We start from the raw sequence: 115,343 nt of genomic DNA, 5'->3' as shown, positions 1-115,343 counted from the left end.
ACGTCCGAAATTCACCAATATCAGCGAGGTCGTGGCTGACGATCCTTACACGGTCACGTTCAAGTTGGCGCAGCCGGATCCGCTCTTCCTGCTCGGTGCTCTCAGCGACTACGACGCCTCGGTCATGAGCAAGAAGGCAGTTGAGGAAAAGGGCGAAGAACCGATCGGCCGTGATCCGATCGGAACCGGTCCTTACGTGCTGGAGACAGTCTATCCGGATCCGTCGCAGGGCGTCATGCTGGTCGCCAATGCGGAGCACTGGGACGTCCAGCCGGCGACACCGAAGCTGCAATGCCTCTATATCGCCGATACGACGGCGCGTACGCTGGCGCTGCTGTCAGGCGACGTGCATCTGATCGAGGGCGTTCGCGCCCCCGGCTGGGCGGCCTCCATGTCGCAGCGCGATCCGAACCTGATCTTCGACGTCGCCAGCCCCGGCAGTTTCTTCACCATGCAGGTCAATCTGACGAAGAAGCCTTTCGACGATGTGCGTGTGCGCCAGGCGCTCTTCTACGCGATCGATCGTGACGAAATCACCACGGCAATCGCGCCGATCAGCAAACGCACCTATGGGCTCAATCCGCCCTCCTATCCCGGTGGCTTCTCCGCGGAGAACATTCCGGCGGACGTTGCCTACAAGTATGATCCCGAAAAGGCAAAGTCCCTGCTTGCAGAAGCCGGATTCCCTGATGGTTTTAGCTTCAAGAACGATACGTCGCAGCGCGAGGACTTTTCGGCGATCATGCTGATGATCCAGGCGCAGTTGCGCAAGGTCGGCATCAACATGGAACTCAACATCAAGGACCATACCGCCTTCCATGCCGATCAGAACATCGGCACCAACACACTGTCGCAGCAGTCATCTGCCCTGCCGCCGGTGCCGACACAGGTGATCGTCACCTACTTGTCGAAAGGCGCCGAAGTTCGCTCGGATGGCAATGGCGGGGCAAATATGAGCCATTACGGCGTTGCCATTCCAGGGATCGACGACCTCCTGGGCAAGGCGCTTGCCGAACCGGACCTCAACAAGCGTCTGGAAATCGTCAAGGAAATCGAGATCAAAGCCCTCACGGACGCGGTCATCCTGCCCGTTTCCAACAACGGCTTCATGGTCGTTCGTTCCGAAAAAGTCGATCTCGGCTACGACGTGGTTTCCGGCTATGTGAACTGGCCGCTGACCAAGGCCAAGATCAAGGCCTGAACCTTTGAGGGCGGCGGGTGGAAGAAGAGAAATGCCTCTGCCGCTCTAAGCTTTGTTGAAGCATCGGATTACCCTGAAAACCGCTTCATAAGTTTCAGCCCGGTGCTCCAGTCGCGAACACGCTCCGACATCGTCATTTCTCCCCGCTCTTGAACCGGGGTGTTGCGCTCTGCGCGCAGATATTGGTCCTTCTCCTGTGAGGTCAGACATGGCGCAAGCCAACACCATATCCATCAGCCTGCCATCCAAGCCGCTTTCGGACGGCGTCACATGGGCAATCGACGAACTGCGCAGCCGCCTGAAGCGGAGGGGCGCGAAATTCTCGGACAACGCATCGGGGCAGGACATCTCGATCATCGTGGGCGAGGTGGGATCGCCGCAGGCGCCGGCTGCGATGGCGCGTAGTGAGGAAGCTTTTGCTCTAACCCGGGACGGCAACGTGATTGCCGTCTGGGCGCATGACGACAGGGGCATGGTCTATGCTTTGACCGAACTCGCCGACCGGGTGCGCTATAGTGGTGACGAAGACCTGTTCGCAGGCAAGTTTCCGCTCACCGAACAGCCGTCAGCCCGCATCCGCAGCATCGCTCGGCTTTTCTGCAGCGAGGAGGAAGACAAGGTCTGGTTCTACGACAAGCAGCAATGGCGCGACTATCTGACCATGCTGGCATCGAACCGCTTCAACCGTTTCGCCCTGACGCTTGGCATGGGCTACAACTATCCCTACCACAATCCGTGGATTACCGACGTCTACTTCTATTTCCCTTATCCGTTTCTATTGAAGCTGCCGGGTTACGGCGTCGAGGTTACCGAGCTCTCCGATGAGGAGCGCGAAACCAATCTTGAGATGCTGAAATTCATTGGTCGTGAGGCGGCCAGGCGCGGATTGGAATTCCAGCTGGCGCTCTGGACGCAGCGCTATGATTTCGACGATGTCCCGCGGGCCAATTACACGGTCACGGGCGTGACGGATGATAATCTCGCTCCCTATTGCCGTGATGCGATCACCGAATTGCTGCGCCAGGTGCCCGAGATCACCGGCCTGACATTCCGTGTCCATGTCGAGGGCGGCATTGCCGAAGGCGAATACGGTTTCTGGAAGGAGGCGTTTGCAGGTGTTGCCGCTGCCGGTCGTCCAGTCGAGATCGACATGCATGGCAAGGGTCTCGATCACACCATGCTGCAGATCGCCCGGGAGTCCGGAATGCCCTTTGCCGCTTCGCCAAAATATCTCGCCGAGCATATGGGGCCGCCCTATCACCAGTCAGCTATCCGCAACAAGGAATACCCGCCGGAAGTGGCGCGCAGCGAGCGCGAGCAGCTCAGCGAAGGGTCCCGAAAATTCCTGCGCTACAGCTATGGTGACCTTCTGACGAAGGACAAGGACTACAAGGTCATCTATCGCATCTGGGCGGGAACGCAGCGCGTGCTTCTCTGGGGCGATCCGGAATTTGCCGCCGGTTATGGCCGCAGCTCCATGTTCGCAGGCTCCGATGGCGTTGAATGGTGCGAGCCGCAGAGCTTCAAGGGCCGTATGGGCACCGGCATTCCCGGTGGCCGCTTCAATTACCAGAAGCACGGTCTGCCGACGCGCTACGACTGGCAGAAATATGAGTATCAATACCGTATCTGGGGGCGACTGCTCTACTATCCTGAAGCGCCGCGCGAAAGCTGGATGCGTTATCTCGAACATGAATGCGGCGATGCCGCCGCCGATTGCGAGAAGGGGCTCTCCTGGGCAAGCCGCGTGCTGCCGCTGATCACCCTGGCGCATGGCCCTTCGGCCTCTAACAATCACTACTGGCCGGAGGTCTATACCAACCTCCCGCTTGTCGAGGGCTCGGGCCGTCGCGCCTACGCTTTCGACATGGAAGGGCCGGTCCGTTTCGGAAATGCGCCGACCTTCGATTCAGCGCTCTTTGCCAATGCGCGCGAATATGCGGAACTGCTTCTCGCGGGAAAGCCCTCGCATCGCTACACGCCGCTTGATGTGGCCGACTGGCTGGACGAGATGGCGGAAGGCTGTGAGACGGCGCTAACGGGTGTGAAGGCGACCAAAAGCTTCGGCTCCGCCACTGTCCAGCGCATCATGATCGATGTGCAGATCGCAGCCGGCATCGCCCGTTTCTTTGCCGAGCGGTTCCGCGCGGCTTGTTGGGCCGAGCTGTTCATTGCCACCAAGGTGACGACACTGATCGAGCCGGCAATCGATCACGCCAAGCGGTCGGTCATGGCCTGGCAGGCGGCCGCTGATATTTCGCGCGATGTCTACCACGACGACCTGACTTACGGAACACAATCCTGGCTGCGTGGTTCCTGGCAGTCGCGCCTGCCGGAGATGGCGGCCGAGGTTCTCGACCTGGAGTCACTGCGCGGCGGCGGCAAGTTTGAATCGGTGCAGGCGGGCGAACAGGTGCTCGCAGCCGTGAAAGCACTCAAGGCTCGCCGACCTGTGATCGCCAGCGCGGCAGGCATCATAGCGCCCGCGACGTTCAAGGCGGGCGAAGCGCTGACGGTGCGTGTCGATGAAACCATGGACGAGGAGCCGGTGCTGCACTATCGTCACGTCAATCAGGCCGAGCGTTGGAGTTCGGCGAAGATGACACGGAATGGCAATGGCTTCGACGCCACCATTCCCGGCGATTACACCGACTCCAAGTTTCACCTGCAGTTTTTCGTCAGCTCGAGGAGGGGCGGGCGAAGCGTGCTGTCACCGGGTCTTGAGGACAATCTTTCCAACGAGCCCTATTACACGGCGCTGCAGAACTGAAGCTTGCATACCATCATGGACGTCCGTTGACGGGAACGCCGGCGGCGCCAAAGGAGGAGACCGCTCCGGCGGTAACAGGGAGGAGACGGATCTGTGACCCGGTATCTCTTGTTCAGGCTGGCGGATGCCATTCCGACCATCCTGCTGGTTTTGACACTCGTCTTCATCGCCATGCGCATCCTGCCCGGCGATCCGGCGATTGCGGCGCTTGGCGACAATGCCACGGCCGAACAACTCCAGCTCTTTCGAGAGCGCATGGGGCTGAATGCTCCCCTGTGGCAGCAATATATCAACTTTGTCATCGGAACGCTCAGCCTGGATTTCGGCCGTTCGGTCATGACCGACCAGCCGGTGCTCGGCCTGATCGCCTATAATCTTCCCTATACGATCGAGCTGACGATCGTCGCGATGATCATGGGGGTTGTCGTTGGCGTACCCTTCGGCGTTTGGGCGGCCACGCACCGCAACGGATTGCCGGATTCGGCCATGCGCGGTTTTTCGCTGTTTGGCTACGCCATTCCCGATTTTTATCTCGGCGCGCTGCTTCTCATCACCTTCGCGCTCAATCTCGGCTGGTTCCCGATCAATGGGGGCGGCACAGGCTTCATCGACCGCATGCACCACGTGTTCCTGCCGGCGCTGACACTGGCCCTTGTGAAGGCTGCCTTTATTGGTCGCCTGACCCGTACCTCGCTGCTGGAGGTAATGGGCCGCGATTATGTGCGGACTGCCCGTGCCAAGGGCGCGCGCGAAACGCGCGTCATCTATCGCCATGGATTGCGCAACGCGCTTCTGCCGCTGACGACCGGGCTTGGCCTCAGCATGCTTGCAACCCTCTCCGGCTCGGTGGCGATAGAACTCGTCTTCAATCGTCCCGGCATCGGCAAGCTTTTGATCAGCGCCATCGCCGAGCGCGACTACGGTGTCATCCAGGGGGGCGTCGTCGTCTTCGCGATGTTCGTCGTGCTGATCAACCTGGCGATGGACCTCATCTACATCGTTGTCGATCCAAGAATCCGGGTGAAATGATGGCCACATCAGAACAGGCTCCCCAGATCATCACGGACGACCACCGGCTGGCAGATGCGTTCCGCCACATTCTCTATGGGCGCATATCGACCAGCTTTGCGTTGCTTGTGGTATTGATCTTCATCTTCGTCGCCGCCTTTGCGCCTTGGCTCGCGCCTTACGACCCGCTCGCCCAGAGCATCCTGGCGATCAACCAGAAGCCGTCAGCAGCCCATTGGCTCGGAACCGATCAGTTCGGGCGCGATGTGCTGTCGCGCATGATTTATGGCTCGCGCAATTCGCTGATCTTCGGCTTCATCTCGCCGGTTCTGGCAGCGATCTTCGGCACGCTGCTCGGCGTCACGGCCGGTTATTTCGGCGGTATCACCGATCGCATCATTTCGCGCCTGATCGATCTGCTGCTCGCTTTCCCGGAATTGCTGCTCGCCATCATCATCGCCGCTGTTCTCGGCGGTGGCTTCTGGAATATCATCGCAGTCATCACCGTCGCCTTCATTCCCGGCTTTGCCCGCGTCGCCCGTGCCTCGACACTGGCCGTCAAGCAAGAACCTTACGTGGAAGCGGCAATCGCGGTCGGCGTGCGCACGCCTGTCATCATTTTCCGGCACATCATCCCGAATATCGCAGCCCCGATCGTCGTGCTGATGACGCTCTGGGTCGCGTCAGCCATCCGATCGGTGACGCCGTGCGCGACGTGCTCGATCCGGAGACGGCGCAATGAAGCAACCCTTGCTGAGCGTCGAGCATCTGCGGGTAGAATTCGGAACGGCGACGAACCCTGTTGTCGTCGTCGACGATGTGAGCTTCGAGATCGAGGCCGGCGGAGCGGTCGGTATTGTCGGCGAGTCTGGTTCCGGCAAGTCGATCACGTCGCTATCGATCATGCGGCTTGTGCCGGAGCTCTGTCGGATTTCCGCTGGCAAGATTAGTTTCGAGGGCAACGATCTGCTGAAACTGCCGGCAAGCGCGATGCCGGAGATCCGCGGTCGCGATATCGCGATGATCTTTCAGGAGCCGATGAGTTCTCTGAACCCGGTCATGACGATCGGCGACCAGATCGGCGAAGCAATCAAGCTGCATGAGAGGATGAGCCGTCAACAGCGTCGCGCCCGCATCATCGAGCTTCTGAAACTCGTCGGCATCCCCAATCCGGAAGGCCGCCTCGATGCCTATCCGCATCAGTTCTCTGGCGGCATGCGCCAGCGCGTGATGATTGCCATGGCCGTTGCCTGCAATCCGAAACTCTTGATCGCAGACGAGCCGACGACGGCACTCGACGTCACCATCCAGGCCCAGGTGCTCGACCTGATGGCGAAGGTGCGCAAGACGCTGAACACCGCCGTGCTCTTGATCTCGCACGATCTCGGCGTCATCGCCGAGGTCTGCGATCGCGTCATCGTCATGTATGCCGGACGAGTGGTCGAGGACGCCGATGTCCGCTCGATCTTCAGGAACCCGAGCCATCCCTATACGCAGGGACTGCTCAAATCGATCCCGCGCCTCGACGACGAGCGCTCGCGCCTCTACCAGATCCCGGGCTCGGTGCCGACCGCGGGCTCGGTGAAGCAGGGCTGTCCCTTTTACGCCCGCTGTCCTTTGCATATCGACAAGTGCCGCAGTGAAATGCCGCCGATGTTTGCCTTCGGCCCGAAACACAAGGCCGCCTGCTGGGTCACCGCCGAAAACAAGGCATCCCTCCCATCGATCGAGGAGCATATGTGATGAATGCGATCCTGCGTGCCGAGGGGTTGAGCAAGGTCTTTTCCGACGGTGGCATGCTGTCCTTCAAGCAGGAGAGCAGTGGCGTGCGCGCTGTCGATGATTTGAGTTTCGAGATCTTGCGTGGGGAAACGCTGGCGCTGGTGGGCGAATCCGGCTGCGGCAAGTCCACGCTCGGACGGTTGCTGCTGAGGCTGATCGAGCCGACGGATGGTCGCGTCTTCTTCGAGGGTACGGAATTGACGGCGTTGTCGCACGAGAAGATGCGCAGCATGCGCCGTAATGTGCAGATGATCTTTCAGGACCCCTATGGTTCACTCAGCCCGCGCCGCTCCATCGCGGAAATCATCGGAGAACCGCTGGACGCCTTCGGTCTCGTCCGCTCGAAGCGCGAACGGCGCGAAAGGGTCGCCGATCTCCTTACCCAGGTCGGTCTGCCAACGAGCGCTATGGACCGCTATCCCAGGCAGTTTTCCGGCGGTCAGCGTCAACGCATCGGTATCGCCCGGGCGATCTCCCTCAATCCCGGTTTTATCGTCGCCGACGAGCCGGTCTCGGCGCTCGATGTTTCCGTGCAGGCGCAGATCATCAACCTGATGCAGGATTTGCAGGAGACGAAGGGTTTCTCCTTCCTCTTTATCGCCCACGACCTTGCCGTCGTGCGCCATATCGCCGACCGCGTAGCGGTGATGTATCTCGGCAGGATCGTAGAGATCGGCGACAAGCGGAAGGTCTATTCGGCCCCGCAGCACCCTTATACGCAGGCGCTGCTGTCTGCCGCGCCAGAGCCCGACCCGGATCGCAAAAGCCGCCGTATCGTGCTTGAAGGCGATGTGCCGAGCCCATCGCGCATTCCGTCCGGCTGCAGCTTCCATACGCGCTGCCCGATTGCCAAGGACATTTGCAAGGTCGAGCGGCCCGCCCTGAAAGAGGTTGCGAGCGGCCAGATGGCCGCCTGCCATTTCGCCGCGCCCAATCCAATCCCGCCGCGCGTGCGGGAAGTCGTCGCCGAGTTCTAGCGCTTCAACCGCCGCCAGGGCGCATGATCCGTCTTGATCGTGATCGACGCGGACGACGGCAGTAGCGGTTCGCGCTTGCGCCGTCCGAAGCGGCGCTTGAAGCCGAGGATGTTCTCGATGAAGCTGCGCGCATAGAGGCCGGGACCGCTGGAATAGATGCGCCAGCCACCATCGATATCGATCTCGCCTTTCTTGACCCGATCCCAGTCGGTCATCGCCTGATAACGGTCGAGGAACGCGGCATCGCTGCTGCTGAAATAGGTGTTGCGCTGGCGCAGCGACGCGTGCGGCAGGGCGTCGGTGACGGAGATCGGGTTGACGAGGCCGATCGTCTTCCAGAGCGCCTTCGCATCCTCGGCGATGGCGAGCGTCTCGCAGTAGCGCAGATGCGCATGCACATACATGAGGCCGATCTCGCGGCCGAAGAAGGAGGAGGATTCTGCGCGCCGGAACAGCGTTTCCGGGCCGCCGGCATAGGTCGCCGGCTTCTCCATCAGGCGCACGCCATCCGGGAAGAGCAGGTGTTTTTCGATCAGCTTCATATGCGCCCGCCGCTGCTCCGGCGTGAAGAGCTTGCCGAGCATGGCCTGCGTCATCGAGATCAGCGAATAGTGCAGACCCGTGCGCTTGTCATCGGGATGCAGCAGCAGCTCGACGCCGTTATGGGCGGGGTCGAAGATGCCGTAACCGGCGACAACGCCACCGCGGATCAGGTGCTTGTTGAAATCGCGCCGCATGGCGGTGGCGATCTTGCGCAGTTCGGTGGCGTCGGCGCCTTTGCCGATACGCCGCAGGATGGCGGAATAACGCACGATCTGCTCATAGAGCAGGGACACGGTCCAGCTGCTCACCATCCAGTCACGAAGATGCGGATCGGCCGGCTGCAGGGAATCGTTCCAGTCGCCTTCGCCATAGCGGATCAGATGTGTGCCGGGAATGAAGCGCTCACGCACCGTCGCGAGAAGCTTGTCGACATGGACGCTGATCGTATCGGCGGGTGCCCTGCCCATGGTCTTGTCATCGCGCCAGGCCACCTTTTCGTCGAGGATGGCAAGGTCGCCGGTCGCCTCGATATAGTCGCAGAGCGCCTTCAACGGCCAGACGACGATATCGCCGTGGCTGTCGCCGGAGCGGATGTTGGAATAGGGTTCCAGCATGAACCATTGCGGCCAGTCGCCCTTTTCGAGGTACTGTTCGCTGAAGACAGTCTTCACCACTTCCTTGGCTTCGCGATCATGCTCATAGGCGAGCAGGAATTCCACCGGTCCCTGACACGCATCGCGTGTGCCCCAGGCAGCACCGGTATATTGTTCCAATCCGTGCGGCACGCTCAGATGCACGATCGCATCATGCGCGAGCCAGGGCAGGATCGTCGCATAGGCTATGGCATCGCCTTTCGGCTTGTCGAACGTCAGGCCGCGAATGGCATGCTGCCAGAAGCGCGAGGCTGGTGCCAGCATCATCTCCTGAGTGACGCCGCTTGCGTAGCGATCCGCCAGTCGCTCGGCCTCCGCCATATCGGTCATCGAGCCGACGACGGCGAAGGAGAGCGCCTGTGTCTCGGTGGAGCGCAGGGCAATGAAAGCGCCGTTGCGAGCAACGCCGTCCTCATAGAGAAGCTCGTCGCCACCGACCGCCTCGATGGCGCCAGGCGTGGAGCTTACCAGCCAGTAGCTTGCATCGGGAAAACGCTCGCCCCAGAGCCAATGCGGGTCAGGGCGGAAGCGGATGCGCTTGGCTTCGCCGTCGAATTCGACATAACCGCTCGCATCATATTCCCGCTCGCCGAGAACGAGATGACCGAACACGAGGAACCGGCACGGCTTGCCCTCGACGGAGACAGCCCATTGCATGGCGGGGTCTTCACCCGATGCCGCAGCCGTCACGATGATGGTGCGGTCGGCAAGGCGGTAGATCCAGCGGCAGTCACTGAGGCCCATGTCGAAGGCTGAGGGCACGCCGAGGAGCTGCCAGCCATGACCGGCATCGACAAGAATGCGCAAACCGCTCGTCCGAGTGAGGTTGTAGGGCTCGCGCGAGACGGAAAATAGCTTGTGGAAGGATGTGTTGCCGATCGTCAGCTGTGCAGCAAAAATGCCTTGCATCCAGCAAGTCGAGGCCAGCGTCACATCGTCGAGCAGCATGTTCTGGCCGCTGCGCACGATCGCGCCATGACGGCGCGCCACGTGTGACTCCTTCTCTTGCAGGACCACGTGACGGTTGAGAGCGCCCTCGGGCACGAAGAAGGAGAGGAGCTTTCCCTCGACGCGCTCTTCAAGCACGCGCGCCGGATAGAGACGGGCGAGCGCTTTCTCGTCCAGTGCCTCGGCGGCCAACAGCCCGGCATCCTGCAGGATGCCGCGCGGCGGTGTCTGTTCGGCCGCGCCTGATACATTCTTTCCGATGGTGCTCAGATGGTCGAGGCGGGACAGGTCGGCATTATCGGACGCCGCCTGGTGATCGTTAAGGAAAAGGCCGAAGAAACTTGCGGTGACGCCCTCGGCTGAAACGGCGAGCGGCTTCGATTGAAGGGCTGGGCAGGCCATTTCATGCTGGCGGCGCTGGCTCGGCAGATCGGTGCCGAAGGGACCGACGAGACGATCATCGTTCGCGGCAGCCGATTTTACCAACTGGATTGCATCGGTGGCGTAAGCGGAGACACCTTCCAGGCAGCCCTGCGCGAGCCAGGGATTGCGCCCGCCGCCCTGCTTCAGGTTCTGGCGGTTCATCACCACAGGCCCGAAGACCGGATGCTTGGCAATATGATGGTCGATATATTGCGACGCATAGGCCTCGCTGTTCATCAGGAAGCCGCGGTCGCCGAGGCCGATATCCTGAACCAGGACGAGATCGGCCGGCAGTTTTTCCGTGCCGGAATGCGTCAGCGTCACATGCCAGAACCACGTCGTCTCTGAAGGGGCAAGCACGAGGCTAACCTGATAGCGGATATCGGCGACATTTCCGCTCCAGGAGAAACCCGCTTCGCTAAAGCCGAACTTGCCCTGCGCCCGTGGGCCGACAATCTCGGCGGTGGCAGGCTTCTTGCCACCAATCCGCAGATAGAGCCGTCCGACGCCGCCGGACAGCGGCGATCCCTGGATCTGGTTGATCTGCACCGATCCGAGGCTGTCGCCATAGTCGATGGAAAACAGCGTGCCGTTCGGCAGGGCGGAGATGGAAAGGCCAGTGCCGTTGGCGATCGTCAGAAGGCCGAGGTCGTCGCGGCGGGGCATCTGCAATTTGCGATTCAGTCTCGTGGGCATGTGAGATCTCGTGTCGCCTAAAGGGAATCGGACAATGACGCAGAATGTTTGTGCGAAATATTACCCAATGTCACTGGTTAGATCATGGCGCCCATGATGAACTCAAATCAGAGTGAAGCAAACGATGACTTAAGAGGGAGGACGGCTTAGCCAAGTCCGCCTTGGCCCCTCGACGACGCGAGTATTGAAGCGCATCGCCTTCCCACCGTTGCGGAACAAGATTTTCTCGGGGAGGGCAGATGTATTGAAGGCATTCGAGGCCGGTCTGGCGTAGCGCCGAACCGGCCCTGGTTGACTAGATATTCTGACCGCCAGACACTTCAATGCGCTGTGCCGTGACCCAGCCGTTGTCAGGGCCAATCAGGCTGGCGATCATCGGGCCAATATCGTTTGGCAGCCCGACGCGGCCAAGGGCGATCATTTTTGCGAATGCCTCGTTATAGGCGGGCGTATCGCGTACCGCGCCGCCCAGGAAATCTGTCGCTATCGCACCTGGAGCGACCGTATTCGCCGCAATTCCGCGACTTCCGAGCTCTTTTGCCAGGTAGAGCGTGAGTATTTCGACCGCTCCTTTGGCTGCCGAATAGGCGGAAAATCCCGGATAGGAAACGCGGGTGAGGCCGGACGAGAAATTGACGATACGGCCGCCGTCGACAATGAGCGGGAGCAGGGTCTGGGTCAGGAAGAAGACGCCCTTGACGTGGACATTGAAGAGACTGTCGAACTGCGCTTCGGTGGTCTCTGCGAAGCCCGCCATCTCGCCATGACCGGCATTGTTGATGAGGTGATCGAAATTGGTACGCGACCAGGTAACCGTCAGGACGGATCGAACGGCGTCCACGAAGGCCGGGAATGCCGATATGGTGCCGACGTCGAGCTGCAGCGCCACTGCCTTGCGGCCGAGAGCTTCTATTTCGGCCACGACAGCCTTGGCTTCTTCCGCGCCATTTCGGTAGGTCAAGATAACATCGCCACCATGCTTGGCGATGCTCATGGCGGTGTTCCGTCCAAGGCCACGGCTGCCGCCGGTTACGATTGAGATCGTCGTCATAGGTCAACTCCTTTTGTGCTGATTGCTGATCAGCACATTGCCCCCAGCTCGATTGGAACTGCTGCCTATTTCTCCAAACGAATTGCCTATTTATCCGAAAGCGAAGAGTGACCTTGCCCCACGCGCTTGCGCCATGCCTCAAAGGCCTGATAATCTGGCGTCATTAAAGGCAGGCGGACGATTTCGACTTGCCTTTTTCTCCATTGTCATGGGAGTTCTGATGGGTTTGCTGGAGATCGTCCGCCGTCATGCAGACATCAACGTCGATCGCTTCGGAGCGGCGGCAACTCCGATCGCCGGTCTGACGGCTATCCGCGCCCTGAACCCAAGCGAAATCCAGTTTGCGATCAACAGGCCTCTGGTCGCGCTGGTACTCCAGGGTCGCAAGAGAGTGAGCATCGGGCCGGAAACGTTCGACTTCGGCGCAGGCGATAGCCTCCTGATCACCGCTGATGTCCCAACGGTGAGCCAGATCACAACGGCAAGCCGCATTGCTCCCTATTATTCTCTCGTTCTCGAACTTGACCTCGCCATGATCCGTGAACTGGGTTCGGAGATTGGTCCGGTGACAGCTTCGACTTCGAAACCCGTTAAGGTAGACCCGACGGAAACTGAGGTCGCGGACATCGCCGCCAGGCTCATGAGCCTCATTGATCGGCCCTCAGTCATGCCGATCCTGGCGAGACAGCATCTAAGGGAGATGCATTTCTGGCTGATGACCGGCAAACACGGAGCCTCGATCCGGGCGCTCGGTCAGGCAGATGGCCATGCGGAGAGAATTGGTCGTGCCGTTGCCATGATCCGCGAAGGCTTCGCTCGTCCCTTGCGAGTGAATGAGCTTGCAGAGACGGCGGGCATGAGCCTTTCGTCATTTCACCAGCATTTCCGCGCAGTGACCACATTGTCACCACTTCAGTTCCAGAAGCAGTTGCGCCTGATCGAGGCGCGAAGGCAGATGATCTCGGATGGCGTTCCGGCCAGTTCGGCTGCATATTCCGTCGGCTATGAGAGCATCACGCAGTTCACGAGGGAATATGCCCGCCAGTTTGGAGCACCGCCCGTTCGTGATCTCAAGGCGTTGCTGGAAAATGGCGCAACCGCGGCGTGAGCTCGGCAAGGCAAGGTTTTTACTCCGCGTTCCGGCGCTTCCTTAGGCCTGGGCAACGAACGGCAGATCCGCTTCAGCCATCAGATCGCAAGCTGCGAAAACCTCCCCGACGCCGATCAGTACCGGCCGGTCGAGGCCGATTTCCGCCATGGCCGAAGAAAGACCGTCCAGGCTGCCGGCCCAGCGCCGCTCGTCGGCATTGGCAACAGAGCTGACGATGACGACAGGCGTTCTTGCATCGAGCCCGGCCTCGATCAGCCTGCTCTGGATTGCTCCGGCTGTTCGTCCACCCATGTAGAAGATCGTCGTTTTTCTTGTGTCTGCGATAGCCTGCCAGTCAATCGTCTCGGGCAGGCTGCCATGGCGCGAATGTCCGGTGACAAATTGCACGCTCTGCGCATGATCGCGATGGGTCAGGGAAATGCCAAGCCGTGATGCCATGGCGCTCGCCGCCGTGATGCCGGGGATGACCTCGACCGAAATATTGTGCTTTTTCAGATAGGCGATCTCCTCGCCGGCGCGGCCGAAGATCATCGGATCGCCGGATTTCAAGCGTGCAACATTCTTGCCTGCCTTGGCGAAGGTCAGCATCATCTCGTTGATGTCTTCCTGCCGGCAACTTTCGCGCCCGCCGCGTTTGCCGACCAGCAAGCGCTTTGCTTCGCGCCGCGCGAGTTCCAGAACCTCGTCCGACACGAGATCGTCGAACAGGATGACATCGGCGGCCTGCAATGCCCGCACCGCCTTCAGCGTCAGGTACTCCGCGTCGCCCGGACCGGCGCCGACAAGCGTCACCCGCCCGACGGGGCGCATTTGAGCCGGCCTTTGCATATCGGCCAGCAGATCGCGGACGCTTGTCTCTGTCGGCTCAGCGCCGAAAGCACGATCCACAAAACGTTCCCAGAAGGCGCGGCGGGCTGCGCCGGGCTTCAGGCGAATAGCAATTTCCTCGCGGAGAGATTGGGCAAGGCCCGCCCACGATTTCAGGGATGTCGGCAGCAGCGTCTCGATGCGGCGGCGAATGGCCTGCGCGAGAATAGGGGCCGCGCCATCCGTAGAGATCGACACCACCACGGGCGAGCGATTGACGATGGAGCCGAACTGGAACTGGCAGAAAGCCGGCTTGTCGATCACGTTGACAGGAACGCCGGCTCGCCGTGCAGCATCGAAGAAAGCGTGAGCCTCGGTCTCCTCATCGCAATCCGCTATGGCAAGCGCCGCACCAGCAAAAACGTCCTCGCGCCATGCCATAGGACAGTGGATGAGTGCGCCTTCCGGATGCGGTGAACCTCGCGCGACGAGAGTCGCGCATGCCTCGCCGAGATGTTCGCAATAGATCTCGACTCTGGCGCCGCAGGCAGCCAACAATTCTGCCTTCCAGGCACAGGCATCCGAGCCGCCGGCGACGATCACCCGTTGTCCGGCAAGCGACCAGAAGACGGGCAGCTTGGCAAGCGGCGCCATGCGGGCGGGTGCCCGGTCGGCAACATCATTCGGCAGCGTCTGCAACACAGGCATTGATGATCCCCCTGATTTCGGCACGGCAGGAGCCGCAATTGGTGCCGGCTTTGAGCTCGTTGCCGATCGCTTCGACGCTGCGGCAGCCGGAGCGAACGGCGGCGACGATCTGGTTGACGCCGACGCTGAAGCAGGAGCAGACCGTCGCCCCCGGATCAGGCCTGTCGGCGCCAGGCCGGCCGGCGATAATGGCAAAGCGGCGACGCAGATCGCTGTGATCAGCAGTCAGCTGCGCCACCGCCCAGTTGCGTGCGACGGCGACCGGCTCTCTTGCAAGGAAGAGCGCGGCAAGCAGCCTCTCTCCGTCGAAGAACGCGATCCGCCGGTTGCCGGACTGCTGGTCGGCATAACCCAAGGGCTCGATATGGTCGGCAATGGCGAAGCTTTTTCGGCACCAGGCCGTCCAGTCTTCAATACCGTCATGGAACGCAAGCTCCAGCCGCCATCCGCCGTCGGCCCTGGCGAGTGCCCGATAGTCCGCGTCCGCCACATCAGGCTTTGCCAGGCTGACGGCGAAGCCATAAGCGGCAGCGCGATAGCGGCTGACGGCAACCGCAACATTCTTCGAGGCGGGCTGGCCCGAAATGGGGTCCGTTGCGGGTTTGACGACGGCGCCGATTCTCGCTTCAGCCGAATTCTGGTCGCTCCAGTGCATCGGCACGAAGACGCTGCCGCGCGCCTGCCGGTCGGTCACCAGGGCGCGGATAATCGCCTTGCCATGGCTGCTTTCGATCTGCACGAGGGCGGCATCGGCCACGCCGAGTTCCATCGCATCGCGCGGATGGATTTCCGCGAAAGGCTCGGCGATATGGGATGACAGTCGCGCGCTCTTTCCCGTCCGCGTCATCGTGTGCCACTGGTCGCGGATGCGGCCGGTATTCAACGTGAAGGGATAGGCCGAATCTGTTCTATCGGTTGCCGGCGCTTCGACGGCAATAAAGCGCGCCTTGCGATCGGAATGGAAGAAACCGCCCTTGGCGAAGAACCGCGTTTCCCTTTTCTGTGCCCCGAAAGGCTGCGGCCACTGGAACGGCTTCAGCGCATTGTAGTCTGCCGGCTCCGTCTTGGCATAGGCGCCGATATCGAAGTCGCGGCTGCCGTCATTCTCGAAGGCGGAGAGTGCAGCGTGCTCGGCGAAAATATCGGCCGGGGACCTGTAGTCGAATGCGGCAAAGCCCATCCGGCGGCCGACTTCTGCCATCTGCCACCAGTCGGCGCGTGCCTCTCCCGGCAGAGCAAGGAAGGGGCGTTGCCTCGATATGCGGCGTTCCGAATTGGTGACCGTTCCGTCCTTCTCGCCCCAGCCGAGGGAGGGTAGCAGCACATGCGCGTGCCGCGTCGTATCGGTCTCGCGCAACATGTCGGATACGACCACGAAGGGGCAGGCGGCAATCGCCGCCTCGACGCGGCGGGCATCGGGCATGGATACGACCGGATTGGTCGCCATGATCCAGAGCGCCTTGACGCGACCCTCCTCGACGGCCCGAAACAGATCGACGGCCTTCAGGCCGGGCTCGGCGGCAATAGCAGGGGCATTCCAGAAGCGCTTCACACGGTCACGATCATCAGTGTTTTCGATAGCCATATGGGCAGCCAGCATATTGGCCAGGCCACCGACCTCACGGCCGCCCATCGCATTCGGCTGCCCCGTCAGTGAAAACGGCCCCATGCCGGGTCGGCCGATGCGCCCCGTCGCCAGATGGCAATTGATGATGGCGTTGACCTTGTCGGTGCCGGAAGCGGACTGATTGACGCCTTGGCTGTAGCAGGTGACAACTTTCTCGGTCGTCTCGAACAGGCAGAAGAATTCCCTCACCTGCATGGCCGGCAGGCCGGTGCGCTCAAGCAGGTCGTCTACCGTTAGCGCGGCGGCAGCGGCGAAGGCCGCTCCAAAACCTTCCGTATAGGCACCGATATAGTTCTGGTCGATAGCAGGGCTTGCCGCGAGATGGGCAAGCAGTCCCATGAAGAGTGCGACGTCACCGTCCGGACGGATGGCCAGATGCAGATCGGCGATATCGCAGGTCATCGTCCGGCGAGGATCGATGACGACGATTTTCAGGCCCGGTCGGGTCGCCTTGGCGGCTGCCAGCCGCTGGTAGACGACGGGATGGCACCAGGCAAGGTTGGACCCCGTGAGTATGACAAGATCGGCAAGTTCCAGATCCTCATAGAGGCCGGGCACCGTATCCGAGCCGAAAGCGCGACGATGACCGGCGACCGAGGAAGACATGCAGAGGCGAGAATTGGTGTCGATATTGGCAGAGCCGATGAAGCCCTTCATCAGCTTGTTGGCGACGTAATAGTCTTCTGTCAGAAGCTGACCCGAGACATAGAAGGCGACGGAATCGGGGCCATGTTCGGCAATGGTCTCGGAAAACCTGCTGGCGACGAGATCGAGCGCCTCATCCCAGCCTGCCTCTCTGCCCTTGATTTCAGGATGGAGCAGGCGACCATCGAGATCGATCGTTTCGGCAAGCGCCGAACCCTTGGAACAGAGCCGGCCGAAATTGGCCGGATGCTCAGGGTCGCCCTTCACTGTTACGGTGCCGGTATCATCCACTTTGGCGATCACGCCGCAGCCGACGCCGCAATAAGGACAGGTAGTCTTGACTTCTGCTCCCATCATTCCGCCGCCATGACGAGGCTTTCGAGCGCGATATAGAGCATGCCGCCCTCGTTCCTGAGCGGGATGGTACGCACCGCACCATCATCGGCACCGAGCGCCTTACCGGTCTCCAGCGAGATCACCCAGTTGTGCAGAGGGCAGGTGACGGCATTGCCGTGCACGATGCCTTCCGAGAGCGGGCCGCCTTTGTGAGGGCAGCGATTTTCGATCGCATAGACCTCGTGTTCGCCCGTGCGGAAGACGGCGATGGTCATCTGCGGGGTTTTCACGCAGCGCGATCCGCGCAACGGAATATCGGAAATGTCGCCGATCGGGTGCCAGTTCATGATGGTTCTCCTCACTCGGCTGCCTGACTGAAACCGATGGTCGCCATCGGCCGGAATTCATGCTTGTCCTTGCCGGAAACGCGTTCCGACCAGGGATCGACCTGCGCGAATTTCTGGGAAAATACGAAGCGCTCGTAATAGGCCTTGCGTTTGTCGTGATCCTCCATGATCTGCCGGCGGATCTCATCGAGGCCGATGCGCTTGGCCCATTTATAGATGCGCTCGAGATAGCGGCCCTGTTCGCGGTACATCTGCGTCAGCGCCACGATATGTTCGAGCGCCTCGTCCTCGGTCCTTACCAGGCCGAGCACCTCCGTGCCCTTGATGTCGAGGCCTGCAGCGCCGGCGAAATGGATCTCGAAGCCGGAATCCACGCAGATCACGCCGATATCCTTACAGGTGGCCTCGGCGCAGTTTCGCGGACACCCTGACACTGCCATCTTCAGCTTTGCCGGTGTCCAGGAGCCCCACATGAATTTCTCGATGCGGATGCCGAGACCCGTGGAATCCTGCGTTCCGAAGCGGCACCAGTCGGAGCCGACGCATGTCTTCACCGTGCGCAGGCCCTTGGCATAGGCCTGGCCCGAGATGAAGCCGGCCTTGCCAAGATCGGCCCAGACGGCCGGAAGGTCTTCCTTTTCGACGCCGAGCAGATCGATGCGCTGGCCGCCGGTGACCTTGACCATCGGGATTGCGAACTTGTCCACGACATCGGCGATGGCGCGCAGTTCGCCGGAGCTGGTCACTCCGCCCCACATGCGCGGCACGACGGAATAGGTACCATCCTTCTGGATGTTGGCGTGGACGCGTTCATTGATGAAACGCGACTGGTAGTCGTCGGCATATTCATCCGGCCAGTCGCAGACGAGGTAGTAATTGAGCGCCGGGCGACATTTGGCGCAGCCGCCCGATGTCTTCCATTCCAATTCCTGCATGACGGCGGGAATGGTCTTCAGCTTCTTTGCCTTGATGAGGCGGCGCACGTCATCATGGCCGAGCTCGGTGCAGGTGCACATAGGCTGCACCGCCTTCGCATTATAGGCATCGCCCAGCGTCAAGGACATGAGCTGTTCGACAAGGCCGGTGCAGGAGCCGCAGGAGGCCGAGGCCTTCGTATGGGCGCGCACATCATCGAGCGATGTCAACCCCTTGGCCGTGATCGTTGAAGTGATTTTGCCCTTGCAGACGCCGTTGCAGCCGCAGATTTCCGCATCATCCGGCAAGGCTGCAACGGCCGCCATAGGGTCCAGCGGGGACCCTCCCTGATAGGCCTGGCCGAAGATCAATGTGTCGCGCATCTCGGAGATGTCGACCGCCTTTTTCTTCAGGTCGTTAAACCAGGCGCCGTCGGACGTCTCACCATAAAGCACCGTACCGATGATGCGGTTGTCTTTCAGCACAAGGCGCTTGTAGATTCCCGCAGTCGCATCGCGCAGCACGATTTCCTGCCGGTCGTCGCCGTCGGCGAAATCGCCGATCGAGTAGAGCTCGATACCGGTAACCTTGAGCTTCGTCGGCGTGTCGGAGTGCGCAAAGGCCGGCTTCTTATCGTCGGACAAATGGGCAGCGGCGACACGGGCCATTTCGTAGAGCGGCGCGACGAGGCCATAGACCATGCCGCCGACCTCGGCGCATTCGCCGAGCGCGTAGATATCGCCGTCCGAGGTCTGCATGCCGGCATCGACGACGATGCCGCGATTGACGGCGAGCCCGGCGTCCTTGGCGAGATTGACGTTCGGTCTAATGCCGACGGCCATGACGACAAGCGTGGCAGGGATGATCGTGCCGTTGTCGAGCTCGACGCCTTCGACCTTGCCGTCGCCGATGATCGCCTTGGTATTGGCCTTGCAGATGACCTTGATGCCGCGGTCCTCGACGGCCTTCTGTAAGAGGTAGCCGGCGGCGGGATCGAGCTGGCGTTCCATCAGCGTCGGCATGACGTGCAGCACAGTGACATCCATGCCGCGCTGGGCGAGACCGGCGGCCGCTTCGAGCCCGAGCAGGCCGCCGCCGATGACGATTGCCTTTTCGCGCGATTGGGCTGCAAGCAGCATAGCCTGCACGTCGTCGAGGTCGCGGTAGGTGATGACGCCGCGAAGATCCTTTCCGGGCACCGGAATGATGAAGGGTACAGAGCCTGTCGCGATGACGAGCTTGTCGTAGCTCTCGGTGACCCCGTGGTCGGAGGTGACGGTCTTGGCGACGCGATCGATGTTGACGATCTTGTGACCCTTGTAGAGCGTTATGCCGTGCTTGATATACCAGCCATCACCGTGAATGATGATCTGCTCGTAGTCCTTTTCTCCCGAAAGCACTGGCGACAGCATGATGCGATCGTAATTGACGCGTGGCTCGGCGTTGAAGATCGTAACCTCGTAGCGTCCTGGCGCCTGTTCGAAGAGGTGCTCCAGCATGCGCCCAGGCGCCATGCCATTGCCGATGATAACGAGTTTTTCTGTCATATTTACAGGTCCTTGGATCAGGTTGCAGCCACGGGCGCGGAGTGGCCCTGGCGCGATAGTTGCTTGACGGACAGGTGCATCCAGATGAGCGAGATCGCGACGATCGCGAAGAGCAGCAGGAAACAGCTCGACCAGAGGCCGGTCAGGTCCTTGAGGAGGCCAAAGGCGATCGGAAGGATGAAGCCACCAAGGCCGCCCATCATCCCGACGATGCCGCCGACGGCGCCAACGCTCTCTGGGTAATAGGCCGGAATGTGCTTGTAGACGGCAGCCTTGCCGAGGCTCATGAAAAAGCCGAGCACGAAGATGACCACAATGAAGATGACGGGCGTGATGGTGGTAGCAGGCAGTGACAGGATGAGCGTGGCCACGGCTGACACGGCAAACATCGTGTACATCACGCTGCGCGCGCCCTTCTTGTCCGACAGCACGCCGCCGAAGGCACGGAAGATGCTGCCCGGGATCGAATAGGCAGCGGCGATCATGCCGGCAGCTTCCAGATTGAAGCCGTAGACACCGACAAGATAGCGCGGCAGCCACAGGGAGAGGGCAACGAAGCCGCCGAAGGCGAAGAAGTAATAGAGTGAGAAGCGCCAGACCTGAAGGTTCTGCAATGGCGCGAATTCCTGGGCGAGGCTTTTGGAAGCGACGCCGCGTTCGCGGCGAAGACGAAAGGCCGGATCATCTGTTGTGGTGAACCAGAAAATTATTGCCATCAGCGCCAAGCCGGCCGCCCATATTTCAGCGACTGCCTGCCAGCCCCAAGCGAGGAGCACGAAGGGGGCCGCGAATTTTGTCACGGCCGCGCCCACATTGCCTGCACCGAAGATGCCAAGTGCCGTACCTTGCTTCTCCGCTGGAAAGAAGGGCGAGACATAGGCGACGCCGACCGCAAACGAGCCGCCGGCGAGCCCGACACCCAGGCCGGCGATCAGCATCTGCGTATAGGTGTGGGCGTAGGAGAGCAGAAAGGTTGCTACTGCAGCGGCAAGCATGGTCAACGTATAAACGAGACGGCCGCCGTAACGTCCTGTCCAGATGCCAAGCACGATGCGCACGAGCGAGCCGGTCAGCACAGGGGTGCCGATGAGCAGTCCGAACTCGGCTTCGTTCAGCCCGAGTTCCTGCTTGATGCGAATGCCGATGATCGCAAAGATCGTCCAGACCGCAAAACAGAGCGTGAAGGCGACCGTGGAGATCCACAGTGCTTTGGCTGGTTCGCCGGCGGACATGGGCTGCGCTTTCTTGATGACAGTCATGGCTTCTCCGTGGCCCGACAAGGTCGTGCCGATCCATCGCTGGGGGTTAAAAACAAAAAGCCGCTGGTCAGGACGCGCATGCACGAGGCGCGCGAAATATCCTGATCAGCGGCTTTGCTGGTGACGCCCGTCGTTGGACGTCGAATTCATGGCCTTCTGGCCCATCTGCCTCAAGCAATCCGTATGACAGATTGCACAAGGGTACTCCTGTATCCTCAATGAGCGCCTATCGTGCGCTCATTCTGCTCTGATCGCCTTTGACCAGTGCATAACTATCGAAGCAAACCGCGTGCCAGTTTGCGGATGCTGTGCCAGTGAATTGAATCTAAAGGAGTTTTTAGAAATCCATCGGTTGCGCGTTTTTTGGGCCGCTGTCGTTTGTGCAAATCTTTTGTGCGCGATTGTGAGGTCGGTGCAAATCTCTGATGGCGTTTTGTGCAGGGCAGCATGAGATTAAATTCCTTCGCTGCTGGAAGCGAAGGGCAAGACGCTCTTTACCGCAAAGCCCGCAACATAATCCGGCAGTTTCGATGGGTCGAAAACGTGACCGTCCATGAAGCGGTCGGTTTCGTCGGCCCCTTCGATGCGCACGTCTGCATCGATAGGTGCGCTGCCCTCGCCAAGGGCTGCACGATAGAGGTCGGGGCGGTAGGCGGAAGCAGCTGCGCGTGCTGGATTGAGTCCGAGTTCGGCCTGACCCCAGCGGATCATCTGACTGTAGATCCAGAGCGCATGGCTCGTGCGAGGATAATTGGCGAAACCCGAATGGAACATGAAGTAATTGTCGATGATGCGCCGGTTCCCTTTTGCATCGAGGCTGAACTCGCCTGCCAGCACGTGGCGGATGATGTGAACCGGTGCTGCGATATAGCGGGCATCCGCCAGGGCCTCGGCAAGCGCATCGTGGTTGTCCGGCTGGTCGCACCAGCGTGCCGCCGCGTCGAGAGCGACGATCAGTCGGGAGACTGTTTCCGGATGGCTGTCTGCCCATTCCGGGCGCATGCCGATCACCTTTTCCGGTGCAGATGGCCAGATATCCTGTTTGGCGGCGACGATACGACCGACGCCACGCTCTGAGGCAACCATGTTCCAGGGTGCGCCGACACAGAAACCATCGATCGCGCCGGCGGCCAGCGCGTCGGAGGTCAGCGGAGGCGGCACGACGACGAGTTTGACGTCCTTGTCCGGATCGATGCCGCCGGCGGCAAGCCAGTAGCGGAATTCGTAATTGTGCGAGGAAAAGGGATAGGTGACGCCGAAAGTCGGCAGCGGCTCGCCGCTTGCCTTCATCTCTGCTAGCACCTTTGCCAGTGCCTTGGCGTTTTCCAGCGCGCTGGCGCTTTCCGATAGGTTCTCGGCGTCCCGCATCCTGTCGAACAGGCGGGTTGAGAGCGTGATTGCATTGCCGCCGCGCCCGAGAGAGAAGGGTGTAATCGTCGGCGATGGATTGGAGCCAAGGCCGAGCATGGAGGCAACGGGCATCGGCGAGAGCATGTGGGCGATATCGAACTGCCGGAAAGCGAGGCGGTCGCGAATGTTTGCCCAGGAGACGTCCTTGACGAGATCGAGCGTCAAGCCTTCCCGCTTGGCAAAGCCGAATTCCGCTGCCGCGATGAGCACGGAAGCGTCGACGAGCGGAATGAAGCCGGCCCTCAGCGTTTTGGAACCTTCGCCGTTGGCATGGGCGGGCGCTGGCAGACCGGCATCGAGATTGAGGCTTTTCGTCATCATGTTCACTCCGGCCTCCTCCGGACAGTCGCGACCAGAGAGGTCATCACATTAAAAGCCCTGCTGCGGTCACGACGCTCTGGGCGATATCGGACATCTTCTTTTTCTCGTTCATTGCCGTCTGACGAAGCAGCGCAAACGCTTCCTCCTCCGACAGGCCACGCATCTTCATCAATATGCCTTTGGCGCGTTCGACGATCTTGCGCTCCTCGAGGGCCGACTTGGCATCGGCAAGTTCGCGTTGCAGCCGGTCGAATGCATTGAAGCGGCTGACCGCCATATCGAGAATGGGTTTGACGCGTTCCTTCTTCAACCCGTCGACGATGTATGCCGACACGCCGGCATCCACTGCTGCCTCGATGGAGGCCGTGTCGGAGCGGTCGACGAACATGGCAATCGGCCTGCCGACCGTACGGGTCAACTGGAACAGATGCTCCATCATGTCGCGATTGGGGTTCTCGATATCGATGATGATGACGTCGGGCCTCAGCGTATCGATAATACGCGCCACGCCTTGGACTTCGTGGATGACCGTCACGCGCGCATGGCCGGCCTCTCGCAGCCCCTCCTCGATAATGGAGGCGCGAATGGTATTTTCATCGATCACAAGGATGGTCAGATCGAGCCGGCTCATGCGACATTTATGACGCAATGCAGCAAGGCCGACAAGCTAGAAAGGCAATTTATTAGGCATTTTGTAAGTTTGATTAAATAATGGGCTGTCTGCTTTATATATGAGCAACGTCTGGTCTCATTGAGGTTTTCGAAAAAGATTGCCGCATCCGTTCACTTGTCGACAACTGCGCTACCTATGCCTCAGTATAATGCACCGCCCGCGCGCTCGCTGTTATCGTGGGGCTATCTTGGAGACGGAGAGCGAAGATGAGCGACAAGCGGCCAGAAGGTGTTGAGGCGTATAGTCATCCGGCAGGCGGGTGGGATGCGCTGAAAGCGGTGGCGAAAACGCTGAAGCATCAGCAGATCGTTGCACAGGGCAGTACCACACTGCTCAAGGCAAACCAGCCTGAAGGTTTCGATTGTCCCGGCTGCGCCTGGCCCGATCCAAAGCACACCTCTTCCTTCGAGTTCTGCGAGAACGGCGCAAAGGCGATCACCTGGGAGTCCACCGCCCGCCGCGTCACACCGGAATTCTTTGCCGAACACACGGTCTCCGAGCTTTGGGATTGGATCGATCACAAGCTTGAGGACCAGGGCCGGCTGACGCATCCGCTGAAATACAATAGCGCCACGGATAAATACGAGACGATCGATTGGGATGATGCATTCAGCCTGATAGGCTTGGAACTCAACAAGCTCGCAAGCCCCGACGAAGCTGAATTCTACACGTCGGGACGCGCTTCCAACGAGGCGGCCTTCCTCTATCAGCTCTTCGTGCGGGCCTATGGCACCAACAATTTCCCCGATTGTTCGAACATGTGTCATGAGGCGACGAGCGTTGGCCTGCCGCTGTCGCTCGGTGTCGGCAAGGGTACGGTGACGCTTGAGGATTTCGATCATGCCGACGCCATTTTCAGCTTCGGCCACAACCCCGGAACCAACCACCCCCGCATGATGACGACTTTGCACGAGGCATCCCGTCGCGGTGTTCCGATTATCGTCTTCAACCCGTTGAAGGAGCGGGCGCTCGAGCGTTTCGCCGCGCCGCAAAATCCGGTGGAGATGGTGACCTTATCCTCGACGCCCATTGCATCTGCCTATCACCAGCTCCGCACCGGTGGCGACCTTGCCGCCCTCAAGGGTCTGATGAAGCTGATCTTCGAACGCGATGTGGCCGATCTCTCCGGCGGCGGCAAGGGCGTCCTCGACCGAGATTTCATCGCCGAGCACACCGCTGGCATTGATGCCCTGAGGGAGGATCTCGACAAGGCCAGCTGGGCAGACATCCTCAGCGTGTCCGGTCTGACCATGGAGGCGCTGAACAGTGCCGTTGATGTCTACCTCAATGCCCGCAATGTCATCCTTTGCTACGGCATGGGCATCACGCAGCACGCGAACGGAACGGCAAATGTCCAGCAGCTTGCCAATTTGCTGATGCTGCGCGGCAATATCGGCCGGCCCGGCGCTGGCCTCTGCCCGCTGCGCGGCCACTCCAATGTGCAGGGGGACCGGACCGTCGGCATCACCGAGATCCCGAACAAGGCGCTGATCGACGGCATGGAACGGGCCTTTGGTTTCCGTCCTTCTGCAGAGAAAGGCCACAATGCGATCGAATCTATCGAGGCGATTGCAGACGGCCGATCCAAGGCGCTGATCTGCCTCGGCGGCAATCTGGCCGTCGCCATGTCCGATCCTGATGTCACCTTCCAGGCCATGCGCAAGCTCGATCTTGCCGTCCATATTGCCACCAAGCTCAATCGCTCGCATCTCCTGACGGCAAAGACCTCCATCATTCTTCCCTGCCTCGGGCGGACCGATCTCGACACCCAGGCATCAGGGCCGCAAGCGGTGACGGTCGAGGATTCCATGTCCATGGTGCATGCTTCGCGCGGTTTCCTGAAGCCGCCGGGCGAGTTGTTGAAATCCGAGCCCGCCATCATCGCAGGCATTGCAATGGCCACGCTCGGTGCAAAATACGGCATCGACTGGAAGGGTCTGATTGCCAATTACGATCGCATCCGAGACAAGATCGAGGTGGTCTTCCCGGATTTTCATGAATTCAACAGCCGCGTCCGAGCCCCCGGTGGTTTTCGGCTGGATGTTCCGGCTTCCTATCGGGTCTGGAAGACTGCGAGCGGCAAGGCGAACTTCCTCATCGCTCCCGGTCTCGACGAAGATCCCCGCCTGAAGAACCCCGCGACCCTGGTGCTGACGACGCTGCGCAGCCACGACCAGTACAACACGACCGTCTATGGCCTCGACGATCGCTACCGCGGCATTTTCGGCCGCCGTGACGTGATATTCATGAGCGGTCAGGATCTCGCTGAACGGGGCCTGCGTGACGGAGACAGGATCGATATCCGCTCGGCAACCGGCCACGGTGGCGGGAAAACCGTCATCGGTTTCACGGCTGTCGAATATAATATCCCCGTCGGTTCGGTCGCAGGCTATTATCCGGAAATGAATGCGGTGATCGCGCTTGATCACTATGACCGCAAATCGGGCACGCCGAGCTACAAGGGTGTTCCCGTCGCGATCACCAAGAGCGAGGCTCAGGCTGCGGCTTAGCGTGAGACCGCAATTGTCCCTCCCGTGCTTTCGCGGGCGATGACCTCGAAGCCAAGGTCGATCTGGTTTGGTGGCTGGCGGCTCGTCGAATTGAGGGCCAACAGCACCTTTTCGGCGGCCAGCTTGCCCGTCTCGAACCGCCTCGTCATGATCGATGACAGGGATGGTGACGCACAGGCGGAAAATTCGAGATCGTGGAAACCGATGATGGCGATGTCGTCAGGCACGCGGATGCCACGCTTGCGGCACTCCTGCATGGCGCCGAGCGCCAGGTTGTCGTCGATGCAGAAGATCGCTTCCGGCCGGTCGCCACGTTCATGCATGAGAGCCAGGAGATCGGACCCGAGCGCAACCGAGCTGTGCCGCTGCCATTGCGTGATGATTTCGAGCTTCTGCAGTCCTGCCTCCTGCATCGCCAGACGGTAGCCATCAAAGCGGGATTGGGCGCGGTGGTCGAGATTGCCGGCGAGGAAGGCGACGCGATCAAAGCCTTGGTCGATGAGATGCTGCGTCGCTGCTTGCCCGGCACGATCCTGCAGCATGCCGATATTGAGGTCGATCGGATCGGGCGAGAGCTCGAATGTCTCAACGACGGGCAGATGCGCCCGTGTGAGAAGTTGGCGGGCTAGTGGCGTGTGATGGGTACCGGCGATGATGATCGCTTCGACCCTTTGGCCGAGCAACACCTTGATGGCATTTTCCTCTTCCTGCTCGGAATAGCGGCTGTTGACGACGATGACCTGGAAGCCCGCCGCGACAAGCACGTCGTGCAGAGCGAAGAGATATTCGGCAAAGATGACATTATAGAGGGTCGGCACGATGACGCCGATTGCGTGCGTTCGCGACGAGGCGAGCCGGCTGGCCGCAATATTCGGCACATAGCCAAGCTCCTGGACAGCGGCAGTGACGCGCTGCCGTAGGGCCTCCGACACTGCGTCGGGTTTGCGAAGCACGCGTGAGACTGTGATCGGGCTGACACCGGCCAGAGTTGCCACGTCATCCAAAGTTACTCTTCGCATTGTAATCTCGATTCATACAGAAAATTCATGCAGATCTGCAATTTATCTCGCAATTGCGAAATATTTAGCTCGGAAAATTCTAGTTGACAGCGCTAGCAAATACGATTTGACAGCGCTGTCAACTATGTTAGGCTCGAAATGTACCGGAAAAGGATGGGATGGAACCTTCCGGGATCAGCATGCAAATAAGATTTTGTGGAGGGCGGCCTGGGTCCGCCTGAGGAGGAGACATTCAATGCTTAAGGTGAAGAAAGCGAAGATGGCCCGTATCGCCGCGTTTTCCGCGTCGGCGTTTGCTCTGCTCTGCAGCACGGCCATGGCGGAACCAAAGGTCGTGTCCGGCCCCGCCGCCGATCCGAACTGCATGGTTCCGTGGTCGGCCGAAACCCAGTTCCTGCAATATCCGAAGAAGGATGGTCCTTACCGCATCGCCCTTGCGAATGGCTATATCGCCAATACTTGGCGCATCCAGATGGTGCAGACGGCAAAGGCATACGCTGCCCAACCGGATGTCGCCGCCAAGCTGAAAGAATTCAAGGTCGTATCGACCGGCGAGGACGTTCCGGCCCAGATTTCCGCGATCAACAACTTCATCGATGCCGGCTACGATGCCGTCGTCGTCAACGCCCAGAACCCGACAGCCTTCGGTCCGGTCATCAAGCGCGCCAAGGAGGCCGGCGTCGTTCTCGTCGCCTTCGACAACATCCTTGACACCAAGGACGCAATCAACGTCAACGTCGACCAGAAGGGCCTTGGCGTCATCTGGGCCAACTGGCTGGCAAAACATCTGCCGCAGGGCGGCAAGATCCTGGAAGTACGTGGCGTTGCCGGCACTTCCGTCGATACCGATCGCCATAATGGGATTCATGAAGCTCTGGATGCTTCCGGCAAGAAATTCACCGTCACCGAAGTCGTTGGCAAGTGGGATGATGGTGTAGCGCAGAAGGCAGCGGCCGATGCGATTGCCACCAATGGTCCGTTTGATGGCATCACCGCACAGGGCGGTGACACCGGCGTGGTGCAGGCGATGATCGACGCGAAGCATCCGTTCGTGCCCTTCGGCGGTGAGACGGAGAACGGCTTCCGCAAGTTCTGCGCCGCCCATGCGGGGGATGGTCTGAAGTGCTCATCAGCAGGTACCGGCCCGGCGCAGGTTGCGGTTGCCATCAAGACTGCCATCGCCGCTCTCGAAGGTCAGGTCGTTCCTCAGGCCGTCAAGCTGCCGACGGCACTCGTTTCCGATCCCGATTTCAAGGAAGGCGAGGACTTCTACCCCAAGGAATCCGACAACTTTTTCGTCGGCAATTCCTTCCCGACCTGCGGCATCAACTTCTCCGCACAGGAAATCATGGGGCAGACCAAGGAAAACCAGTAAGCGCCACCATCCGGACCTGACTGCGGGCGTTCGCGCCCGCAGTCTCGATCTCGACGCGACCGAATGGAGGCTGGATGCATGATCCTTTCCGAACCGCTTCTGCGCCTGGAAGGCATATCGAAACGCTATGGCGGCGCGATTGCGCTGAAGGAAGCCAATATCGCCGTGCGCCCCGGCGCGATCCACGCCGTGCTTGGCGAAAACGGTGCCGGCAAATCGACCCTCATCAAGATCATGGCCGGTGTGGTGGCGCCTGACGAAGGGCGCATGCTGCTCGACGGAAACGAAATCTCCTTTGCCTCGCCGGCTGCCGCCAATGCTGCCGGCATCGTATGTGTTTTCCAGGAACTGTCGCTCATTCCGGATCTCTCGGTGGCCGACAACATCGTGATCAGCAATCCGCCGCTGCGTTTCGGCATGATCGACCGCAACAAGCAGCGCCAGATTGCCGAAGAAGCACTTGCCCGCGCCGGTGCTGCCGATATTCATCCCGCCTCGCTTGTGAAGGATCTGCCGCTTTCGCGCCGCCAGATGGTTGAGATCGCCAAGGCGCTCGCCCGCAAGCCGCGGCTGATGATCCTCGACGAGGCGACTTCGGCCCTGACCCAATCCGATGTCGAGAAGGTCTTCGGCGTGCTGAAGCAGCTTCGGGCCGAGGGCATGGCGCTGATCTATATCTCACATCGCATGCATGAGATTGCAGAACTCGCCGATGACTGCACGGTCTTTAGAAACGGCCGCAGCATCGAATCCTATCCCGCCGGCACCAAGTCCGACCAGCAGGTGGTGGAGCTGATGATCGGCCGCGAATATACCAACGTCTTTCCGCCCAAGCCGCTGCACCCGAAGGCAGACGCGCCGGTTCTGTCCTGCCGCGACCTCTCCTGGGGGGATCGGCTCTCCGGGATCAACTTCGATGTGCGTCCCGGTGAGATCATTGGTTTCGGCGGACTGGACGGGCAGGGGCAGCGTGAATTGCTGCTGGCGCTGTTCGGCGTGCTGCGCGACCTCAGGGGCGAGGTGGCGGTCGATGGCAAACCGATAAGGTTGAAGAGCCCCGGCGCGGCGAAATCAGGTGATATCTCCATGGCGCTGATCCCGGAAGATCGCAAGACGGAAGGGCTCATGCTGCCGATGACCGTTCGTGAGAACCTGTCGATCGCAGCGCTTGACCGCGTTTCGCGCAACGGCGTGATCGACCGCGCTGCCGAGCTTCGCGAGATCGACGAACTCCTGAAGCTCCTGGCAATCAAGGCCGCAACGATCGACATGCCGGTCGCATCCCTGTCTGGTGGCAACCAGCAGAAGGTGGTGATCGCCAAATGGCTGATGAACAGGCCGCGCATCATTCTTCTCAACGATCCGACCCGTGGCATCGATGTTGGCACCAAGCAGGAAATCTATGCCCTGCTGCGCAAGCTTGCCGATGCGGGTGCGGCCATCATCTTCTATTCGACTGACTATGACGAACTGGTCGGCTGCTGCGACCGCGTGCTCGTCATGTATGATGGCAGCATCATCCGCGTCCTCGAAGGAGACGAGATCACCGAACGCGAACTGGTCAGTGCCGCGCTCAACATCGATGCCGGCGAGGCGCAGAAAAGGATGGCCCAATGAGCAGGCAGTCGACGGGCGAATGGCGCTATCGGTACGTTCAGCAGAAGGGCACGCTTTTCGCAGCGCTGCTCTTCATCCTGATGTTCATCATCTATGTTTCCAACCATCCCGCCGGCTTCACGCCGAACGTGGTGCAGACCGCCGCCAACAAGGCAACGCTGCTCGCTTTCGTGGCCATGGCGCAATGTTTCGTGGTCATCACGGCTGGCATTGATCTTTCTGTCGGCATGATCCTCATCCTGTGCAACTGCCTTGCCTCATGGCTCGTGGTCGGCACGCCGCTGCAGACCGGGCTGGGTGTCGCAGCTGTGCTCCTGACGGGTCTCGCCTGCGGCCTGCTCAATGGGCTGGTCATCATTTTCGGTCGGTTGCAGCCGATCGTCACCACCATTGCGACCAGTGCGGTCTTTTACGGGCTGGCATTGCTATTGCGGCCCACACCGGGCGGCTCGGTCAATGAAGATCTTGCCGATGTCTTCACCTCGAAGCTCTTTGGCGTCGTGCCGGCAAGCCTCGTCGTGCTTGCACTCATCGTACTGATAATCTGGGTGCCCTTCAGCCGTTCGGTGCTCGGCCGCACCGCCTATGCGGTCGGATCGGCGGAAAACGCCGCCTACATGTCGGCGATGCCGGTAAAGAGGGCAAAGCTCGCGGCTTACGCGCTGGCAGGCCTGCTTTCGGCAATTGGCGGGCTCTATCTGACCTTTTTCTCGTATACGGGCGAGGCGGCCTTTGCGAGCGGTAACGCCTATACGCTCTATTCGATCGCAGCAGTGGTGCTCGGTGGTGTCTCGCTTGCGGGGGGAAAGGGAAGCGCCGTCGGTGCCGTCTTCGGTGCGCTGGCCTTCCGCACTATCGGCGACCTGTTGTTCGTCTTCGATCTCGATCCGCTCTGGCAGCCGCTCTTTCAAGGCGTGGTGCTGATGTTGGCGGTCAGTATCGGCTGCATCGGCCTGTCGCGTGTTCGCAATCGTCTGGAGTGGTTCCAATGAGCGAGGATGCTTCCACAATGCGGCAAATTCCTGTGCCCGCCCGACTGCGCGGCGTCGATCCGGCTGTGGCAATCGCCTTCGGCTGCATCATCCTGCTGCTCCTTGGCGGCTCGCTCTACTCCTCTAATTTCCTGTCGCTGGACTACCTGCTGCAGCAGTTGAAAGTGGCCTCTTTCCTCGGCGTCATCGCAACCGGCATGATGGCGGTCATCCTGCTTGGCCAGATCGACCTGTCAGTGCCCTGGGTGGTGACGACAGGAGCGATGATGGCTTGCGCTGCCACTGCTTACGGAACGACCGGCGCGGTTCTCGCAATCCCCTTCGGTATTCTCTGCGGTGCTACGATCGGCCTCGTCAACGGCATCGCGGTCGCCTATCTGCGCATTCCCTCGATGATCATCACGCTTGCGACCAACGCTGTCGCGCAAGGGCTGATGGTCGTCTACACCGGCGGTTTCTCGCCGCAGGATTCGGCCTCGGCCGCCATGCGCTTCCTGGCAACCGGCTATGCCATTCCCGGGCTTCCGAACGGCGTTCTCGTCTGGCTCGCCGTCGGCTTGCTCGCCGTCTTCCTGCTGACACGCACGACCTTCGGCCGGTCGCTCTATGCGATCGGCAACCGCGAACGTGCCGCCTACATGTCCGGCATCAATACGCGCAGGATCACCCTTCTTGCCTTCATTATGTCGGGCGGTCTCAGCGCACTCGGCGGCGTGCTTCTCGCCGGTTATGCTTCGAAAGCATCCCAGTCCATGGGTGACGCCTATCTTCTGCCGTCGATTGCTGCCGTGGTGCTTGGCGGTACGCACGTGCTTGGCGGCAAGGGCTCCTATCTCGGAACTGTCGCCGGCGTCATCCTGATCACTCTGCTGCAGTCGATTCTCTCGGTCATGCAGATCGAGGAGGCTGGCCGGCAGCTCATCTATGGCGCTGTCATCATCGGCATGCTGCTGCTCTACGGGCGGCAGAAGGTCTTGTGACGAAATTCAGTATTTCATTCCATCCGGGCAGTCGCTTGCCTCGATGTTTCGGCGGATGGGTCATTCGAGCCGAAGCTGGAGACGATGCTGCTGTCGACAGTAGGGGCCAACTTCCGGTGCATCGATGGCGATGGCCTGCGCATTGTGCACGTGGCTACCCGCTCGGCCGGATAGGTCATGGAAGCTTGAATCACCTACATCTGCCACCGTTGTGACGGGCTCTCCAGCCGATGCAAGGCCATGGCATGCAGCAGCAGTTTGCTGGCTGCGTCCTAGCCGCGATTTTTTGCGGAAATTCCTTCAGATTTCCATAGACCCCCGTTCTCGCCGCGATGACGCTCTCAAGCCTGCAAACGCTGGCTTTTGCTGCGTGGTTCCCGGCTTTTCGACGACCTGACATTTATATGATCAAGCGTCACTTGACATTTGTCGATCATAACTTGAATATTGTCAGCATCGATATCTGGCGGAGGCTTCCAGATGTCCGATGGCGTGCTGGAGCGTAGTCGCCAGACGCATGCATGGAGGAGACAGACGTGGAATTTTTGCTGGAAGTGGAGGGGCTCAGGAAGTCCTTTGGCGGTGTCGCGGCCCTGCGCGATGGCCGCTTCCAACTTCGCGCCGGCTCGGTTCACGCGCTCTGCGGCGGTAATGGCGCCGGCAAATCGACTTTCTTGAAAATCCTGATGGGCATTTACAAGCGCGATGCCGGCTCGATCCGCCGCCGTGGCCAGGAAGTGGATTTCTCCAGTCCGGCGGATGCTCTCGCATCCGGTATTGCCATTATCGAGCAGGAGCTGAGCCCGGTTCCACACATGACGGTCGCCGAGAACATCTATCTCGGCCGTGAACCGTCTACCCGCTTCGGCGGCATTGATTTCCGCAGCATGAACCGGGCGGCGCAGAGGCTGCTCGACGAGCTGGAGTTCGACATCCGGGCCACCCAATACATGATGAACCTATCCGTCGCGCAGATGCAGCTGGTGGAGATCGCTAAGGCACTGAGCCATGACGCCGAAGTCATCTTCATGGATGAGCCGACCTCGGCCATCGGCGAGCGTGAAGCCCAGCAGCTCTTTGCGGCGATCCGCCACCTGCAGGCCCAGGGGCGTGGCATCGTCTACGTTTCGCACCGCCTGTCGGAAATCTTCCAGATTGCCGATTCCTATACGGTTTTCCGCGACGGTTCCTTCATCGGTGCCGGCGCCTTGTCGGAGATCGACCGGCCGAACCTGATCCGCATGATCGTCGGACGGGAACTCGCCGAGGAATATGTCAAGACCAATAAGCCGACGTCGGATGTCGGTCTGGAGGTTAGCGCGCTTTCCTGCCCGAACAAGATCGACGATATTTCATTTGCCGCACACAAGGGCGAGATCTTCGGCATTTACGGGCTCATGGGTTCCGGCCGTACTGAAATCTTTAACTGTCTCTTCGGTCTCGACAAGCCCTCCGCCGGGCGCATCTCGGTTGATGGCGCGCCGATCCTCGTCTCGAAGCCCTCGGATGCGATGGCTCACGGATTGGCGCTGGTCACCGAAGACCGCAAGCAGACTGGCCTCAATCTGTCGGACTCAGTTCGCGCCAATATCTGCATGGCGAGCCTGCCGGCACTGAGCCCGGCCTTTGCCATGGACCATGCGAAGGAACTGGACGCCAGCCGGCGGATGCGCGAGCAGTTTCAAATCAAGGCAGCACGCGACACCATGCCCGTATCAGGCCTTTCCGGCGGCAATCAGCAGAAGGTCGTCCTCGGCAAGTGGTTCCTGCGCAACCCCAAGGTCCTGCTGCTGGATGAGCCAACGCGCGGCGTCGATGTCGGGGCCAAGCGTGAAATCTATCGCATCATCTGCGATTTCGCCGAAGGCGGCGGCACTGTGGTGATGATCTCATCGGAAATCGACGAAGTTCTTGGCATGTCGGACCGCATCATGGTGATGCGCGGCGGCAAGAGCGCCGGAATATACAGCCGGGAGGAGACGAATGCCCAATCACTCGTCCACTTATCAACCTGACCAGAGTCAGGGCGTTCGTCCGGCACCAGAGGAGCAGGCAGTGTCAGTGAGTGAGAACAAGAGTACGGGTGGCTGGTTCAAGACGGAACAGCGGCGCCTGATCGTGCAGGAATACGGGATCTTCCTCGCGTTCCTGATCCTGGTCATTATCCTGTCGTTCTCGAACGAATTCTTCCTGACCGGCGGCAATATCTCCAACGTGCTGCTGCAGACGTCGATCAACGGCGTGCTGGCGATCGGCATGACCTTCGTCATCCTGACGCGCGGTATCGACCTGTCGGTCGGCTCGGTGGTCGCGCTCGCCGGCATCGTCAGTGCAAGTTTTGCAACGACGTCTGCTACGGCGGGTGTCATCGGCTCGCCTTATCCGGTCGGCGTCGGCCTGCTTGTCGGCGTGTTCGTCGGCATCATCTGCGGTTCGATCTCGGGTGTGATCGTCTCACGTTTCTCGGTGCCGGCCTTTGTCGCGACACTCGGCATGCTTTCGGCTGCCCGCGGCATGACGCTGATCTACGGCGGCGGTCGTCCGGTTCCCGCGCTGACACCTGCCTTCCGCTGGATCGGCACCGGTGACGTGTTCGGCGTTCCCGCGCCGGTCATTGTGCTTGCCGTCGTCTTCGCGATCTCCTGGTGGATCCTCAACCGCACGCGCTTCGGCCGCTACATCTATGCTGTCGGCGGCAATCCCCATGCAGCCAAGACTTCGGGCATCAATACCGATCGTATCCGCTTCACCGTCTATGTCATCTCAGGCGGCCTGGCAGGACTTGCGGGTATTCTGCTCAGCGCCCGCACCGGTTCGGGTCTGCCGCAGGCAGGTGTCGCCTATGAGCTGGACGCGATCGCGGCAGTCGTCATCGGCGGGACAAGCCTTTCCGGCGGCGTCGGTCGTGTGACGGGAACACTGATTGGCGCCCTCATCATCGGAGTCATGAACAATGGCCTCGATTTGATGGGTATCCAGTCCTACTACCAGCAGGTCCTGAAGGGTGCCCTGATCGTCGGCGCCGTCATGCTCGACCAGAAACGAAATTTCGGAGCTTGAGCTCACCAGCAGAAATTCGGGGGCAGGCAGCTCGCCGCCCCGTCCGACAGGCAAGCCATGCCGGCAGCCTAAACCCAAAGTGGAGGAGAATGGAAATGAGAAAGCTTCTGATTGCGCTTGCTTCGGCAACGGCGCTGCTGGCAACGTCTGCCGCAGCCCAGGAAAAGATCAAGATCGGCGCAGCACCTTACGGCCTCAATGCAGAATTCATGCAGATCTGGACGGCAGCGCTCCAGGACCACCCGGCCGTCAAGAGCGGCGAAGTCGAACTGACGGTTTTCGACGGCCGTTATGATGCGCTGGTCCAGCAGGACCAGTTCAAGACGATGATCACGCAGAAGTATAACGCGATCATCTTCGCCCCGATCGACGTCGATGCAGGTGCGGCCGCCGTCCAGTCGGCCGTCGATGCCGGCATTCCGGTCATCGGTTCCAACACCCGCGTCAACTCCGATCAGCTGACATCCTATGTCGGTTCCGACGATACTGTGTCCGGCTATCTCGAAGCCAAGAGCGTTCTGGACAAGATCGGCTGCAAGGGTAATGTCGTTATCATCGAAGGCCCGGTCGGTCAGTCCGCCCAGATCCAGCGTCTGGAAGGCAACAAGAAGGCGCTTGCCGAGTGCCCGGATGTGAAGGTTCTCGAAGACCAGACGGCAAACTGGTCGCGCGCGGAGGCCCAGACGCTGATGGAAAACTGGCTGACGGCTCATCCGAACCAGATCAACGGTATCATCGGCCAGAACGATGAAATGGCGCTTGGCGCCATCGAAGCGGTCAAGGCTGCCGGTCTCGACGTCAAGAGCTTCGCGATCGCCGGCATCGACGGCGTCACCGATGCGCTGCGTGCAGTCAAGGCGGGCGAAATGACGTCGATCCTGCAAGATGCGCGCGCTCAGGCTCAGGGTGCCCTGGATCTGGCGATCTTTAATGCCAAGAAGGGCGACTACAAGCCGGAGTCCGATATCTGGACCACCTACAAGGACATGCCTTGGAACGGCGGTAAGGATAAGACCTACAATGTTCCGTGGACCCCGGTGACGGCTGAAAACGTCGATCAGCTGCTGTCTACCCGCAAGTGATCCTCGCTGGGGGCGGGATCATATCCCGCCCCAAACCCTGAGTTCGAGAGAGAGCCATGACTGATTCCAAAGAGGTTGACCTGAACTTTTCCCTGAGCGGCAAGGTCGCTCTGGTTACGGGCGGCGCGTCCGGTATCGGCAGCGCCATTGCATCCGCCATGGCCGCCAAGGGCGCTGTCGTTGCCGTCATCGACATCAATGAATCGGTGGCACGGAGCAAGGCTGAAGAACTCGGCAACGGTTCCAGATCCTTTGTCTGCGACGTGTCAAATCCGCAGTCGGTCGAGAATGTGATTGCTGATATCGAAGCTGCCTTCGGCCGCATCGATATCGCCGTCAACAGCGCTGGCGTCGTCATGCTTGCGCCGGCCGAGGACCTGGGTCTCGACGCCTGGGACAAGACAATCGCCATCAATCTCAAGGGCACGTTCCTGGTCTCCCAGGCTGCCGGCCGCGCCATGATCAAGGCGGGCAAGGGTGGCAAGATCATCAACATGGCGTCGCAGGCAGGCACCGTCGCGATCGATCAGCACGTCGCCTACTGTGCTTCGAAATTCGGCGTCATCGGTCTTTCCAAGACACTTGCCGCCGAATGGGGCAAACACGGCATTACCGTCAACACCATCTCTCCGACAGTCGTCCTGACCGATCTCGGCAGGAAGGCATGGGATGGCCCGCGCGGCGAGGCGCTGAAACAGCGCATTCCCTCCGGTCGTTTTGCTTTTCCGGAGGAGATTGCGGCCGCGGCGGTGTTCCTGGCTTCCAATGGTGCCGATATGATCAACGGCGCGGACCTTCTGGTCGACGGCGGTTACACCATTATCTGACGCGCGGTAGATAGGAGTTATAATGCAGCGATTTATCAACAATCCGGATGAGGTCGTCGAAGATACCGTCAAAGGTTTCGTCAAGGCTCATGCCGACATCGTAAGGCAATCAGCACAAAATCCCCGTGTCATCGCCGCCCGTCACGCACCAGTCGCCGGCAAGGTGGGCGTCATCACCGGCGGCGGTTCGGGTCATGAACCGGCCTTCATCGGCTATACCGGTCGCAACATGCTGGATGCCGTGGCAGTCGGCGAACTTTTCTCTTCGCCAACCGCAAAGAGCTTCCTCGATGCGGCGCGCGAAGCCAATGGCGGCAAGGGCGTCGTCTGCCTCTATGGCAACTATGCCGGCGACAACATGAATGTGAAGATGGCGATCAAGCTGGCGGCGAAGGAAGGCATCGAGATCGCCACGGTCGTCGCCAATGACGACGTCTGTTCCGCAAGCCCCGAGGAGCGCGAGAAGCGTCGTGGCGTTGCCGGCGAGATCTTCATGTGGAAGTGCGGCGCCGCGAGAGCTGCCGAGGGCGCAAGCCTCGAGGAAGTCAGGGCGACCGCGCAGAAGGCGATCGACAATTGCCGTTCGATCGGTGTCGGCCTCGGCCCCTGTACCCTGCCGTCCGTCGGCCATCCGAATTTCACCATCGAGCCTGGCACGATGGAGGTCGGCATCGGCCACCATGGCGAACCCGGCGTGCGTGTCGAGCCCCTGAAGTCCGCCAGGGACGTCGCGGAGGAGATGGCGAAGATCGTTCTCGAGGATCACCAGCTTGCTGCTGGAGCCGAAGTCGCCGTTATCGTGTCCGGCCTCGGCGCCACGCCGCTTAACGAGCTCTATATTCTCCACGATACGATTGAATCCGAGATCACCGGACGCGGACTGAAGATTCACAAGGTCTATATCGGCAACTATTTCACATCGCTGGAAATGGTCGGCGCGACACTGACCGTGATGGCATTGGACGACGAACTGAAGCGACTGCTGGATGTCGATGTCCAGTGCCCTGCGATGCTCTGAGGGGAGGTGGGTCAATGCAGCAATTTCAGAATGCCAGATCGGGTGAAATCGTTCTCTCGTTGGCCGACCGGATCATCGAAAATCGCGCCTATCTGAGCGAAATTGATGGCAAGATCGGAGACGGCGATCACGGCGTCAACATGGCCAAGGGTTTCGGCATGGCCGCCGAGCGCATCAAGGGAACCGACATGTCGCTGGCTGAAGCGCTCGACACGCTCGGCACGGTTCTGATGACGGAGATCGGCGGCTCCATGGGGCCGCTTTACGGCGTGATGTTCACGCAGTTTGCTGAAACCATCGAAAAGTCCGATGCGATCGATGCCGCCGCCTTCAGCTCCATGCTCCAAAATGGTCTCGACGGCATTCAGGCGATCGGTTCGGCGAAGGTCGGCGACAAGACACTGCTCGACACACTCGTGCCGGCGATCACTGCATTCGATACGGCAATTGGCAGCGGAAAGTCCTTTGCCGAGGCGCTTCACGCGCTCGTCGCAGCTGCCGAGGCCGGACGCGACAGCACACGCGATCTCGTCGCAAAGATCGGTCGCGCTAGTCGGCTCGGCGAACGTTCGCTCGGTGTGCTTGATGCAGGCGCGACATCCTGTGCATTGATCCTGACGTCGCTGGCTGAAGGCGTAGAACCGAGGCTGCAGTCGGCCTGACAGATCGGGCTTTGGTGAGAGCCCGCGATCCTCCCTTGCATCACCTTCCCGGCCGCTTCGGCGGCCGGGAACAATCAGGCGAAGGCACGTTGAAAACTGCAGCTTTTACGCTCATCTTCGCCGTCGATTGCAGACGAGGAGAAACCAGGCAGGATGACGGCTAAGACATCATCGGCACGAAAGAACAACGCGGCAGACGTTTCGGCCGAACCCATCCCGCTGCGCTACGGCGACGATCCCTATGTATGGGCATGCTGGCTCTATTATGAAGACGGCATGACTCAGGGCGACATCGCCGAGACCATGGGCATTTCGCGCGCTACGGTGAACAGCTACCTCGCCGATGCGCGCGCTCGCGGCATCGTCAATATTTCCATCGAACCCTCACGCCTCAGTTCGCTCACCATCGCTCAGGAACTGAAGCGGCATTTCGGCCTGCATGACTGTCTTGTCGTGCCGAGCGACGACAATGCGCGGCCGCTGATCGAGCGGCTTGGTGCAGCAGGCGCGCAGGCACTGCAGAAGCTCCTGAAGTCGGGCGACACCCTGGCGGTTGTCTGGGGACGCACCATCATGGCGGTTGGCGAGCAGGCCGCCATCTCGGGCCTGCAGGATATGACCATCGTGCAGGCCACCGGTGGCACGAGCGCAACTTTCGCCTATACGCCGGAACTCTGTGCTGCGGCCTTTGCCGATGCGGTCGACGGCCGGCTCATCAACATTGCGGCGCCTGCAATTGTGTCCAGCGCCGAAGTGCGTGATTTGCTGATGCGTGAACCGCTGATTGATCGTCAGTTCGAAGCGCTTTCACGGGCGAACAGGGTAATTTTCGGCATCGCTTCAATGCGGCCGAATTCCACCATCCACACCAGTGGTTTTTTCGAGTCCGTATCGCTGCAGGACTATCTGGCGAAGGATGCGACCGGTGTCGTGGCAGGCCGCTTCATCGATGGCCATGGGCGGCCCGTCGCCGGGCCGCTGGACGACCGGACGGTCGGCATCTCGCTTGATATGCTGAAGAAGATCAACATGCGCATTGCTGTTGCCGGCGGCTTCGACAAGGTGCCGGCCATTCTCGCGGCGCTTCGCGGCGGCTATGTCAATGTCCTCATTACCGATGCAGCGACGGGCCGCGGCATCCTCAATGCCGACGGCGTTACTGAAATCGCTCAGAAGAGCCTCCAGCGTTCGCGTGTGGAAAGTGAGATTTCAGCGCCGTTGAACTTCGCGCGCACCCAGATCAAGAAGTTCTTGAACAACCCTGACGACGTCGTCGAGGAAATGCTCGAGGGCGTCGTCAAGGCGCATGCGGGCTACCTCCGCCCGGTCGACGGCTCCAACCGCGCGCTCGTTGCCCGTACAGGCCCCCGGGCGGGCAAGGTTGGACTGGTCGTCGGCGGCGGCACCGGCCACGAGCCGGCCTTCCTCGGGTATGTGGGCAAGGGGCTCGCCGATGCTGTCGCGGTCGGCAATATCTTTTCCTCCCCGCCTCCGGGGCCGATCCTGCAATGCGCCCGGGCGGCATCGGGCGGGGAGGGCGTGCTGTTCGTCTACGGCAACTATGCCGGCGACGTCATGAATTTTGAGATGGCTGCCGAAATGGCAGCGGAGGACAATATCGAGGTCCGTACCGTTGTTACCACCGACGATATTTCGTCCTCGCCAGTAGAGGATCGGGATGGCCGCCGCGGAGTCGCCGGCAATTTCTTTATCTTCAAGATCGCCGGTGCGGCCTGCGATCGTGGTCTGTCGCTGAATGCTTGCGAGGCAGCAACGCGAAAAGCCAATGACCGTACCTTCACGATGGGTGTTGCGTTGGAGCCCTGTTCGCTGCCGCAGACGCGTCGCCACAATTTCGAGATCGGTCCCGACGATATGGAAATCGGCATGGGCATCCACGGCGAACCGGGCGTGATGCGTGAAAAGATGATGAGCGCCGATGCCGTGGTCGATGTCGTCATGGATCGCATATTCTCGGAAATGAAACCGGTGGCGGGGGACCGCGTTGCCGTTCTCGTCAACTCGTTCGGCGGCACGCCGCTGATGGAACTCTATATTCTCTATCGACGGGTGGAACAGCGCCTGAGCGCAAAGGGGATCAAGATCGAAGCGAACTGGGTGGGGCATTATTGCACATCGCTCGACATGGTCGGCGCATCCATATCCATTCTGCATCTCGATCAGGAATTGACGGATCTGCTGCACCACCCCTGCGATACCGCGTTTCTGAGGGTCGTAAACTGAAAAGTAAAAGCATCCCAGGGAACTGGGCTGCATGAATTGGGAGGATACGCATGTCGGCAAACGCGGCCCGCCGCCTCAGCAGGATGTTTCACCGGATATCGGTGGCGATCTCGGCTGAGAAGGATCATCTCTCCGATCTGGATGGCGCGATCGGCGATGCCGACCACGGCATTACCATGTCGCTCGGCTTCCAGGCGGTGAATGGCGAACTGGCAAAGCAAGATCTCGATACAATATTGCCATCAGAGGTCTTTTCGCTTGCCGCATCCGCCTTTCTCGATGCCGTTGGCGCATCGACCGGCCCGCTCTATGCCACCGCCTTCCGCAAGGCCGCGCAGGCCCTGAAGCGGGACGAGACGCTTTCGATCGACTCTCAGGCCGCAATTGTCGAGGCCATGACATCAGGTATCCGGGATCGCGGCAAGGGCCAGCGCGGCGATAAGACCATGCTGGATGCCTGGATCCCGGCAACCGAAGCGGCAGCTGCCGCCCGCGACCGGCAGGCGACCGTCTCGGACATGTGGAACGACATTCTGGAAGCCGGTGATGCCGGCGCACGCTCGACCCGTTCGATGGTTGCGACCCGCGGGCGGGCGGCCCGCCTCGGCGAACGATCCCTTGGCCACATCGATCCCGGCGCGGCATCGGCCGTCGTCATTATCAGAGCGATGAAGGAGACATTCACTGAGAACGAGCCGGCGGAGTGATCCACCGGCTCCGGTTGCTACTTTTGATCCGATTACTTGCTGGCCGCCTCGGCTGCCTTTGCGATCACATCGGCAACCTTTTCCGGCTGAGATGCGAAGACAGCATGGCTTGCCTTGATCTCCGTCACCGTGCTGCCTGCCCGCTTTGCCATGTCGCGTTCGAGATCGGGATTGATCGAACGGTCTTCGGTGGCCACCACCGTCCAGCTTCTCTTGGTCTTCCAGGCAGGATCGCCAGCCTTGGCAGAGAAAGCCTCCTTGGAGGCGAAGACCTGTGACTTCGCGAGGAATGCCGCCTCGTCCTTCGGCAGGTCGGCGGCGAAGTCGTTCGCGAAGGCGGCCGGGTCTAGGTAGAGATATTTTCCGTCCTTCGTCTCACGAATATTCATGCCGCCAGCCGGCTTGGAACTCGCCAGGCTGATGAGGCTTTCCCCCTTGTCCGGCTGGAAGGCCGCGACATAGACCAGGCCCGCCACATTGGGGCTGTTGCCGGCTTCGGTGATGACCATGCCGCCATAGCTATGGCCGACGAGCAGGGTTGGGCCGTCCTGCAGGTCCAGTACTCGGTTGGTGGCGGCGACGTCATCGGCAAGCGAGGTGATTGGCTCCTGGACGATGGTGACGTTGAAGCCGCGTTTTTCGAGAATTTCAGTCGCCTGGCGCCAGCCGGAACCATCGGCAAGAGCGCCGTGGACGATGACGATGTTCTTCACCTCTGCTGCCTGGGCGGTGAAAGCGATGACGCTGGTGGCGAAGGCGAGGGCGAGAGTGGAAAAATACTTGTGTTTCATGGTGTTTATTCCTGTTGTTCAAGTTAAACGGGAGTAGGAAGTTCAGCCGAAGGTAAAGGCGTAGGCCTGGACGCCGGGATCGAGGAAATGGATCTCGAAATTGCGTGCTTCCACGGCACCGGACTGGCGCACGAGCTGGTAGAGTTTGGTTGAGGTCACCGTGCCGTTTCCATCGGCATCGATATCGCTGCCGTGGTCGGCACCTGGCGCCTTGCCGTCGACCGTCACCTGAAAGCGGATCGGTTTGCCGTCAGTCGCTGGGCCAAGAACGAGATGCAGGTCGCGGGCGCTGAAGCGGTAGGCGATGCCGCCGCCTGACTGATCGAGGGTCGCCTCTTCAGCGCCGACAGTCCATTTGCCCGAAAGACCCCACTGGTTGAGGCCAGGCTGCTTGACCGAATAGTCCCTGCTGGCATCGGCGCGCATGCTCTCATTGGAGGCAAAGCCGGTGGCCTGCTGATAGCCGATATAGGTCTCGCCGGAGCCGATGTCCTTCAGGTCCGGGCTCATCTCGGCACCTTTCGCATCCGGCACGACCGGTGCGCTTGTTGCCGTCTCGCTGCCGGCTTCGCGCAACAGATCCTGGATCGCCTGCTCGGTCTGCCGGTAGTTGCCTTCGCCGAAGTGATGTTCGCGGATCTGGCCCTTGGCATCGATCAGGTAATGAGCAGGCCAGTAGCTGTTATCGAAGGCGCGCCAGATCTTGTAGTCGTTGTCGATTGCGACCGGATAGCCGATATTGAAGTCGCCGATGGCCTTTTTGACATTATCGATCTTCTTTTCGAAGGCAAATTCCGGGGCATGCACGCCGATCACAACCAGGCCCTGGTCTTTGTATTTTTCAGCCCAGGCGCGGACATAGGGGATAGTGCGGATGCAGTTGATGCAGGAATAGGTCCAGAAATCGACGAGTACGACCTTGCCGCGGAGTTGTTCCATAGTCAGCGGCGGCGAGTTCAGCCATTCGACGGCACCGTCCAGCGATGGCGCCCGACCTTCGACTGGCAGATCGCTATGGAAAGGTTTCGCATCGGCAAGACCGATCGCCTTGTCGTTGCTCGCGACTTCGGACGATCCTCCATCGGTTGGCTTCACATTCACCCTGTCGAGAACGGCCTGCTCGAAGGATGCGGTGCTGGCATAGGAAAGCTGCGAAAGCAGGCCAGTGTCGAGACCGAGTGCAATGACAGCGACGCCTGCGAGCACGGCAGCGCCGAGGCCCTGACGAATGCGCTCGCTGACGCCAAGCGACTTCTTCATGCCGGCAAAGATCTTGCCGCCGACTGAGAGTGCAATAGCCAGCGAAGTGGCGGCGCCAGCGGCATAGGCAAGCAGCAGGAACGTCGTCTGCAGGTTCGCGCCCTGGAGTGCGGCGCCGGTCAGTACGAGACCGAGGATTGGCCCGGCGCAGGGCGCCCACAGCAGACCGGTCGCGACGCCGAGAACGAGCGCGCTCGCCACAGTCGGCGCAGCACCGGTCTTGCCGGAAGCGTTCAGCAGGCGGTTGCCGAAATCGACGACAGGCTGGGTGATGACGCTTGCGATACGGGGCGAAAGAAGACTGATGCCAAAGATGGCAAGCAGGGTCAGCGCGGCAAGGCGGCCATATTCATTGGCGTTGATCGCCCAGCTGCCGCCAACTGCCGCAAGTGTCGCTACCAGCGCGAATGTTGCGGCCATGCCGATCAGCATGGGCAGCGTGCTGCGCACGAATGGCTGTCCGGCACGGGCAAAGATGAAGGGCAGAATGGGGAGAATGCAGGGGCTGAATATGGTCAGCGCCCCTCCAAGATAAGCAATGATAAGAAGTGTCATCGTCGTTTCCTTTGAAACCGGGTGATCGGACTCTGGACGGCGATGCGGCCCGATCAGCAACGTGGCTATCTGGTCGAGGCGATGTATCTCGGATGTGTCTGGTTTTATGGCAATGTGTACCGAAGTGTAGGAAGCGCAAAGATGAGGGCTACGCTATCTTCCCGCATCATGTCTCGCCGATCGAACCTTCTTTTGGGAGAGCGTGGCCGAGCAGGTAGGATCACATGACGATCAGTCCGGAGAATATAAAGCTGAAGCGGGTTTATGCGGCCAAAGCTGCCGCGGATGGCGCCCGCCTGCTTGTCGATCGCATCTGGCCGCGCGGCCTCAGCAAAGACCGCGCTGCTCTCGATGCCTGGCTGAAGGATATCGCACCCAGCACCGAGTTGCGCCACTGGTTCAATCATGAGCCCGATCGCTGGGAGGAGTTCTGCAAGCGCTACATCGTCGAGCTTCAGCAAAAGGAGGAAGAGGTAGATCAGGTGCTCGGTTTCGCAGAAAAAGGCACGGTCACCCTGCTTTATGCCGCCCGCGATGATGAGCACAACAATGCCGTCGTGCTTCGTGATTTCCTCATCAAACGGATTTTCGATTAGGAAGGCAGCCATTGTATCAGAACGTATCCGGAAGCCCGGATGCTACATCCGCATGCAATTGAAGCGGATACCGAAACATCGGGGATACATGCGAGCTGTTTTCTCCTTGCCATCAACTTGAAACGGAGAAAGCCAATGTCCAGCGAAATCAATATTCAGCGTCGTCGTTTTTTCGGTGTTGCGGCCATGACCATGGCTGCCGTCGAGTTTGGCCTGACAAGCGCCGCCGGCGCCCAGTCACAGGTGACCGCGCCCGCCGTCACGCCAGGTTCGAATACGTCCTTTGCACCGCTGAAGCAGATCAAGGCTGGCGTATTGAATGTCGGCTACGCTGAAGCCGGTCCCGCAAATGGTCCGGTTGTCCTGCTGCTCCATGGCTGGCCCTACGACATCTACAGCTACGTCGATGTAGCGCCTGCGCTCGCCGATGCCGGCTACCGGGTACTGATCCCCTATCTGCGCGGCTATGGCACAACCGAATTCCTCTCCGCGAAGACACCGCGCAACGGTCAGCAGGCTGCCATCGCCATCGATATCATCGCCTTCATGGATGCTTTGAAGATCGAGCGTGCCGTGATCGGCGGCTATGACTGGGGCGGCCGCACTGCGGACATCCTGGCCGCCGTCTGGCCGGAACGCTGCAAGGGTTTGGTCTCTGTCAGCGGCTATCTGATCGGCAGCCAGGAAGCCAACAAGAAGCCGCTTCCGCCGCAGGCCGAGTTGTCCTGGTGGTACCAGTTCTATTTCGCTACGGAACGCGGCCGCGAGGGCTACGAGGCCAACCGGCATGATTTCGCGAAGCTGATTTGGAAGCTCGCTTCGCCGCAGTGGAAATTTGATGACGCAACTTTCGACCGCACCGCCAAGGCATTCGAAAACCCGGATCATGTCGCGATCACCATCCACAACTACCGCTGGCGGCTTGGCCTTGCCAATGGCGAAAAGAAGTATGACGCGTTGGAAAAGAAACTTGCCGCCTTCCCGGTCATCACAGTGCCGACCATCACCATGGAGGGCGACGCCAATGGCGCGCCGCATCCGGACCCTTCTGTCTATGCCAAGAAGTTCACCGGCAGATATGAGCATCGCACCATCACCGGCGGCATCGGCCACAACCTGCCGCAAGAAGCACCGCAGGCCTTTGCCCAGGCTATCCTGGATGTCGATCGCTTCTAAAGTCAGCCTTTGCTGCCGCGGACGGAATTCCCTGTTTCGCGGCAGCCAATTCAGAGTCAAAACAGGAAGCAGCGAGTCTGCGCTAAGATAAAAATTCTGCTGGCGCCAACAGATAGAGGATCCGAAAGTCCTGACATGGAGCATATCGACCATATCCTGATCGTCGATGACGATCGTGAAATCCGTGAGCTGGTTTCGAGCTATCTGAAGAAGAACGGCCTTCGGGCGTCAGTCGCGGCCGATGGCCGACAGATGCGCAGTTTTCTCGAAGGCAATACGGTCGATCTCATCGTGCTCGACGTCATGATGCCGGGTGACGACGGGCTCGTGCTCTGCCGCGAGTTGCGTGCGGGTAAGCATAAGGCGACGCCGATCCTGATGCTGACGGCCAGGAGCGACGAGATGGATCGCATCATCGGGCTGGAGATGGGTGCCGACGATTATCTGCCGAAACCCTTCGCAGCGCGCGAATTGCTGGCGCGCATAAAGGCTGTGCTGCGACGCACGCGCGCTCTGCCTCCGAACCTGCAGATCTCGGAGGCGGGGCAATGGCTTCGTTTCGGCGACTGGCGTCTCGATACTGTCGGCCGGCATCTTCTCGACGGGCAGGGAACGGAGATTGCGCTCAGCGGCGCCGAATATCGTCTGCTGCGCGTCTTCATCGATCATCCCCAGCGGGTGCTCAACCGCGATCAGCTCTTGAACCTGACACAGGGCCGCGATGCGGAGCTCTTCGACCGCTCGATCGACCTTCTGGTCAGCCGCGTGCGTCAGCGATTGGGCGATGACGCACGCGAGCCGACCTATATCAAGACGGTGCGTAGCGAGGGTTATGTCTTTTCCGTTCCGGTGGAGATTGAAGAGGCGAGGTCATGAGTGCGAGCGGGGGGCTTCGCTTCGGGTTTTGGCCGAGCACGCTGAGGGCCCGGCTTTTCCTTATCCTGCTCTTCGGCCTGGCGATTGCCTACGGCCTCTCATTCACGGTGCTCTTCGTCGAGCGTTCCATGTCGGCCAAGGCCGTCATGCTTGGTACGCTGGAGAGTGACGTTGCGACCTCGATTGCGGTACTCGATCGCTTGCCGGCGGATCAGCGGGGCGACCTGCTCGACCGCCTGAGTCGCGGCAATTATCGTTTCGAACTTGGGCCGGGTCTGCCGGGCGTGCCCGATAACTCCAGCAAGGGCAAGGAAATCGGCGGCAGGATCGAAGAGGCGATCGGGGGTACTTATCCGATCCGCATGGAATCGATTCCAGGCGACATTAGCCGCCTGCAGGCGCATCTGACGCTGAGTGATGGAAGTCCCCTGACAATCGACATCACGCCGCGCCCGGCCATGCCCATTGCGGCATGGCTGCCCTACGTGCTTGCCATTCAAATGGCGCTGCTTGTGCTCTGCACGTGGTTTGCCGTGCGTCAGGCGATCCGCCCGCTTGGCGCTCTTGCCGCGGCAGCAGATGAACTTGACCCGAACAAGAAGGGGCCGCCGCTCAGTGAGCGCGGACCGAGCGAGGTTGCCCATGCGGCTCGCGCCTTCAACGCCATGCGGGAGCGAATTGCGCACTATCTCGAGGAGCGTGTGCAGATACTGGCCGCAATCTCCCACGACCTGCAAACGCCGATCACCCGCATGCGGCTGCGCGCCGACATGGCAGATGAGTCCCCCGAGAAGGACAAGCTGGTCCGCGATCTCGGCGAGATCGAACGCCTGGTGCAGGACGGGATCGCTTATGCCCGCAGCGCCCACGGCAGTGGTGAAAAGTTTTCGCGCATTGATCTCTCGTCCTTCATCGATAGCATCGCCTACGACTATCAGGACATGGACAAAGACGTCAGTGTCGTCGGTTTGGTGCAGGGTGTCGCATCGACCAAGCCACATGCGTTGCGTCGTATTCTGACGAATTTTATCGACAACGCCCTGAAATTTGCCGGGGCCGCCGAAATCGGCGTTGAACGAAACGGTGAAGAGGCGATCGTTATCACTGTGATGGACAGCGGCCCCGGCATTCCGGAGGCTATGCTCGAGGCTGCAATGCAGCCCTTCTTCCGGCTGGAGCAATCGCGCAATCGCGAGACAGGCGGCACGGGACTCGGTCTTGCCATCGCCCAACAGCTGGCCGCCGCGATCGGCGGTTCAGTGCGGTTGTATAACCGCGAGGGCGGCGGATTGGCCGCCGAGGTCACCATCCGCGCCAACTGAATTTTTCGCTGTTTTGTATGTGAAAATGTCCAGATTGACATGCGCTACGCTTTGATACAGTTCCGCCGATTTCAGAAACATAGTGGATACGTCAAACCGTCAAAACCACTCCGTCACCAGATGTCGCAGCTCGCGACACGAAATCGAGGAGTGCTCTCATGACGACGATTGAAAAGGTTCTTTATACCGGCAAGACCCACACGACAGGCGGCCGTGACGGCTCCGCCCGCAGCAGCGACGCGCAGCTCGACGTGAAGCTTTCGCCTCCGGGCAGCGCCCATGCAGGCACCAATCCCGAACAACTCTTTGCTGCCGGCTGGTCCGCCTGCTTCATCGGCGCGATGGGCCTTGCTGCCGGCAAGCGGAAGCTGAGGCTTCCCGCCGATACCGCCGTCGATGCGGAAGTCGATCTCGGCATGACGGGCGACGCCTATTTCCTGCAGGCTCGTCTCAACATCAGCCTGCCGGGTCTGGAGCCCGAGGTCGCCAGAGCGCTGGTCGAAGAGGCTCATCAGACCTGCCCTTATTCGAAGGCGACGCGCGGCAACATCAATGTCGAGCTGAACCTCGTCTAGGGTTACTGATAACAGAAGGCGCAGTCCGGCTGCGCCGATGGAGGCTTCGATGAAAAGGATCATCATCGTCATTCTGGGAGCAGCGGTTTTCGCAGCACCCTGTATTTATGACGTGTTCTCTGATGAGCCGTCGGCACTATACGGTCTACTTGCTGCGACCTCGGGAATGTCTGGTTCCCTGTAGGCCGGTCTAAGTTCGATATCGCGGAAGGCAATGATCAAGGCACCGGCCGGTAGGCGGGTGCCTTTGTTTTTATGCATTTTTTCGGTTCGACGCCCGTTGCGTCGCGCCGGCAATTTTACTGTTGATTTTAATACGGTCGTACGTATTATTGCAGTCATGGCAAAGCACTCACATCGAAGCACAATTCTTGAAGCGGGCCGCAAGGTCATGTTCCGCAAGGGTTACATTGGCGCAGGCGTTCGCGACATCGTTGCCGAGGCGGGCGTGCCGCAGGGCTCGTTTACCAACCACTTCCGTTCCAAAGAGGAATTCACGAAGGAGGTGCTCGATCTCTATTTTCAGGATCTTCAGTGTGCCATCGAGACGGCGCTTGGGGATGTGAGGCTGAGGCCACGCCAGCGCATCGAGAAATACCTCGATATCATCACCGGCCGTCTGGCTGCCGATGGTTTCAGCCGCGGCTGCCTCATCGGCGATCTCAGCCTGGAGGCGGCGCCGCAGAGCGAGATGCTGCGCACGCGGCTCGCGGAAATTTTTGGCGAATGGAGCGCGCCATTTACGGCTTGCATTGCCGAAGGACAGGCCTCCGGAGAGATCGATGATGCGATCGGTCCGGAAGATCTGGCCGAATTCCTCCTTGCTTCATGGGAAGGTGCGATCCTGCGCATGAAAGTATCGCGGGATGCCCAGCCCTTGGAGCGGTTCAAGAAGATCGTTTTTGCCACCGTGTTCAAGGATCACACCCATGAGACATGATATCAGTCTGCCGCGCGTGCCGGTGCTCGATTCCGAAATGGCATATCGCGAGGCCGGCAGGACGGACGGCCCCGTCGCCCTGTTTCTGCATGGCAATCCCACGTCGTCCTATATCTGGCGCAATATCATTCCGCTTGTCGCTCGGGCCGCCCATTGCATCGCCCCTGACCTGATCGGCTTCGGACAATCGGGCAAGCCGGACATTGCCTATCGCTTCGAGGATCATGCGCGTTACCTCGATGCGTTCATCGCGACGATGGGCATTAAGTCGGCCTATCTCGTCGCCCAGGATTGGGGAAGCGGACTGGCGCTCCATCTCGCCGCCCGCCGTCCCGACTTCGTTCGTGGTCTGGCCTTCATGGAGTTCATCCGGCCGATACCGACCTGGGAGGAATTCCTGCAGAACAGTGCCGAGCGTGAGATATTTCGCAGGTTTCGGACGCCGGGAGAGGGCGAAGAACTCATCCTGAGGGAAAATATCTTCGTTGAAGGCGTGCTTCCCGGCGCAACCTCCCGCCAACTCAGCGAGGAGGAGATGGCCGTCTATCGAGCGCCGTTCCCCACACCGGCCTCGCGTCGGCCAACCTGGCGATTTCCGAATGAACTGCCGATTGCCGGTGAGCCGGCGGATGTCTATGCAAGCATGGAAAAAGCACATGAGGCTTTGGCGGCATCGACCTATCCGAAGCTCCTCTTTGCTGGAGATCCGGGTGCGCTCATTCCGTTGGCGGTTGCCGAGGATTTTGCGAGACGTCTGCACAATTGCCGGCTGGTGAAGTTGGGGTCTGGCCTGCACTATCTGCAGGAGGACCACCCCGAAATCATCGGCGAGACCGTTGCCCAGTTTGTCGCCGAAATCGAGGCCGAAAGCCTCGTCGCCTGAGGACTGCCATAGCCTGCAGCGATTGGAGAACGAAGCACGATCTCCGGCTTCGTTCTCTTCTTTAGCTATATCGGCTAAACAGTTGCCTAATGTGCTCTTTTAGCCGGCCGAACGGTGCGTTGTTCGATCCGCCCCGCAATGGAGAAAATCAACACTTCGACATCGGCGTCGATCGTCGACCCATCCAGCAGCCGGACGACATCATCTATCCCCGATACCGGATGGCCGGCGATTGCAAGCAGATAGTCGCCTTCACGAAGGCCAGCTCTCGCGGCAGGGCCACCATCTTCGACGCGGCGCAGGCGGACCGTTGTCCGTTGCGGAAGGCCGGCTTCAAGCGCAATGCGCCGATGCAGATCAACCGTATCGGCGGCGATACCGATATATCCGCGGCGGACCTCGCCGAAACGCAGGATTTCGGACACGACATGTTTGGCGGTGTTCGAGGCGACTGCAAAAGCGATGCTCTGTGCGCCCTGTATCACTGCGGTATTGACGCCGATGACCTCACCAGACGAAGAGACCAGCGGACCGCCGGAATTGCCGGGGTTAAGCGCCGCATCCGTCTGGATGATATCTTCCATCAGGCGACCGCTCGCGGCGCGCATCGAGCGTCCGAGGGCAGAAACGACGCCGGCAGTGACGGTCCATTCGAAGCCAAGCGGATTGCCGATGGCGACAGCAATATGCCCGCGCTTCAGTTTCTTCGAGTCGGCAAGCTGCGCCCAGGCGCCGGACCAGTCGTTGGCCCGGATCAATGCAAGGTCGGTATCTTCATCCCGGCCAAGCACCCGGCCCTCGACGACCGTACCGTCAGGTGTCTTGATGGTGACGGCTTTCGCATCGCCGACGACGTGATTGTTGGTAACGATGAGACCGTCGGGCGAGATGGCAAAGCCGGAACCATGCCCTGCTCGTCCGCCAATGCGCTCGATACGGCTGACCGCCGGACCGACCATGTCGACGGTATTCGACACCGTTTCGGAATAGGCATCCAGCAGCCCGGCGTCTGACGACGGCTGAATGTCACGATCAATGAATCCCATGAAATCTCCTCCGACGCGTGAGGCGTCGATGTTGAGGACCGGCAGCGACTGCTGATGGCAAAGGGCTGTCGTTCGACAGGTGAACAATGGAGATATCAGGTGAGATTGATGTGCCCGTCTTTCAAGAGCCGCGATTTCAGGACGCGGCAAGGTAAGAGGCCGCGACCCCGCAGGCGGCCAGCGCTGCCGCGCCGGCATCAAGGCCTCTGACCATGGCATCGATGTAGCCACCGGCAAAATAATCGCCCGCTCCTGTCGTGTCGCGTGCAGGAGGCGCTGGCGGCACCTCGATGATGATCGAACTTCGTTGACTGACGATCTCGATTGGTTGCATGCCACTCGTCAGCACGAGAGTTTCAAGTCGCGGCGCGGCGATTTCCGAAGCTGCCTGCCAGGCCGTTTGCGCTGTTCCCTTCACGTCCGAGCGCGAGGCGATCAAAACATTCGCGGGCCGGCGTTCGGCCGAGAGCGGATATTGCGAAACCACCACGTCGTAATCTTCCAATTGCCTGAGGGCAGCCGGGCTCATTACCCGTGCATTGAGATAGACAAGCGACGCATCGATCGGCGGTAAGTTATCTATGCCCGGTCGCCGCCGGCCCGCCGGCGCGATGATGGTGCGCTCGCCGTTGGGATCGACGAGGATATCGACGGGTGCTGTCTCCCCGGGTACAACATCGATGAAATCGGTGTTGAAACCGCGCTTTCCGAGATCCTTCAGATAGCTGCGTCCTCTATCGTCATCGCTAAGGCTGGTGACCAGAACCACCTCATGGCCGAGATCGAGCAGGGCCAGGCCGGTATGGAAGCCGCCGCCGCCGTAACGCTCCTCGATCGACTGGCAAGAGAGCCTCCCACCCGGCACGAGCGGCCGGTCGAGCCGCCAGATCCGGTCGACATTGGCATTGCCGACCACCATTATCCTTGCCATTCCAACTCCCTCGTCGCGATATTCCGGCCTTACCGGGCGCTGTCGTTCTTGCCGATGATCTTGCCGCGCAGCCATGCGGAGGAGAGATCGATAGCATATACGACGGCGACGATCAGGAAGATGATCGTCCAGGCCTCCGGCCAGCGATAGGCGGCAATGCGGTCCGCCAGCAGGAAGCCGATTCCCCCGGCGCCGACAATGCCGAGAATGGTGCCGGAGCGGGTGTTGGATTCGAAATTATAGAGCATGATCGACAGGATGACCGGCATCGCCTGAGGCATGATGGCAAGGCGGATGGTTTGCAGCGGCCCGCCGCCCGATGCCAGAACACCGTCGACAGGTTTGCGCGAGGTATTTTCGATCGCTTCTGAAAAGAGCTTGGCGAAAGTGCCGATTTCCGAAACGGCGATCGCGAAGACACCGGGAAGCGGGCCGAGGCCGAAGGCGCGGATGAAGATCAGCGCGAGCACGATCTGTTCGACGGCGCGCAATGCATCGAAGCCGCGGCGGGTCGATAGCCGCACCCAGCCGAGCGGCATGATGTTCTTCGCGCCGAGAAAGGCGAGCGGAAAAGCGGCGAGCGCGCCGAGCAGCGTTCCGAGGAACGCCATCGAAATCGTCTGGCCGAGGCCAACCAGAACGTCGCTCCATTCCTGCCAGGTCGTCCAGACGTAGGGCGGGAACATGAACGAGAAGATCGTGCCGAGCCGCGTCAGGCCGTTCAGGATGCGGGCTGGCGAAAAGTCGAAGAGATAGAGGCCTGCAAGCAAGGGCAGGACCAAGGCGGCAGCGCCTGCATAACGCATAAGCCGCACGCGCGGCGGCACCGTGAATGCATCTGGCACCCGCTGTCGCACTCCGGAAGAAGAAATGTCGATCATGTCAGATGCTCCGGCTTTCGATACCGATGATGCGGTGACGCAGCTTCTCGCTCAGGAAATCGATGACGACGACGGTGAGAAGGATGATGACGAATAGCGCCGAGAGATCGGTATATTCCTGAAGCGACATGGCGGTGCGGATTTCCTGGCCGAGACCGCCGGCACCGACATAGCCGATGATCGAGGAGGAGCGCACATTGATCTCGAAACGCAGCAGCGTGTAACTGATGATGTTCGGGATCACCTGCGGCACAACGCCATAACGCATCTGCTGGAACCAGGTACCGCCGGAAGCCTTGACGCTTTCCAGCGGCCGCATGTCGATATTCTCGTTCACTTCGGAATAGAGCTTGCCGAGCGAACCCGTTGCATGCGTGGCGATTGCCAGTACGCCTGCGAGCGGCCCGACGCCGAAGCAGAAGACGTAGATCAGTGCCCAGACGATATCGGGAACGGTGCGGATGACCTCCAGATAACGACGTGAAGCGATCAGCAGAACGCGATTGGGGCTGAGGTTGCGGGCCGCCGGGAAACTCAGGATAAAGGCTCCGACGACTCCGAAAAACGTCGCCACATAGGCGATCAGGATCGTTTCCCCAAGCAGTTCCAGCCAGACCGGCCAGCGCCAGAACCATTCGGCAAGATCGGCGCCGAACGTCTCGATGCGCAGGTGCGGCAGCGTCTTGTAGAGATATTCGCCGAGACGGGGCAGGGAGGCCCACAGTTTCCAGGTGGTGATGCGCTCGCCCGAGGGGAGGTTGACCTCGGTCATGTCGAAAAAGCCGCCCGTCCAGGCCGTCAGCAAGACGGCGGCGGCAAAAAGCGTCGCCGAAACAAGCTGGACGGTTTTGGCACGACTGCGGATGCGACGGTAGTCGGCCTCGAACCGGCGGATGGTGATGGAAGCGGATGCGATCGTCATGTCTGATCCCGGTCGTGGAAGCGCCGGAGGGCGCGGCGCTCCCGTTGCTTGGCGTGGATGGCGGATATCAGCCGTTGCGACGTTGCTTCTTCAGCCAGTCGCGCATGTCGACGATCCACTGGTAGCGCTGGTGGTCGACATCGACGTAACCCTTCGAGGTGGAGTTATCGCCGCCGCTCATTTCCTTGAAAGCCTCAGGCGCCTTTTCCGGCGTGGCCTTCACCACAGCCTTGACGTCAGCGATCATGTCGGCCGGCAGGTTGGTGCGGGTGGTGAAGGGACCGTTGGTAATCTCCGGCGACTGCCAGATGCGGCAGATCTCGCCCTTCGGGATCATACCCTTCGATTCCATACGCTGCGGGATGCCGCTGATGTCGTTGTTGACATAGGTCGCGGCCGCATCGAACTGCTTATTGGCGACGGCCATGACACCGGTTTCGTGGGCGCCGGAGAAGGGGATTGCCGAGAAGAAGGTCTTCGGATCATAGCCCTGCTTGACGAGGTTATAATAGGGAACGGCATAGCCTGAGGTCGAATCCGGATCGGCGAAGGCGAGAACCTTGCCCTTGAGGTCCTCGACGGATTTATATCCGGAATCGCAGCGAACGGTGATGACCGAATAGTAGCCCGTCGAGCCGTCCTGTTCCTGACCGGCGAGCAGCGGTTCAACGCCGCCGTTCGTTTCGGTATAGGCGGCGGCATAGGCCGAGGAGCCGAGGAAGGCAAATTCGATCTGGTCGGAAGCGAGCGCCTGGATGACACCGTCATAATTGCCGGCGGTGAAGATTTCGACCTTCACGCCGAGTTCCTTTTCCAGATACTGCTGGAAGCCCACGCGGCGTGCGATGCGGTCCTTTTCGTTCTCGCCCGAGAGAACGCCAAGGCGGATCGTCTTGTACTTGTCTTTCCAACCTTCAGCATGGGCCTGGCTGGAAAGGGCGAGCGCAGCCGTTACGGCCGCAAGCATGAGGACGTTTTTCATTCCAACTCTCCTGTTGCAAAAAGCCGCGGCCTTGGGGCCACGGGCGAAACTCACACCGCCTGGTAGACCTTTTCCTTCGCGGTTCGACCTGCGTTGAATGAGGTGGACGTCACTGCCTCGTCGATCTCCGCATCGAAATCGTCGGTGCCGTAGATTTCGCGGACCCGTTCCTGGGTCAGGTCCGCTGGTGCGCCGTCGAAGCGCACCCGTCCGGCCCGCATGGCGATGATGCGTTCGCAATAGTTCCGGGCCGTATCGAGCGTATGAAGATTGACGAGAACGGTAATGCCGTCCTCTCGGTTGATCTTGCGCAGCGCCTCCATCACCCGTGTCGCATTGGCAGGATCGAGCGACGCGATCGGCTCGTCGGCAAGCATGATCTTCGGCTTCTGGACCAACGCCTTGGCGATGGCGACACGCTGCTGTTGTCCGCCGGACAAGGTGCCGGCTCGCTGCAGCGCCTGCGGCACAAGATCGAGCCGGTCGAGCGCACTGATCGCCATTTCCTTTTCTTCATCCGTGAAGCGGCGCAGCATCGATGAGAGGAAGCCGTGTTGGGCAACGCGGCCAATCAGCACGTTGGTCAGCACATCCATGCGCTCGACCAGATTGAACTGCTGGAACACCATCGCGCAGGATGCGCGCCACAGACGCAACTCGCGGCCGCGCAGCTTGGTGATATCCTTGCCCTCGAACATGATCGTACCGGATGTCGGGTCGAGCAGACGATTGATCAGCCGGAGCAATGTCGATTTCCCGGCGCCGCTGCGCCCGATAATGCCGACCATCTGTCCGGCATCGATCGACAGATTTACATCGTCGACCGCCTGTGTTTGACCGAATTTCTTCTTGAGGGAATGAAGTTCAAGCACCGGAAGGTCTCCGCTTGCCAGAAACGTCAAAGACGAAACTGAATTATATTTAATTTCAACCTATGAAACTAAATATAGCATTTCAGTGTGACGGTTTTATTAAGTAATTATCCAATAATAACGAGTATTTATGCGGCTTTTGTCAAGCAATACATCCGGAATTTCCGGATGTATTTTGTGAGAAATGAAGCTATCCGCTGTCGGAGGCGGCGGCCTTATCAGGCAGCCTGTTGGAATCGCAAAACAATTCCGTCGGAATAGACCTGCCTGCCTTTGGAGAAGGTGGCGCGCACACGCGGCAGGCGGCCGCGTTCGGCGATCACCAGATCGGCACGCAGCCCGGTCTCGATCGCACCGCGATCCTCAAGGCCGAGTGCACGGGCCGGATTGGCGCTGACGAGGGCAACGGAAGCGGGCAGTCCGCCGGCTCCGGCTTCTGCCAGTGCGATTACCGCCGGCAGCATAGCCGAGGGGTGATAATCGCTGGCAAGAATATCAAGAATGCCGCGTTCATAGGCTTCGCGGGCCGAGAGATTGCCGGAGTAGGAAAGGCCGCGAAGAGCATTCGGCGCGCCCATTGCGGTTGCCAGCCCGAACTTGCGCGCTTCCTGCGCGGCTGCCATCGTCACCGGAAACTCGCTGATGCGTGCGCCCAGTCCCTCGACGATCGCCACCTTTTCAATGCTGTCGTCATCGTGGGAGGCGATGATGACGCCATGGTCGCGCGCCGTGGCGGCGATCCCCTGCAGATTGTCGACCGCATCGCCGTTCTGGGCGCGGTTTTCCATGCGTTGCTGGACACGCTGGGCAGCCTGTTCGAGGGTGATCTTGTTGTTGCGCGCAATCGTTTCGATATGACGTTCGACATCGCGGTATTGGCCTTGGCCCGGCGTGTGATCCATCAGCGAGACGAGATCGAGGGCACCGGCGCGCAGCAGATCTTCAATGACGGCACGGGCATGGGTGAAGGTGATTTCGAAGCGCGCATGAACCCGATGATCGATCAGGAGATCGTTCTTCCTAAGTTCGACCAAGGTCTGGATGATCGAGCGCGAATGTTCTTCCGAGCGGATGTGGCCGTAGCTGCTGTTGGCGTGGAAGGAAAGCGCAGCATAGGCCGTGGTGATACCATTGCCGGCGAGCTTCTTGTCGAGTTCGAAAATGCCGAGTTCCAGCGGAAAGCGCACATTCGGGCGCGGCTCGATTTCGCGCTCGATCATGTCGCCATGCATATCGATGAAGCCGGGAAGCAGAAGCCTGCCATCGCCGGAAATATCGGCTGCGGCCACTGGTTCTTCGCTGATCTCTGCGATGATACCGTCTTCGATCCTGACTGCGCCGCGCGGTATGACCCTATCGCGCAACACGATTTCGAAATCACTCAGCCACATCTTCTGCTCCATCCTGGATCTGTCGTGTTTGAAGGCTGATTTCGCGGTCGATGAGATCCGCGACATCGTCGGGGTGGTGAAAGACGCCGATCATTGCGACGCCAGCGGCTTTCAGCTCGGCGAGGCGGGCAACGAGTGCGCGACGCGCATTCTTGTCGAGCGAGGCGGTTGGCTCGTCGAGAAAGAGAAGCCGTTGCGGGAGGATGAGCGCGCGAGCCAGGTTGACCTTCTGCTGCTCGCCGCCGGAAAGGTTGACGGATAGGCAGCCCAGAGCCCTCGCTTCACGCCGAACGCGGAGAGCCACCGGCGGGCCTCTTCGATCGCCTCGTCGTAAGGTCGGCCGGCGAGGCGCAGCGGCTCGGCGACCAGTTCTTCGGCCGCCACGCGCGGGCGGGCCTGCAGGAATTGCGTCACGAAGCCGATCTCGCGCTTGCGCAACAGGGCTATATCTACGTCGGCTGCGACGGTCAGGTCGATGACGCCTTCGCGCGTGTGATAATAGGCATGGCCCCCGCGCGGTACGTAGGAGCGGTAAAGCGTGCGCAGCAAAGTCGATTTGCCGGCGCCGTTTTCGCCCGTCAGCAGGATGAATTCACCCTCGCGCAGTTCGAAATCGACCTTGTCGAAGGCGTGAAGCGTGCGCCTTAGGTGATGCATTTCGAAATGCTTGGCGAGGCCCTGGACGGAGAGGATCATCTGCCCGGAAGCGGATGGATGTGTGTGCATGTTCATCTGATGCCTCTCCCGTCAAAGCTTCGCATGCACGAGCTGCTGAGTATATTCATGCTGCGGGTCCTGGAAGATCTGGTCGGCGAGACCCTCTTCGACGGCTTCGCCGTTGCGCATCACCATGACCCGGTCTGCCATGGTGCGGATAACACCGAGATCATGCGAAACGATGACGATAGTGATGCGGCGTTCGCGCTGCAGCCGCTTCAGCGTGTCGAGCACCAGAGCCTGGACGCTGACATCGAGCCCGGTCGTCGGCTCATCAAGCAGGAGCAGGGCAGGCTCGAGTGCGATTGCCTTGGCCAACTGTACGCGCTGCTGCATGCCGCCGGAAAGCTCGGCCGGCCGGGCATCCATGCGCGCGACCGGAAACTCCGAGGCGTCGAGGGCACCTTTGGCGCGGGCGCGAAGCGTCGCGAAATTCCGCTCACCGGCAATGAGCAGCCGCTCGGCGACATTGCCGCTGCTGGTATGGTTCATCCGAAGGCCGAGATGCGGGTTCTGATAGACGATGCCGATATGGCGCGCCCGCAGCATGCGCCGCTCGAACCGGTCGAGCGTGAAGAGATTGAGATCCTCTCGGCCGGGCAGCGCCAGCCGGTATTCGCCGGCGTCCGGCCGGTCTTCGAGGTTCATCATCCTGAGCAGCGTCGATTTGCCGGAACCGGATTCGCCGACGATGCCGAGTACTTCGCCGGGATAGACGGTAACATCGACGCCGCGCAGCGCCTGCACATCACCGAAGCTCTTGCGGATGCCGTTCATCGTCAGGATGGGAGAGGACAGCATCAGCCGCGGCGGCTGGCGCCCTGAGGCGGACGGATTGGGGGCGGAGAGGTTTACGGCGCTCATTGCTCGATCCTGCCCTGCTTGTAATAAGTTTCGCCGACGGCGACGGCTTCACCATCCCGCTTGCGAATATGCTTGACGCCGTACTGGCTGTCGGAGACCTCGAAGGTGGAGGAACCATCGTCCTGCGGCAGTTCGTTCATGAAGTAGCCTGTTACGCCGCTGTGGTGACAAATCTTGTCAGCATGGTCCTCGACCCGGTAAGGCACGTCGTCGAAGACAAGCGGTTCGACGCGGGTATAGGGCGGCACGGCATGGATGCGCTTTTCGCGGCCGGCCGAAAGGATGGTGAGGTTTGCCGCCTGGTTCATCTTCGGCACATCCCAGCGCGGTATCGGAGACGGCGTCATCACATGCCGGCCATTGACCATGCTCGGATAGCTCGATCCCTGCATGATGCGGCCGGACCGGACAAGCTGCTCGTAAAGCGTAAGCCAAAGCTGGCCATAGTCGGCGTCGCCATGCATGATGCGGGCCTCCGACATGTCCGGCTGGACAGGCCGCAACGGCTCGGGATTGGGAACCTGCAGCACGAGGATCTGATCCTCGCGCAGCTTCTCCTCCGGAATCCGGTGGCGCGACTGGATGATATCGGCTTCCAGCGTATCCAGGGTCTCCCGGGCTGAGCTGACACGGCGCAGGAATTTGCGGATGCTGCTGGCATTGACGGAATCGTCGGCTCCCTGGTCGATGACCTTGACGACGGAGGTTGGCTTCAGAAGCGTCAGCGTAACCTGCAGGCCGCCGGTTCCCCAGCCACGGGCAATCGGGACTTCGCGGCTGGCATAGGGAACCTGATAGCCGGGAATGGCGATGGCCTTGAGGATGCGGCGGCGCATCTCGCGCTTGGCGGATTCATCCAGGAAGCCGTAGCTGAAGGCCTCCCAGGGTTTGGTCAGTTGATCGAGTTTCACAGCGTTGCCTCTTCGAGTTCGGCTTGCTTTGCCGCGCCCTCGGGCGCGCCTGTTGCATTGGCTGCCTTATCCGCCTTCACGCGCCGGATGGCGTCGAGGCTCGACTGGAAGGTCACGTAATGCGGCAGCTTGAAGTGAATGCAGAAGCCCGAGCTTTCGACCGGTTCCGTATGGTAGAGGATGAATTCCTCGTTCGAGGCCGGATGCGGATTGGGCTGGTTGGAAGCAAGATCGAGCGAGGCGGCGGCGATCACTTTGACCTCATTCCAGCCGAAGGTGGCGGAAAAGCCGAGTTCCAGTCCCTTGCTCTTGGAGATGACCTCGCTCTGGCTGACGCGCACGCGTCCGGCGCTGAAGAGCGTGCCGCGCGGATGGCGGATACGGACCTCGGCCTCGCCGAGCCTGAGCTCGTTGACGGTCGGATGCACGCTGCCGTAACCGCGCATGGTTGAATAGCCGAGCGCCAATGTGCCGCCGGTATCGGCACGCGCCAGACTCTGCAGCTTATGAGCCCGGCTTGCCGGAAAGAGCAGCGGCTCGCGTGTCACATCGGGGATCTCGTCAAGCGGCACGTCCTCGGTCGGCGTTTCGGCGATCAAGCCCTGTGCCTTCTGCCAGTCAGTCAGCGAAGGCTGCGTGGCGGGTGCCGGCTTGCCCGCAGATTCCACAGGTTCGGGAATGAAAGTCGCGCCATTCAAGACGTCGACATTCAGCAGCCGGTGCGAGTAGTCGAGCGTCGGTCCGAGGATCTGGCCGCCGGGAATATCCTTGAAAGCTGCCGAAATACGCCTGACGGTGAAGAGATCCTGCTGACGAACCGGCTCGGCGATCGTCAGGCGTGGTTGCGTCGTGCGATAGGCACGCAGCAAGAGCACCGCCTCGTAGAGGTCGCCGCCGGACTGGGCGAGCGCAAGTGCTGCAAGTTCAGGCGCGTAGAGCGATGCCTCGCCCATGACACGGTCGACCAGATAGGGCAGGCTTTCGCCGATCGCGTCGACGCGGGCCTTGTCGATCCGTCCAAGCTCCTCGCGGTAAAGCCGTTCTGATTGTTCAATGGCGTGTTCGCCGCCACGTGTTGCAACATAGGCCATCAGAGCACCTCGATCTTCGTGGAGCGGGGAATGCCGATCAGGCTTGCGCCGTCTGCGAGGTAAATGTCCCAGCCAAGTGGATAACGGATGGCCTCGGCGCGCAGCGCCCAGAAATCCGGATGCACGCCGCCGATGGCGATATCGATCGCACCATTGACGCCCGGGCCGGCGAGGCGAAGCTTCGTTCCCGAGCCGATCTCAGCCTCCGCAAAAATCGTTGCCGAGGCATCGGGATAGAGCAGATTGCCGCTCAGCATCGCCGATAGGGCGGAAACGTCTGCACGTGCGCCGATTGATGCGAAGACATATTCTGCCTGCGGCAGGGCAACGGCATTCGCGCCTGTCCTGGCAATGTCGGCCTTCAGCCTTTCATCGGAGCAGAAGAAGCCGCATTCCCGGTCGAGCAGGCTTTCCGCCAGCGCGAGCAGGCCTGGAAAGGGCAGAGGCTGGACACGGCCGGGGCGAGCGAGCGCCCACATCAACGCATCGAATGTTGCATTGGTGCGCATGTCTTCAACGGTCGGAAGGAGCAAAGTCTGGTTCATCAGAAGGTCTCCATCCGCACGCGCGTCGCCTCGACCTTGCGCAGTCTGATATCGTCGTCCTGTGTCTGACGCCTCTGTTCGCTCGTCAGGAAATTCACGATGCCGGCCTTGCCGATGTCACTTGCGAAGCTCGCATCGATGACGGCCATTGCCATGGCATGTTCGAGATCGCGTCCGATGATCGCGCCATAGCCTTCCACATCCCGGTCCGGCAGGCGGATATGGGCTTCGGCCATGAGCACCTCACCGAGATGGAAGGCCGTGTTTTGCACTGTGTCTGTATAGGGCAGCATCGCAAGGCCGGTGCGGTTCACGAGAACCTCCACTGGCCCGAGTTCATCGAGCAAATCCTCTGCTACGGCTTTGATTCCCTCGGCATCGGCCCTCGCAAGTATGTCGAGCATGCTTGCATGGCTGAAGCTGGCAGGGGGCGCGCCGGCTTCCATGGTGTCATTCATCGTCCTGTCCTTTCGCCGTGGTCGTGAGGCGATCCTCCGGCTCGTTGTCAATGCTGAATTGAACGCGTTCTCCGGCCCAGACCGTCTCGGAATAGGCGATCGGCCGGCCTTCCATGTCGACGTCGGTCTTCTGGACGACGAGCACCGGCTGCTGCGGCGATTGGGCGAGAAGCTGCGCTTCATCAACGATCGCCCGGCGGGTGAGGATCACGGTACTCTGCCGGACATAGTCAGGAATTCCAAAGGCAGCGTAGATGGTCGTGACCGATTCACCCGCGCGGCGGCGCAGATGCATATTCGGGAAACGCTCCACCGGATGGTAGGAATGGCTGAGACTGATCGGCACGTCGTCGGCAAAGCCGCGACGGGCGATCATGTAGACCTTTGCGCCCTCGGGAAGCTTCAACGCCGCGGCGACGCCAGGTGGCGCTGCGATCTCAGCTTCGGAGACCGGTTGACCTGAAGGGATGCGCCCCTGTTCCAGCAGGTTTTTGCGGAAGCGTGTTCGTCGGGCGATATTGTAGGTGATGACGGAGTGCTCTTCGACGAAAGTGCCGCGTCCTTGCTCGACCCGCACCTTGCCGGCAGATGCCAGTTCGGCAATCGCCCGCCTCACGCTGTGGCGACCGACCTTGAACTGATCCATGATCTCGGTTTCCGTGGGCAGGCGGCTACCAGGCGCGAGTGCGCCCGAAGCGATATCCCGACTGATCTGTTTCTCGAGGATCTGCCACTGGCCGGACCGGGATCTCGTTTCGATCGAATGTTCTTCGTTTGTCATTCGGATGAATCCAAAATTCATTCGGATGACTTAAGATAGCCGTTGTTGGTGACGCTTTTGTGTAAGTACTGACGATTTCTGCGCTGATTGATCGCTGCCGAAGTGAAACGGTCGCGCGGCCCCGATCCGGAAGCCTGGATGGCAAACAGGCTGACGAATTGAATTCTCGGCCGCCGCAGTGCTGGATGACTTCGCTCGGACGCGAAACGAAAACTAGGCCGCGTAGGGATTTGCCGCCGGCGTCGTGAACCAGCGCGGGCCGTCTTCGGTCATATAGATATGGTCTTCGAGACGAACGCCGAATGTGCCGGGGAAGACGACCATCGGTTCATTGGAGAAGCACATGCCCGGCGCCAGCGGAGTTTTGTTGCCGCGGACGATATAGGGTGCCTCGTGGATTTCGAGGCCGAGGCCATGGCCGGCGCGATGTGGCAGGCCGGGCAGGCGATAGTCGGGGCCGAGCCCGTGCCGCGCAAACACGTCGCGGGCGGCGGCGTCGAGGTTTTCGCAGGGCGTGCCGAGTTTTGCCGCATCGAAAACGGCTTGCTGGCCCTCCCGCTCGATTGCCCATGCGCGTTCGAATTCGCGATTGCCTTCGTCGAGCATATAGGTACGTGTCAGATCGGAATGATAGCCATCGATCCGGCAACCCGTATCGACGAGAATGACGTCACCCGCCTGCAGGATCTGTTCGCCATCCGCCCCATGCGGCAGTGCGGTTGCCTCACCAAAGGAGACGATGCAGAAGGTCGAACCGCCATCGGCGCCGGCAGCCCGATGCTGCTGGTCGATGAAGCGCGCAACATCCGAGGCGGCTATGCCGGGCGCGATCGTATCACGGACCTTGCGATGAATATCGAGCGTGATGCCCATCGCATATCGGATAAGAGCGATTTCAGCCGGCGACTTGATGGTTCGCAGCGCGCGGATGACAGGCCCGGCATCGACAAGTCGGCCCGCCCCCATCTCGCCGGCAAAAGCGTGATAGAAGGCGAGCGGCAGCGCATCGTCGAGCGCGAGCTTTCCAGACGGGTTAATGAGCCGTGATACCAATGCAGCGGGGCTCTCTTCTTCTTGCCAGACGGCAATCTCACCCGGCAGACGCGGCAGCGTCTCGACGCGGCTGCGCTCGAAACCGGGTACGATATAAGTGAGCTTGTCTTCCGTCACGACCGCGCCGAGCAGCCGCTCGCTCAGGTGCCAGACGAGGCCGGTGAAGTAGCGTAGGCTCTCGGTTGGGCCGAGCAATGTGGCGGCGATGCCATGTGCCTGCATCCGCTCGCGCAAGCGCGATAGGCGGCTTTGCCGCTCTTCGTCAGTGATGGCTGCGACGGGATGGGACCAGACCGGGAGAGACACGCTATATATCCGTTATCTTTGTCAAAGCTGAATGGTTGATTCCAGCATAGGGCAATTGTAGGCAGTGTGTCGACAAACATTCCACAGGATTTGATCATGCTCGTTAGCGAATATACGATCCCCGGCGTCCTTGTCCGCGACCACTTCGTCGATGTGCCGCTCGATTGGAAAAAGCCGGATGGCGCCTCGATCAAGGTTTTTGCGCGAGAGGTTTGCGATCCCGCGCGCAAGCAGGAAAAGCTGCCTGTCCTGCTGTTCCTGCAGGGCGGTCCGGGCGGCAAGTCGCCGCGCCCGGTGGGTGGCGGGCCGTCCTGGCTCGGCGAGGCGCTCAAGAACTATCGTGTCGTGCTACTCGATCAGCGCGGCACCGGCAAAAGCACGCGCATCGAGAGCGCCACCATGGCTGGCTTTGCGAACGGGAAGGCCGGAGCCGATTATCTCAGCCATTTCCGAGCCGACAGCATCATTGCCGATTGCGAGCATCTGCGGAAGACCGTGTTCGGCGGCGTGCGCTGGGAGACGCTTGGCCAGAGCTATGGCGGCTTCCTGACGCTCACCTATCTGTCGCAGGCGCCGGAGGGGCTGGCTGCCTGCTATGTCACGGGCGGGCTGGCCGGCTTGTCCGCGACGGCTGATGACGTCTACCGCCGCACCTATCCGCGTGTCGCCGGCAAGAACCGGGAATATTACCAGCGCTATCCAGCCGATCGCGATCGCATCGCCCGGATCGCAGCCTGCATCGCCGCCGATGATGTGCGTCTGCCTGACGGGGATCGTCTCACGGTGCGCCGGCTGCAAACCATCGGCATCGATTTCGGCATGGCGCCTGGCTATGAAAACGTGCACTGGCTGGTGGATGAAGCCTTCTCCGATCCGGAGGAAACGCGGTTCTCCGACGCTTTTCTCGCCTCCGTCATGTCGTTGACCTCCTATGACGGAAACCCAATGTTTGCAGCGCTGCAGGAAAGCATCTACGGGCAGGACAATGGTGCGACCAGCTGGGCGGCGGAGCGAATCCGGTCGGAATTCGCCGAATTCGGCGAAGAAGGCCGGCCGCTCTATCTGACCGGTGAGATGATGTATCCATGGATGTTCGAGGAAATCCGCTCGCTGCGGCCGTTCCGCGACGCGGTGGAAGCGCTGGCGCGCTACGATGGCTTTGAACCGCTCTACGATCCGGCCCGGCTGGTTTCGAACGAAATTCCGGTGGCCGCAGCAGTCTATTTTGACGATATGTATGTCGATGCCGAGCTGTCGCTTGCGACCGCGGGTGATGTCGGCAATGTCCGGGCCTGGGTGACCAATGAATTCGAACACGACGGCGTGCGCCAGTCGCCGGCCGTGTTCACACGCCTGCGGCAGATGGTGCGCGAGCGTGGGGGTCCCCTCGGCTAGGCCGAGGGTATCCGCCATTACTCCCGACGGTCAGGCAGAAAGCGACCTGCCGCCGACCGGGTCGAAGAGATGCATGCGGTTCATGTTGAAGGAGAGCGGCATTTTCGTGCGCGGGCGCGGGTCGCTCTCCGGATCGACATTGGCGCACATGCTGACCGAACCGATATCAAAGTAGATCATCGTTTCCGGCCCCAGTGGCTCCACCAGATCGACATTCGCCTCGATGGTTTCAAAGCCGGGCTTCTGTGTGAGGCTTGATATCGATTCCGGCCGGATTCCGAAGATGACCGGCTTGCCGGCATGCGTCCGATATTCTTGAATCCGTGTCGCGGGAACAGCAAGCCGGCTGCCGTCGTCCAGGATGACGACCAGCCCATCTCCCTCGGTTTGAAGCATCGCCGTGAGGAAGTTCATCGACGGTGATCCGATGAAGCCGGCCACGAACTGGCTAACCGGGTGATGATAGAGTTCCTGCGGCGGTCCAGCCTGCTCGATGATGCCGCCATTCATGACGACAACGCGATCGGCCATGGTCATGGCCTCTACCTGATCGTGCGTGACATAGACCGTAGTGGTCGGCAGCAATTGGTGCAAGCGCTTGATTTCGGTGCGCATTTGCACGCGCAGCTTGGCGTCGAGATTGGAGAGAGGCTCGTCGAACAAGAAGACTTTTGGATTGCGCACGATGGCGCGGCCCATGGCGACACGCTGGCGCTGACCACCCGAAAGCTGGCCGGGACGACGTGACAGAAGCTCGGTAATATGCAGCGTTTCGGCAGCACGGCTGATGCGCTCGTCGATCTCTGCCTTTGGGAGCTTTTGTTGCTCAAGGCAGAAAGAGATGTTTTCCCTGACACTCATATGCGGATAGAGCGCGTAATTCTGGAACACCATGGCAATGTCGCGCTTTCCCGGGCCAAGCCGGTTGACGACCTGATCGCCGATGACGATATCGCCGCCGGTGATGTGCTCCAGGCCGGCGATCATGCGCAGGGTCGTCGACTTGCCGCAGCCGGATGGGCCGACGAAGACGACGAATTCATTGTCCTCGATATCGAGATTGATGCCGCGCACGGCTTCGTAAATGCCGTAGGATTTGACCACGTTGCGCAGTTCAAGGCGAGCCATGGTGATCTCCTACTTTTCGTGCAGCCAGACGGCCATGGCGCCCGGCTCTCGGTTGGCCCAGAGATGGTAGGGGATTGCCCTGAAACGCCTCGGCTTCAGCGCCGGCGGCTGGATGCGATAGAGCGTCTCCTGCCAGTCGGATGCATCGGCTTCCAGCGCATCGCCCTCGAGAACCGTGGCGCCACCGAGAAGTGTTTCGTCGAAGCTTGCGGCGATCTCGCCCTGTGACGGCAACCTCAGGCGCTGTGGCTCCGTACCCAGATCGGCTTCCTCGACACAGAAAATGACAGGTCCGCGTCGCAGCGCAAAGCGGCCGTTGTCTTCGGTTGCCGCCGGATGCGCATAGAGGCGGTCTACCGGCATGTCGAAGGCGAGCCGAACTTCATCGCCATCCTTCCATTCCCGGTCGATTGCGGCATATCCCTTGACAACGTCGAGCTTGGTGCCTTCGCCATTGACGAAGGCCTTTGCATCGCGGCACCAGCCGGGAATGCGCAGACGCAGCGTGAAGCGCTTCGGCTGATCGAGGCCGAGCGAGACTTTGACATCGCCGTTCCATGGATACTGTGTCTTCTGTGTCAGCCGCAGGAAAACATTGCCGACCGACAGTTCGGCGGCATTTTCGCCATACAGATGGATTGCCACCTCGTCGGCCTTGGTCGAGTAGAAATACTGGCCGAGCGAGGTGATGAATCGGGCGATATTGGTCGGGCAGCACGGGCAGTAGTGCCACTTCCAGCGACGGTTCTGGCCGTGGCTTTCGAGCACATTTTCGTAGAAATAATGCTCACCGTCGCGGGATATGCCTGACAGGGCGCCATTGTAGAGCACGGTTTCGAGCTTGTCGGTGAACTTGCTGTCGAGCTCGATCTGCGCCATGCGGTGGCTGAAGAAGCCGAGTGCCACGGCGGCACAGGTCTCGGCATAGGCCGTTTCATTCGGCAGGTCGTATTCCCTGGTGAAGCCCTCGTTCGAAGCGGAGGGGCCGAGGCCGCCGGTGACATAGAGCTGGCGGCCGACCAGATTGTCGAACAATCGGGCGCAGGCGCTTTTCAGGCTCTCGTCGTCATTCTCGAACGCGAGATCGGCCATCGCCGAGAACAGATACATGGCGCGCACGGCATGCCCGACCACCTGCGTCTGTTCGCGCACCGGCATATGCGCCTGGCTGTAGGCATAGGTCTGGAAGACATAGCTGGCCGGGTCTTCGCCACGCTTGCGCGCCTCCTCGTCATAATAGGAGGGCATCTGGCCGCGTTCGTCGACGAAATAAGTCGCGAGATCAAGATGGCGAGGATCCCCGGTGACGCGGTAAAGCTTGACCAGCGCCAGCTCGATTTCCTCATGCGCATCATAGCCGCGCAGCTTGTCCGGTTCGCGGCCGAACGTGTCGATGATGTGATCGACGGCGCGGATCATCACATCCAGGAATCGGCGCTTGCCGGTCGCCTCATAATAGGCGACGGCGCCTTCCAGCAGATGGCCCATCGAATACATTTCATGCAGGTCGCGCAGATTGGTCCAGCGCTTTTCCGGCTCGCGTCGGATGAACCAGCTGTTGAGGTAGCCGTCGGCCATCTGGCCATGTTCGAGCTTTTCGACGATTGCGTCGATCTTTGCCTCGATCTCAGGGTTCGGGTTGTTCTTCAGCGTGTAGCTTGCGGCCTCGATCCACTTGCCGAAATCGGAATCGAAGAAATGCTGCATCGACAACCCGCTCGGCTGGATCGGCCGCGCCAGCGGACCGGCCGGCTTGTCGAAATCTAGCACTTCGAGGAAGCCTTCCTCGTCGAGCCGCATATGCTGGGTCGGGATGGTCACGCTACGGACGGTTTCCGTCCAGCTCTTCCAGAAGCCGCCATTGAAAGCGACGCGGGTATGATCGGCGGGCACGTAACGGTCGATCGGCGATCGGGAAGGGGATTTCTGGGCGATAGGCATGGGAACTCCTTGAGCGGACGGGCCGCTTTTCATTTCACGGCGCCGGCCGTCAGGCCGCGCACATAATAGCGTTGCAGAAGAAGGAAGAGGATGATGCAGGGGATCATGGTGACGGCGATGCCCGCCTGCAGGGCGCCCCAGTCGATGATGCCGTAAAGGCCGGAGGAGACATTCACGAGCATGATCGGCAGCGTGAACTTGTTCTGGTCCGACAGGAAGATGAGGGCAGCCAGGAACTCGTTCCACGAGTTGAGGAAGGCAAACATCGCCACTGTCGCGACGCCCGGCAACGCAATCGGCAGCATGATACGGCGCAGGATCGTCGCCTGCGAGGCCCCATCGATACGCGCCGCCTCGATCAGCGCCTTCGGCACGGCGTCAAAGGCATTGCGCATCATGAAGACGGAGAAGGGCAACTGGAAGGTCACGTAGATCAGCACCAGGCCGACCAGGCTGTTCTGCAATCCAAGCAGTTTCAGGATCAGGAACAGCGGCGTCAGGATCGACTGGAACGGGATCATCATCGTTGCCATGATCAGCACGAAGAGGATCGATTGGCCCGGAAACTTGAACTTGGAGAAGCCGTAACCGGCCGGCACGGAGACGATGACGGTCAGAAGAACCGTACCGATCGCGATCATCACGGAATTGGCGGCATAGACATACCAGCCGGCCCCGACATTCTCGAGCCGCCGGTAATTCTCCAGCGAGAAGGTCTTCGAAAAGAGCGCGGCCGGATTGGCAAGCGCTTCGGCGGCCGGCTTGAAGGAATTGGCAATCGACCAGACTATCGGCATGATGAAGAAGATCGCAAACAGGATCGATACGAGCAGGAAGAGGAGATATCCTGTCTGGCCGCCGCGCGAATTGGTGTTTGTCTTCGCTTGAGTCATTAGCCTTCCTCCGGCCGCTCGCGCAGCAGCACGAATTGAATGGCGCTGATGGCGACCAGCACGATCAGCAGCGCAAAGGAGAGCGCCGAACCGTAGCCGAGCCGATAAGACGAGAAGGACGCCAGATAGATCGAAAATACCGCCGAGATCGTGCTGTTTTCAGGCCCGCCCTGGGTGATGATGAAGAACTGGTCGAAGGCGAGCATGGACGAAGTGACGTTGAGAACCAGCGCCAGCACCAGCGAATTGCGCATCAGAGGCAGGGTGATACGGCGGAAGCGGCTGAAGACGCTGGCGCCGTCGATCTTCGCGGCTTCGATGACGTCATTGGAAATGCCCTGCAGGCCAGTCAGCAGGATGACCATGGTGAAGCCCGCAGTCTTCCAGACGACCATCAGGATGATGACGGCCATCGCCGGCCAGAAGCTCTCGAGCGGACGAGGCGCCGAGCTGATGAGACCGATGCCGCGCAGCACCTGTGCGAAAACGCCGCTGTCTGGATTGAGCAGCCACATCCATAGCGTCGACGCCGCGCCGAAACCGATCACGACAGGCATGAAGAAGATCGTGCGGAAGAAGCCGGCGGAGCGCAGCGGGCGGTCGACGAGCAGCGCCAGCGGAAAGGCAACGGCGAAAATCGCGGCCGTCACCAACACCGTATAGAGCATGGTAAAGCCGAGCGAATGCCAGAGCTGCATGTCGCCGAGAAGTTCGCTGTAATTGGCAAGACCGATGAATTTCTTCCGGCCGAGTAGCGGCCAGTTGTAGAAGCTCATCCATATGGTCATGGCGAGCGGAACGAGAAACAGCACCAGGATGAAGAGGAAGCCGGGCAGGATGAAGGCCAGTCCCAGCCACCCCTTCGGCTCCGGCTCCCCGGAGGCCGGCTGTCTTATGTGTGTTGTCGGCGTGTCGACCACTGTCATTCCTCGAAGATTTCAAAACCGCGCGTCGGCAATCCGGAATGTGCGGGGCGGACGACCGCCCCGCATCAGATGTTGTTACGGGTTTGTGCGGTCGAGGATCTTGGTGAAGTCGTCCTGCGCCTTCTTGATCGAACCATCGACGTCGTCGCCGAAGATCGTGCCTTGGATCAGGTTGAGAAACGGGCCGGTGCGGCTGACGAACAACTCATCCGAGGAGAAGGTATAGGGCGTGCGCGCTTTGGCGAGGATGTCATAGGCGATCAGGTTGCGTGGGTCGAATTTGGCGTAGGCTTCCTTGGCAAGGTCCGTGCGCGACGGCATGCCGGATTCCTGCGTGATATAAACCTGCTGTTCGGGCTCCATGTAGAATTTCACGAAGTCGAGCGCGACCTTCTTCTTCCCCTCGCTGATGCCCTTGATGAGGGCCACTGTATCACCGCCGGCAAAGCTCGATGCGCCGCCCTTCGGGCCGGGGATTGGTGCGACCGCGAACTTCACGTCCGGATATTTGCTGGTGAGCAGGTTGACGATGTAGGAACCGGTCATGAGGATGCCGACCTTTCCGGAAGCAAACGCTTCGACGGCGTTGTTGCCGTTGCCGGAACGTGAAGTCGGATGGATCGCGCCTTCCTTCCACATGTCGCGATAGGCGGCAATCGTGTCGCGCATGGCCGGCGTATCGACGGTGGCGGTGCGGCCGTCGTCGGAGAGCACATCGGCATTGGCGGCCCAGAGGTGCGGCAGGAAATCGTAGATCAACCAGCTGCCGGAATTGGCGACGAAATAGAAGCCATAGGTTTCCTTGTCGAGCGCATGGATCTTCTTCGCGTCGGCAGCAATCTCCTCAAGAGAGGCCGGCGCCTTGTCCGGGTCGAGGCCGGCTTTCTTGAAGAGGTCGGTATTGTAGGCGATGATCGAGGCATCGGGCAGGGCCGGCACGCCGTAGACCTTGCCGTCATAGGTGGCAAGGCGGATATGCGATGGGCTAAGCGCCGCCGAATAGGGCAATCCCTTGACGAAATCGCTGATGTCCTCAAGGCTGTCATTGGCGGCGAAGGTCGGCAGATAGATCAGGTCGAGGACCGCGCCGTCAGGCGCTGCTCCGCCGGCAATCGCGGCGCCCAGCTTCGGCACCATCTGCTCGGCGGTGATCTGGGTCACATTAACCTTGTCGGCATGCGAGGCATTGTATTTTTCGGCGAGACCCTGAAGCACGGCACCTGAAGATGTCCGCACCCATAGCGTGATTTCTTCGGCGCTGGCGAGAGAAGAGCTCGCCAGCAGTGCAACAGCGGCAATGGTGGTTTTCAAATGTATCATGCGGGTTCCCCTTCTCTTATGCGAGGCTCCTCTGCCTCGAGACAAAGACGACGTTAAATGAGAAAATTTTTCATGTCGACAGGCTGTATGCATCAAAAGGCCATGTTTTTGTTAAAACCTTTTAGCAGCTAAATTTTTTCTGCTAAAAGGTTTTAACAAAGCAGTTGGATGGGTGCGAATTTGAAAGAATCGGGTGGCGGCCGGCATACGATCCGTGACGTAGCGAAGGCTGCGGGGGTAAGTATTTCAACGGCTTCGAACGCGCTGAACGGCACCGGGCGAACCAATGCCGAAACCCGCGAAAAGGTGAGACGGATCGCCGAGGAAATCGGATTTCGCCCGAATGCGCTCGCGCGTGGGTTGCTGACCAAGCGCAGCCACGCGATTGGAATGCTGACCAACGACACCTATGGGCGTCTAACATTGCCGATGGCGAGCGGCGTCTCGGAAGTGCTGGTCGATCACGGCGTCTCGCTTTTCCTCTGTGCCACCAATAATGATCCGCGACTGGCGAGACTGCATCTCGAAGCGCTGCGCGACAGACAGGTCGACGGCATCATCTTCACCGCGACACGCATCGACATGGAGCCACCTCCGGAACTGACACAACTGGGCATTCCGGTGGTCTATGTCTTCGCGCAGGGGCCATCGGACAGCGTCAGCTTTCATCCCGACGATGCTCAAGGCGCGCGCCTCGCAGTCGAACATCTTCAGGCTCTCGGCCGATCCCGCATACTGCACATCACCGGCGAGCAGAACTACCGCGCTGCCTGCATCCGCGCAGAGGCCTATCGGGAGCTCGTCGGGTCGGCGGCCGAGGTCATGTTCGGCGATTGGTCGGAGGAGTGGGGACATGCGGCGATCGAAACCGTCTTCTCGCGATCCGGGGCGAAACCGGATGCGATCTTCTGCGGCAGCGACGAGATCGCCCGTGGAGTCATCGATGCGCTGCGCGACAAAAACATTTCCATCCCGGGCGACGTCGCGGTGGTCGGTTTCGACAATTGGGAGGTCGTCTCACGGCAGACACGTCCGCCGCTGGCGACCATCGACATGGAACTCAAGGAGCTTGGTCACCGGGCGGGACTAGCGATCCTTGCCCTGTCTAAAGGCGAGGCGATCGAGCCAGGCGTCGAGAGACTGCCATGTACGCTCGTCTTTCGCCGTTCCGCCGGGCAAGCCGATCAACCTTGAAGTGACTGCACGATTGTGGGCGGCCAAGGCGCGGTGATTAGATCGAGCCTCAGCCGCGTGCGGCCTGATCGGCCGTGGCTTCGATCCTTGTCCCGCTTTCAACTTCGCGGGACTTCAGCGCTTTCGTCAAACACAGGGCGACAATGATGACCGGCAGGCAGACGAGGTAGGCGATCCTGATGCCCGCATGCTCGGCGACGAAGCCGAGCAAGGGTGGCGCCAGAAAGAACACGACGAAGGACATCTGCCCGAGGGCTGCAACGTTCAGATGGGCGGGGCGATCAGTCCGTTGTGCTGCCGCGGAAACGGCAAGAGGATAGACCGCACTGCAGCCACCGCCCATCAATGCAAAACCGAGCAGCGCGACATAGGGGTGCGGCGCCAGCCAGACGGCACAAAGTCCTATGGTCGAGAAAATGAGCAAGAACGTTGCAACCGCACGCGCACCAAACCGGTCGACGAGCGGATCAACAAACAGTCGGGCGATCGCCATGAAGAAGGTAAATAGCGTCAGCCCAAGACCGCCGAGAAAGGGTTCAACTGCGAAAACGTCGCGCATATAGATCGCTGACCAGTCGATGCCGGCGCCTTCCACCAGAAATGCGGCAATGCCGATCACGCAAAGTGGCATGAGCCCCCATGTCGGCAGCGCTATGCTTGGGCCATCCACATGCTCGGCCCCGGCACGGGCCGGCGCATTTTCAATGCCCGAGATCACGACAATGCCGACGATCAGAACGAAAGTGAATGTCAGCGCAAGATGCAGATGCATCGGCACGCCCGCTTGACGAACGGCGGAGCCGGCAAGTGCCGTCAGGAAGAATCCAAGGCTCCAGAAGCCATGCGCCCTGTTCATAACACCGCGGCCGAGTTGGGCCTCGATGCGGTCGATCTCGACATTGAGATTGATTTCCAGCGCGCCGGCCAGCAAGCCCTCACAGAAAAGGATAAAGAAAACCAGCCAGGCGGCGTTGGCCCAGGGGATGGTTGCCAGCAGTGCGGACGTGCCGAGTACCGTCAGAAACGCCGTCTTGCGCGCACCAAAGCGGGCAATCAGCGGCGAAGCGAAGGTCAAGGAGATCAGCGCTCCGATTGCGGCGCCGATCAGCGTCAGGCCGAGCTCCGACTTATTGACGGCCAGTGCGTCCTGAAGGTCGGGCAGGCGCGAGAGTAGCGCACCCATCGAGATGGCGAAGAGAAAGAAGCAGACATAGATCCGGTGTTGCGGCTGGATATGCATTCGATCGCTCCGGGATGTGATCGGTTCAGAAGTTTGACCTCAATCGCAACGGTGGCGAAAAAAGACAATTTCGAGTGGCATTTCGGAGATATATCTTGTCGGCGGCAATCGCAACAGCAACCTTAACTAGTTCCGGGCATAGACTTGGCTTCTTTTCAGGCCGCCGGTTAAACCATCGTATATCTGACCTTTCGCCGCCCGCGGACTTAGCTTGCCCGGGTCTTAGCGAGCCCCAGAGGAGAAAGATACGATGTTCAAATCCATGACCATTGCCGCGCTGGCGCTGACCTTTGCTGCAGTCCCGGCTCTTGCGGCCCAGAAAGCCCATAACGCCAAGATCACCGTCGTGTTCGATCACGAATTGCCAAACGTCCCGGGCAAAAGCATGCGCGGCGTTCTCGTTGAATATGGGCCGGGCGGCTATAACCCCGCGCATACCCATGCAAAGAGCGCGTTCATCTACGCCACGGTCGTCGAGGGTGAAATCAAGAGCAAGGTGAACGACGGCGCGGAAAAGGTCTTCAAGACTGGCGAGAACTGGATCGAAGTCCCTGGCGATCATCACCTTGTCAGCGCGAATGCCAGCAAGACGAAGCCTGCAAAAATCCTGGCAGTATTCGTCGTCGACACGAAGGAAACAGAGTTGACGACGCCTGACCCCTGATCGCGAAGCTGATTTCTGAGTGGGGAGGGGATGTCCCGGCATCACCTTTCCATAGTTTCGGACGTCTAGGGCCGATCGGGGCGCGTAGGGACGGAAGCCATCAACCGCGCAAATGCCGCCTGAGATCGAACGCCCGTCTTGGACAGAAGCCTTGCTGTATGCGTTTTGACGGTGTTGGGAGACAGGGCAAGTATCCTGGCGGTCTCCGGAACCGAATAGCCACAACCGACGAGTACGGCCACCTTCGCCTCCGCGGCGGTCAGGCTGAAAATGCTCCGAAGCTGTTCTGCCTGCCCGGTGGCCCGGCTTTCCATATCGACGATCTGAAGAAGCACGCGGGCGCCGGAGTCCGTCGAATCCCAGGCCACGAAGGAACTTGGCGGTAAGGGAGTGACCTGCGCGAAGTAGGGCGGCAAACCCGATGGCCGGAGGATCTGGACCGCGCCCTGCAATTGCGCAGCCGTTCCGCCTGCGACTTCGAGGGCCTGCCGTATCGCGCGGGTCAGAGCCTTGGAACTGCTAGAAATGCTTGGCAGCGTCGTGCGCTCATGTTTGTTGATCGAAAGTCCGTCGCCGTGTCTCAGAATGTCTTCAGCGGCGGAATTCAGCGCGACGATTTCGCCTTGGCTATCGAGCAGCACGGCTGCGTCTGGCAGGGCTTCGAGCAGCGGCTGCAGGAGATTGGCCTCTCGCCTGATGCTTCCGACGTTAAGGAAAAGTTCTATCGAGCGGGAGAGATGAGGCGTCAACTGCAGAAGCTTCCGGGCTGCCAGGCCACTTTCGGTGTCCTGGGCCTTGGAGAGAAAAAGCGCGACCCCGCCGATGCCGCCGCGTTCATGCAGGCTGGCATGTGGGACGAAGAGCTGATTGTAGATATCCTGCGGGGCGCAGATGTCGGCATAATAAGCAGTGCGCCGGACGGCGGCATCGTCGATAAGCTCATTACCGATCGCCACCTGATCCGGATGGACTTTCTCGAAGGCCTTTGCATAGGGATTGCCGGCGTAATACTGCAGATAGAGATCGTTCAGATCTTCGCGCATCCGGCCTGGGATCAGAAAACTGCTTTTTCCGTCAGGAGCCTGATAGACAATATTGCCGGCTGTTGCTCCGACGCAATCGACAGCCGCGCATAACGTGCTCGACCACAACTCTACGTCTACGGAGGCCCGATAGATCTTATCGACAATATCCGTATGCTCCATTTGACTGTCTTTCCATTCGTAAAGTCATATGAGCGGCCAACGCCGAATATTAGTCCAGGCTGATCTTTTAGAGAAGTGATAGATACTTGAACATCACCCTATTGGGTGACGATGAAAAACTCTTTGATTCATAAATAGATAGGCAGGATGGTATGTATTTGTTATCAGCTTCTTGCCGTGACATGCCGCGAATCTTCTCGACGCCGGCGCAGGATGCCGCCATCGTATCGGCGATCGTTTTGAGGCCGATTACACCGGATGGCGGTCGGCAACTTTGGCGCGAATTTTGTCCATCTTGCGCCACGCCGCAGCGATGCGGCCCCTAGGTTTCGCTGCATAATGTTGACCATTCAAAATTAAGTAAAAAACAAGTTTTCCCCACAAGAATTAGGCTCATCGATATTTGAGGGGACGTTATGGACGGGGAAAAGATCAAGCGGCCGATATGGATCCGCATCACGGCCTATGGGTTTGCGGCCGTTTTGTTTGCAAGCGCGGCTATCGGTGGTCTTGCCTGGTATCGTCAGAATACGATGAGCGATCAATCGCTTCAGAAGGAGCTTTCGTCCGATCTTCATGTGATTCAGGCGGACATGGACGCCCAGAAGCGAGCCGCCGCCGGGCTTGCCATCGCCCTCGCCGGTGAGCCTGAAACCGCTGATCTGATTGCCAGGAATGATCGGGCATCCATTCTTGCAAAATATACCGCCAGCCTGCCGGCGATCAAAGCGCAGGGCCTTCAGCTCATCACGTTCAGCAATTCCGATGGCTTGGCGGTCGCACGTATCCATACGCCGGATACTTTCGGCGACGACCTTAAAGGACGTCGCAAGATGATCGTCGCGGCGTTGACGCAGGGCAAGCTGAACGCCGGCATCGAACCCGGCCGGACCGCCGTCAGCATGTTTGCATCAGCACCTGTTATCAAGGACGGCAAGACCGTGGGCGTCGTCGATGTCGGCACCTCGCTGACGAACGACTATTTTGCGCCGCTGGCGCGGTCGGTTGATGCAGCCGTCGCAGTGCACATTCTTCAGGATGATAAGTTCGTACCGCAGGCATCCACCTTTGGTGACAAGACAATTCTCACCCAGGAGCAGCTGCAGGCAGCCTTCAACGGTGACCGCATCCGTGTTCACGCCGTTCTCGGCGGCAAGGATTATGAAGTCACCGCTATTCCCTTTGAAGACTTCTCCGGTCGCAAGATTGGCGTCTTCGAAATCGGCTCCGATGTGACGGAGATCGTAGAAGCGTCGCAGCAGGCGCTCTGGACGGCGGCGATCGGCACGGTGATCGTCTCGCTGATTTCACTTGTCGGCTTCCTCGTTTTTGCACGATCGATCGCTGCGGTCATCAAGAAGACAACCAACACCATGGCGCGTCTGGCTGGCGGCGATCTGAATGTCGAGGTTCAGGGTCAGGGCAGACCGGATGAAATCGGCGCCATGGCGCGCGCCGTTCAGGTCTTCAAGCAGAATGCGATCGAGCGGGTTCGCCTCGAACAGGAGGCAGAAGCCAATCGTGGCATGAGCGAGAGAGAGCAGATCGAACGCGAGAAGGAAAAGGCGAAAGACGCTGCCGATGTGCAGTTTGCCGTCGACAACCTCGCCGCGGGTCTTTCGAAACTCGCTGACGGCGATGTGTCCTACCGTATCGACCAGCCCTTCGTAACGAGGCTCGATGGCGTCCGCAGCGACTTCAACAATTCCGCTGACAAGCTGCAATCGGCGTTGAACCGGGTATCGCAGAATGCCCGCGGCATCGACTCGGGAGCAAACGAGATCAAATCGGCCGCTGACGATCTTGCCAAGCGCACGGAACAGCAGGCAGCGGCGCTGGAGGAAACGGCTGCAGCTCTCGAAGAAATCACCACGACCGTGAAGGATTCGAGCAAGCGAGCGAAGGAAGTCGGAGAGCTCGTCTCGCGTGCCAAGACCGGCGCGGAAAAATCCGGCGAAGTCGTCCGCAAGGCTGTTTCGGCCATGCAGCAGATTGAAAAATCCTCGGGCGAGATCTCCAACATCATCGGCGTCATTGACGACATCGCCTTCCAGACCAACCTTCTGGCTCTGAACGCCGGCGTCGAAGCGGCCCGCGCCGGCGAAGCCGGCAAGGGCTTTGCCGTCGTCGCCCAGGAAGTTCGCGAATTGGCCCAGCGTTCGGCAAACGCCGCCAAGGAAATCAAGGCGTTGATCAACACGTCAAGCGAACAGGTCAATTCCGGAGTCGGCCTCGTCGGCGAAACCGGCAAGGCGCTGGAAGCGATCGTCGCCGAGGTGCAGGAAATCAATCGTCATATCGCGGCGATCGTCGAAGCATCGCAGGAACAGTCCTCCGGTCTCGACCAGATCAACTTGGCGGTCAACCAGATGGACCAGGATACGCAGAAGAACGCGGCCATGGTCGAAGAGTCGACTGCCGCAAGCCATAATCTTGCGAAGGAAGTTGCGTCGCTCAACGAGCTTCTTGCCCAGTTCAAGCTGAGCGAAGCGGGTTATGCACTGCGTTCCGCTGCTCCCCGCGCCGCCGCACGAAACGATGCTCCGGCCCCGTCACCGGTTCGTGCCCTCGGCCGCAAGATCGCTTCTGCATTCTCGGGAAATGCCGCCCTCGATACAAAGGGCGACAACTGGGAAGAGTTCTGAAGCTCGAACCACCAGAGCAAGATACGGTGCGGCGACCCTCGCCGCACCACTTTCAGCGCCAGGCCTTCGTGGGCTCGATAGCCCAACCAGCCGCTAGCCGATCGACAGGCGCTTTTCAGTTTTGGCATCGAAGAGATGAAGTTTGTTGAGATCCGGCATCATCCTGACGGTCTCGCCCGCCTTCAGCGAAAGACGGTCACGTACGGTTGCGACCAGCGGATCCGATCCGAGCTTGGCGTTGATCTGGGTTTCGGCCCCCGTCGGTTCGATGACAGCCACCTCGGCGCTCACGCCATCCTGGCTGACGATCAGATGCTCTGGACGGATGCCATAGACAACCTCCGCACCTCGCGCGACCGCCGCAGCCTCTGGCAGCGGCAGGTGCGCTCCTCCGTCGGCGATGAATTCAAGCGGCCCGGACGAGCTGATCTTGCCCTTGATAACATTCATGCCCGGAGAACCGATGAAGCCGGCGACGAAGAGATTGGCCGGGCGGTCGTAGAGGTCGAGCGGTGAACCGATCTGCTCGACATAGCCATCGCGCATCACGACGATCCGGTCTGCCATGGTCATGGCTTCGATCTGATCGTGCGTTACATAGATGGTTGTCGTCTTCAGCCGCTGGTGCAGCTGCTTGATCTCCGAGCGCATCTGCACGCGGAGCTTGGCATCGAGATTGGAGAGAGGCTCGTCGAAAAGAAAGACCTGCGGCTGGCGCACGATCGCTCGGCCCATCGCGACACGCTGACGCTGGCCGCCGGAGAGATTTCTGGGGTAGCGGTCGAGGAGATGTTCGAGGCCGAGGATCTGCGCTGCATCACGGACGCGCGCCTTGATCTGCTCTTTCGGTGCTTTCCCCAGTCGCAGCGAAAATCCCATATTCGCTTCGACCGTCATATGCGGATAAAGCGCGTAGGACTGAAAGACCATGGCAATGTCGCGCTCCTTCGGAGCGACATTGTTGACGACCTTGCTGCCGATCGAAACATTACCGCCAGAAATCTCCTCAAGCCCTGCGATCATGCGCAGCAAGGTCGATTTGCCGCAGCCGGAGGGCCCGACGAGGATGACGAATTCTCCATCGCGGATGTCGATGTCGACCCCGTGCAACACCTCGAAGTGACCATAGTTCTTGCGGACATTCGCCACGTTTACGGACGCCATAATTGTCTCCGGCTGAAATCTGATTTCGGATCTGCAATCGCCCGCTGAGGGCGACCTGTGACATGCCTGCTACCGAGGCGTTGTCGCGGTGGCGTAGGGTGCGAGGGCCGCATCGATAGCGGCAAGGCAAAGATCGCGAGCGCTTGGCGCCAAACGCTTCTCGACCACATCGGGATAGAGACGGGCAAGATGCTGGCTGATCAGCGTTTCCGGGATCTCGTCGGGCAGCTGCGCGAGCAGTTTGTCGACCGCCACGCTAGCGCGCGCGTCCGGCCAATAATAACGGATGCGGTCGCTATAGCTGAAATGTCGCTGCAGGTGCTGCTCATCAGCCGTGCCGCCATAGTGACCGGCCCAATGTCCAGGCTCGGCGAGCATGATCTCTTCCATTGTCGTTACCAGCCCGCGGGCTTCCTTGCTGCCCGAGAGCGTGTTGGCGATCGCATCGAGGCCGTAGAGCGCCTCGCGCAATGCAAAGGTCAGGCCCGGGCCGACTTTAAGGATCGAAAACCCGCCGTCGACCAGAGAAGCCAGCAAGTCTGCCGGCTGGTAATCGGTGGAGTGGGCTTCGAAGAGCAGACCGTTCATTTCGTCGAGCGCGGAGATCAGCTCTTGTGCCCGCTCGGGCTTGTAGAGCGCGATATTGGCATTGCCGAATTCCACACCCGGCTGAACGACGATGGCGATCACCCGCTCCAGTGCGGAACCGACCCCAGCCTGGGTAAAAGCCTCGCGATGAACGCCAAGCGTCTTCACGGCGGCTTGCCGTCGCGTGACCTCGATCTCGTCCAGGGCATGTGTAGCGCCACCCGGCGGCGGCACTTCCGTGCCAATGATATAGACGGGCGGGCGACGGCCGCTGCGGCGGGCGGCGTCTTCGGCGGCCCGCGCCAACCGCGCGGCTCTTGCTGCGGTCAATTCATCGGCAAGCGCCACAGGTTCGCCGGCGCAGCCCATTGATGTGTCGAGATGCAGCTTTTCGAAGCCGGCTTCCACATATGCTGTTACCATGGCTTCGGCGCGTGCCATGGCATCGTCAGCGCTGAGTTTCCGCCACGGGTTCGGGCCCAGATGGTCGCCGCCGAGAATGATCCGCGCGGCGGGAAAGCCGACGCTTGCCGCAATTCTTTCGATGAAGGCGCGGAAATCCGCCGGCGTCATACCGGTATAGCCGCCCTCCTGATTGACCTGATTACAGGTCGCCTCGATCAGGACGACGTCGCTCTGCCGGGCGGCACGTCGCAATGTTGCCTCGAGGACCAGCGGATGGGCGGAGCAAACGGATGTGATGCCGCGGGGCAGGGGCAGCCCTCTGTCCCCGAAGAGTTTTGCCAGGGCAATCTGGCGATTTCGATCGACCGCGGCGCTCATGCGAGTGTGACAACTTTGGTGAGATGACGCGGTGAGACCGTATCGATGTGGCGTGCCTGAGCGGCACGTTCGCCGAGTATCTGCAGTGCCGGCAGAACGGCGAGGCCGGCGAGCGACAGGTCGACATCAACTGGAAGCTCCAGGTCGCCGGGGCCGCCGAAGCCGATAACGACGGCGCCTTTTTCGCGCAGCTCGCCAACCAGCTTGGCCTCGGCGTCTCTCTGGTCCGAACTGTAGAGCACGATAACTGCCGTCTTCTCATCGACGAGGCTGATTGGCCCATGGCGGTATTCGAGCGGATGGAAGGCCTGCGTCATGAGCTGGCTCATCTCCATCAACTTCAATGCACCTTCAAGCGCGATGCCGAAAAGCGGTCCGCCGCCGAGAAACACGAAGTGTGAACGGTCCTCAATGATATCGGGCAGGGAGGTGTCGAGCGTATTTGCAAGCTGCCGTGCCGATGCGACGATCGAAGCCGGCACTGTCTGACCGATCATCTGCAGGCTGAGCAAGACCATAAGGCTCGCCGACACTGTCATGACGATGCCTTCGTCCGGATGGGTTGGCGAGCAGATCAGCTGGTCGCAATTCCTGGCAAGCGCGCTTTCGGGTTCGACCGTGACGGCCGTAACGAACGCGCCGGCAGCACGGCTAACCTTGGCCGCAGCGACCGTTTCCGTCGTTTCGCCGGAGCGCGAGAGCGCAACCACATGCGTCTTCTGCCATTCCGGCCAGAAATAGGAGGGGCGGTTCAGCCACTCTGCACCAGGAACCGCGATTGCCCTGCGCTTGAGGCTGTTGGCATAGGCGGCCAGAGACAAAGCGAGATTGAAGGAGGTGCCGCAGCCGACGAAGACGAGGAGATCGTCCGCCCTGCCGCTCGGCGCATTCGAGCCGATGGCTTTTTCCCAATAGGGGAACTGCTCGAAGATTACCTTTTCGGTCGTGTTCATGATGTCTCCGATTATTTGACCGAACCAGCCAGCAGGCCGCTGACGAGGTACCGGTTGAGGAAGATGACGACCAGGGCAGGGATGACGATGGCGATCGATCCGCTTGCCGTGATCAGCCCGTAGTCGATGAAATTCTTGGTGACGAATTCGGGAATGAGAACCGTCAGGGGTTTCGTCGATTGCGGCGAGAAGATGAGAGGGACGAGGTATTGGCCCCAGGCCCCCAGGAAGGTGAGGATGGCGGCCGCCGTCAGGCCGGGTCCGGCGAGCGGCAGCACGATGTTGAAGAAGATGAAGAGGCGGCCTGCGCCATCGAGCTGTGCAGCCTCTTCGAGTGCGATCGGAAGCTGCTCGAAGACGCTGCGCAGCAGCCAAAGGGAGAGCGGCAGATAGGCCGAGACGTAGATCAGCGACACGCCGGTATAGGTGTCGACCAGATGCATCTTGATCATGATCTGATAGAGTGGGATCAGCACTGCATAGGCAGGGATGGCGAGCGTCGCAACGACAGCGCCGAATAGAATGTGACGCCCCGGAAAGCGCATCCTGGTGAAGGCATAGGCACCGAGTGCAGAGATTGCGACGCAGAGAGCCGTGGCGGCAGCAGATGTGATTACGCTGTTGAGCAGCGCTGCACGGAATTGTTTCCACACCTCCACCCCGCCGATCCGGGAAATGTTGATGCCGAGCAGGCGCGAATAGTGGTCGAGCGTGAAATGCTGCGGGAAGAAATGGATCGGCCGCGTGGAGAAATCCTCCGTCGGCGTCACGGAACTTGCGAGCGTCCAATAGATCGGGCCGAGCGACCAGATCAGCAGCAAAGCAAGACCCGTCCATATCATCAGGCGATAGAGAATGGTTGGTTTCATCAGTCGAACCGTGTGTTGCGATAGACGCGGAGGACGTAGACCAGCGAAACCAGCAGCGACACCAGCGTGATGACGACAGACAGCGCCATGCCGTAGGAGAAGCGAAGGTTCTGGAAGGTCTCGAGATAGATCTGCACGAGGATCGGCCGTGTTTCGAGGCTCGATCCGGCAAGCACCCAGGCCTCGTCGAAGAGGTTGAAAGCGTTGACGGTCGCATTCGTCATGGCAACGGCGAGGGCGCTGCGCACGAGCGGAAGCGTGACCAGGCTGAACATCTGCACGCGGGTCGCGCCGTCGATACGGGCAGCCTCGTAAAGATGCGCCGGAATGCTCTGCATGGCGGCCAGCACAATGACGATCGTCAGCGGCATCATGCGCCAGACATGCACGACGGTCACTGCGATGATCGCGCTCGTCCGGTCATTGAACCAGACATGGTTTTCGAAGGGCAGGCCGAGTGCGACGAGAATGCCGTTCAACAGGCCGGCACCCGGCTGATAGATCCACAACCAGATAACGGAATTGACGACGCCGGGGAGCGCCCAGGGCAGGATGACGGCCGCCAGTACCCACTGACGCCCGACCTTCACCTGGTTGATGAGTGCTGCGGCAAGCACGCCGAAGACGGTTTCCGCAACGACGGCGAGGACGACGTAGATGAGCGTATTCGTCCACGTCGTTCCAAGCTGCCCGTCCGACAGCATGCGCGTGTAGTTTTCCAGCCCGACGAAAGGGGTTCCCGCCTGCATCGGATTGACCCGATGCAGCGAGTCCCAGACCGTCCGGCCCATCGGATAGAAGACCAGAGCTGCCATCGTCACAAGGATCGGCAGTACCAGCAGCAGGCCGAGCATCGTGTCGGCGTTGAAGCCGACACTCCGCTTGGCTGCGATACCTTCGACAGTAGCTGTCGTCATTGCGCCATGGCCTGCTTGGCGGCGTCGGCGATGGCCTGCATGGCCTGGTCAACCGTCATCTGATCCTTCGCCGCGCTGTTGATCGCCGTGTTGACCGCGCTTGAGAACTGCGGATACCAAGGCGGCGTTCCCTGCTGGAACAGCGGCTCGACGGTCTTCGATTGCGCAACGAGCGCGTCGCCGCTCGTCAGCTTGCCTTCCGTGTTGAGCTCGGAGAGGGCGGAAGTGCGCGTAGGCAGGAAACCGTTTGCCGCATTCTTCTTCTGGAACTCCCTGCTGGTGAACCATTTGACGAAGGCGACTGCCGCTTCCTTGTTCTGCGAGACGTTCGGAATGGCAAGCGCTTCCGGAAGGCCGAAACTACGGGTCTGGCCGCTTTCGGTCGGCACCAGGATGGCTTCCACCTGTCCGGCGACCTTGGACTGCTTCGGGTCGTTCATCTGACCCAGGCGACCGGGTTCGCCCGAGATCATGATGCTTGTCAGCCCCTGGGCGAACATGCTCTCGTTGATCTGGCTATCTTTGAGGCCTGTCGAGGCCGGATCGACCAGACCGTCCTTCAGCAGGCTCAGTTCGAAGGCGAGCGCCTTATGGCCGGCTGAATCGGGGGTGAGGAAAAGCGGCTTGAAGTCCTTGTCGAAGAGTTCGCCGCCAAAGGCCTTGGTCAGCAGGTACCAGCTGGTGGAGGCACCCTCCGTCGCCGAGAGCGGCAGGCCGATCGGATAGGTGGAGATGCCCTTTTCCTTGATCTTCTTGGCCGCAGCGACCAAAGCGTCGAGTGTTTTCGGCATTTCGGTAACGCCGGCGTCGGTGAAATGCTTCTTGTTGACGAGCATGACGCGGAAGTCGTTCGTGTAAGGCACGCCGAGCAACTGGCCGTCGACGGTGAAGATCTTGGCGACGCCGATGTCAGCGACCGTATCCTTGTCGATCACGTCGTTGAGCGGCATGTACCAGCCGGCGGCACTGAACTGTCCCGTCCACGACCAGTCGAATTCGGTAACGTCGGCCGGCGCTGTACCCGCGACCAGCGCCGTTACCAGTTTCGGACGGATGTCATCCCAGGAGAGTGTCTGGAGATCGACGTGAATGCCGGTCTCGGCTTCGAAATCGGCCGCAACCGTGGCGCCCTGCGGCGATGGCATGAGCACCGTGATCGATTGGCCGGCAAGCGGCTTGGCGTCGTCCGCCAAAGCAGGCAGGGCAATCGCAAGTGCGGCTGAGGCAAGCAAAGGCAATATGAATTTACGCATGTTCCCATCCTTCTTTATCTTTGACAGTCATTGTCTTGATCGCGCGATCACGGCTTCTGCCGCAATCGCGATTTGCCCGAACCAGCGCTCGTCAAGCTGCCAGTCGAGAAGTTGGGCAGCGGCCAGAAGCGCGCCGCCAATGGGGGGAAGCACGGGCGAGACCGCCCGCCGGCCGATCCGTCGTTCGACGGCCTCGAGCAGCAGGCGGCTGGAAAAGGTCCCGCCCGCATAAGTCCAGTCGGTGCTGGTTTCACAATGGCCCGATATTGCCCAATGGTGCTTGGCAAGCTCTTCGGCCGCTCTTTCGATCAGACCGATTGCTGCTTCGTCGCCGTTGCTCGCTACCTGGTCGACAAGGACGGAGAGCGCCGCAATACCCGCGCGCGGCCTTGCGAGCCCGCTGATCCAGCCGCCGAGGGCGTTGATCGGATCTGATATGTCGAGCTCGAGATGCTCATAAACGACCGTTGCCAGCGCGGTCGGCCTGGTGCGCCCATCAAGACTCTGGCTGATAAGGTGCAATGCTTCGCGGCCGATCCAGTAGCTGCTGCCTTCGTCGCCGATCACATCGCCCCAACCGCCGACGCGTGCGGAAGCACCTGTGCCGTTGCGTGCCCAGGACATGGAACCGGTTCCCGACAGGACAAGTATGCCCGGGCGCCCGGCAAAGGCGCCGAGATGGGCGGCGTCGACATCGTTGAGGACCGTTCTGCGAATATCCGGGAAGGCTTCGTCGATACATCGCTTCTGGAAAGAGGAAAGGTGCGCAACTTCACCGTACGCAGGCAAGGCAGCGCCGACAGCGGCCAATCCCGGGTCACTGCGGAAGGGCTCGATATGCCGCTCCAGTTCCTGTCGCCAGTCCGGATTATCCATGGGATTGACGCCGCCACCAAGCGCGGTGCGCAGAATCCTGCCGTCTTTGTCGGCCAGAGTAACGAGCACCTTGCTGCCGCCGCCGTCGATGCCAAGGATCAGCTCGTGGCTCATTCTTTTGCTCCGAGCTCGGCATAGGTTGCATCGACACCGAAATTGGCGAGTTCGGCGCGCCATTGGGGCGCCAGGCCCTTGTCGGTGATGAGTTTTGCCGCATTCAGCGGCGCGACCTTGTAAGTCGCCATCGTCCCGAATTTCGAGGAATCGGCGAGAACATAACCATTGGCAGAGCGGGCGAGCATGCGCCGGTTCAGACTGGCTTCCGCGCTGTCGACACTATAGATCGCCCCATCCGGGCTAATGGCGCTTGCACCCAGAAAGAGCTGATCGAACCAGATCGTTTCCAGCATTGCCTCGGCCTGCGGGCCGACGAGAGAGGCATTTTCACTGCGCAGATGGCCGCCGAGAAGCACGACTTCGAGATGCGGAATGTTCAGGAATTCCTGAGCGACGATCAGGCCGTTGGTAAAGATGCGCAGCGGCATCGGATTGATACGGATCAGCCGGGCAAGCTGAAGAACCGTCGTTCCGGCATCGAGGAAGATCGCCGTGCGCGGCAGAAGCTTTTCATAGGCCGCGTTCGCGATCGCGCGCTTGGCCGAAAGATGGCGCTTTTCACGCTCCTGGAAGGCCAGTTCGACCGAGGACCCTTCGGCGATGCGGGCTCCGCCGTGCACCCTGTCGATCGCGCCGTCCTGCTCAAGAACCTGCAGGTCGCGCCGGACTGTTGCGAGCGAAGCGCCGACCGCATCGGCCAGATCCTGAATGGTCGAAAAGCCGTTCGCATAGAGATGGCTGCGGATGGCATCGAGCCGGTCAGTTTTCACGCCGCCAGTCTGATTCACGGATCGCCCCCTGCTGTTTATCGTTTATTTGCGTCAACGTTCCCACTCAATACGATCAATGTCAATCAAGATTCTGATCGTTTGTGATCTTTTTGCGGACCGCGACGGGGATTTAAAAGACAAACAAAAGCACGCCCTCCCGAGGGATGGCGTGCTTCTTGACGACTAGCATTCTGGTGGTCGCGGCTCTGACGGCCTCAGTGGTATTTCGGCAGCAGATCGCCGTGTGCTTCGATCAGGTCGTCAACCAGGCCCCAGATCTCATCCGGCGACAGTTCTGCCGATGTATGCGGATCAAGCAGCGCGGCCTGATAGATGCGATCGCGCTTCCCTGTCAGCGCCGCTTCCACGGTCAGTTCCTGAACCGAGACACTGAGCTTCATGACCGCGGCAAGCTGCGAGGGAATTCTGCCGATGCGGGTCGGCTGGATACCGTTCCGGTCCACATGGCAGGGCACTTCCACGATACATTCGGGCGGCAGGTTCTCGATCAGGCCATTGTTGGGAACGTTGCCGTAGATCAGTGCGGGGTTACCTGTGACGGCAGCGTTGATGATGCCTGCGGCATATTCATTGCTGCGGCAGACCTCGATCGGCTTGTCGCCTTCGAGATCGCGGCGCAGCGCATGCCATTCGGAAATCTGCCGCTCACAGCGGCTTATATATTCGTCGAGCGGGATGTTGAGCTTGTCGATGAGTTCGGGACGGCGATCCTTGATGTACCACGACGTATATTCGGAGAAATGTTCGCTGGATTCCGTCACGAAATGGCCGAGCCGCTTCAGCACATCGAAGCGTACCCGGTCGTCGTCCGGCACGCGTCCATCGCCGGCGAGAGCGTTCAGGCGGGGATAGAGATCTTCGCGCCGGCCATCGGCATGCAGCTTCTCGTATTTCAGGAAGAAGGCGACGTGGTTGATGCCAGCCGAGATATAGTTGATGTCTGCAATGTCTTCGCGAAGGCAGGCGGCGAGATGAGCGGCGGTATATTGCACGCTATGGCAAAGGCCGACCGTACGGATACTGGGTGCCAGCTCCTTGATCGCCCAGCAATTGATCGCCATCGGGTTCACATATTGCATCAGCAGCGCGTCGGGGCAGACCTCTTCCATGTCGCGGCAGATCGCCTCCAGCACAGGAATGGTGCGAAGTCCGCGGAAGATCCCGCCGATGCCGAGCGTATCGGCAATGGTCTGCCGAAGCCCGTATCGCTTCGGTACGTCGAAATCTGTGACAGTCGCCGGCTTGTAGCCGCCGACCTGCATCATCAGGATGACGAAATCCGATCCGCGCAGTGCCTCTCGACGATCGAGGGTTGCCTCGACTTTGACTTTCGTCAGGTCGAGCGCCTCGCAGATGCGTCGCGCCACGATCTCCGACGTCTTCAGCCGCTCCGGGTCGATATCAAAGAGGCTGATCACATAATCACTGCCCGAGGGTGTGGAGAGCACATCCCCCAGAATGTTCTGCGCAAAAACGGTGCTGCCCGCACCCACGAGGCAAATCTTCGGCATTTCGGTCTCCCGCAAATTAAAACCGTCATACTGGTGCCTCTTCCAAATCAGAATTTCTTCCTGTTATTGGAGGGAGTATTCCCGGATCGAAGCGCAGGAAGGACATGACGGACGATCATTTCAGCAGGAGCGGCGAGTGGGCGGGATCGCCGCGGAGTTTCCTGATCGAGCGCCACACGGCCGATGCCATGAGTGCAGCGCATTGGCACGACCATGTCGAGATCAACCTGCTTCTCGATGGCGCCATGACTTATCTCTTCAATGGCCGGCAGGAGAGGGTGGAGGCCGGGCGTCTTGTCCTCTTCTGGGCGGCCATTCCCCATCAGACAATCCTGGTGACGCCGGAAGCGCCGCTCATCTGCGTTTACCTTCCGCTCGTCGATTTTCTCGCGCTCTCCATCGACAAGAAGGCGAGACAGGCAATCATGCAGGGGGCCTTCGTCGTCGAGCCCTGCCGCCGCGAGACAACGCCCGCCACCGTCTCTGCCTGGGTCGAGGAATGGGGCAGGGGCGATCCCGTCCGGCGTCAACTGATCGCCGACGAGGCCAAGCTTAGGGTGCGCAGGCTCATCCTTGATCACGCCGATGATCGAGGCTCGTCCGTTGCAGCCGCTGCGACCCCGGTAAGCCCCGCCATCCGCCATTCAGAGGTGCTGACCGACCTGATCAACCGGCATTTTTCCGAACCGCTCAACCTGGCGGATCTTGGAAGGCGCGCCAATGTGCACCCAACCACTGCCAACCGGGCATTTCGCGATGTGCTTGGCATTTCCGTAATGGAATATCTGACACGCTATCGCCTCGCGCGAGCGATGCAGCGACTGGCCGAGACGGAGGATTCGATCCTGGAGATCGCCCTCGACTGCGGCTTCGGCTCCAGCAGCCGCTTTTACGACATCTTCAAGCAGCGCACCGGCACGACACCGCGACAGTTCCGCCTGTCGCTCGGCAAGCCGTAACGTTTGGCGAGGGGCGACCGATGTTTGGACCAAGTGCAGTCTCAGGCGCGATCCGGCTCTCGAATCTTCTCGCCGGCGCGCTAGAGTCTGCAGACGATCCACGTCGAACGGATTGACGTCTATGACGAGTAACAGCAAAAACCTCGCTGGTTCCCCGGCACCTCTGGTCGTGATCGACGATTTCTGCCGAAAGGTCTTCCTCGCCGCCGGCACGGACCAGGAGACGGCGAATGCAGCTACGCGGGGAATGCTGCATGGTACGCGCTATGGCATCGACAGCCATGGTGTGCGCCTGCTTCCTCATTACGTGAGGGGATTGACCGAAGGACGTCTCAATCCACGCCCGCATCTCGCGTTGGCAAACGCCTTTGGCGCCGTCGCGTCGCTCGATGCAGATAATGGCCATGGCGCGCTTGCCACCTATACGGCTATGGAACATGCCACGCGTCTTGCTGGGGAATTCGGAATCGGCGCCGTCGCCATCCGCAATTCTTCGCATTTTGGTCCGGCGGGTGCTTATGCGGTCGATGCTGCCGATCGCGGTTTTATCGGTTTTGCTTTCTGCAATTCCGACAGCTTCGTGCGCCTGCATGATGGCGCCATGCGCTTCCACGGCACCAATCCGATCGCCTGCGCCGTGCCGGTCAGGAACAGTAACCCGTGGCTCTTCGACATGGCGACCAGTGCCGTGCCCTATAACCGCGTACAGCTCTATCGCAGCCTCAGCCGCCAACTGCCCGAAGGGGTTGCCTCCGATAAACGGGGTTATGACACGACCGATCCCGATGTCGCCGACATGCTGGCGCCGCTCGGCGGCGAATTCGGCTTCAAAGGCGCAGGGCTCGCCGGCATTCCCGAGATCCTGAGCGCCGTGCTCACTGGCATGAAACTGAGCTTCGATATCGCGCCGATGCCCGGACCGGATTTTTCGAAGCCGCGCGGTCTCGGTGCTTTCGTCATCGCACTGAACCCTGCCGCTTTCCTTGATATCGATATCTTCGATGCTGCCATGAAACGCTATCTCGACACCTTGAGGGCATCGCCTGCGCGTGAAGGCCGCACGGTACTGGCGCCCGGCGATCGGGAATGGGCAGTCGCTGCCGAGCGGGAAAAACATGGCGTTACGCTGGATCCGGCTACGGTCGAGGCCTTCAGAACACTTGCCTCCACCTATCAATTGGTCAGCCCGGTGTGAGTGCATGCGTCGGATTGACGCACAACTTCCTCGGTGATAGCTTGAGGTCAATTGGTCAGGCCAGTTGACCAGTTGTGCGCTTGAGGAGAAGCGCGCCGGGGAGGCCACAATGTTTTCGGCAGTTGAATCACGCCGCCTCTACAGGCAGGTGGCAGACCAGATTCGTCTGATGATCATCCGGGGCGAACTCGCAGTCGGCCAAAGGCTGCCGGCTGAGCGCGACCTTGCTGAGCAACTTTCCGTTTCGCGCCCCACGCTTCGCGAGGCGCTCATCGTGCTGGAAGTCGAGGGTTACATCAATATCCGCATGGGCTCCGGCATCTATGTCACCCGGAAGCATGTGGCCGAAGCGTCTGGCCGAGACCGTGAATCGGTCGAGGGTCCCTTTGAATTACTGCAGGCTCGCGCGATCATCGAGTGCGCGATCTCAGAGGAAGCGGCAAGGAACGCTGGTCCACAAGACATTGCCGTTCTCGACGAGGCGCTGAGAGCGATGAGCGGCGCGGTGGAGGATGCGCGCGCCGTGCTTGTCGCCGACCGCGCCTTTCATACCGGCATTGCGGCAATCGTCGGCAACGCAACCTTGCTCCGCGTCACCGGCGAATTGTTCGACATGCGCATGACGCCGTATTTCGAGAAGCTTGCCAGCCATTTCGAAGGGCCGGTGTCATGGCGCACCGCGCTGGAAGAGCACCGGGCTATCCGCGACGCGATCGCCGCCGGCGACAGCGCAGGAGCGAAGGCCGCCATGCGCACGCATCTCACGAATTCGCAGAAGAGGTTTTCCGAGAGCTTCGGGGAGGAGTTTTCGAGCGAGGAGGGGCGCGGCCATGCGGCCGGGCCGAACAAGGGAAACGCAGGCATTTAACAAGATCTCAGGAGGAGAGACCGATGAAGCTGAAACTGACGACGATACTCTGCACCGCCGCCGCAATCATGGCGACGACGGCAATCGCACATGCGCAGACCGTGCTGAAATGGGCGCATGTCTATGAGACCTCGGAACCGTTCCATACGGATTCCGTCTGGGCCGCGGAAGAGATCAACAAGCGCACCAATGGCCGTTACAAGATCGAGGTCTATCCGGCTTCGCAGCTCGGCAAGGAAGCCGATATCAACCAGGGGCTCAAGCTCGGCACGGTCGATATCATCATTTCCGGGTCAAGCTTTGCCGCCCGTGACTACAAGCCGATCGGCGTGACCTATTTCCCTTATATTTTCCGCAACCCGGAACACCTGATTGCCTATACAAAGAGTGACGTCTTCAAGCGGCTCGCCAAGGGGTACGAGGACAAGACCGGCAACCATATCACCGCCGTCAGTTACTACGGCACGCGCCACACGACATCCAACAAACCGATTGCCAAATGCGCCGATATGCAGGGCCTGAAGATCCGTGTGCCTGACGTTCCCGCCTATCTCGCGATGCCGCGGGCCTGCGGCGCGAACACCACGCCAATCGCCTTTGCGGAAGTCTATCTGGCACTCCAGAACGGCACGGTCGAAGCCCAGGAAAATCCGCTGACGACGATCGAGGCCAAGAAATTCTACGAAGTCCAGAAGAACATCGTCCTGACCGGTCACATCGTCGATCACCTGAATACGGTGATCTCGAAGACGCTGTGGTCGAGCCTTTCCGATGAAGACAAGAAGATCTTCGGCGACGTCATGCAGGAAGCTGCCGAGCGCACGACCAAGACCATCGAAGGCAAGGAAGACGGCCTGATCACTACCTTCAAGGAAAAGGGTCTGAGCGTCACCGAGGTCGACAAGGCCGACTTCGAGAAGACAGTTGCGGAAAAGGTCAAGTTTGAGGACTTCGGCTACGATAAATCCGATTGGGAGGCGATCCGCGCGATCCAGTAAGAGCCCGAGGGCGCGCGGCAGCGCTGCGCGTCCTTCTTCTCCAAACCGGAATAAGGCCGATCATGTCTCAAGAAGTCCACACGCAAATTACCGCCGAGGAGATCGGCCAAGAGTTCGAAGGGCATGCGCCCACTGCCAACATCTCGGATTACGCCATCGAAGACTGGATCACGTTGATCGTCTTCTGGCTGATGGCCGGCTGCGTTTTCTTGCAGTTCTTCACCCGCTACGTGCTGAACAACAGCTATGCCTGGACCGAGGAAATCGCCGTCAATTGCCTGATCGGCGTCGTCTTCTTGGGCGCCGTCATGTGCGTGCGCACCTCGCGCCACATCCAGGTGGATGTCTTCTACCACTACATGCCGGCAGGCCTCGCGCGGGTGCTCGCAACGTTCGTCGATATCGTCCGCATCGGTTTCTTCGCCTATGGCTGCTATCTGATGTGGCGCTACGTCCAGATCGTCGCTGACGAGCAGATGGTGACTGTCGATTTGCCGCGCAACATCGTCTTCTACAGCGTGCTTGCAGCCTTCGTCCTGATGCTGATCCGGGCGGTGATCGTCTTCATCGCCAATTTGCGCCGCGGCTATTCCGTTCTGGAACGCCCCGAAGAATTCCACGCCGTCGAAGGATGACCCGATGCTGCTCCTGCTTGGCTCGTTTCTGCTGCTGATGTTGATCGGGGTGCCCGTCGCTATCTCGATGGCCGTCGCGTCCGTTCTCTATATTGTCCTTTACGGTGTCGCGCCTGACATCATCGTCGCCCAGCGAATGATCGCGGGTGTAGAGAGTTTTCCGCTTCTCGCCGTTCCCTTCTTCATCCTTGCCGGCAACCTGATGAATTCGGCTGGTGTCACCGGCCGCATCTATTCCTTCGCCGTTGCGCTTGTCGGCTGGATGAAGGGCGGTCTCGCGCAGGTCAACATCATCGGATCGGTCATCTTTTCCGGCATGTCGGGCACCGCGCTTGCCGATGCGGCCGGTATTGGCACGATCGAGATCAAGGCCATGAAGGATCATGGCTATCCGGTCGAGGCCGCAGTCGGGGTAACGGCGGCATCGGCCACGCTTGGCCCGATCTTTCCGCCGTCCTTGCCTTTCGTGATCTATGGAATGATGGCGAACGTCTCGATCGGCGCTCTTTTCATGGCCGGCATTCTGCCTGGCATCGTCATGACGCTGCTGATGATGATTACCGTTGCGGCCTTCGCGTATACGAAGCGCTGGGGTTCCGACGCGCCCTTCGACGTAAAACAGCTTGTTTCCGCAGGTTTGGAGATCGTCGTCGTCCTGCTGGTACCGCTCGCGATCTACGTGATGATGCGGTCAGGGGTATCGATGAATGCTGCAGCGGGCATTGCGCTTGTCGTGCTTCTGGCGCTCGACTGGTATTTCCGCTTTTCCGCGGTCATGGCGCTCATGACGCCTGTTATCCTGATCGGCGGCATGACCATGGGGTGGTTCACGCCGACGGAAGCAGCTGTTGCGGCTGTTCTCTGGTCGCTGTTCCTCGGCCTCGTGCGCTATCGCACGATGACGTTCTCGACACTTGCCAAGGCGAGCTTCGACACGATCGAGACGACGGCCTCCGTTCTCTTCATCGTCACTGCCGCTTCGGTCTTCGCATGGCTGCTGACGGTGAGCCAGGCTGCCCAGCTTCTGTCCGATGCAATCCTGTCGATCACCGACAATAAGTGGGTGTTCCTGATCCTCGTGAACCTGCTGATGCTCTTCGTCGGATGTTTCCTGGATACGATCGCCGCGATCACCATTCTCGTGCCGATCCTTCTGCCGATCGTTGCGAAGTTCGGGATCGATCCGGTGCAGTTCGGTCTCATCATGACCTTGAATCTGATGATCGGCCTGCTCCATCCGCCGCTCGGCATGGTACTGTTCGTGCTGTCTCGGGTGGCGAAACTATCCGTGGAGCGTACGACGATGGCGATCCTGCCCTGGCTTGCGCCGCTTTTCATCGCCTTGATCCTGATCACCTTCGTTCCCTCCATATCGCTCTGGCTGCCGCAGCAGCTTGGCCTTCTGAAGTAGGAGAGTGTGATGCAGACACGTCTGGCACGGCTTTATGCAAAGGGCGATCTGCGGATCGAGACCGCTCCGGTTGCCGTCCCCGGTCCGGGCGAGGTGCTTTTGAAAATGGCAGCCGCAGGCATCTGCGGCTCCGACCTGCACTATTATCAGGATGGCGGTTTCGGTCCGGTCCGGGTCCGCGAGCCGATGATACCAGGGCACGAAGCATCAGGAACGGTGGAGCTGGCAGGTGAAGGCGTCAGGCTGAAAACAGGCACGCTGGTTGCGATCAATCCGAGCCAGCCCTGCGGAGCTTGCGAATATTGCAGCATCGGCATGCCGATACACTGCCTCGAGATGCGCTTCATGGGCAGTGCGATGCGCCTGCCGCATGAGCAGGGCATGTTCCGGGAATGGCTGGTGGTGCCGGAAAGGCAATGCGTTGAAGTCGGAGTTGCGACTACGCCTGCAGAAGCGGCTTGCAGTGAACCTCTGTCCGTCTGTCTGCACGCGGCATCGCGTGCGCCTGGCATTGCCGGCAAGAAGGTTCTGGTGACCGGCGCCGGACCGATCGGCTCGCTGATGGTCGCAGTCGCCAGCCATTTCGAGGCAAGCGAAATCGTTGTCACCGACCTCGCCGATGCGGCGCTTGCGCGAGCGAAGGCAATGGGTGCCGGCCGCACGATCAATGTGGCCAGGGATGCAGCGTTACTTACCGAATTCCAGGCTGGAAAGGGTTATTTCGACCTCGTCTTCGAATGCTCCGCGGCTGCTCCCGCAATCCATAGCGCGATTGCCTCCATCCGGCCGCGTGGCACCATCATCCAGGTCGGCGTCTCCGGCGATGTGCCGATACCTCTCAACGCCATTGTCGGTAAGGAGTTGCACATCCATGGGACGCAGCGCTTCCACGAGGAATTCGCTGTTGCCGTCGACCTGATCTCGCGGCGGAAGATCGATGTGCGGCCGATCATCAGCCACAGACTGCCGCTTGATGAGGCCGTAGCGGCCTTTGAAATTGCCGGCGATCGTTCGCTGGCCTGCAAGGTGCAACTGACGTTTCCGTCAGCCTAAACGACGGTCTCGCCGCCATCGACGACGAGGATTTGCCCGGTCATATAGGACGAGCGATCCGAAACCAGGAACAGGATCGGTTCGGCGATCTCTGAAACGTCCGCCCAGCGGCCGAGCGGCACCTTATCGGCAATATAGGATTCGATGGCGCCCCGCCCGCCCATCTGGGCGATGAATGGGTCGTTGAATGGCGTGTCGACCCATCCGGGACAAAGCGCATTCACGCGAATGCCGAATTTTGCATAGTCGCCCGCCATCTGGCGGGTCATGGCGATGACCGCATGTTTGGTCGTCGTGTAGGCGATCATTTCGCGGTCATAGAGCACACCTGATGATGAGGACGTGTTCAGGATCACGCCCTTGCCGGCCTTCTTCATGATCGGCATGACGAAACGCGCCGCCATGAAATGCGCCCGCACATTCAGGCTCCAGGACTTGTCGAAGCCTTCGACGGCGACTTGCTCCAGGTCTCCGGCGACCTGCGCGCCCGCGTGATTGTGCAGAATGTCGATCCGACCGTGACGTGCAGCAGTAGCGGTTATGCCGGCTTCAAGTGCCCTGTCGTCGGTCACATCTCCCACAAGGCTTTCGGCGCTGCCGCCGGCTTCGGTAATCAGCTCGACCGTCTCTTCGGCATTCGCGAAGTTGATATCGGCAACGACGACATGGGCGCCTTCGCGCGCCATGATCTGCGCGCCAGCTCGACCGATGCCCGAGCCTGCGCCCGTAACGATTGCAACGCGATCTCTCAATATCATGGCATTTCCCCGGTCAGTTTGTCGTTGTCTTTTCGCGCATCAGGAAACGCGCGATGAAAATAAGGACGAGCGAGGCGACGAGCACCATCGTCGCGATCGCATTGATTTCAGGCGTCACGCCGCGGCGAATGGAGGCGAAGACATAGATTGGCAGCGTCGTATTTGAGCCGGCCACGAAGAAGGCGATGATGAAATCGTCAAAGGAAAAGGTGAAGGCGAGCAGAAACCCCGCCAGGATCGACGGCATGATCTGAGGCAGTACGATCTGCCGGAATGTTGTGAATGGCGTCGCGTAGAGATCGCTGGAGGCCTCGACGATATCACGTCCGAGGCTGGCGATACGTGCTTTCACGATCATTGTCACCAGCGCCATGGTGAAGAGACCGTGCGCGGCAATGATCGAGCCGTAACCAAGCGCGAGCTTCGGCGGCTGATCGCCCGGCCAGAGGGCGGCGATGATGGGGTTGATGAAGCCGAAGACCTCGACGAGGGCAACTAGCGTCGCGATGCCGATGACGACACCCGGCACGACGATCGCCGCCGCAAAGAGCCCGTCGAAGATGGCGCGCGTCCGGGCGCCGAGCCGCTCCATGCCGATGGCAGCCATCGTGCCGAAGATCGCAGCCAGTGCGGCGCTGGTGACCGCGATGATCAGGCTGTTGCGCAATGCTTCCATCAGGAACGTATTCGACAGCGCCCGGCCATACCATTGCGTCGAGAAGCCGGTGAACTCGCTGGCGTTGCGGCCAGCATTGAAGGAGAAGAGGACGACGAGCGCAATCGGCGTGTAGAGGAACAGATAGACGGAAGTGACTAGCGCGCGCATCAGATGAGATCCACCTGTCGGGTACCGGCAACACGCCACGCAATCCGCATGGCGACAAGCAGCACGATGACAACGACGGCAACCAGTGTGACGGCAATCGCCGATCCGAAAGGCCAGTTGCGCGATTGCAGGAAGAGATCGACAAGCGCGTTGCCGATGAAGAAGACCTTGCCGCCGCCGAGAAGTTGCGGGATCAGATATTCACCGAGAAGCAGGATCGTGACCAGCGCAACGCCGGTCATCACGCCCGGAAGCGATAGCGGCAGGGTGATGCCGAAAAACGTCGAGATCGGCTTGGCACCGAGATCGGCCGAGGCTTCGAGCAAGCGGCGATCCAGTTTTTCCAGGCTGACATAGATCGGCATGATCATCAGCGGCAGGTAGCCGTAGACGATGCCGAGCAGCACGGCGCCGGGCGTATTGATCAGCCTGACATTTTCAATGCCGACGAATTCGAGAAGGTGCGGAATGCCGCGCGCGCCGAGCAGGTACATCCAGGCATAGGTTCGCACCAGCAGGCTGGTCCAGAAGGGCACGACGACAAGCGAGACGAGCAGCAGCCTGCGCTGCGGGCTCGCCTTGACCGCCAGATAATAGGCGACCGGGTAGGCAACGATGAGGCAGGCAGCCGCCCCGATCGGCGCCAGGATCAGCGTGTTGATGAAGGCCGCCGAGCGCGCGCCGAGATTGGCGAACTGTTCGAAGGTGAAAGCCGCCTGATAGCCGCCTTCCGGCGCTCGTTCGCCGAAGGCAAAGACGATGATGGCGATGAAGGGCAGCACCAGGAAGACGAACAGCCAGACACTGGCCGGGCCGACGAGGGCCGCGGTGATCAGGCGCCGTTTGGTGGCGTGGGGCAGAGGCATGGCTTGGTCTTCATCCACCGGATCACGAAGCTGAACCGGCTTCCCTGCTGCAGAGCGGGAGAAGCCGGGATGCGGGAAAGACTTACGCCGACTTGAAGCGCGCCATCAGTTCGGCGCGGCCCGGATCGGTGAGTGTCACGGCGGCGCCGAATTCCAGCGGTGTCAGGGCTGCTTCGTCCGGATAGACGATCTTGTTCGACGTGACCTCCTTGGGCAGCAGCGCGATCACGCGGCTGTCGGTCGTCGGTGCGCCGTTGGCGATGTGCTCCTTCACCGCATTCTGTGGGTCCATCAGGTAGTTGAGCAACGCGTAACCTGCGGCCTTGTTGGGCGCATCCTTCGGGATCGCATAATAATCGGTCCAGATTTCACCGCCGTCGGTCCCAAGGACATAGGCAAGCTCCGGCATGTCGCGGTTGAGCTGCGCCCCGTCATTGGTCCAGCACATGGTTAGCCATGCATCGGTCGAGCGCATGGATGGCTGATAGTCGGAATTGATGGCGAAGAGATGCGGCTTCACCTTGATCAGCAGCTCTTCTGCCTTGGCAAGTTCGTCAGCCTTGATCGAATTGAAGTCGTAGCCGAGCGAGACAAGCGCGCTGCCGATCGTCGTCAGCTGATAGTCATGCACCATGGCGCGGCCATCGGCTTCGGTCTGGGCGATCTCGAAGAAGTCCTTCCAGCTGGAAAGCTTGGTCTTGATCTTGGACGTATTGACGGAGAAACCGGTCGTGCCCCAGTTCTTCGGCACGGCATAGGTCTTGCCGTCGATCTGGCCTTCCTTGGTGAAGCGCGGGCTTTCGGTTGCCTGGCTGAAATTCGGGATCTTCGAGAGATCGAGTTCGTCGATCAGGCCGAGTTTGTGATGGGTCGAAATCGTATAGTTGGTCGGCACGAAGAGCGACCAGCCGGAAGCGCCGGCCTGCAGCTTGGCGAGCATTTCCTCGTTCGAGCCGAAGACGTTGACTTCGACAGCGACGCCGGTAGCTGCCTTGAAGTTTTCGAATGTTGCCGGGTCGTGATAGTTCGGCCATGTGGCGATCGACATCTGCGTGCCCAGATCTTCGGCCGCATAGGCCGGCGTCGACAGCGCGCCCGGGAAGCGCGACAGCACGGCGGTCGCAAGACCGAGGCCGGTAATGCCCAGGAAGTGGCGGCGGCTGACGGAACCGCGCTTCAGGCGCATGAACTCGTCCATGAAGCCTTCGGCGGAGATGGGCAGATTGTCCTTATAATCCTTGCTCATGATGCTGTTCCCTTGTTTTGGTTTATGCATTCGATGCTGGAAAGACATGGATGGCGGCGGGGTCGAAACCGAGGAAAACCTCCTCGCCCGGCTCCACGAGATCGCTCTCGTTCATGCTGCGGCGGTCGGCTGTGATCAGGAAATCGCCGAGCCCCGGTACGCTGACGGCATATTCCGCAGATGAGCCGAGGAAGATGCGATGCGTCACGGTTCCCTTGAACGACGTGCCTAAGGGCGCAGCCTTGCGCGTCAGATGGATTGCCTCGGGGCGCAAAGCAGCGATGACTTCGCCCGACGCGAGCTGCTTGCCGGAGACGATCGCTGAGCCATCCGCCAGCCTGAGCGTCGTACCATCGGCTTCCATTGCCGCGGCGATACGGTTCGTCTTGCCGACGAAATCGGCGACGAAAAGATCTGCCGGGCGGTCATAGACTTCCTGCGGGCTGCCGAGTTGACGGATACGGCCGGCACTCATGACACAGACGACATCGGCCATCGAAAGCGCCTCTTCCTGGTCGTGGGTGACGAGGACGAAGGTGATGCCGAGTTCACGCTGCAGGGTCTGCAGCTCGATCTGCATGGCCGAGCGCAGCTTCTTGTCGAGTGCCGCTAAAGGTTCGTCGAGCAGCAATACGGAAGGGCGGTTGACGATGGCTCGGGCAAGCGCCACACGCTGCTGTTGCCCACCCGACATTTCATGGATGCGCCGCTTGGCAAAGCCGCCGAGCCGGACCATTTCGAGCGCCTCGGCGACGCGCCGGTCGATCTCCTTCGCCGCGATTTTCGGGCGCATCTGCTTGAGGCCATAGGCGACGTTCTGCTCGACGTTGAAGTGGGGGAACAGCGCGTAGTGCTGGAAGACCATGTTGACCGGGCGGCGATAGGCCGGAACTCCGTTCATCTCGCGCCCGTCGATCAACACGGTGCCTTCGCTCGGCTGTTCGAAGCCGCCGATCATGCGCAGGCAGGTCGTCTTGCCGCAGCCGGACGGCCCGAGCAACGCCAGAAAGGCACCCTTCGGCACAGTAAGATTAATGTCCGTCACAGCGGTCACGGCGCCATAGTTCTTTGTGACCGAACGGAATTCGATATCGTTCGTCGAAGCGGATGCCACGTCTGTTCCCTGCGGTTGGTTTGGAATGGCAGTCTATCGCTGCCTTATTGCCACCGTCGTTAAGGAAAGAGTAAGCCTGAGCTTCCTCCACGGTATATACCCCGAGAGAGGTATTTAGGCGCACATTGTTTCGTGGAAGGTGTATATCCGCCTTCGGTGAATTTTGCGGAACAGCGGGGAGGAAGGGCTAGTGAGTATCGACCTGGAGACGCTGTTTACGGCTTTCAATGCGACGGTCGGCAAGCCAGCCATGACCGATGCCGCTTTTGGCGATACTTTCCGACAGATGATGACAGCACTCGTGCGCTTCGACTATGTCGTCGTCTTCGCCTATCGGGCAAAAGAGCGGCCGATCGATCTCTACAGCACCTTCGATCGCGACGAGCACATCGTCTTCGTCACGCTCTATCAGGCAGGTCCTTATCTGCTCGACCCCTTCTATCATACTGCTCGCGAACGGCGTGAAGGTGTCTTCAGGATGCGCGAACTCGCCCCGGACAGGTTCTTCTCCAGCGAATATTACCGCACCTATTACGTCCAGACCGGACTTGCCGAGGAAATCGGCTTCTTCGTGCCTGTTGATGGCGATATTACCGTCGTGCTTTCGCTGATGCGGCGGGAACAGACCGGTGCTTTTCCACCGGCCGAGTTCACAACGCTGAGAAGGGCTGAGCCGCTCGTGGCCAGCATGGTGAAACACTATTGGTCCGGGCTCGCACCGCGCTTCGACGCCCAGCTCGCAGCAAGGGGCAAAAGCCGCCGCAAAAGCGAAATCCTCCCGCGCGCCGACACCGTCTGGCACGATCTCAACCTCACGAGCCGCGAAACGGCGATCGTTGAACTGGTGCTGCAGGGCCATTCGTCGGAATCGATCGGCCTGAAACTCAACATCTCGACGGGAACGGTGAAGGTCCACCGCCGCAATGTCTATCGCAAGCTTGGCATCTCCTCGCAGACGCAGCTGCTCTCGCTTTACCTGAAGAATCTGAGCTGACTGGTGGCTGCACGCCCGGGGCTGTCGTTAAGGGCGCGCCTCTGCCTCACGCAGCGAAATCAGCCGTCGTGCCGTCTCGTCCCAGAGGACGAGTTTCACGCAGCTGAGGCTGTCCCGAATGTTGATGCGCCCAAGCTTCGCCAGCTCCGGATAGTCACGCAACACTTCCGGCAACCGGTAAAACGGCACTCGGCTCGACAGGTGGTGGACATGGTGCATGCCGATATTGGCGGTGATCCATCGCAGCGGGCGCGGCAGGTCATAATGCGAGGCGCCATGCATGGCGGAATAGGGGAACGTCCATTCCGGAGGCTTCGACCAGTGGGTATCTTCGAATTGGTGCTGAACATAGAACAGCCAGACACCCGCCGATCCCGCAAGCAGAACGATTGGCAGATGGACCAGCAGAAAGGGAACGATCCCGACCGCCCAGATCAGAAGAGCGACCAGTGCAGCGACGCCGGCATTCGTCGCCATCGTCGAAATCCAGGGCAGGGCGCCGGAACGCATCATGCCGATCGGCAGTCGCTGCTTGAAAATAAAAAGATAGGCCGGGCCAATACCGAACATGACCAGCGGATGCCTGTATAGGCGATAGGCAAGTTTTCCTCGACCCGTCAGGGCGCGATATTCTTCGACCGTCAGCGTGGTGATATCACCGACACCCCTCTCATCCAGATTGCCGGCTGAGGCATGGTGTTCTGCGTGTGCACGGCGCCAATAATCGTAGGGTGTGAGTGTGAGGATGCCGATCACGCGTCCCGTCCAGTCATCCCACTGACGCCGTCCGAAGAACGAGCCGTGCCCGCAATCATGTTGCAGCATGAAGAGCCGCAACAGGAAGCCGGCGGCAGGGACGACGAGGATTAAGCCGAGCCAATAGCCGAAATGGATCGCAACCGATGCTGCCGCCCAAAGAAGGATAAAGGGAATCAGCGTCACGGCCAGTTCGTACAGGCTTCGGCCTGTATTGGGTTTTCGGTAATTCGAGAGAATCTTGAGCCAGGCTTTTTCGGCACCGGCGTCTTGGCCAGCCGTCATCGTTGCGTTCATAGTCGGTCGGCGTCTTTCTGTTGGGCAGCGCTGCGGAAGAAGTGTTCGGCATGCTGGTAGTCATTTTCTGCGCCGATCCGGTCGCCGGCCAAAGACTTCAGCTCGGCGAACTGAAGGTATTGCTTGTATCGATCCAGCAGGCGCTGCCTCGATTGTGTAGCACTTCTATTACGGTGGGCGAAATGGTGATTATTCATGATAGATCCGAACCGCGAGGATTCGCTCCTGTTGTCTGAAAATGATTGCTTGCGCGCTTTGCTCGGCGATGGTCCGCTGTCGCAGCTTGCAACTGATGCCTTGTCCTAGGAGACTGCGACAGGGTGCGTTAGCGATCGGCGAGACGGTGTTTCCGTCGGCAGATGCTGTCGTTCTGATCTGGTCAGTGTGAGATCCACGCGCAGAAGCAATACTCCACTGCGGCTGCTGCAAATCGCTGATGGGAAGGTCGCAAGCGCGTCGGCAATCGGGCAACGGAGCCTGCATCATCGAGGATCCAATATCCTCGGATGTTTGGGGTATTACTGCAGCATTGTGGCTGCATCACGTCGGGGATGTCTCCAAGCTATCCGGATCGAAAGAATTATATCGCTTCCCCGCCTGCTGTTGAGCTGGCGACCGACCCAGGCTATCAGAACGGGCAACAAAGTCCCATTCCGAGAGACGCATCTGACAATGACCCTTTCATACCTGGTTACCCATTCCGGCGGCTTCCACGCCGACGAGCTGCTTTCAAGCGTCATACTGACCCGGCTGTTTCCTGAGGCCCGGATCATTCGCAGCCGAAATGTTGAATGGACCACACCGGCCACCGATCGCATCATCTACGACGTCGGCGGGCAATATGACCCTGCCGCGGGCATTTTCGACCATCATCAGCGTGGCGCGCCGGTGCGAGAGGACGGACGGCCCTACAGCTCCTTCGGCCTCGTCTGGAAACATTACGGGTCGGATTATCTTGCGGCGCTTGGGGTGCCCGAGGCGCATGTAGCAGCGGTGCATGCGTCCTTCGACGCCAAATTCGTGCTGCCGGTCGATCTGACCGACAATGGCGCGCTTGATCTTTCGGTTGCAGGTGAGCTGGCAGGCCTGACGCTGCCGGCGCTTCTCGAAACCCTGAAGCCGGTTTTCGATGCCAAGGATCCAGATGCCGATGACAGGGCGTTCCACGCGGCTCTTTCGATCGCCCGCAGTTTCGTCGAAGCCGGGATCGCGGCGCAGGATGCCAAGCTTCGTGCCGAAGGCCTTGTTCTCAAAGCGATCGACGAGACAGGCGAGGGCAGGGTCCTCGAACTGCCGACCGGCATGCCCTTCCGCGCCGCGATCGTAAAGGCCAAGGCTGATCAGCTGCTCTTTGTCGTCCACCCCCGGGAGAACGACTGGTGCCTGACCGGCATTCGGCGTTCCGACGAGGGCTTCGAACTGCGCGCGGATTTGCCGGCCTCCTGGGCGGGGTTGACCGGCCACGATCTGGAATTGGTTTGCGGCATCGAAGGAGCAACGTTCTGCCACAAAGGCCTTTTCGTTGCTGCCGCTAAGACCCGAGAGGCTGCACTCGCGATGGCGCGGATCGCTGTAGAACAGGCGCTGACATGACGATTGTCGGGCCTAAGATTACCGCAGGCCTGTTGCTTCTGAGCCTTTCAGGCGCATGTTGCTGGCCGACCCTGGCGGCCGATCGGCAATCCGATACGTTCAAACTCCCTGAAGATGTGCGCGCCTTTATGGAGCGTCGTGACGGATGCGATCACTTTCGGGGCGAGGATTCGCCCTATGCCGAGCGGCGCGCACAGATTGACGAGGAGCTGAAGCGGCTTTGCACCGGGACCGATGCCGAGCTCGCCAGACTGAAACGCCTTTACGCCGAAAACGAAACGGTGCAGCGTTTGCTTGCCGAATACGAAGTCAACATCGAGACGGGAAATTAGTCCGGCGGCGGAAATGCGCGATGAACGCTCCCGTCAGACTTCCATAACGTCCTCGAACGATTCCGGGAAACTCTGACGCGCCACCTTCTCGTTGATGACGAGCATCGCCTCATAGGACTTCGGATCGAAATCCTTGTCCACGGCCACCACTTCCCGCCCGAATAGCAGGTTGAGCCGCGCGGCGTCCAGATTGCCGCGCTCGAAGGGCTCAGCCCCGAAATAATGCCAAAGCGCATGCAGGAAGGCTGCATCGACCCGGTGTTCCGCCGTGCCAGGGCGTGCGCGACGAGGCAGTGCCTTGATCGGCGTCACGCCCTTGGGATTGGCGCGGCGGATGGTGAACTGAATGCCGCTGCCCGGCATGCCCGATGGAAAGCCGCGGTGCTTCGTCATGTCGGGAAGATTGGCCATCGCTGCCCTCCTTCGCATTGTGATCGTATCATGTTGCGTTCTATGCCGGGCTCGCCGATGGCGACGCCCCGCAATCACACGAATAGCGATCTCGGCGACACTTTGCGAGCACAGAATATGTGCGACTGTCGGCCCGTCGGGCCCGCCCGTGCGAGCACCATTCTGTGCAACGTCGGTCTCTGAAATCTCATTGCACACCGGTCGCCCGCGATACCCGGCGAGCGTCACCCGCCAGGTATCATTTTGAAGTCATCTCACTTCGGCGTGACGTCGAAACCGAACCACTTTTCCGACAGCGTCTTGATCGTGCCATCCGCCTTTGCAGCGGCAATCGCGTCGTTGAACATGGCCTTCAGCTCAGTGTCGCTCTTACGCAGGCCAACGGAACTGCCACGGCCGAGGAACCCGCCCTGGAAGCGTGGACCTGTCGTCGTCATGTCTTCGTTGCCCGGCTTCTCGGAAGCCGTCGTCAGATAGGCCATGGACGCCATAACGATATCAACACGACCGGCCTTGAGATCGAGATCATGCTCTTCCGTCGTCTTGTATTCTCTGACGTCGACGACACCCTTCAGATATTTGTCGACGAAGGCGGCCGCTGTGGAGGCCGTCTGCACACCGATCGTCTTGCCCTGGAGTGCCGGCTTGATCTTTTCGATCTCTGCAGCAGCGCCCGCTTCATCACTGGCAAGCGAGAAGACCTGGCCCTTTTCCGACAGCTTTGCGAGATCGCCCGTCTTCGAGGTCGCGAAGGCCTGGCCGGTGGAGCCGTAGGAATCACTAAAGGCGATCACCTCTTCGCGCTTTGCCGTCGCAGACATGCCGGAGATGATGGCATCGAATTTGCCGGCGTTCAGTGCCGGGATCATGCCATCGAAGTTCTGGACCACGATCTTGCATTCCACCTTCATGTGATCGCAGAGATATTTGGTCAGTTCGATCTCATAGCCATCGAGCGAGCCATCCGGCTTGGTGAAGTTATAAGGCTTGAATGCGCCTTCGGTGGCGATCGTCACCGTCGTCCACTTCTTGTCTTCGGCATGCGCAACACCGGCCGTCGCGATGACGGCAGCGGCTGATGTCGCCATCAGAACCCGTGAAAAGAACCTCATGTTTTTGCTCCCCTTTTCTTTGTTTGGGCTGAGAAACTACTTGTTGATGAACTGGCGGAAACGGCCCGACCGGGAATTGACGAACACATCCTGCGGTTTGCCGTCTTCTTCGATGACGCCCTGATGCAGGAAAACGACCCGGCTGGAGACATCGCGGGCGAAACCCATTTCATGAGTGACGACCAGCATCGTGCGCCCTTCTTCGGCGAGTGCGCGCATTACGCGCAGCACTTCGCCGACGAGTTCGGGATCGAGTGCTGAGGTCGGCTCATCGAAGAGCATTACTTTCGGCCGCATGGCGAGCGCACGTGCGATGGCCGCGCGTTGCTGCTGACCACCGGAAAGATGAGACGGATAGAAATTGCGCTTTTCTGCAATGCCGACCTTGGCAAGCAAGGCCTCGGCTTCCTCGATGCATTCCGTCCTCGACCGGCCGTGCACATGAACCGGGGCTTCGATGACGTTTTCGAGCACCGTCTTATGGGACCAGAGGTTGAAGCTCTGGAAGACCATGCCGAGCTGCGAACGAATTCGGTCGACCTGCCTCCGCTCGGCCGGGCGGCTGCCGCCTTTGCCGTCGGCCACCATGCGGATCGTTTCTCCCGCGACCGTCACTTCACCGGAATCGGGTGCCTCCAGAAGATTGATGCAGCGCAGGAAGGTGGATTTGCCCGAGCCGGAGGAACCAAGAATCGAAACGACATCGCCTTCATGAGCGTCGAGCGAGATACCTTTCAGGACTTCCACCGGACCGAAACTCTTGTGCATATCCCTCACGCTGAGTGCGATGGTGGAAAGAGGGGCATTCGCCGCGGTCATCGGGCGTCTCCTTCGAGTACGGATGTGGCTGTCGCCGGAAAGTGGGGAACAGGCTGACGCAGATGCGGGCTCAGCCAATATTCGACAAGGTAGACGAGACGCGTCAGCAGGAAGTTGATTGCCAGATAGATGGCGCCTGCGACGATGAAGACTTCGATTGCCCGATAGGTCTCGGAAATGATCCTGGCGGCGACGCCGGTCACTTCCATCAGGGTAATGATCGAGGCGAGCGATGTCGCCTTCACCATGGAGATCATCTCATTGGAGTAAGCTGGCAGCGCCTGGCGGATGGCGAGCGGCATGATGATGCGACGGAACTGCATGAAGCGAGGCATGCCGCAGGCGCGCGCCGCCTCGACCTGGCCGAAAGGTACAGACAGAAGTCCGCCGCGAATGATCTCGCTGGCATAGGCAGCTGTATTCATGGTCAGCGCAAGCACCGCGCACCAATAGGGCTCGCGTAGGAACGGCCACAAGATGCTGTGCCTGACCTCGGGAAACTGGCCAAGCCCGTAGTAGATCAGGAAGATCTGCACGAGCAGCGGTGTGCCGCGGAAAATGAAGACATAGGTGCGTGCGAACCATTCCAGCACCATTATCCCTGAAAGCCGGCACAGTGCGATTGCCAGCGCCAGCGCGGCGCCGAGTGCGATCGACGTCGCGGCAAGCTGAAGGGTGAGTGGGATAGCGGAAACGAGACTGACGAAGGTTTCGCCGAGAAATTGCCAATCCATCAGCCTCTCCTCACGCCGCGAGAGAAGTGCTTCTCAGCCTGTCTCAAGAAAAGGCCGGAACCAGTTGAAATAATGAGATAGATCGCACCTGCAACGATATAAAAATCGAAGGGAAGACCAGTCGATCCTGCCGCCACTTGCGTCTGGCGAAGCAGTTCGGCGACGCCGGTAATGGAGACGAGTGCGGATTCCTTCAGAACGACTTGCCAGACATTGCCGAGGCCCGGTAGCGCGTGACGTAGCGTCAGCGGTGCGACGATACGGCGAAACCGCAATGCACGGCCCATGCCGCAGGCGATTGCAGCTTCGATCTCGCCTCGATGCACCGCCTTGAAGGCGCCCCGGAAAACTTCCGTAAATTGCGCGCCCGAGGTGACGCCGACGGCGAGTGAGCCCGCAAGGAACCCCGGAAAGCCAAGGAAACCTTCGGCGCCGAAAAGCCGGCCGAGTGCGGTCACTGCGGCACTGCCTCCGAAATAGAAGAGGTAGATGACCAGAAGATCAGGTATGCCGCGAAGGACCGTCGTGTAGGTGTCGGCCGCGATCTTCAGGCCACGTCCGCCCGATATCTTCGCCCAGGCACCGAACGTGCCGATCACCGAGCCGATGGCATATCCCGAAAGCGCGACCAGGATCGTCATCCACGCGCCGGCCATGAGCGCCTTGCCCCAGCCGTCGGGGCCGAAGCTGATGAGCTCGAGGATGCCGGGCTGGTTCATGATGCCTTTTTCTCCGGCAGCGGCGGTTGAACGTCGTTGGGGATCGGATTGACGAACTGTGTCCCATCGAGGCGGCCCTTCAGGTCCGCCTTGGCCGCCTCGATGAGAGCAGGATTGCGGATCAGGTCGATAGCGGTGCTCGCCATGACCTTTGCCGCATGCTCCGTGCCTTTATGGGCTGCGGGAAGCTTGCCCTGAGCGACCAACTGCCAGGAATGACCAGGCGTGCCGATGGCATAGGTCGCGCCGCGCATCTGCACTGTCGGTACGACCCAGCTGACGCTGCCGACATCGGTTGAACCGACGATCGTGCTGTCGCCGGCATAGAGCGGGAAGATTTCCTCGCAAAGCGGCTGGTCCTTCTTCGGTTTCAGGCCGAAGCGTGCGTAAGAAGAGGCTATGTCCTCGGCGCTCATGGTCGCCTGGAATGCCCGGGCGGTGGCGCGGTCGTTGTCATCGAAAATGGGCGGGCCTAGGCGTTCGAGATTGGCAAACATCAGGTCCTCGAGCGGAACATTGCCGACGAGATTGGCGTCACCACTGATCACCTCGCTGCGGACCGACGTCTCGGTCATGAGGGCAGCGCCCTCCGCAACCTTTTTGACGCGGGCGACGAGCGACAGGAGTTCGGGGAGGTTTCGGGCGCGGACGAGGTAGCGCACCGTCGCGCGGGCCTGCACCACATTTGGCGCCGAACCACCTGTATCGGTCACGGCATAGTGGATGCGCGCCGTAGAGGGCATGTGCTCGCGCATGTAGTTGACGCCGACGTTCATCAACTCCACGGCATCGAGCGCGCTGCGGCCGAGATGCGGTGTTGCTGAAGCATGCGACGAGCGGCCGGTGAAGTGGAAATTGATTTCGTTGCAGGCAAGCGAGATGGGGTTGTTGACGCCGGCAAAGGCCGCCGGGTGCCAGCAAATGGCAATGTCGACGTCATCGAAGACGCCTGCGCGCACCATGAAGCCCTTGGAGGAGCCGCCTTCTTCTGCCGGGCAGCCATAATAGCGCACGCGGCCCTTCAGGCCGTTTGCTGCAAGGAAATCCTTCACCGCTGTCGCCGCCAGCATTGAACCGGCGCCGAGCAAGTTGTGGCCGCATCCATGGCCATTGCCGTTTGCCGTCACCTCGCGCTTCTCGGCAACGCCTGCTTCCTGGCTGAGACCGGGCAACGCATCGAATTCTCCGAGGATTGCGATGACCGGGCCACCTTCACCGGCTTCGCCCATCACCGCTGTCGGAAGCCCCGCGATACCGCGTTCGACACGGAACCCTTCGGCTTGCAGCTGCCGCGCGTGCTCTTCAGCGGAGCGGTATTCCTCGTAATTTGTCTCCGGCATATCCCAGATCCGGTCGCTGAGCGCAAAGAATGCTTCGCGCTTGGCTTCGACAATGTCCCACACCGTGTCCGAGTTTTTCATGGCTTCCACAACAGAATTATTTTGCATAGTATCCAAAATTGGCGCCAATTTAGGTTACAAAGAATTTATGCGCAATCCACATGCACGAATAAATTTTCATCACGGCAATGCGTTGGGGCTGCCTTACGGACATACCTCAGCCCGTGATATCGATGGAGAAGAGCAGGGGAAATTCGAATGGCAGATATCATAATGAATTCGGGGCAGGCCGCGTCCGCTGGACGCGACGTGACGGACCTCGTGCTTCAGGATATTCTGGCCGGGGTGCTCCTGCCCGGTACTTGGCTGAAGCAGATCGATCTCGAGCGACGCTACAACTGCACACGGCCTGAAGTGCGACGTGCTCTTGATCGCCTCGCTCAAAAGCGGCTCGTCGAACATGTGCCAAACCGCGGTTACCATGTCTATGAACCGGATGGCCGGCGCGCACGGGAAGTCAGTGAAATCCGCATTATCCTGGAAACCGCCATCGCCGGCACGATCATTCAGAATGCATTGCCGGCAGATATCGCCAGTCTCCGCAGACTTGCCGAGCATTTTGACTTCATGGTGCTGAATGGCACGATGCTGGAACTTTACGAGGCGAATCTCGCCTTCCATCGGCAATTGCTGGTTCTTGGCGGTAATCAGGAACTGGTCGACCTCATCACGGAAATCCGTCAGCGAACCTCATCGGCGCCGGTCTCACAATGGCGCACGCGCGCCCGCGTGGAGCAGTCGGGTCGGGAGCACCATCTGATGATCAAAGCGATCGAAGCCGGTGATGCCGAGCATTTGAAGGAATTGGTGCGGCAGCATATTCTTCAAAGCTAAATATGCCTGACCTATCCCGGTCTTCTCAGGTCGCCGTTGTTGCAGTGTGCAGTTGCGAGTGCCCGTGAGACGAGAACATACGATATGCTTGGGGCTTCGAATTGTAGTCGATAAATTTCCGAACCCGTAACATAGTACCTGCTAGTTTTGATCGTAACCGGTCGAACAGGTTGCGAGGCCATTCGAGCGAAACGCAGTATAACGGGACCGGCATGCGAGGACAGCTTCAGCAGGAAATCTTGGATATGCTGGCACGGGGGTCTTCTCTCGAAGACGCCTGCGATCGTATTTGCGAGCATGCTGAGCGGCTTGCAGCCGGGGTCATTTGCTCAATCGTGACCGTTGACCGCGAAGGGCTCCTGCATCCGCTGGCTGGGCCAACGATCTCCAAAACCTATTCGGATGCGCTCGACGGAATTCCGATCGGGCCTGATGTCGGCTCGTGCGGCACGGCTGCCCATTTCCGCAGGCCGATCGCCGTCGCCGATATCTTTGCAGACCCGCTTTGGATACCCTATCGGCCGCTTGCCGGCATTCTTGCGAAAGAACATGGTGTCAAGGCGTGTTGGTCGAGCCCGATCCTGCGCAGCGACGGACGCGTGCTCGGAGCGTTCGGATTTTATTACAAGGACAATCGCGGCCCCACGCCCGAAGAACGCATGATCGTTGCTGAGTGCCTCGACCTTTGCTCGCTTGTACTCGAGCGTGAAGAGGTGAAGGCGGATAATCAAAGGCTTGCCTTTTTCGACAGCCTCACGGGCTTTGGCAATCGCGCCAACTTTCTCAAGACGCTCGAGGCTGCCATCGAGGGTGTCACTGCCCCACTTTCGGTTCTGCTCGTCGATATCGATCATCTCGGCCGGGTCAATGACGCTTTCGGCCATGCGACCGGCGACAGATTGATCCTGGAGGTCGGACAAACGGTCGCACGGATCGCAGCGCCTGCGGCTATCTTCAGGGTTGATGCCGATGAATTTGCGGTTCTGATCGAAGATCGTTCCGCCGAGGAATTATCGGCGGTTTCGACAGAAATTCTGCGCGCCATGGAGAGCCGGACCCCACACCGCAACGAACATCTTCTGCCGGTCTCGGTTACCTGCGGGGGCGCGATCTTCGAACCGTCCCGGCCACCCGACGTGCCAACCTTTCTGCAGCATGCAAATCTCGCACTCCACCATGCCAAGCAGACCGCCAGAGGCGGTTTCGTGCTTTACAGCGATGATCTTGCCGGGGCGATTGCAAACCGGTTTCGGGCGCTGCAGACCGTGACCAGCGCCTTGGCCGAAGATCGGATAGAGGCGCATTACCAACCGATCGTCAGCCTTCCAACGCAGGAAATCGTCGGTCTCGAGGCTCTATGCCGCATTCGTATGGATGGTGGCCAGATCCTTTCCCCCGGTGCGTTTGCCGAGGCACTCCAGGATCCATCGATTGGGCATCTCCTGACCGACCGGATGCTGGAGCAGGTCGCGCGCGATATCCGATACTGGCTCGATCTCGGGCTCTCGTTTCAATATGTCAGCGTCAATGTATCGATGGCGGATTTCAACCAGGGCAATCTCGGCGAACGGATCAAAAGCGTTTTTGCCCACCACCGCACACCGCTCAAGCATGTCGTGCTCGAAGTGACCGAAACGGTCTATATGGACGAAAAGGACGGGAAGGTCGCAAAAGCGATCGAGGAGCTTCGCAGGGAAGGGCTGCTCGTGGCGCTCGATGATTTCGGCACCGGCTACGCTTCGCTCACGCACCTGCTGAATTTCCCGGTCGACATCATCAAGATTGACAAGACCTTCATCGACCGGATGTCCGATGGACCGGGTGCTGTCATCGTCAAGGCCCTTCTCGACATGTCGGTCGGTCTCGGTACCCGCATCGTGGCCGAGGGTGTGGAGACGGAAGATCAGGCAGAACGCCTGCTGCGCCTCGGATGCCCCTATGTGCAAGGATATCTGTTCGGTCGCCCGGTCGATCGCGACAAGGCAACAGAAGCGCTGCGGTCCGAGGTTCGCCCTCCGGCAGACAAGGTGAAACGAAAGTCCGGCGGCCCGTGATAACGCGACTATCGCGACAATAGCGCGACTGCCGTCACTCCGCAGCCTCGTTATGGCGTTCGAGATAGTGCCCCTCCAGGAAGGAGCGATAGGCGTCGGCTATGCCCGCCTTCAGGCCTATCCTCGGTGACCAGCCGAGCGCGCGCAGCTTGTCGGCGCTCATCAGCTTGCGCGGCGTACCATCCGGTTTGCTGAGATCGCGCGTGATCTCACCTTCGAACCCGACGACCTCGGCAACGAGCCTTGCCAATTCGAGGATGCTGATGTCTTCGCCTGAGCCGACATTCACGTGACTTTCGGCGGAATAGGCCTTCATGAGATGGATGCAGGCATCGGCGCAATCATCGACATGCAGGAATTCACGCAGCGGCGCTCCTGTGCCCCAGATGCGGATTTCCTTTTCGCTGTTGATCTTGGCCTCATGCGCTTTGCGGATCAGGGCCGGCATGACATGGCTTGAATGGAGGTCGAAATTATCGCCCGGTCCATAGAGATTGGTGGGCATGGCCGAAATGAAGTCCTTGCCATGCTGCTTCCTATAGGCAGCGCAAAGCTTCAGTCCGGCAATTTTGGCGATCGCATACCATTCATTCGTCGGTTCGAGCGATCCGCTGAGAAGCGCGTCTTCGACGATCGGCTGTTCGGCGAACTTCGGGTAGATGCAGGACGAACCCAGAAACATCAGTTTTTCGACGCGAGCCTTGTAAGCGGCGTGGATGACGTTCGCCTCGAGGATCAGGTTGTCGTAGAGGAAGTCGGCCGGATAGGTATCATTGGCGAGGATGCCGCCGACCTTTGCAGCCGCCAGGAAGACGGCATCGGGGCGATTGTTTGCCATCCATGCCTCCACCTGATCCTGCCGCCTGAGATCGACCGCGGCGTGCGCAACCGTGAGGATCTCGCAGCCCTCGGACGCGAGACGCCGGACGAGCGCGGAGCCCACCATGCCACGGTGACCCGCGACATAGACCCTTTTCCCGGCGAGGCTGTAGATGATCTCAGACATGGACCAGACCCTTGTTCGCGCCGACCGTCGGAACATTGCGGGCCATGACCTTCAGATCCTCGCGGACCATTTCCGAAACCAGTTGGTCGAGACTGACCTCGTGTTTCCAGCCAAGCTTCGTATGCGCCTTCGTCGGATCACCAAGCAGAAGGTCGACTTCGGTGGGTCGGAAATAGGCCGGATCGACCTCCACCACGCAGCGGCCGGATAACTTGTCGTATCCCTTTTCCTCGACACCTTCCCCACGCCAATCGATCGGCATGCCCACCCTGGCAAAAGCCTTCTCGACAAAAGAGCGAACGGTGTGCGTTTCGCCGGTTGCTAGGACATAATCTTCCGGCTCGTCCTGCTGCACCATCAGCCACATGCCGCGGACATATTCCCGCGCATGTCCCCAGTCGCGCTTGGCATCGAGATTGCCAAGATAAAGCCGCTCCTGCAGGCCGAGATGGATGGCCGCGGCCGCGCGAGTAATCTTGCGCGTTACGAAGGTTTCACCACGGATCGGGCTTTCATGGTTGAACAGGATGCCGTTCGAGGCATGCATGCCATAGGCTTCGCGATAGTTGACGACGATCCAGTAGGCATAAAGCTTGGCGGCCGCATAGGGGGATCGAGGGTAGAACGGCGTCGTTTCGTTCTGCGGGACCGCCTGAACCTTGCCGTAGAGCTCCGAAGTGGATGCCTGATAGAAGCGCGTCTTCTTGGTCAGGCCCAGGAGGCGAATGGCCTCAAGCAGCCTTAGGGTGCCGGTCCCGTCCGCGTTGGCGGTATATTCCGGAGTTTCGAAAGAGACCTGGACGTGGCTTTGTGCGGCGAGATTGTAGATCTCGTGGGGCTGCGTTTCCTGGACGATCCGGATGAGATTTGTTGCGTCGGTCATATCCCCGTAGTGCAGGATGAAACGCGGATTATCGACATGAGGATCTTCGTACAGATGTTCGATACGATTGGTATTGAAGGACGACGAACGCCGCTTGATGCCGTGAACAATATAGCCCTTATCCAGGAGCAACTCGGCGAGATAAGCACCATCCTGGCCGGTTACGCCGGTAATCAGTGCGACCTTCCCGTTGTGTCTCATTCCGATATCCATGATCGTTCTCCAACTCGAGTACTAACGCTGTTTCTGAGAAACTGCCGATTGCCATCGACAGGTGGTGTTTCGCGGTTTGAGCGGGCAGTTCCGCCCTTGCCTGCAATGCGGATATCGAAACGTTCGGCTCTCATTTTTGCATCCCCAGATACGGGTGCAGCCAACGCAACGTGAACCATGCTGCGATGGGTGACGTCTCGAAATTCTGATAGGTCATCAAGGACCTTGCGTATAATTCGGAGTCACGGAAGTTATATTTTGCGTGACGTTTGGGTTTGACATTGTTGATGGCGACGACGATGTCGGCG

The 115,343-nt window shown here is 60.1% G+C and carries 102 protein-coding genes and 1 pseudogene (1 of these 103 running past the window's edge); 44 read left to right on the top strand and 59 right to left on the bottom strand.

Annotated features, from left to right (window positions below; translation table 11 throughout):
- The 6 genes and pseudogenes from FHX06_RS18595 to FHX06_RS18570 form a co-directional block, all read left to right on the top strand.
- On the top strand, nucleotides 1–1,201 hold the 3' portion of the coding sequence (locus tag FHX06_RS18595) for an ABC transporter substrate-binding protein (RefSeq protein WP_112971679.1). The gene continues 419 nt to the left of window position 1, outside the view; only the last 1,201 of its 1,620 coding nucleotides appear in the window; the start codon falls outside the window, past its left edge; the stop codon is at nucleotides 1,199–1,201.
- Between the two features lie 208 nt (nucleotides 1,202–1,409).
- Entirely contained in the window at nucleotides 1,410–3,971 is a 2,562-nt protein-coding gene (locus FHX06_RS18590) for a hypothetical protein (RefSeq protein WP_113212371.1), read from the top strand.
- A 93-nt stretch (nucleotides 3,972–4,064) separates the two neighbouring features.
- Nucleotides 4,065–5,000 carry an ABC transporter permease gene (locus FHX06_RS18585; protein ID WP_112971600.1) on the top strand — a complete coding sequence of 312 codons (936 nt, stop codon included), beginning with the start codon at nucleotides 4,065–4,067 and terminating at the stop codon, nucleotides 4,998–5,000.
- A pseudogene (locus FHX06_RS36200) lies at nucleotides 4,997–5,659 on the top strand (ABC transporter permease); the annotation flags it as partial. The gene FHX06_RS18585 and the pseudogene FHX06_RS36200, both read left to right, overlap by 4 nt.
- Nucleotides 5,660–5,717: 58 nt before the next feature.
- Complete coding sequence (locus FHX06_RS35620) at nucleotides 5,718–6,722, top strand: ABC transporter ATP-binding protein (protein WP_183880399.1); 1,005 nt, start codon at nucleotides 5,718–5,720, stop codon at nucleotides 6,720–6,722.
- Complete coding sequence (locus tag FHX06_RS18570) at nucleotides 6,719–7,738, top strand: dipeptide ABC transporter ATP-binding protein (RefSeq protein ID WP_112542356.1); 1,020 nt, start codon at nucleotides 6,719–6,721, stop codon at nucleotides 7,736–7,738. The genes FHX06_RS35620 and FHX06_RS18570 overlap by 4 nt, the downstream gene beginning before the upstream one ends.
- Here the strand turns inward: FHX06_RS18570 and FHX06_RS18565 are convergent.
- Entirely contained in the window at nucleotides 7,735–11,001 is a 3,267-nt protein-coding gene (locus FHX06_RS18565) for a GH36-type glycosyl hydrolase domain-containing protein (protein ID WP_183880396.1), read from the bottom strand. The genes FHX06_RS18570 and FHX06_RS18565 overlap by 4 nt on opposite strands.
- 295 nt (nucleotides 11,002–11,296) lie before the next feature.
- A complete protein-coding gene (locus tag FHX06_RS18560; RefSeq protein ID WP_183880394.1) occupies nucleotides 11,297–12,052 on the bottom strand; it encodes an SDR family NAD(P)-dependent oxidoreductase in 756 nt (251 codons plus the stop codon).
- Nucleotides 12,053–12,269: 217 nt separating this feature from the next.
- Between FHX06_RS18560 and FHX06_RS18555 the strand changes: the two genes are divergently transcribed.
- Nucleotides 12,270–13,160, top strand: a complete 891-nt coding sequence (locus FHX06_RS18555) for an AraC family transcriptional regulator (protein ID WP_210300580.1) — start codon at nucleotides 12,270–12,272, stop codon at nucleotides 13,158–13,160.
- 42 nt (nucleotides 13,161–13,202) lie between these two features.
- Here FHX06_RS18555 and cysG read toward each other — a convergent pair whose 3' ends face one another.
- The 7 genes from cysG to FHX06_RS18520 all read right to left on the bottom strand — a co-directional run bounded on the left by cysG (nucleotide 13,203) and on the right by FHX06_RS18520 (nucleotide 23,716).
- Entirely contained in the window at nucleotides 13,203–14,678 is a 1,476-nt protein-coding gene (gene cysG / locus FHX06_RS18550) for a siroheme synthase CysG (RefSeq protein ID WP_183880392.1), read from the bottom strand.
- Nucleotides 14,650–17,304, bottom strand: coding sequence for a nitrate reductase (locus FHX06_RS18545; protein ID WP_183880673.1), 2,655 nt, complete (start codon nucleotides 17,302–17,304; stop codon nucleotides 14,650–14,652). The genes cysG and FHX06_RS18545 overlap by 29 nt, the downstream gene beginning before the upstream one ends.
- Nucleotides 17,304–17,633 (bottom strand): nitrite reductase small subunit NirD, encoded by a 330-nt coding sequence (gene nirD / locus FHX06_RS18540; protein ID WP_112542351.1) that lies wholly within the window; start codon nucleotides 17,631–17,633, stop codon nucleotides 17,304–17,306. The genes FHX06_RS18545 and nirD overlap by 1 nt, the downstream gene beginning before the upstream one ends.
- A gap of 11 nt (nucleotides 17,634–17,644) precedes the next feature.
- A complete protein-coding gene (gene nirB / locus FHX06_RS18535; RefSeq protein ID WP_183880390.1) occupies nucleotides 17,645–20,095 on the bottom strand; it encodes a nitrite reductase large subunit NirB in 2,451 nt (816 codons plus the stop codon).
- 17 nt (nucleotides 20,096–20,112) lie between these two features.
- Nucleotides 20,113–21,354, bottom strand: coding sequence for an MFS transporter (locus FHX06_RS18530; protein ID WP_183880388.1), 1,242 nt, complete (start codon nucleotides 21,352–21,354; stop codon nucleotides 20,113–20,115).
- Between the two features lie 453 nt (nucleotides 21,355–21,807).
- On the bottom strand, nucleotides 21,808–23,091 hold the full coding sequence (locus tag FHX06_RS18525; RefSeq protein WP_183880386.1) for a CmpA/NrtA family ABC transporter substrate-binding protein: 1,284 nt from the start codon (nucleotides 23,089–23,091) through the stop codon (nucleotides 21,808–21,810).
- Between the two features lie 37 nt (nucleotides 23,092–23,128).
- Nucleotides 23,129–23,716, bottom strand: coding sequence for an ANTAR domain-containing response regulator (locus tag FHX06_RS18520; protein WP_112542347.1), 588 nt, complete (start codon nucleotides 23,714–23,716; stop codon nucleotides 23,129–23,131).
- A 248-nt stretch (nucleotides 23,717–23,964) separates the two neighbouring features.
- On the opposite strand from FHX06_RS18520, the gene FHX06_RS18515 reads away from it, so the two are divergent.
- Complete coding sequence (locus tag FHX06_RS18515; protein WP_183880384.1) at nucleotides 23,965–26,268, top strand: FdhF/YdeP family oxidoreductase; 2,304 nt, start codon at nucleotides 23,965–23,967, stop codon at nucleotides 26,266–26,268.
- Here the strand turns inward: FHX06_RS18515 and FHX06_RS18510 are convergent.
- Complete coding sequence (locus tag FHX06_RS18510; RefSeq protein WP_183880382.1) at nucleotides 26,265–27,287, bottom strand: LacI family DNA-binding transcriptional regulator; 1,023 nt, start codon at nucleotides 27,285–27,287, stop codon at nucleotides 26,265–26,267. The genes FHX06_RS18515 and FHX06_RS18510 overlap by 4 nt on opposite strands.
- A 235-nt stretch (nucleotides 27,288–27,522) precedes the next feature.
- Here FHX06_RS18510 and FHX06_RS18505 point away from each other — a divergent pair, with 235 nt between their 5' ends.
- The 12 genes from FHX06_RS18505 (at nucleotide 27,523) to dhaL (FHX06_RS18450) (ending at nucleotide 41,851) form a co-directional block, all read left to right on the top strand.
- Nucleotides 27,523–28,662, top strand: a complete 1,140-nt coding sequence (locus FHX06_RS18505; RefSeq protein WP_112542344.1) for a sugar ABC transporter substrate-binding protein — start codon at nucleotides 27,523–27,525, stop codon at nucleotides 28,660–28,662.
- A gap of 78 nt (nucleotides 28,663–28,740) precedes the next feature.
- Nucleotides 28,741–30,279 (top strand): sugar ABC transporter ATP-binding protein, encoded by a 1,539-nt coding sequence (locus FHX06_RS18500; protein WP_183880380.1) that lies wholly within the window; start codon nucleotides 28,741–28,743, stop codon nucleotides 30,277–30,279.
- On the top strand, nucleotides 30,276–31,271 hold the full coding sequence (locus tag FHX06_RS18495; protein WP_112542342.1) for an ABC transporter permease: 996 nt from the start codon (nucleotides 30,276–30,278) through the stop codon (nucleotides 31,269–31,271). Before FHX06_RS18500 ends, FHX06_RS18495 begins: the two co-directional genes overlap by 4 nt.
- Entirely contained in the window at nucleotides 31,268–32,251 is a 984-nt protein-coding gene (locus FHX06_RS18490) for an ABC transporter permease (RefSeq protein WP_112542341.1), read from the top strand. Before FHX06_RS18495 ends, FHX06_RS18490 begins: the two co-directional genes overlap by 4 nt.
- 536 nt (nucleotides 32,252–32,787) lie before the next feature.
- A complete protein-coding gene (locus tag FHX06_RS18485) occupies nucleotides 32,788–34,266 on the top strand; it encodes a sugar ABC transporter ATP-binding protein (protein WP_113212962.1) in 1,479 nt (492 codons plus the stop codon).
- Nucleotides 34,235–35,311 carry an ABC transporter permease subunit gene (locus tag FHX06_RS18480; RefSeq protein WP_246715589.1) on the top strand — a complete coding sequence of 359 codons (1,077 nt, stop codon included), beginning with the start codon at nucleotides 34,235–34,237 and terminating at the stop codon, nucleotides 35,309–35,311. Before FHX06_RS18485 ends, FHX06_RS18480 begins: the two co-directional genes overlap by 32 nt.
- A gap of 95 nt (nucleotides 35,312–35,406) precedes the next feature.
- Nucleotides 35,407–36,393, top strand: a complete 987-nt coding sequence (locus FHX06_RS18475; RefSeq protein ID WP_112971613.1) for a substrate-binding domain-containing protein — start codon at nucleotides 35,407–35,409, stop codon at nucleotides 36,391–36,393.
- 56 nt (nucleotides 36,394–36,449) lie between these two features.
- On the top strand, nucleotides 36,450–37,220 hold the full coding sequence (locus FHX06_RS18470) for an SDR family oxidoreductase (RefSeq protein ID WP_113212963.1): 771 nt from the start codon (nucleotides 36,450–36,452) through the stop codon (nucleotides 37,218–37,220).
- A gap of 22 nt (nucleotides 37,221–37,242) precedes the next feature.
- Nucleotides 37,243–38,238, top strand: a complete 996-nt coding sequence (locus FHX06_RS18465; protein ID WP_113212964.1) for a dihydroxyacetone kinase subunit DhaK — start codon at nucleotides 37,243–37,245, stop codon at nucleotides 38,236–38,238.
- Between the two features lie 14 nt (nucleotides 38,239–38,252).
- Nucleotides 38,253–38,900 carry a dihydroxyacetone kinase subunit DhaL gene (gene dhaL, locus FHX06_RS18460; protein ID WP_113212965.1) on the top strand — a complete coding sequence of 216 codons (648 nt, stop codon included), beginning with the start codon at nucleotides 38,253–38,255 and terminating at the stop codon, nucleotides 38,898–38,900.
- 153 nt (nucleotides 38,901–39,053) lie between these two features.
- Nucleotides 39,054–41,144: a bifunctional sugar-binding transcriptional regulator/dihydroxyacetone kinase subunit DhaK gene (locus FHX06_RS18455; protein ID WP_113212966.1), complete on the top strand. Its 2,091-nt coding sequence runs from the start codon at nucleotides 39,054–39,056 to the stop codon at nucleotides 41,142–41,144.
- A 50-nt stretch (nucleotides 41,145–41,194) separates the two neighbouring features.
- Nucleotides 41,195–41,851, top strand: coding sequence for a dihydroxyacetone kinase subunit DhaL (gene dhaL, locus FHX06_RS18450; protein WP_113014771.1), 657 nt, complete (start codon nucleotides 41,195–41,197; stop codon nucleotides 41,849–41,851).
- 32 nt (nucleotides 41,852–41,883) lie between these two features.
- On the opposite strand, the gene FHX06_RS18445 is transcribed toward dhaL (FHX06_RS18450), so the two are convergent.
- Both FHX06_RS18445 and FHX06_RS18440 read right to left on the bottom strand, forming a co-directional pair.
- Nucleotides 41,884–42,642: an alpha/beta fold hydrolase gene (locus FHX06_RS18445; protein ID WP_113212967.1), complete on the bottom strand. Its 759-nt coding sequence runs from the start codon at nucleotides 42,640–42,642 to the stop codon at nucleotides 41,884–41,886.
- A 42-nt stretch (nucleotides 42,643–42,684) separates the two neighbouring features.
- On the bottom strand, nucleotides 42,685–44,457 hold the full coding sequence (locus FHX06_RS18440) for a cytochrome c biogenesis protein DipZ (protein WP_113212968.1): 1,773 nt from the start codon (nucleotides 44,455–44,457) through the stop codon (nucleotides 42,685–42,687).
- Between the two features lie 224 nt (nucleotides 44,458–44,681).
- On the opposite strand from FHX06_RS18440, the gene FHX06_RS18435 reads away from it, so the two are divergent.
- From FHX06_RS18435 to FHX06_RS18405, 7 genes are all read left to right on the top strand, one after another.
- Nucleotides 44,682–45,053 carry a DUF488 domain-containing protein gene (locus FHX06_RS18435; protein ID WP_113207406.1) on the top strand — a complete coding sequence of 124 codons (372 nt, stop codon included), beginning with the start codon at nucleotides 44,682–44,684 and terminating at the stop codon, nucleotides 45,051–45,053.
- A gap of 135 nt (nucleotides 45,054–45,188) precedes the next feature.
- Complete coding sequence (locus FHX06_RS18430; RefSeq protein WP_183880377.1) at nucleotides 45,189–46,229, top strand: alpha/beta fold hydrolase; 1,041 nt, start codon at nucleotides 45,189–45,191, stop codon at nucleotides 46,227–46,229.
- A 135-nt stretch (nucleotides 46,230–46,364) separates the two neighbouring features.
- Nucleotides 46,365–47,105, top strand: coding sequence for a response regulator (locus tag FHX06_RS18425; protein WP_113202678.1), 741 nt, complete (start codon nucleotides 46,365–46,367; stop codon nucleotides 47,103–47,105).
- Nucleotides 47,102–48,427: an ATP-binding protein gene (locus FHX06_RS18420; protein ID WP_183880375.1), complete on the top strand. Its 1,326-nt coding sequence runs from the start codon at nucleotides 47,102–47,104 to the stop codon at nucleotides 48,425–48,427. Before FHX06_RS18425 ends, FHX06_RS18420 begins: the two co-directional genes overlap by 4 nt.
- Before the next feature lie 158 nt (nucleotides 48,428–48,585).
- Nucleotides 48,586–49,002: an organic hydroperoxide resistance protein gene (locus tag FHX06_RS18415; RefSeq protein ID WP_112542327.1), complete on the top strand. Its 417-nt coding sequence runs from the start codon at nucleotides 48,586–48,588 to the stop codon at nucleotides 49,000–49,002.
- Between the two features lie 340 nt (nucleotides 49,003–49,342).
- A complete protein-coding gene (locus tag FHX06_RS18410; RefSeq protein ID WP_183880671.1) occupies nucleotides 49,343–49,942 on the top strand; it encodes a TetR/AcrR family transcriptional regulator in 600 nt (199 codons plus the stop codon).
- Nucleotides 49,932–50,825 (top strand): haloalkane dehalogenase, encoded by an 894-nt coding sequence (locus tag FHX06_RS18405; RefSeq protein ID WP_183880373.1) that lies wholly within the window; start codon nucleotides 49,932–49,934, stop codon nucleotides 50,823–50,825. Before FHX06_RS18410 ends, FHX06_RS18405 begins: the two co-directional genes overlap by 11 nt.
- A gap of 86 nt (nucleotides 50,826–50,911) precedes the next feature.
- On the opposite strand, the gene FHX06_RS18400 is transcribed toward FHX06_RS18405, so the two are convergent.
- The 16 genes from FHX06_RS18400 to FHX06_RS18330 form a co-directional block, all read right to left on the bottom strand.
- The gene (locus FHX06_RS18400; RefSeq protein ID WP_113014779.1) at nucleotides 50,912–51,871 is read right to left on the bottom strand and encodes a S1C family serine protease; all 960 of its coding nucleotides are present in this window, start codon (nucleotides 51,869–51,871) and stop codon (nucleotides 50,912–50,914) included.
- Nucleotides 51,872–52,007: 136 nt separating this feature from the next.
- Nucleotides 52,008–52,802: a PfkB family carbohydrate kinase gene (locus tag FHX06_RS18395; RefSeq protein WP_183880371.1), complete on the bottom strand. Its 795-nt coding sequence runs from the start codon at nucleotides 52,800–52,802 to the stop codon at nucleotides 52,008–52,010.
- Nucleotides 52,803–52,831: 29 nt separating this feature from the next.
- The gene (gene phnE / locus FHX06_RS18390) at nucleotides 52,832–53,683 is read right to left on the bottom strand and encodes a phosphonate ABC transporter, permease protein PhnE (protein ID WP_113117699.1); all 852 of its coding nucleotides are present in this window, start codon (nucleotides 53,681–53,683) and stop codon (nucleotides 52,832–52,834) included.
- A gap of 1 nt (nucleotide 53,684) precedes the next feature.
- Nucleotides 53,685–54,605: a phosphonate ABC transporter, permease protein PhnE gene (gene phnE, locus FHX06_RS18385; protein ID WP_183880369.1), complete on the bottom strand. Its 921-nt coding sequence runs from the start codon at nucleotides 54,603–54,605 to the stop codon at nucleotides 53,685–53,687.
- 67 nt (nucleotides 54,606–54,672) lie between these two features.
- Nucleotides 54,673–55,587, bottom strand: a complete 915-nt coding sequence (gene phnD / locus FHX06_RS18380; protein ID WP_183880367.1) for a phosphonate ABC transporter substrate-binding protein — start codon at nucleotides 55,585–55,587, stop codon at nucleotides 54,673–54,675.
- A 50-nt stretch (nucleotides 55,588–55,637) separates the two neighbouring features.
- Nucleotides 55,638–56,459, bottom strand: coding sequence for a phosphonate ABC transporter ATP-binding protein (phnC, locus tag FHX06_RS18375; RefSeq protein WP_113117696.1), 822 nt, complete (start codon nucleotides 56,457–56,459; stop codon nucleotides 55,638–55,640).
- A gap of 218 nt (nucleotides 56,460–56,677) precedes the next feature.
- A complete protein-coding gene (locus FHX06_RS18370; RefSeq protein WP_113202698.1) occupies nucleotides 56,678–57,850 on the bottom strand; it encodes an alpha-D-ribose 1-methylphosphonate 5-triphosphate diphosphatase in 1,173 nt (390 codons plus the stop codon).
- Nucleotides 57,837–58,070 (bottom strand): ABC transporter ATP-binding protein, encoded by a 234-nt coding sequence (locus tag FHX06_RS36055; protein WP_281413414.1) that lies wholly within the window; start codon nucleotides 58,068–58,070, stop codon nucleotides 57,837–57,839. The genes FHX06_RS18370 and FHX06_RS36055 overlap by 14 nt, the downstream gene beginning before the upstream one ends.
- On the bottom strand, nucleotides 57,962–58,582 hold the full coding sequence (locus tag FHX06_RS35615; protein WP_281413408.1) for an ATP-binding cassette domain-containing protein: 621 nt from the start codon (nucleotides 58,580–58,582) through the stop codon (nucleotides 57,962–57,964). The genes FHX06_RS36055 and FHX06_RS35615 overlap by 109 nt, the downstream gene beginning before the upstream one ends.
- A 15-nt stretch (nucleotides 58,583–58,597) precedes the next feature.
- A complete protein-coding gene (locus FHX06_RS18360; RefSeq protein ID WP_183880365.1) occupies nucleotides 58,598–59,431 on the bottom strand; it encodes an ATP-binding cassette domain-containing protein in 834 nt (277 codons plus the stop codon).
- The gene (locus FHX06_RS18355; protein WP_183880363.1) at nucleotides 59,428–60,342 is read right to left on the bottom strand and encodes an alpha-D-ribose 1-methylphosphonate 5-phosphate C-P-lyase PhnJ; all 915 of its coding nucleotides are present in this window, start codon (nucleotides 60,340–60,342) and stop codon (nucleotides 59,428–59,430) included. The genes FHX06_RS18360 and FHX06_RS18355 overlap by 4 nt, the downstream gene beginning before the upstream one ends.
- On the bottom strand, nucleotides 60,339–61,433 hold the full coding sequence (locus FHX06_RS18350; RefSeq protein WP_113207414.1) for a carbon-phosphorus lyase complex subunit PhnI: 1,095 nt from the start codon (nucleotides 61,431–61,433) through the stop codon (nucleotides 60,339–60,341). The genes FHX06_RS18355 and FHX06_RS18350 overlap by 4 nt, the downstream gene beginning before the upstream one ends.
- A complete protein-coding gene (gene phnH / locus FHX06_RS18345; protein ID WP_183880361.1) occupies nucleotides 61,433–61,978 on the bottom strand; it encodes a phosphonate C-P lyase system protein PhnH in 546 nt (181 codons plus the stop codon). The genes FHX06_RS18350 and phnH overlap by 1 nt, the downstream gene beginning before the upstream one ends.
- Nucleotides 61,978–62,436: a phosphonate C-P lyase system protein PhnG gene (locus FHX06_RS18340; RefSeq protein ID WP_112542315.1), complete on the bottom strand. Its 459-nt coding sequence runs from the start codon at nucleotides 62,434–62,436 to the stop codon at nucleotides 61,978–61,980. Before FHX06_RS18340 ends, phnH begins: the two co-directional genes overlap by 1 nt.
- Nucleotides 62,429–63,217 carry a phosphonate metabolism transcriptional regulator PhnF gene (gene phnF / locus FHX06_RS18335; protein ID WP_183880359.1) on the bottom strand — a complete coding sequence of 263 codons (789 nt, stop codon included), beginning with the start codon at nucleotides 63,215–63,217 and terminating at the stop codon, nucleotides 62,429–62,431. Before phnF ends, FHX06_RS18340 begins: the two co-directional genes overlap by 8 nt.
- A gap of 213 nt (nucleotides 63,218–63,430) precedes the next feature.
- The gene (locus tag FHX06_RS18330) at nucleotides 63,431–64,576 is read right to left on the bottom strand and encodes a M24 family metallopeptidase (protein WP_183880358.1); all 1,146 of its coding nucleotides are present in this window, start codon (nucleotides 64,574–64,576) and stop codon (nucleotides 63,431–63,433) included.
- A gap of 96 nt (nucleotides 64,577–64,672) precedes the next feature.
- Between FHX06_RS18330 and FHX06_RS18325 the strand changes: the two genes are divergently transcribed.
- Nucleotides 64,673–65,971 (top strand): alpha/beta fold hydrolase, encoded by a 1,299-nt coding sequence (locus FHX06_RS18325; RefSeq protein ID WP_183880356.1) that lies wholly within the window; start codon nucleotides 64,673–64,675, stop codon nucleotides 65,969–65,971.
- 30 nt (nucleotides 65,972–66,001) lie between these two features.
- On the opposite strand, the gene FHX06_RS18320 is transcribed toward FHX06_RS18325, so the two are convergent.
- From FHX06_RS18320 to FHX06_RS18300, 5 genes are all read right to left on the bottom strand, one after another.
- The gene (locus FHX06_RS18320) at nucleotides 66,002–67,099 is read right to left on the bottom strand and encodes an ABC transporter ATP-binding protein (RefSeq protein WP_183880354.1); all 1,098 of its coding nucleotides are present in this window, start codon (nucleotides 67,097–67,099) and stop codon (nucleotides 66,002–66,004) included.
- Between the two features lie 9 nt (nucleotides 67,100–67,108).
- Nucleotides 67,109–69,040: a glycoside hydrolase family 127 protein gene (locus FHX06_RS18315; protein ID WP_183880352.1), complete on the bottom strand. Its 1,932-nt coding sequence runs from the start codon at nucleotides 69,038–69,040 to the stop codon at nucleotides 67,109–67,111.
- Nucleotides 69,041–69,069: 29 nt separating this feature from the next.
- A complete protein-coding gene (locus FHX06_RS18310) occupies nucleotides 69,070–69,933 on the bottom strand; it encodes a carbohydrate ABC transporter permease (protein ID WP_183880350.1) in 864 nt (287 codons plus the stop codon).
- Entirely contained in the window at nucleotides 69,933–70,859 is a 927-nt protein-coding gene (locus FHX06_RS18305; protein ID WP_183880349.1) for a carbohydrate ABC transporter permease, read from the bottom strand. Before FHX06_RS18305 ends, FHX06_RS18310 begins: the two co-directional genes overlap by 1 nt.
- 75 nt (nucleotides 70,860–70,934) lie before the next feature.
- Nucleotides 70,935–72,179, bottom strand: coding sequence for an ABC transporter substrate-binding protein (locus FHX06_RS18300; RefSeq protein ID WP_183880347.1), 1,245 nt, complete (start codon nucleotides 72,177–72,179; stop codon nucleotides 70,935–70,937).
- 168 nt (nucleotides 72,180–72,347) lie between these two features.
- Between FHX06_RS18300 and FHX06_RS18295 the strand changes: the two genes are divergently transcribed.
- Nucleotides 72,348–73,373, top strand: a complete 1,026-nt coding sequence (locus FHX06_RS18295) for a LacI family DNA-binding transcriptional regulator (protein WP_409564426.1) — start codon at nucleotides 72,348–72,350, stop codon at nucleotides 73,371–73,373.
- Between the two features lie 49 nt (nucleotides 73,374–73,422).
- On the opposite strand, the gene FHX06_RS18290 is transcribed toward FHX06_RS18295, so the two are convergent.
- Nucleotides 73,423–74,613 carry an MFS transporter gene (locus FHX06_RS18290; RefSeq protein WP_112542305.1) on the bottom strand — a complete coding sequence of 397 codons (1,191 nt, stop codon included), beginning with the start codon at nucleotides 74,611–74,613 and terminating at the stop codon, nucleotides 73,423–73,425.
- A gap of 250 nt (nucleotides 74,614–74,863) precedes the next feature.
- Here FHX06_RS18290 and FHX06_RS18285 point away from each other — a divergent pair, with 250 nt between their 5' ends.
- Complete coding sequence (locus FHX06_RS18285; protein WP_183880343.1) at nucleotides 74,864–75,277, top strand: cupin domain-containing protein; 414 nt, start codon at nucleotides 74,864–74,866, stop codon at nucleotides 75,275–75,277.
- A gap of 65 nt (nucleotides 75,278–75,342) precedes the next feature.
- On the opposite strand, the gene FHX06_RS18280 is transcribed toward FHX06_RS18285, so the two are convergent.
- Entirely contained in the window at nucleotides 75,343–76,482 is a 1,140-nt protein-coding gene (locus tag FHX06_RS18280; RefSeq protein ID WP_113212983.1) for a helix-turn-helix transcriptional regulator, read from the bottom strand.
- 416 nt (nucleotides 76,483–76,898) lie between these two features.
- Between FHX06_RS18280 and FHX06_RS18275 the strand changes: the two genes are divergently transcribed.
- Nucleotides 76,899–79,127: a methyl-accepting chemotaxis protein gene (locus FHX06_RS18275; RefSeq protein WP_113212984.1), complete on the top strand. Its 2,229-nt coding sequence runs from the start codon at nucleotides 76,899–76,901 to the stop codon at nucleotides 79,125–79,127.
- Between the two features lie 93 nt (nucleotides 79,128–79,220).
- Here the strand turns inward: FHX06_RS18275 and FHX06_RS18270 are convergent, their stop codons facing one another.
- From FHX06_RS18270 to FHX06_RS18230, 9 genes are all read right to left on the bottom strand, one after another.
- Nucleotides 79,221–80,291, bottom strand: a complete 1,071-nt coding sequence (locus tag FHX06_RS18270; RefSeq protein ID WP_113138808.1) for an ABC transporter ATP-binding protein — start codon at nucleotides 80,289–80,291, stop codon at nucleotides 79,221–79,223.
- A 69-nt stretch (nucleotides 80,292–80,360) separates the two neighbouring features.
- Complete coding sequence (locus FHX06_RS18265) at nucleotides 80,361–81,662, bottom strand: D-tagatose-bisphosphate aldolase, class II, non-catalytic subunit (RefSeq protein ID WP_113212985.1); 1,302 nt, start codon at nucleotides 81,660–81,662, stop codon at nucleotides 80,361–80,363.
- Nucleotides 81,659–82,615, bottom strand: a complete 957-nt coding sequence (locus FHX06_RS18260) for an SIS domain-containing protein (RefSeq protein ID WP_113212986.1) — start codon at nucleotides 82,613–82,615, stop codon at nucleotides 81,659–81,661. Before FHX06_RS18260 ends, FHX06_RS18265 begins: the two co-directional genes overlap by 4 nt.
- An 11-nt stretch (nucleotides 82,616–82,626) precedes the next feature.
- Entirely contained in the window at nucleotides 82,627–83,484 is an 858-nt protein-coding gene (locus FHX06_RS18255; RefSeq protein ID WP_113138807.1) for a carbohydrate ABC transporter permease, read from the bottom strand.
- A complete protein-coding gene (locus FHX06_RS18250; RefSeq protein ID WP_112542297.1) occupies nucleotides 83,484–84,401 on the bottom strand; it encodes a carbohydrate ABC transporter permease in 918 nt (305 codons plus the stop codon). Before FHX06_RS18250 ends, FHX06_RS18255 begins: the two co-directional genes overlap by 1 nt.
- Nucleotides 84,398–85,654, bottom strand: a complete 1,257-nt coding sequence (locus FHX06_RS18245; RefSeq protein ID WP_113212988.1) for an ABC transporter substrate-binding protein — start codon at nucleotides 85,652–85,654, stop codon at nucleotides 84,398–84,400. Before FHX06_RS18245 ends, FHX06_RS18250 begins: the two co-directional genes overlap by 4 nt.
- A gap of 27 nt (nucleotides 85,655–85,681) precedes the next feature.
- Entirely contained in the window at nucleotides 85,682–86,644 is a 963-nt protein-coding gene (locus FHX06_RS18240) for an N-acetylglucosamine kinase (protein WP_183880341.1), read from the bottom strand.
- On the bottom strand, nucleotides 86,641–87,435 hold the full coding sequence (locus FHX06_RS18235) for a DeoR/GlpR family DNA-binding transcription regulator (protein ID WP_112542294.1): 795 nt from the start codon (nucleotides 87,433–87,435) through the stop codon (nucleotides 86,641–86,643). The genes FHX06_RS18240 and FHX06_RS18235 overlap by 4 nt, the downstream gene beginning before the upstream one ends.
- Nucleotides 87,436–87,632: 197 nt before the next feature.
- The gene (locus FHX06_RS18230) at nucleotides 87,633–88,949 is read right to left on the bottom strand and encodes an alpha-glucosidase/alpha-galactosidase (RefSeq protein WP_113212990.1); all 1,317 of its coding nucleotides are present in this window, start codon (nucleotides 88,947–88,949) and stop codon (nucleotides 87,633–87,635) included.
- A 104-nt stretch (nucleotides 88,950–89,053) separates the two neighbouring features.
- On the opposite strand from FHX06_RS18230, the gene FHX06_RS18225 reads away from it, so the two are divergent.
- The 7 genes from FHX06_RS18225 (at nucleotide 89,054) to FHX06_RS18195 (ending at nucleotide 96,068) form a co-directional block, all read left to right on the top strand.
- The gene (locus tag FHX06_RS18225) at nucleotides 89,054–89,908 is read left to right on the top strand and encodes a helix-turn-helix domain-containing protein (protein WP_183880339.1); all 855 of its coding nucleotides are present in this window, start codon (nucleotides 89,054–89,056) and stop codon (nucleotides 89,906–89,908) included.
- 121 nt (nucleotides 89,909–90,029) lie between these two features.
- Nucleotides 90,030–91,103, top strand: a complete 1,074-nt coding sequence (locus tag FHX06_RS18220; protein WP_183880337.1) for an Ldh family oxidoreductase — start codon at nucleotides 90,030–90,032, stop codon at nucleotides 91,101–91,103.
- 109 nt (nucleotides 91,104–91,212) lie between these two features.
- Nucleotides 91,213–91,971, top strand: coding sequence for a FadR/GntR family transcriptional regulator (locus FHX06_RS18215; RefSeq protein ID WP_183880335.1), 759 nt, complete (start codon nucleotides 91,213–91,215; stop codon nucleotides 91,969–91,971).
- Between the two features lie 23 nt (nucleotides 91,972–91,994).
- Entirely contained in the window at nucleotides 91,995–92,969 is a 975-nt protein-coding gene (locus FHX06_RS18210) for a sialic acid TRAP transporter substrate-binding protein SiaP (protein ID WP_183880333.1), read from the top strand.
- Between the two features lie 62 nt (nucleotides 92,970–93,031).
- Nucleotides 93,032–93,604: a TRAP transporter small permease gene (locus FHX06_RS18205; RefSeq protein ID WP_113014804.1), complete on the top strand. Its 573-nt coding sequence runs from the start codon at nucleotides 93,032–93,034 to the stop codon at nucleotides 93,602–93,604.
- Nucleotides 93,605–93,608: 4 nt separating this feature from the next.
- Nucleotides 93,609–95,015 carry a TRAP transporter large permease gene (locus FHX06_RS18200; protein ID WP_112542288.1) on the top strand — a complete coding sequence of 469 codons (1,407 nt, stop codon included), beginning with the start codon at nucleotides 93,609–93,611 and terminating at the stop codon, nucleotides 95,013–95,015.
- 9 nt (nucleotides 95,016–95,024) lie between these two features.
- Complete coding sequence (locus tag FHX06_RS18195; RefSeq protein ID WP_183880331.1) at nucleotides 95,025–96,068, top strand: L-idonate 5-dehydrogenase; 1,044 nt, start codon at nucleotides 95,025–95,027, stop codon at nucleotides 96,066–96,068.
- On the opposite strand, the gene FHX06_RS18190 is transcribed toward FHX06_RS18195, so the two are convergent.
- The 5 genes from FHX06_RS18190 to FHX06_RS18170 form a co-directional block, all read right to left on the bottom strand.
- Nucleotides 96,065–96,826: an SDR family NAD(P)-dependent oxidoreductase gene (locus FHX06_RS18190; RefSeq protein ID WP_183880329.1), complete on the bottom strand. Its 762-nt coding sequence runs from the start codon at nucleotides 96,824–96,826 to the stop codon at nucleotides 96,065–96,067. The two genes, FHX06_RS18195 and FHX06_RS18190, sit on opposite strands and share 4 nt — an antisense overlap.
- Nucleotides 96,827–96,839: 13 nt before the next feature.
- The gene (locus FHX06_RS18185; RefSeq protein ID WP_112542285.1) at nucleotides 96,840–97,652 is read right to left on the bottom strand and encodes an ABC transporter permease; all 813 of its coding nucleotides are present in this window, start codon (nucleotides 97,650–97,652) and stop codon (nucleotides 96,840–96,842) included.
- The gene (locus tag FHX06_RS18180) at nucleotides 97,652–98,518 is read right to left on the bottom strand and encodes an ABC transporter permease (RefSeq protein WP_113146026.1); all 867 of its coding nucleotides are present in this window, start codon (nucleotides 98,516–98,518) and stop codon (nucleotides 97,652–97,654) included. The genes FHX06_RS18185 and FHX06_RS18180 overlap by 1 nt, the downstream gene beginning before the upstream one ends.
- Nucleotides 98,519–98,600: 82 nt before the next feature.
- Nucleotides 98,601–99,764 (bottom strand): spermidine/putrescine ABC transporter substrate-binding protein, encoded by a 1,164-nt coding sequence (locus FHX06_RS18175; protein ID WP_112542283.1) that lies wholly within the window; start codon nucleotides 99,762–99,764, stop codon nucleotides 98,601–98,603.
- A gap of 22 nt (nucleotides 99,765–99,786) precedes the next feature.
- Entirely contained in the window at nucleotides 99,787–100,878 is a 1,092-nt protein-coding gene (locus tag FHX06_RS18170; protein ID WP_183880327.1) for an ABC transporter ATP-binding protein, read from the bottom strand.
- 190 nt (nucleotides 100,879–101,068) lie between these two features.
- Here FHX06_RS18170 and FHX06_RS18165 point away from each other — a divergent pair, with 190 nt between their 5' ends.
- A complete protein-coding gene (locus tag FHX06_RS18165; protein ID WP_113207436.1) occupies nucleotides 101,069–101,872 on the top strand; it encodes a helix-turn-helix transcriptional regulator in 804 nt (267 codons plus the stop codon).
- Between the two features lie 27 nt (nucleotides 101,873–101,899).
- Here FHX06_RS18165 and FHX06_RS18160 read toward each other — a convergent pair whose 3' ends face one another.
- Entirely contained in the window at nucleotides 101,900–102,925 is a 1,026-nt protein-coding gene (locus FHX06_RS18160; RefSeq protein WP_183880325.1) for a fatty acid desaturase, read from the bottom strand.
- Nucleotides 102,922–103,122, bottom strand: coding sequence for a DUF4167 domain-containing protein (locus FHX06_RS18155; protein ID WP_183880323.1), 201 nt, complete (start codon nucleotides 103,120–103,122; stop codon nucleotides 102,922–102,924). Before FHX06_RS18155 ends, FHX06_RS18160 begins: the two co-directional genes overlap by 4 nt.
- 475 nt (nucleotides 103,123–103,597) lie before the next feature.
- Between FHX06_RS18155 and FHX06_RS18150 the strand changes: the two genes are divergently transcribed.
- Complete coding sequence (locus tag FHX06_RS18150; RefSeq protein WP_183880321.1) at nucleotides 103,598–104,518, top strand: MYG1 family protein; 921 nt, start codon at nucleotides 103,598–103,600, stop codon at nucleotides 104,516–104,518.
- On the top strand, nucleotides 104,515–104,850 hold the full coding sequence (locus FHX06_RS18145; protein ID WP_112542277.1) for a hypothetical protein: 336 nt from the start codon (nucleotides 104,515–104,517) through the stop codon (nucleotides 104,848–104,850). Before FHX06_RS18150 ends, FHX06_RS18145 begins: the two co-directional genes overlap by 4 nt.
- A 33-nt stretch (nucleotides 104,851–104,883) precedes the next feature.
- Here FHX06_RS18145 and FHX06_RS18140 read toward each other — a convergent pair whose 3' ends face one another.
- The 6 genes from FHX06_RS18140 to FHX06_RS18115 all read right to left on the bottom strand — a co-directional run bounded on the left by FHX06_RS18140 (nucleotide 104,884) and on the right by FHX06_RS18115 (nucleotide 110,066).
- Nucleotides 104,884–105,261 (bottom strand): hypothetical protein, encoded by a 378-nt coding sequence (locus tag FHX06_RS18140; RefSeq protein ID WP_112542276.1) that lies wholly within the window; start codon nucleotides 105,259–105,261, stop codon nucleotides 104,884–104,886.
- Nucleotides 105,262–105,515: 254 nt separating this feature from the next.
- Complete coding sequence (locus tag FHX06_RS18135; RefSeq protein ID WP_112971668.1) at nucleotides 105,516–106,373, bottom strand: transporter substrate-binding domain-containing protein; 858 nt, start codon at nucleotides 106,371–106,373, stop codon at nucleotides 105,516–105,518.
- A 36-nt stretch (nucleotides 106,374–106,409) separates the two neighbouring features.
- A complete protein-coding gene (locus FHX06_RS18130) occupies nucleotides 106,410–107,192 on the bottom strand; it encodes an ABC transporter ATP-binding protein (RefSeq protein ID WP_183880319.1) in 783 nt (260 codons plus the stop codon).
- Nucleotides 107,189–107,926 (bottom strand): ABC transporter permease, encoded by a 738-nt coding sequence (locus tag FHX06_RS18125; protein ID WP_113014815.1) that lies wholly within the window; start codon nucleotides 107,924–107,926, stop codon nucleotides 107,189–107,191. Before FHX06_RS18125 ends, FHX06_RS18130 begins: the two co-directional genes overlap by 4 nt.
- Nucleotides 107,926–108,645, bottom strand: coding sequence for an ABC transporter permease (locus FHX06_RS18120; protein WP_112971671.1), 720 nt, complete (start codon nucleotides 108,643–108,645; stop codon nucleotides 107,926–107,928). The genes FHX06_RS18125 and FHX06_RS18120 overlap by 1 nt, the downstream gene beginning before the upstream one ends.
- Nucleotides 108,642–110,066, bottom strand: a complete 1,425-nt coding sequence (locus tag FHX06_RS18115) for a M20 family metallopeptidase (protein ID WP_183880317.1) — start codon at nucleotides 110,064–110,066, stop codon at nucleotides 108,642–108,644. The genes FHX06_RS18120 and FHX06_RS18115 overlap by 4 nt, the downstream gene beginning before the upstream one ends.
- On the opposite strand from FHX06_RS18115, the gene FHX06_RS18110 reads away from it, so the two are divergent.
- From FHX06_RS18110 to FHX06_RS18100, 3 genes are all read left to right on the top strand, one after another.
- Nucleotides 110,065–110,259 carry a hypothetical protein gene (locus FHX06_RS18110; protein ID WP_162738586.1) on the top strand — a complete coding sequence of 65 codons (195 nt, stop codon included), beginning with the start codon at nucleotides 110,065–110,067 and terminating at the stop codon, nucleotides 110,257–110,259. The genes FHX06_RS18115 and FHX06_RS18110 overlap by 2 nt on opposite strands.
- Nucleotides 110,244–110,879, top strand: coding sequence for a GntR family transcriptional regulator (locus tag FHX06_RS18105; protein WP_113213005.1), 636 nt, complete (start codon nucleotides 110,244–110,246; stop codon nucleotides 110,877–110,879). Before FHX06_RS18110 ends, FHX06_RS18105 begins: the two co-directional genes overlap by 16 nt.
- Nucleotides 110,880–111,091: 212 nt before the next feature.
- Nucleotides 111,092–112,933: a GGDEF domain-containing protein gene (locus FHX06_RS18100; protein ID WP_113213006.1), complete on the top strand. Its 1,842-nt coding sequence runs from the start codon at nucleotides 111,092–111,094 to the stop codon at nucleotides 112,931–112,933.
- A 34-nt stretch (nucleotides 112,934–112,967) separates the two neighbouring features.
- On the opposite strand, the gene FHX06_RS18095 is transcribed toward FHX06_RS18100, so the two are convergent.
- Both FHX06_RS18095 and gmd read right to left on the bottom strand, forming a co-directional pair.
- A complete protein-coding gene (locus FHX06_RS18095; protein ID WP_183880315.1) occupies nucleotides 112,968–113,939 on the bottom strand; it encodes a GDP-L-fucose synthase family protein in 972 nt (323 codons plus the stop codon).
- Nucleotides 113,932–115,035: a GDP-mannose 4,6-dehydratase gene (gmd, locus tag FHX06_RS18090; RefSeq protein WP_183880313.1), complete on the bottom strand. Its 1,104-nt coding sequence runs from the start codon at nucleotides 115,033–115,035 to the stop codon at nucleotides 113,932–113,934. Before gmd ends, FHX06_RS18095 begins: the two co-directional genes overlap by 8 nt.
- Nucleotides 115,036–115,343: the final 308 nt, after the last annotated feature.

The organism is Rhizobium sp. BK512 (genome assembly GCF_014194915.1).
Classification (GTDB): Bacteria; Pseudomonadota; Alphaproteobacteria; order Rhizobiales; family Rhizobiaceae; genus Rhizobium.
Note: the sequence above shows the minus strand (reverse complement) of the source record. Positions and strands in the feature narration are given on the sequence as shown.

Bases quoted from the DNA above. Each gene is read 5' to 3' on its own strand.
- FHX06_RS18590 (WP_113212371.1), top strand. From the start codon at position 1,410: ATGGCGCAAGCCAACACCATATCCATCAGCCTGCCATCCAAGCCGCTT.
- FHX06_RS35620 (WP_183880399.1), top strand. From the start codon at position 5,718: ATGAAGCAACCCTTGCTGAGCGTCGAGCATCTGCGGGTAGAATTCGGA.
- FHX06_RS18565 (WP_183880396.1), bottom strand. From the start codon at position 11,001: ATGCCCACGAGACTGAATCGCAAATTGCAGATGCCCCGCCGCGACGAC.
- FHX06_RS18560 (WP_183880394.1), bottom strand. From the start codon at position 12,052: ATGACGACGATCTCAATCGTAACCGGCGGCAGCCGTGGCCTTGGACGG.
- cysG (WP_183880392.1), bottom strand. From the start codon at position 14,678: ATGCCTGTGTTGCAGACGCTGCCGAATGATGTTGCCGACCGGGCACCC.
- FHX06_RS18545 (WP_183880673.1), bottom strand. From the start codon at position 17,304: ATGGGAGCAGAAGTCAAGACTACCTGTCCTTATTGCGGCGTCGGCTGC.
- nirD (WP_112542351.1), bottom strand. From the start codon at position 17,633: ATGAACTGGCACCCGATCGGCGACATTTCCGATATTCCGTTGCGCGGA.
- nirB (WP_183880390.1), bottom strand. From the start codon at position 20,095: ATGACAGAAAAACTCGTTATCATCGGCAATGGCATGGCGCCTGGGCGC.
- FHX06_RS18530 (WP_183880388.1), bottom strand. From the start codon at position 21,354: ATGACTGTCATCAAGAAAGCGCAGCCCATGTCCGCCGGCGAACCAGCC.
- FHX06_RS18520 (WP_112542347.1), bottom strand. From the start codon at position 23,716: ATGAGCCGGCTCGATCTGACCATCCTTGTGATCGATGAAAATACCATT.
- FHX06_RS18515 (WP_183880384.1), top strand. From the start codon at position 23,965: ATGAGCGACAAGCGGCCAGAAGGTGTTGAGGCGTATAGTCATCCGGCA.
- FHX06_RS18510 (WP_183880382.1), bottom strand. From the start codon at position 27,287: ATGCGAAGAGTAACTTTGGATGACGTGGCAACTCTGGCCGGTGTCAGC.
- FHX06_RS18505 (WP_112542344.1), top strand. From the start codon at position 27,523: ATGCTTAAGGTGAAGAAAGCGAAGATGGCCCGTATCGCCGCGTTTTCC.
- FHX06_RS18500 (WP_183880380.1), top strand. From the start codon at position 28,741: ATGATCCTTTCCGAACCGCTTCTGCGCCTGGAAGGCATATCGAAACGC.
- FHX06_RS18495 (WP_112542342.1), top strand. From the start codon at position 30,276: ATGAGCAGGCAGTCGACGGGCGAATGGCGCTATCGGTACGTTCAGCAG.
- FHX06_RS18490 (WP_112542341.1), top strand. From the start codon at position 31,268: ATGAGCGAGGATGCTTCCACAATGCGGCAAATTCCTGTGCCCGCCCGA.
- FHX06_RS18480 (WP_246715589.1), top strand. From the start codon at position 34,235: ATGCCCAATCACTCGTCCACTTATCAACCTGACCAGAGTCAGGGCGTT.
- FHX06_RS18475 (WP_112971613.1), top strand. From the start codon at position 35,407: ATGAGAAAGCTTCTGATTGCGCTTGCTTCGGCAACGGCGCTGCTGGCA.
- FHX06_RS18470 (WP_113212963.1), top strand. From the start codon at position 36,450: ATGACTGATTCCAAAGAGGTTGACCTGAACTTTTCCCTGAGCGGCAAG.
- FHX06_RS18465 (WP_113212964.1), top strand. From the start codon at position 37,243: ATGCAGCGATTTATCAACAATCCGGATGAGGTCGTCGAAGATACCGTC.
- dhaL (WP_113212965.1), top strand. From the start codon at position 38,253: ATGCAGCAATTTCAGAATGCCAGATCGGGTGAAATCGTTCTCTCGTTG.
- FHX06_RS18455 (WP_113212966.1), top strand. From the start codon at position 39,054: ATGACGGCTAAGACATCATCGGCACGAAAGAACAACGCGGCAGACGTT.
- dhaL (WP_113014771.1), top strand. From the start codon at position 41,195: ATGTCGGCAAACGCGGCCCGCCGCCTCAGCAGGATGTTTCACCGGATA.
- FHX06_RS18445 (WP_113212967.1), bottom strand. From the start codon at position 42,642: ATGAAACACAAGTATTTTTCCACTCTCGCCCTCGCCTTCGCCACCAGC.
- FHX06_RS18440 (WP_113212968.1), bottom strand. From the start codon at position 44,457: ATGACACTTCTTATCATTGCTTATCTTGGAGGGGCGCTGACCATATTC.
- FHX06_RS18435 (WP_113207406.1), top strand. From the start codon at position 44,682: ATGACGATCAGTCCGGAGAATATAAAGCTGAAGCGGGTTTATGCGGCC.
- FHX06_RS18430 (WP_183880377.1), top strand. From the start codon at position 45,189: ATGTCCAGCGAAATCAATATTCAGCGTCGTCGTTTTTTCGGTGTTGCG.
- FHX06_RS18425 (WP_113202678.1), top strand. From the start codon at position 46,365: ATGGAGCATATCGACCATATCCTGATCGTCGATGACGATCGTGAAATC.
- FHX06_RS18420 (WP_183880375.1), top strand. From the start codon at position 47,102: ATGAGTGCGAGCGGGGGGCTTCGCTTCGGGTTTTGGCCGAGCACGCTG.
- FHX06_RS18415 (WP_112542327.1), top strand. From the start codon at position 48,586: ATGACGACGATTGAAAAGGTTCTTTATACCGGCAAGACCCACACGACA.
- FHX06_RS18410 (WP_183880671.1), top strand. From the start codon at position 49,343: ATGGCAAAGCACTCACATCGAAGCACAATTCTTGAAGCGGGCCGCAAG.
- FHX06_RS18405 (WP_183880373.1), top strand. From the start codon at position 49,932: ATGAGACATGATATCAGTCTGCCGCGCGTGCCGGTGCTCGATTCCGAA.
- FHX06_RS18400 (WP_113014779.1), bottom strand. From the start codon at position 51,871: ATGGGATTCATTGATCGTGACATTCAGCCGTCGTCAGACGCCGGGCTG.
- FHX06_RS18395 (WP_183880371.1), bottom strand. From the start codon at position 52,802: ATGGCAAGGATAATGGTGGTCGGCAATGCCAATGTCGACCGGATCTGG.
- phnE (WP_113117699.1), bottom strand. From the start codon at position 53,683: ATGATCGACATTTCTTCTTCCGGAGTGCGACAGCGGGTGCCAGATGCA.
- phnE (WP_183880369.1), bottom strand. From the start codon at position 54,605: ATGACGATCGCATCCGCTTCCATCACCATCCGCCGGTTCGAGGCCGAC.
- phnD (WP_183880367.1), bottom strand. From the start codon at position 55,587: ATGAAAAACGTCCTCATGCTTGCGGCCGTAACGGCTGCGCTCGCCCTT.
- FHX06_RS18370 (WP_113202698.1), bottom strand. From the start codon at position 57,850: ATGTGGCTGAGTGATTTCGAAATCGTGTTGCGCGATAGGGTCATACCG.
- FHX06_RS35615 (WP_281413408.1), bottom strand. From the start codon at position 58,582: ATGAACATGCACACACATCCATCCGCTTCCGGGCAGATGATCCTCTCC.
- FHX06_RS18360 (WP_183880365.1), bottom strand. From the start codon at position 59,431: ATGAGCGCCGTAAACCTCTCCGCCCCCAATCCGTCCGCCTCAGGGCGC.
- FHX06_RS18350 (WP_113207414.1), bottom strand. From the start codon at position 61,433: ATGGCCTATGTTGCAACACGTGGCGGCGAACACGCCATTGAACAATCA.
- phnH (WP_183880361.1), bottom strand. From the start codon at position 61,978: ATGAACCAGACTTTGCTCCTTCCGACCGTTGAAGACATGCGCACCAAT.
- FHX06_RS18340 (WP_112542315.1), bottom strand. From the start codon at position 62,436: ATGAATGACACCATGGAAGCCGGCGCGCCCCCTGCCAGCTTCAGCCAT.
- phnF (WP_183880359.1), bottom strand. From the start codon at position 63,217: ATGACAAACGAAGAACATTCGATCGAAACGAGATCCCGGTCCGGCCAG.
- FHX06_RS18325 (WP_183880356.1), top strand. From the start codon at position 64,673: ATGCTCGTTAGCGAATATACGATCCCCGGCGTCCTTGTCCGCGACCAC.
- FHX06_RS18320 (WP_183880354.1), bottom strand. From the start codon at position 67,099: ATGGCTCGCCTTGAACTGCGCAACGTGGTCAAATCCTACGGCATTTAC.
- FHX06_RS18315 (WP_183880352.1), bottom strand. From the start codon at position 69,040: ATGCCTATCGCCCAGAAATCCCCTTCCCGATCGCCGATCGACCGTTAC.
- FHX06_RS18310 (WP_183880350.1), bottom strand. From the start codon at position 69,933: ATGACTCAAGCGAAGACAAACACCAATTCGCGCGGCGGCCAGACAGGA.
- FHX06_RS18305 (WP_183880349.1), bottom strand. From the start codon at position 70,859: ATGACAGTGGTCGACACGCCGACAACACACATAAGACAGCCGGCCTCC.
- FHX06_RS18300 (WP_183880347.1), bottom strand. From the start codon at position 72,179: ATGATACATTTGAAAACCACCATTGCCGCTGTTGCACTGCTGGCGAGC.
- FHX06_RS18295 (WP_409564426.1), top strand. From the start codon at position 72,348: ATGGGTGCGAATTTGAAAGAATCGGGTGGCGGCCGGCATACGATCCGT.
- FHX06_RS18290 (WP_112542305.1), bottom strand. From the start codon at position 74,613: ATGCATATCCAGCCGCAACACCGGATCTATGTCTGCTTCTTTCTCTTC.
- FHX06_RS18285 (WP_183880343.1), top strand. From the start codon at position 74,864: ATGTTCAAATCCATGACCATTGCCGCGCTGGCGCTGACCTTTGCTGCA.
- FHX06_RS18280 (WP_113212983.1), bottom strand. From the start codon at position 76,482: ATGGAGCATACGGATATTGTCGATAAGATCTATCGGGCCTCCGTAGAC.
- FHX06_RS18275 (WP_113212984.1), top strand. From the start codon at position 76,899: ATGGACGGGGAAAAGATCAAGCGGCCGATATGGATCCGCATCACGGCC.
- FHX06_RS18270 (WP_113138808.1), bottom strand. From the start codon at position 80,291: ATGGCGTCCGTAAACGTGGCGAATGTCCGCAAGAACTATGGTCACTTC.
- FHX06_RS18265 (WP_113212985.1), bottom strand. From the start codon at position 81,662: ATGAGCGCCGCGGTCGATCGAAATCGCCAGATTGCCCTGGCAAAACTC.
- FHX06_RS18260 (WP_113212986.1), bottom strand. From the start codon at position 82,615: ATGAACACGACCGAAAAGGTAATCTTCGAGCAGTTCCCCTATTGGGAA.
- FHX06_RS18255 (WP_113138807.1), bottom strand. From the start codon at position 83,484: ATGAAACCAACCATTCTCTATCGCCTGATGATATGGACGGGTCTTGCT.
- FHX06_RS18250 (WP_112542297.1), bottom strand. From the start codon at position 84,401: ATGACGACAGCTACTGTCGAAGGTATCGCAGCCAAGCGGAGTGTCGGC.
- FHX06_RS18245 (WP_113212988.1), bottom strand. From the start codon at position 85,654: ATGCGTAAATTCATATTGCCTTTGCTTGCCTCAGCCGCACTTGCGATT.
- FHX06_RS18240 (WP_183880341.1), bottom strand. From the start codon at position 86,644: ATGAGCCACGAGCTGATCCTTGGCATCGACGGCGGCGGCAGCAAGGTG.
- FHX06_RS18230 (WP_113212990.1), bottom strand. From the start codon at position 88,949: ATGCCGAAGATTTGCCTCGTGGGTGCGGGCAGCACCGTTTTTGCGCAG.
- FHX06_RS18225 (WP_183880339.1), top strand. From the start codon at position 89,054: ATGACGGACGATCATTTCAGCAGGAGCGGCGAGTGGGCGGGATCGCCG.
- FHX06_RS18220 (WP_183880337.1), top strand. From the start codon at position 90,030: ATGACGAGTAACAGCAAAAACCTCGCTGGTTCCCCGGCACCTCTGGTC.
- FHX06_RS18215 (WP_183880335.1), top strand. From the start codon at position 91,213: ATGTTTTCGGCAGTTGAATCACGCCGCCTCTACAGGCAGGTGGCAGAC.
- FHX06_RS18210 (WP_183880333.1), top strand. From the start codon at position 91,995: ATGAAGCTGAAACTGACGACGATACTCTGCACCGCCGCCGCAATCATG.
- FHX06_RS18205 (WP_113014804.1), top strand. From the start codon at position 93,032: ATGTCTCAAGAAGTCCACACGCAAATTACCGCCGAGGAGATCGGCCAA.
- FHX06_RS18200 (WP_112542288.1), top strand. From the start codon at position 93,609: ATGCTGCTCCTGCTTGGCTCGTTTCTGCTGCTGATGTTGATCGGGGTG.
- FHX06_RS18195 (WP_183880331.1), top strand. From the start codon at position 95,025: ATGCAGACACGTCTGGCACGGCTTTATGCAAAGGGCGATCTGCGGATC.
- FHX06_RS18190 (WP_183880329.1), bottom strand. From the start codon at position 96,826: ATGATATTGAGAGATCGCGTTGCAATCGTTACGGGCGCAGGCTCGGGC.
- FHX06_RS18185 (WP_112542285.1), bottom strand. From the start codon at position 97,652: ATGCGCGCGCTAGTCACTTCCGTCTATCTGTTCCTCTACACGCCGATT.
- FHX06_RS18180 (WP_113146026.1), bottom strand. From the start codon at position 98,518: ATGCCTCTGCCCCACGCCACCAAACGGCGCCTGATCACCGCGGCCCTC.
- FHX06_RS18175 (WP_112542283.1), bottom strand. From the start codon at position 99,764: ATGAGCAAGGATTATAAGGACAATCTGCCCATCTCCGCCGAAGGCTTC.
- FHX06_RS18160 (WP_183880325.1), bottom strand. From the start codon at position 102,925: ATGAACGCAACGATGACGGCTGGCCAAGACGCCGGTGCCGAAAAAGCC.
- FHX06_RS18155 (WP_183880323.1), bottom strand. From the start codon at position 103,122: ATGAATAATCACCATTTCGCCCACCGTAATAGAAGTGCTACACAATCG.
- FHX06_RS18150 (WP_183880321.1), top strand. From the start codon at position 103,598: ATGACCCTTTCATACCTGGTTACCCATTCCGGCGGCTTCCACGCCGAC.
- FHX06_RS18145 (WP_112542277.1), top strand. From the start codon at position 104,515: ATGACGATTGTCGGGCCTAAGATTACCGCAGGCCTGTTGCTTCTGAGC.
- FHX06_RS18140 (WP_112542276.1), bottom strand. From the start codon at position 105,261: ATGGCCAATCTTCCCGACATGACGAAGCACCGCGGCTTTCCATCGGGC.
- FHX06_RS18135 (WP_112971668.1), bottom strand. From the start codon at position 106,373: ATGAGGTTCTTTTCACGGGTTCTGATGGCGACATCAGCCGCTGCCGTC.
- FHX06_RS18130 (WP_183880319.1), bottom strand. From the start codon at position 107,192: ATGACCGCGGCGAATGCCCCTCTTTCCACCATCGCACTCAGCGTGAGG.
- FHX06_RS18125 (WP_113014815.1), bottom strand. From the start codon at position 107,926: ATGGATTGGCAATTTCTCGGCGAAACCTTCGTCAGTCTCGTTTCCGCT.
- FHX06_RS18120 (WP_112971671.1), bottom strand. From the start codon at position 108,645: ATGAACCAGCCCGGCATCCTCGAGCTCATCAGCTTCGGCCCCGACGGC.
- FHX06_RS18110 (WP_162738586.1), top strand. From the start codon at position 110,065: ATGGCTTCCACAACAGAATTATTTTGCATAGTATCCAAAATTGGCGCC.
- FHX06_RS18115 (WP_183880317.1), bottom strand. From the start codon at position 110,066: ATGAAAAACTCGGACACGGTGTGGGACATTGTCGAAGCCAAGCGCGAA.
- FHX06_RS18105 (WP_113213005.1), top strand. From the start codon at position 110,244: ATGGCAGATATCATAATGAATTCGGGGCAGGCCGCGTCCGCTGGACGC.
- FHX06_RS18100 (WP_113213006.1), top strand. From the start codon at position 111,092: ATGCGAGGACAGCTTCAGCAGGAAATCTTGGATATGCTGGCACGGGGG.
- FHX06_RS18095 (WP_183880315.1), bottom strand. From the start codon at position 113,939: ATGTCTGAGATCATCTACAGCCTCGCCGGGAAAAGGGTCTATGTCGCG.
- gmd (WP_183880313.1), bottom strand. From the start codon at position 115,035: ATGGATATCGGAATGAGACACAACGGGAAGGTCGCACTGATTACCGGC.